This window comes from Pseudomonas sp. IT-P12 (assembly GCF_949767465.1).
Taxonomy (GTDB): Bacteria; Pseudomonadota; Gammaproteobacteria; order Pseudomonadales; family Pseudomonadaceae; genus Aquipseudomonas.
The window spans coordinates 338,091-450,959 of the sequence record NZ_CATKPY010000024.1 but is presented as its reverse complement, the minus strand read 5'-3'; the positions used below and the strand labels follow the sequence as shown (position 1 = coordinate 450,959).

The following is a 112,869-nucleotide window of genomic DNA, read 5'->3' as shown; positions in this document are numbered from 1 at the left end:
AGTTCTTGGGACATAAGTACACACTCTTGGGCAGGCGCTGATTCTAGCTTCTAAATGTTGGATCCGACATATCAAATCTCAAACCAATGCCCTCGCCACATGTCCAGCGCCGAACCTGCAAGGGCCTCGACACGGTATACTCCCGCTCTTTTTTCCGGAGCGACGACATGTCCCTGCCTAGCCTGCGCCTCAAAGCCAACGCCGATCGTCGCTTGCGAAACGGTCATCTGTGGGTCTACAGCAACGAAATCGATGTAGCCGCAACGCCTTTGCACGGTTTCAAGGCCGGCGACCAGGCGATCCTCGAAGCCGCCGGCGGCAAGCCGCTGGGCATCGTCGCCATGAGCCCGAACAACCTGATCTGCGCCCGCGTGCTGTCGCGCGACATCAAGCTGCCGCTGGACAAATCGCTGCTGGTGCATCGCCTGAACGTGGCCCTGTCCCTGCGCGAGCGCCTGTTCGACAAGCCGTTCTATCGCCTGGTCTACGGCGACTCGGACCTGCTGCCCGGCCTGGTGGTCGACCGTTTCGGCGACATCCTGGTGGTGCAGATCGCTTCGGCGACCATGGAAGCGCACAAGGATGACGTGATCGCGGCGCTGACCCAGGTGCTCAAGCCCAGCGGCATCCTGTTCAAGAACGACTCGGCAGCCCGTGATGCCGAAGGCCTGGAGCGCTACGTCGACACCGTGTTCGGCGTGGTGCCGGAGTGGGTGGCGCTGGAAGAGAACGGCGTCAAGTTCGAAGCGCCGGTCATCCAGGGCCAGAAAACCGGCTGGTTCTACGACCACCGCATGAACCGCGCCCGCCTCGCCCCTTACGCCAAAGGCAAGCGCGTACTCGACCTGTACAGCTACATTGGCGGCTGGGGCGTGCAGGCCGCAGCGTTCGGCGCCAGTGAAGTGTTCTGCGTCGACGCCTCGGCCTTCGCCCTCGACGGCGTCGAGCGCAACGCCGCACTCAACGGCTTCGCCGAAAAAATGACCTGCATCGAAGGCGACGTCTTCGAAGCCCTGAAGGAACTGAAGGCCAGCGAAGAGCGTTTCGACGTGATCGTCGCCGACCCGCCCGCGTTCATCAAACGCAAGAAAGACATGAAAAACGGCGAAGGCGCCTACCGCCGCCTGAACGAGCAAGCCATGCGCCTGCTGACCAAGGACGGCATCCTGGTCAGCGCATCGTGCTCGATGCACCTGCCCGAAGACGACCTGCAGAACATCCTGCTCACCAGCGCCCGCCACCTGGACCGCAACATCCAGATGCTCGAACGCGGCGGCCAGGGCCCGGACCACCCGGTACACCCGGCGATTGCCGAGACGCGCTATATCAAGAGCATTACTTGCCGGTTGTTGCCCAATAGCTAATCCTATCGCTAATGGCGGGGGCATTCCCCGCCATTTCTTGAATTACCAAATAATCCGCTTACCTACACCAAACTCCTGAAGAGTCGTGGGAAGTTTCCTCGACGACTTTTTATTGACTATACGAATCTACAAATAAAAATAATCCGTAAGACGCGCCCCACAAAAAAATTGGAAATATCCGACTTGATATTTAATGGATAAATTATCAATCAGGAACTACGATTTATTCGTCACAACTAGTGACGCCCGACATCAATGAAAAGGAGCTTCAAAATGAAATCAATCTCTCTGGAAGTAAACTGCATCGCCAACCTGGCTTTTTTGGTTGCCCCAAAAACTCGCTAAGTGAATGAGTCGCTGGGGAGTGCCGGCTACCCAGCGTCTTTTGATCAAGTATCCAGAGATTACCCACATGAATATCTACCCCTATCTATTCATGCTTCCCCGTGCGCCCAATCTTATTATTTGGGACTATAAAAACCACAATCAGTTTGAATTAAACAAAACGTACGCAACCAGATTCATAGAGCTGATACATGAACCAAAGCTATTCGACGACTCAAAGACGATAGACCTCGAGCTTCTGAAAGTTGGAATATTGACAAGCACGCCGTACCAAACACCGCATTGGGGCTGGGATGATTTGTCAAAAATATTTCATATAGGCACAAAAAACATACCATTCGACAATATTCCTCAAAACATCAATGAATGGGCTATACAATACCTGTCACATTGTACCGACGTGCTATCTTCACCGATCCCGCCAAATGCTAATCGTGAATACGAACACTGTGAAATTATTCATCTTCCAACACCCATTCATCCAACACCAACTTTAACGACGTCATTAATTAACAGGAAAACCTGCCGCGTCTTCACGGGCGAAGCCGTAACAATCGAGACGGTCAGCACACTCCTATACCTGAGCCTTGGCTATCTACGAGAGCGTGAGGACGATAGGGATGAAAGTATTGCTGAAGGGCTCCACGCACGCAGAGCCAGCCCCTCTAGTGGAGGATTGAATTCATGCGGAGGCTTTCTGTATGTAAAAAAAGTGACTGGCTTGAACCCTGGCATTTACGCCTATCATCCAGCGCTAAATGCAATTAGTTTCGTCAATCCTCTCCCGGACGATCCTTTAGGGAAATTGCTATGCGGGCAACACTTCATAAACAACCTGCCCTGCGGCATTTTCATTACTAGCCAATTCAATAAGTTGTGGTGGAAATACGGACACTCCCGAGCTTACCGAATGGCCTACATCGAAGTGGGACATATTTCCCAGACATTTCAATTGGTAGCCACCTCGCTAGGTTTGAAAACTTGGCTCACTGGTGCGCTGACCGATGATCGTGTTGAAACTCTACTGAAGCTTGACGGATCAACAGAACAACCGTTGTTCTTTGTAGGTTGCGGCCGTAGCGACGGGCAAGTCATGTGTGCAGAGATGAAAGCGCTACTGGGCGAAAGAGGTAGCAAATGAAATACCCGTTTGAATCGAACTCGGAACCTCAGTCAGAGGCGCAACGCTACGCCCTTCGCGACTGGAACATCAGAGCCTCGGTAAGAGCTAGCCAATATACCTACTCTCTACCCACCGACCTAACACAGCAACTCGAACACCGACGCTGGTTTCCAGCAAAATTTCTACCGTACCTGGATCACCCTGCAATCAACTGTGATGACAGTTATATCATTCACCGCTTGTCTGCCAATCATTTGGTTCATTTTCTCGACTACACAACGATTCTGGAGCATCGCATCGTCAATCGATCCGTGGAGGTTATAGCCCACAATGAACTGAATATATTCATGCCGCCAGGAATGAAAACAGCCGCACTACAGCTTTATACGGATGAGGGTTATCACGCGCTGTTTTCCAGCGAGCTTGCGGAACAAATCGCTGAGTTCTATGGCATGACCGATCGGCCAGTCATGCCACGACGAATAACCGACCTGAGTCGTTGGATCGAGTGCACTCCAGAGCAACATAAAAATCTGGCGTGGTTTCTGGTTGGATTCGTCTCGGAAACAATCATTGCCAAGGAGCTTCTGGAGGTGTGCCGTAATGAATTGGTGAGCAGCGTCGAGAACATGCTCAGGGATCACCTCAATGACGAAGCCCGACACAGTCGTTACTTTTGCGAAGTTTTTCATTTTTTGTGGTCGCATCTGCAACTCGACCAACGCACCTTCGCGGCCTACTCGCTTTTAGAAATTCTATTGATTTTTTTTGAAGTTGATGACGGATGGCTTCGTACAAGCCTGCGTAGCGTAGGTTTAGCTGAGATGTCTATCACGCAAATTCTCTGCGACCTATCCGCCCCCAATAAATCGCTCTGTCGAATCCGCTCCGGCGCACGTGCCACGCTATCAGCACTCACCCAATCAGGTTTCTTCGACGTGCCCGCCAACCGTAAGCTTTTTTCCGAAGCCGGGCTTATCGATGGCTGAAAGAACGAGGGTTGGTCGGTCAGATAAAAAACGCGCTGCGGTCATTCTGTTGATGACAATGGTGTTGCTCGGGGTCTTTCCCCTTGATGTGTTATTGCCATCCTTTCCCGCTCTGGCTGACCATTTACAAACAACGTCAGCCGACATTGCACTGTCCGTCAGCCTGTTCGCGATTGGCATCTCGTTGTCTCAACTGCTCGTGGGTCCGCTTTCGGACACTTTTGGGCGCAAGCGTCTGCTGTTGGCAGGTATGGCGACTTCGATTGGGGGGGCAACCGGTTGCCTGCTGACCGACGACTTCACGGTATTCATGATATTTCGCGTGATTCAGGCAATTGGCTGCGGATGTTTCGTGTTGTCGCAAGCGCTGATCCAGGACCTGTTTCAGGGCGAAGAACGCGAACAGCTAAGAATTCTGCTGGTGACTGCCAGCGGGGTGTTCATCACGGTTTCCCCATTGCTCGGCAGTGTGCTGCAGCAGGCGGCGGACTGGCCCGGCAGTTTTCTTGTATTTATCTGTTTGAGCACCGTTGTGTTTGTGAAAACATGGTTCATGCAGGAAAGCCCACGCTCTGAGACGGTCTCACACACCGGCATTCTTCAGTCATACCGAAGGGTCTACGGCAATGCGGTTTTCAACAGCTACTGGCTGATCGCTGCGGCCACCTTCTCATGCCACTTCTCATTCATTGTCGTTTCGCCGTTGATCTTCATGGATCAATTGCACATGTCGACGTACGAATATTCCCTGACTCTCCTGCTTTATGGCGCCGCTTACATTTTCGGGGGTATCGCAGCGCGCTTACTCGCCAGTCGTATCACGGCCAATACCCAGATCATCGCAGGTCTGGGCATGATTCTGTTTTCAGGTTTGGCGCTACTCCTGTTCTCGGCTATTTGTAAGCTTTCGGTCCTGACGGTGTTGACTCCGATGATCATCTGTACGGCCGGAATCACCATCGCCCGCCCGATCGCCACCTCGAAAGCCATGGACGTATTTGCGGACAGTGCAGGTACCTCGGCATCTGCCGGCAATACCCTGATATTTATCTGTGGGGGGGCGATCAGCGCTTTGGTAAATCTGAGTGGGACAAATTTGCAGATAGCCTTGGCGGTGGCTTGCGTGTTGTTAAGCGGCGCTGGATTGGGACTCAATTACTGGATATGCAGAAGCCACAGGAGGGAGGTGTAATTTTGGTTACCGATGGTCGTCAATCATGAAGGGAAAGCCTGTTACCCAGCCGGGACCATCGTCGGAACGCCGCCCGGAGCATGCTCGCGCCTACAGGGTTTGAGGCAGCCAGACGTCTCGCACCCATTCCCTCCAGCCACCAGCCGTGTAGAATCGCGAACATTCATCGCCATTCATCCCCCGGCGGGTTTATGAGCTCAAGCTGAAGCGCGCGGCGATCCCGCAAAGTTATCGGCAGCGTCCCGACACACGGCCATTTCCGCGTGTTCCCGGCGTCCATAGAAGCTCACTTCCCTTTTGATACCTGATTAGCCGCCCGGAGTGCTTCATGCCTGATTACCGCTCGAAAACATCCACCCATGGCCGCAACATGGCCGGTGCCCGCGCACTGTGGCGTGCCACGGGGATGAAAGATGACGACTTCAAGAAGCCGATCATCGCCATTGCCAACTCCTTTACCCAGTTCGTACCGGGCCACGTCCACCTCAAGGACCTGGGTCAACTGGTGGCCCGTGAAATCGAACGCGCGGGCGGCGTGGCCAAGGAATTCAACACCATCGCCGTGGACGACGGCATCGCCATGGGCCATGACGGCATGCTCTATTCGCTGCCGAGCCGCGAGATCATTGCCGACTCCGTCGAGTACATGGTCAATGCTCACTGCGCCGACGCCATCGTGTGCATTTCCAACTGCGACAAGATCACCCCTGGCATGCTGATGGCCGCCCTGCGCCTGAACATCCCGGTGATCTTCGTGTCCGGCGGCCCGATGGAAGCCGGCAAGACCAAGCTGGCCAGCCACGGTCTCGACCTGGTCGACGCCATGGTGATCGCCGCCGACTCCAGCGCTTCTGACGAGAAGGTCGCCGAGTATGAGCGCAGTGCCTGCCCGACCTGCGGTTCGTGCTCCGGCATGTTCACCGCCAACTCGATGAACTGCCTGACCGAGGCCCTGGGCCTGGCCCTGCCGGGCAACGGTTCGACCCTGGCCACCCACAGCGACCGCGAGCAGCTGTTCCTGCAAGCCGGTCGCACCATCGTCGAGCTGTGCAAGCGTTACTACGGCGAGGACGACCAGTCGGTATTGCCGCGCAACATCGCCAACTTCAAGGCGTTCGAAAACGCCATGATGCTCGACATCGCCATGGGTGGCTCGACCAACACCATCCTGCACTTGCTGGCGGCGGCCCAGGAGGCGGAGATCGATTTCGACCTGCGCGACATCGATCGCCTGTCGCGCCAGGTGCCGCAACTGTGCAAGGTCGCGCCGAACATCCAGAAGTACCACATGGAAGACGTGCACCGTGCCGGCGGGATCTTCAGCATCCTCGGCTCGCTGGCCCGTGGCGGCCTGCTGCACACCGACCTGCCGACCGTGCACAGCCGCAGCATGGAAGAAGCCATCGCCAAGTGGGACATCACCCAGACCGACGACGAAGCGGTGCATCACTTCTTCAAGGCCGGCCCGGCGGGCATCCCGACGCAGACCGCGTTCAGCCAGTCGACCCGTTGGGAAACCCTGGACGACGACCGTGAAAACGGCTGCATTCGCAGTTTCGAACACGCCTACTCGAAAGAAGGCGGCCTGGCCGTGCTGTACGGCAACATCGCCCTGGACGGCTGCGTGGTGAAAACCGCTGGCGTCGACGAGTCGATCCACGTCTTCGAAGGCAACGCGAAGATCTTCGAAAGCCAGGACAGCGCCGTACGCGGCATCCTCGCCGACGAAGTGAAGGAAGGCGACATCGTCATCATTCGCTACGAAGGTCCGAAAGGCGGCCCGGGCATGCAGGAAATGCTTTACCCGACGTCGTACCTGAAATCCAAGGGCCTGGGCAAAGCCTGCGCCCTGCTCACCGACGGCCGTTTCTCCGGCGGCACCTCGGGCCTGTCCATCGGCCATGCCTCTCCGGAAGCGGCGGCCGGCGGCGCGATTGGCCTGGTGCAGGACGGCGACAAGGTGCTGATCGACATTCCGAACCGCTCGATCAACCTGTTGATCAGCGACGAAGAGCTGGCCGCGCGCCGGGTCGAGCAGGATAAAAAAGGCTGGAAGCCTGTGGAAAAACGCCCACGCAAGGTCACCACCGCCCTGAAAGCCTACGCCCTGCTGGCGACCAGCGCCGACAAGGGTGCGGTGCGCAACAAGGCGATGCTCGACGGCCTGTAAGCGTCAGCCGCCGCAATGAAAATGCCCCGCCAAGTGCGGGGCATTTTTTTTGCGCGTTCACCTCAGTCCATGTGGGAGCGAGCCTGCTCGCGAAAGCGTCGTGCCCGTCGAGATGCAGGCTGGCTGACACCCCGCCTCGCGAGCAGGCTCGCTCCCACAGGGGGCTTTACTGAATCTCCTCAGGCTTGACGATCACCCAGTTCTTGTCCGCCGTGACCGGCAACCCTTCCTTGGCCTGGGCCGCCGCATGCTTGGCCATCATGCCGTTGAGCTGGGTCATGTACTTGTCCTTGCGGTTGATCCACAGGTGGATGCCGCCCTTGGCCACGTCCACATCGTGGAACAGCATGTAGCCGTCGCTGGTCGGGGTGTCGCCACCGACCAGGACCGGCTTTTTCCACTCGTCGATATAGGTCAGGATCGCCGCGTGCTTGCCGGCCATCCAGGTGGCCGGGGTCCACAGGTAAGGGGTCAGTTCAAGGCCGAGGTTGGCCTTCTCGTCATACTTGCCGGCGGTGACCTGCTTGCGTGCGGTGGTCAGTTCACCGGTCTTGCGGTCCTTGAGCAGCAGGCTCACGCCGATCACGTTCTGCGGCTTGACGTTGTAGCCGTACTTCGGATCCGAAGCCACCATCCGCACCAGCTCTTCGGAAGCGGCGGTCATCACGTAGACCTCGATGCCGTTCTCCATCAGCTTGTTGTACAGCTCTTGCTGGCCGGTGAAGATTTTCGGCGGGTTGACGTCGAGGTTCTTGACCACATCGCCTTCGTAGTAAGTGGCCGGCACCGGTTTGCCGGAAGCCATCAGTTCGTCGACATAACCCTTGAGTTCCTGCAGCGTGAAGCCGGAGAACACCTGGGCGACCCAGGGGTAGCAGACCATGTCGTCGACTTCACAGAGGCGGTAGTAGTAGCTGAACAGACTTTCCTTGTGGTCAGCGGTGTCCTTGAAGGGCATCAGTCTCAGGGAGGGGTCGAGTTTGTCGCGGGTGATCAGGCCCTTGTTCTCCATGAACGGCAGCAACGACTCTTCAAGGTCGTAGCGGTAACTGGTGTTGTCCATGTCGAACACCGCGTAGTTACCCTTGTTGGCATTGGCCGCGATCATGGCGTCCAGCGCCTTGGCCTGATCGGCGGGCCAGTGTTTCAAATCCGTTGCGCCCGCGTGGCCGGCAAGGCCCAGGCTCAAGCTCAATCCCAAAGCGGCCAGAAATTTCGGTGCACGTTTCATTGGCATGCTTCCCTCATTGAAAGGTCCTGATTCAAGAACCCCGACGCTAACAAATAAGTGTGACAGCCCACGCCTGTCAGCGACCGCACACATCCCTTTCGCGCCAGCTGCATCCCCGACAGCGACACCGCCTTATTCCAAAAACGACAGTTGTCAGATTTTTTTGGTATTAATTCATTGAAAATCAAGCTGTTAGGCTTGCCGGTTCGCAGCTGCCCCGGACGGTGGCTGGCATACGTCACTTCGGAGTGTTTATGAATCTGCCGCTGATTCTCAATCTACTGGTGTTCCTTGCCCTGCTCCTGGGCCTGGCACAAACCCGCCACACCAACTGGAGCCTGGCAAAAAAAGTCCTGCTCGCGCTGGTGCTCGGCGTGGCATTCGGTGTTGCCCTGCACACGACTTATGGCGCCGGCAACCCGGTGCTGAAAGCCTCGATCGGCTGGTTCGACCTGGTGGGCAACGGTTACGTGCAGTTGCTGCAAATGATCGTGATCCCGCTGGTGTTTGCCTCGATCCTCAGCGCCGTGGCCCGCCTGCACAACGCCTCGTCGCTGGGCAAGATCAGCTTCCTGACCATCGGCACCCTGCTGTTCACCACCGCCATCGCGGCGTTGATCGGCATCGGCTTGACCAACCTGTTCGGCCTCACCGCCGAAGGGCTGGTGGCTGGCACTCAGGAAATGGCGCGCCTGCAAACCATCCAGACCGACTATGCCGGCAAGGTCGCGGACCTGAATGTGCCGCAACTGCTGCTGTCGTTCATCCCGCAGAATCCGTTCGCCGACCTGGCACGGGCCAAGCCGACCTCGATCATCAGCGTGGTGATCTTCGCGGCGTTCCTCGGGGTTGCCGCGTTGCAGTTGCTCAAGGATGACGTGGAAAAAGGCCAGAAAGTGCTCAACGCCATCGACACCTTGCAAGCCTGGGTGATGCGTCTGGTGCGTCTGGTGATGAAGCTGACCCCCTACGGCGTGCTGGCGCTGATGACCAAGGTCGTCGCGGGTTCCAACCTGCAGGACATCATCAAGCTCGGCAGTTTCGTGGTGGTGTCCTACCTCGGCCTGGGCCTGATGTTTGTAGTCCACGGCGTGCTGGTGTCGGCGGCCGGGATCAATCCGCTGCGTTTCTTCCGCAAAATCTGGCCGGTGCTGACGTTCGCCTTCACCAGCCGTTCGAGCGCCGCGACCATTCCGTTGAGCATCGAAGCGCAGACCAGCCGCCTGGGCATCCCGCAGTCGGTGGCGAGTTTCGCCGCTTCGTTTGGCGCGACCATTGGCCAGAACGGTTGCGCCGGCCTGTACCCGGCGATGTTGGCGGTGATGGTCGCGCCGACCGTGGGCATCAACCCGCTGGACCCGTTGTGGATTGCCACACTGGTGGCGATCGTGACCCTGAGTTCGGCCGGCGTGGCCGGCGTGGGCGGTGGCGCGACGTTCGCGGCGCTGATCGTGCTGCCGGCCATGGGCTTGCCGGTGTCACTGGTGGCGTTGCTGATATCGGTGGAGCCGCTGATCGACATGGGGCGCACGGCGTTGAACGTGAGCGGTTCGATCACGGCCGGGGCGATCACCAGCCAGGTGATGCAGCAGACGGACAAGGCGTTGCTGGATGCGGATGAGCACGCGGAGCTGGCGCACGCCTGAATCTTCAGCGCCTGATCTGGCCCCATCGCTGGCAAGCCAGCTCCCACAGGGATCTATGGTGTTCACGCAACAGGTGATTCACCCTGGGCACTGTGGGAGCTGGCTTGCCAGCGAAGCTTTCAAGCCTTTTCCCAGACTTCGAAGGTGTACGCTGGTTTGTCGCCTTCCGCCGCATTCGGCACATTCGACACCAGCTTCCATTCGTTCAAGTCAAACTCCGGAAACCACGCATCCCCCTCCGGGCTCAGCGCCACGCGGGTCAGGTACAGCCGGTCCGCCTCGGCCATCCCTTGCGCATACAACTGCGCGCCGCCAATCAGCATCAGCTCATCGGCGCCCTGTTCTTTCGCCCATTGCTCGGCGCGAATCACCGCCGCTTCGAGCGACGGGTAAACCTCCGCGCCTTCCAGCACCAGGCCCGCCTGACGGCTGACCACGATGTTCAGGCGCCCCGGCAGCGGACGACCGAGCGAATCCCAGGTCTTGCGCCCCATGATGATCGGCTTGCCCAGGGTGGTGGCCTTGAAGTATTTGAAGTCCCCCGGCAGGTGCCAGGGCATGCTGTTGTCGACGCCGATCACGCGGTTTTCACCGAGGGCTGCGATCAGGCTGAGGGGAAGTGATTTAGTCATGCCGGCGAGGATACCAGAGCCTCCCGTACCCCGATAAGCGCCACAGCGGTTATGCTCACAGCTCAATGGAGCGACGGGATGGCGCGTGACTGAACTGAACAACCTCTGGCTGACGGAAACCATTCGCCTGCGTGAAGAGCACGCGGGCCCGCTGGATGACCCCGAAGCCAATCGAGTGGCCCGCAGTGCCGGCGGCGACCTGTCGGCACGGATTCAACGTCGCGCCCTGTGGCTGGCCGAGCGCGATGGGCTGAGCGATGCTCTGCGGCATTGGCTGCAGGGTGCGCGACTAGCGCTGTTGGTGCTGGCCGTGCTGGCCGTGGTCAGCGGCGCCGGACTGGCCTTCGCCGCGCTGGGCAACGGACAGGCGCCGGTGAACGTGTTCTGGGCCCTGGGCAGCCTGCTCGGGCTGAACCTGATTCTGCTGCTGAGCTGGGCGCTGGGGCTGGTGTTTGCCGGCGAGCACGGCGCGACACTGGGGCGCCTATGGTTGTGGCTCAGCGAGAAACTCGCGCGCGACGCCAAGGCTGCGCAACTGGCCCCCGCCCTGCTGCTGTTGCTGCAACGACACAAGCTCAATCGCTGGGCACTCGGCGTGCTGGTCAACGGCGTATGGCTGCTGGCGATGTTCAGCGCCCTGGTCATCCTGCTGGCGCTGATGGCGACCCGGCGCTACGGCTTCGTCTGGGAAACCACCCTGCTCGGCGCCGACACCTTCGTGACCCTGACCCAGGCCCTCGGCACCCTGCCGGCGCTGCTGGGATTCAACGTGCCGACGGTGGAGATGATCCGCGCCAGTGGCGACGCCGCACTGAACATCGAAAGCGCCCGTCAGGCCTGGGCGACCTGGCTGGTCGGGGTGCTCGTGGTCTACGGCCTGCTGCCGCGCCTGTTGCTGGCGCTACTGTGCCTGTGGCGCTGGAAACGCGGACGCGCCCGGCTGCACCTGGACCTGAACCTGCCCGGCTACGCGCAACTGCGCGAGCGTCTGATGCCCACCAGCGAACGCCTGGGCATCAGCGACGCCGCGCCCGAGCAGTTGCATCACGAGCAAAGCACGGCCAGCGAGCTGCAAAGCGAGGGCGCACTGCTGGTGGCCATCGAGCTCGACGGTCAGCGCCCCTGGCCGCCGTCCCTGCCGAAAACCGTGAGTGACGCGGGCATCCTCGACAGCCGCGAATCTCGCCACCGGCTCCTCGAACAGCTCAGCCGCTTTCCGGCGGCGCGCCTGGTCATCGCCTGCGATCCGCGTCGCTCACCGGATCGCGGCAGCCTGGCCTTGATCGCCGAACTGGCGCGCAACGCCAGCGCCACGCGTATCTGGTTGCTCCAGGCACCGCCAGGCGAAGCGCTGGATGCCGAACGCCTGGGCGACTGGCATGTGGCGCTGCAACAGCTGGAACTGCCGTACGCCGACTGCGCCCCGCTGAACTGGCTGGAGACCGGTCATGACTGAATCCTGGAAACCGCCGCTGAAGCTCGCCGTGGTGGGTCACACCAACGTCGGCAAAACCTCGTTGCTGCGCACGCTGACCCGGGATGTCGGCTTCGGCGAAGTGTCCCATCGCCCCAGCACCACGCGACACGTCGAAGGTGCGCGGCTGTCGGTGGATGGCGAACCCTTGCTCGACCTGTTCGATACGCCCGGCCTGGAAGACGCCATCGCCCTGCTCGACTACCTCGAACGCCTGGAACGACCGGGGGAGCGCCTCGACGGCCCGGCGCGCCTGGCCCGCTTCCTCGAAGGCAGCGAAGCCCGGCAGCGTTTCGAACAGGAGGCCAAGGTGTTGCGGCAACTGCTGACCTGCGACGCCGGCCTCTACGTGATCGACGCCCGCGAACCGGTGCTGGCCAAGTACCGCGACGAACTGGAAGTGCTGGCCAGCTGCGGCAAACCGCTGCTGCCGGTGCTGAACTTTGTCAGTAGCGCCCACCACCGCGAGCCGGATTGGCGCGAAGCCTTGGCACGCCTGGGCTTGCACGCCCTGGTGCGTTTCGACAGCGTCGCCCCGCCGGAGGATGGCGAACGCCGGCTCTATGAAAGCCTCGCGTTGCTGCTGGAAAACGCCCGGGAGCCCCTGCAGCGACTGATCGCCGACCAACAGGCCCAGCGCCTGGCTCGCCAGCACAGTGCGAAGCGGTTGATTGCCGAATTGTTGATCGATTGCGCCGCCTGCCGACGCAGCGTGGCCAGCGAGGCGGCGCAGGAACAGCACGCCGTGGGCGAGTTGCGCAAGGCCGTTCGGCAACGCGAACAACGCTGCGTCGAAGCCTTGCTCAAGCTCTACGCCTTCCGCCCGCAGGACGCCGCCGCCAGTGACCTGCCGCTGCTCGATGGGCGCTGGGGCGACGACCTGTTCAACCCCGAAACCCTCAAGCTGTTGGGCGTGCGGGTCGGCGGCGGCATCGCAGCCGGCGCAGCGGCCGGGGCCGGCGTCGACCTGCTGGTGGGCGGCATTACCCTGGGCGCCGCCGCCCTGGCCGGGGCGATTGCCGGCGGTGCCCTGCAGACGGCACGCAGCTATGGCAGTCGCCTGCTCGGCAAGATCAGGGGCCAGCGCGAACTGACGGTCGACGACAGCGTGCTGCGTCTGTTGGCCCTGCGTCAGCGGCAACTGCTGCAAGCATTGAATGCCCGTGGCCATGCGGCACTGGACAGCATCCAGGTCGCCACGCCTCAGGACAAGACCTGGCGCGAAGGCAAACTGCCCGAAGCCCTGAACAAGGCGCGGGCGCATCCGCAGTGGTCGTCACTCAATCCGCATCCCAAGTTGAGCCAGGCCGAACGCCAGGAGCAGGTCGAGCTGTTGGCGCAGCAGCTTTAGTTCTCTGAAACCCCATCGCGAGCAGGCTCGCTCCCACAGGTTCGAGGTGATCCCTGCTCGCGATAGCCGTGACTCGGTTCAGGCCCTGGCTAGAACCTCGGCTGCCTTGCCCTTCAACACCTCAAGGTCCATCACCGGCACCCCCGTTTTCTTGGCCAGTTCATCCCACTGGCGCATGCGCAGGCTGATCGCGCACAGCGGGTCCCGTTCGAAGGCCTGCGCTTGGGCAGCGCTCATCACCCCGCCCTGGTATTCCAGGGTCCGCCGACTCGCTTCGCTCAGGCGCTCGTAGTACCCCGGCTCCGTGAGTGTCAGGTAACGTTTGGCCTGCACGTGATACTCCACCAATCGCGCCAGGCGCTCGCTGAAACCGGCGCGACGCAGGTAATCGGCGCCCAGCCGTTCATGGCTGACCACGCCAAAGCCGCCCATGTTGTCCGCGCGCTCGACGCAGATGTGCCCGATGTCATGGAAGAACGCCGCCAGCACCACTTCGTCATCGAAGCCTTCGGCCATGGCCAGTTCGGCGGCCTGGGACATGTGTTCGATCTGCGACACCGGCTCGCCGATGTAGTCGCTGTCGCCGAAGCGTTGGTACAGGGCGAAGACCTCATCGATCACCTGCGCATGACGGTCCATCAACATTCTCCCAGCACAGTCGCGACATTGTGTTCAGCCATGGCCGGCCCGACGCTCATGCCAACGCCCGTATGCATCAGCGCCACGCCCAGGCCTGGGGCCGGACGCAGGAACGAGAAGGGACCCGGCCCGCGTGCACCATAGACACCCTGCCAGCGCTCGACCACTCTCACCTTGCAGCGCAGCGTCTGTTCGGCCAGTTCGATCATCCAGTCGTCAACCTGCTCGCTGTTGAAGGGCGAGGCGTCGCGGCCGTAGTGGTGGGAATCGCCGATGATCAGTTCGCCGTAAGGCGTCGGGCTGATCAGCAAGTGGATGCCGTTGTCGTGCAGGTGCGGTTCGTCGCGAAGGATTTGCGCCTGCACCGCCGCCGCTTCCGGCAGATCGGCGAAGGCGCCGTAATGCACGCCGCTCAACCCGGTGAGCAGTGCGTGTTGCAGGTTGAGATTGACCTGTGGCCGGGCGCGGAGCATTTGCAGGCGGCAGATGCGCGGTTCGAGTTCGGCGATCGGCTCCGCCAGCAGCGTCTGATAATCGTGACCGGAGCAAACGATGATCTGCTCGGCGCTGAAGGTGCCCGCCGTGCTGTGCAGGCGGCCTGGCTCGATGTCGCGCACCAGGGTGGAGAAGTGGAACTCGACCTTCAACTCGCGGCGCAGGTAGTCGATCAACGCCGGCAGCGCCTCGCGGGAATACAGTTGCTGGTCGTCCAGGCCATGCAACGCGGCGCGGTGATGGCTGAACTGGCCGCCGTACAGGTCGCGCAACGCCGCGCCTTGCAGCAGTTCGACGCGGTAACCGTGTTGCACGGCGCGACCCGCGCAGAACGCCTCGAGCAAATGCTCCTGTGCCTCGGTGCGGGCGAACAGGTAGGAGCCGTTACGCTTGAGGTGCAGGCCGGCGAGCTGCGCCCATTGTCCCCAGATGTCGCGACTGGCCTTGGCCAGTTCGAGCATCGGGCCCGGCGGCTGGCCGGTGACCAGGGCCTGGCCGAAGTTGCGCACCGAAGCGCCCAGAGGCGTTTCGCTGCGTTCGAAAACGCGGACCTTCAAGCCGCGCCTGGCGGCGGCGTAGGCGTGGGACAGGCCGAGGATGCCGGCGCCGACGATCAGCATGTCGTTGTGTTGGGTCATTTGAAAATGTCCTGGATTGACGACCGCTATCGCGAGCAGGCTCGCTCCCACAATAGATCTGTGTTGCACACAATTAATGTGGGAGCGAGCCTGCTCGCGATGGCGGCATTCCTGCCGATGGAGATCTACTTGGCCGCCACTTTCTCGGACTTGCCGTCATAACGCTTGCGCCATTCGGCCAGGATCTCGTCGCGATGCTTCGAGGCCCAGGCGAAGTCGTTCTTGATCAGGCGCTGCTCGTAGTCGGCCGGCAGTTCGGTCTGCGGCTTGGCGATGCCGGGCTGGGCGAGCACGGCGAAGTTTTCCTTGTACAGCTCCATCGCCTGCGGGCTGGCCGAGAAGTCCGCCAGTTTTTTCGCCGCGTCCTCGTGTGGCGTGCCCTTGATCACGGCGGTGGCTTCAATCTCCCAGCCCAGGCCTTCCTTCGGCAGGATGATGTCCAGCGGCGCGCCCTGGCGCTTGAGCTGAACGGCCGGGTATTCGAAGGAAATGCCAATCGGGAATTCGCCGGCCGCCGCCAGTTTGCACGGCTTGGAACCGGAGTGAACGTACTGGCCGATGTTCTGGTGCAGGTCGTCCATGTACTGCCAGCCCTGCTTCTCGCCGAAGGTCTGCAACCAGGCGCTGACGTCGAGGAAACCGGTGCCGGACGATGCCGGGTTCGGCATCACGATCTTGCCTTTGTACTCAGGCTTGGTCAGGTCCTGCCAGCTCACCGGTTTGCTCAGGCCCTGCTTTTCGGCTTCGACCGTGTTGAAGCAAATGGTCGCGGCCCAGACGTCCATGCCCACCCACGCAGGCGGGTTGGCGGCATCGCGGTAGTTGCCGCCGATTTTGCCCAGGTCCTTTGGCGCGTAGCTTTGCAGCATGCCCTGCTGGTCGAGGATCGCCAGGCTGGACGCCGCCAGGCCCCACACCGCGTCGGCCTGCGGGCGGGCTTTTTCCGCCAGCAGCTTGGCCGTGATGATGCCGGTGGAATCGCGTACCCACTTGATCTCGACGTCCGGGTTGGCCTTCTCGAAGGCTTCCTTGTAGGTCTTCAGTTGTTCGGCTTCGAGCGCGGTGTACACCGTCAACTCGGTTTTCGCCGCGAAGGCGTTCAGGCTGAAAGCAGTGAGGACAGCAGCGGCCAGGGCCATGGGCTTGAACATGATCTTTTTCCTGTGTTGAGGGGTGTGGGACAAGGACAAGGCGAATCAATGACCGGGCGCGGTCTGCCGCCAGGCCTGGGAGCGACGCAACAACCCGCGCGAGGCCCAGGCCAGCAGCAGGGACACGCCCGCCGAGGTGAACAGAATCAGGGTCGACATCGCCGCCGCGCCGCCGACGTTGCCGGCGTCGTCCATGTTCAGTACCGCCACCGCCGCCAGGATCGTGTCGGGGCTGTAGAGGAAGATCGCCGCCGAGACGGTGGTCATGGCCGAGACGAACAGGTAGCGCACGATGTCCAGCAGCGCCGGCAGGCAGATCGGCACGGTGACCCGCAGGTAATGTCGGTACAGCGGCGCCTTGAGCGACAGCGCGGCGGCCTCGAACTCGCTGTCGAGCTGGCGCAGCGCGGTAGTTGCCGTCATTTGCGCGGTGGTCAAATAGTGAGCGATGGTGCAGACCACCAGCAGGGTCATGCTCCCGTACAGCACATGCAACGGGTTGCCGGTGAGGTTGAAGAAGAAGACGTAACCCAGGCCCAGCACCAACCCCGGCACCGCCATTGGCACGAAACTGAGCAGGCGCAGGGTCAGGTTCAGGCCGCGCTGGCCCCGGGTTTTTTCCATCAGGTACGCGCCGGTGAAGATCAGCACGCTGCCAATCAAGGCTGAATAGATAGCCATCTTCACGCTGTTGCCATAGGCCAGCCAGCCACCACCGGCCGTGTCGTTGAACTGGTAATGGTTGAGCGACAGCGACAAGTTGTAGGGCCAGAATTTCACCAGCGAAGAGAACACGGCCATGCCGAACACCAGCAACAACACCGCGCAGATCAACAACACGATGGCCAGGTAGCAGCCATCACGGCGCCTGCAGGGTGCCGGCTGGAACACCTGTGCCCGACCGCTCATGGCGTCGCCATGGCGTCGACGCAACCAGGCATCGACACCGAAACTGAACAGCGCCGGCAGCAGCAGGACCATGCCGATCAAAGCGCCACGGCCGAACTGTTGTTGGCCGACCACGGCCTTGTAGGCTTCCAGCGCCAGCACCTGATAGTCGCCACCGACCACCACCGGTACGCCGAAGTCAGTGATGGTCAGGGTGAACACCAGGCAGAACGCGGCGAACACGGCCTGACGCGTGGCCGGCCAGGTGATGCTGCGAAAGGCTTTTGCCGGGCTCGCGCCCATGCTCGAAGCGGCATCGAACAGCCGCGCATCCGCCAGGGACAGCGCCGACAGCAAAATCATCAAGGCGTGGGGAAAGGTGTAGATGACCTCGCCCAGCACAATGCCCCAGAAACCGTAGATGTTGTCCGAGAGCAGGCCGCGCAACAGCCCCTGGTTGCCGAACAGGTAGACCAGCGCGATACCGGGCAGCATCGACGGCGCCATCAACGGCAACAACGAGATGCCACGCCACAGGCCCTTGCCCGGAATCAACGTGCGTTGCAGGGCGTAGGCGAACAGGTACGCCAGCGGCACGACAATGGCCGCGACGCTCAGGGACACCTTCAGGCTGTTGCCGAGCAGCCAGTGGAAGTTGGCACTGGTCACCAATTCAGCGGCAGCGGCCAGGCCACCGCCCTGCCCGGCCTGCGAACTGAACCCGCGCCAGAAGATCGCCAGCAGCGGCATCAGTACCGCCAGGGTGAGCAACAGCAGCAACAGGACCTTGCCACCGACCACGAACACCCGGTCGCCGATCTCGGCACGGGAGACCTGCCGGACCTGCTTGTTCGGTATCGGCAGCGCGACGTTGGCGCTCATCAGGCGAACACCTGCAGGCTGTGGGGCGGCAAGGCGACCATGATCTGCTGCGCGCCGAGGCGCGGCATGGCTTGCGGCGTGAGTTCCGCCAACAGCGCATGGCCCGGCAGTTGGTCAAGCTCGAAGCTCATGCGGCAGCGGTTGCCGAGGAAGGTGATTTCGCGAACCCTGGCCGGGAAAAGATTTTCCTCGTGCATCACCGGGTTGACGCTGATCGCCTCGGGACGACAGAACAGACGGCCCGAGGCCGTCCTGGCGCTGCCATCCGCCAGGCGCATGTTCAGCCCGCCGACCCGGGCGTGACTGTCGCTGCTGCGGTGGAAAGGCAGCCAGTTGCCCTGTCCGACGAACTCCGCAACGAACGGCGTGGCCGGGCGATCGTAGATTTCCTGTGGCGTGGCGTACTGCTCGACCTTGCCGTTGTTCATCACGGCAATGCGGTCGGCCATCAGCATGGCCTCTTCCTGATTGTGGGTGACCATCAGGGTGGTGATGCCGAGGCTGCGCTGCAATTGGCGCAGCTCGGTGCACAGGTGCTCGCGGACCCGGGCGTCGAGCGCCGACATCGGCTCGTCGAGCAACAACAGCGACGGCGACGGCGCCAAGGCCCGGGCCAGCGCCACGCGCTGCTGCTGTCCGCCTGACAATTGGCCGGGGTATTTCTTCTCACTGCCGGCCAGGCCTACCAGCTCCAGCATCTGAGCGACACGCTGGCGCATTTCCTCGCGGCCGCTGCCGGCGAGGCCGTAGGCAATGTTCGCCTCGACGGTGAGATTGGGGAACAGCGCGTAGGACTGAAACAGAATCCCGTAGTCACGGGCCTGCGGCGGCAGGTCGGAGACGTTACGCCCCCCGAGGAACAGCTCGCCGTCATCCTGTTTTTCCAGACCGGCGATGCAGCGCAGCAAGGTGGTTTTGCCGCAACCTGACGGGCCCAGCAGGCACACCAGTTCACCGGCCGCCACATCGAGGGAGACGTTATCCAGCGCGGTAAACGCGCCGAAGCGTTTCTGCACGCCACGCACCTTCATCGGGGCGCCGGGGGTGGTCAGGATCGGGTTGTTCATGGGCGGACCTCATCGAGCAGATGAAGGCCATCCTAGAGTTGTAATGCGTCCGTCATGTGGCAGTGAGGCAAAAACGGCCGATAGTGGTATTCGGGGATTTGGGTTCGGAAGATTCGGGGCCTGTGGCGCCCCTGCGATGAGGCCAGTTCAGACAACGAAGACCTCAGGCCGGGGACATTTCCTGCGCCACACCGAGAAATGCCGCCGGCAACCGCGCCCCTTTGCGCTCCTTGAGGCAATACAGGTACTCGGGAATCTGCGGCGCATTCTCGAGGGTCAGCACCCGCAATTGCGGGTCGTGCGGGACTTCCTGCCGGGCAATGATGCTGATGCCGATGTTGCGCAGCACCGCCTCACGGATCGATTCCCGGCTGCCGATCTCCAGCAGCGGCCCGAAATCCACGCCGGCGCCGGCCAACAGTTCTTCGGTCAGGCGCCGGGTCGTGGAGCCTGATTCGCGCATCAGCAGCGTGTGCCCGAGCAGCGCGCTGAGCGGCACATGGTCATGCACCGCCAATGGATGGTTGCGATGCACCGCCAGCACCAGGGGATCGCTGCCGAGCACCCGGCGAATCAACCGCGCATCATCGAGCAACTGGGAAGAGGCGGCGACGTCCACCCGGTAATCCTCCAGGGCTTCGAGCACCTGTTGGGAGTTGCCGATCTCCACCGACACGTCGACCTGGGGCAAGCGTTCGCGAAAGGTCTTCACCAGATCGAGGATGTAGTAAGGCGCCGTGGCCGCAATACGCAACGTGCCCTGGACCTGGCCGCTGTTGCGCAGGAAAAACTCGATGTCCGCTTCCTGCTGCAACAGCGCCTTGACCATCGGCAGCAGCCGCGCCCCTTCATCGCTGACGCTGAGCCGACGGCCGCCACGGTAGAACAGCTCGACGGAGTACTGGCTTTCCAGGTGACGAATCTGGGTCGTCACCGTGGGCTGGCTCAAGCCGAGCTTTTTCGCCGCCAGGGTAATGCTGCCCAGGCGGGCCACCATGTAAAACGCCTTCAGCTCGGCACTCAGCACACCCGCCCCTCATCCGTTACTTGCGCAACAGGCGCAAACCGTTGAACACCACCAACAGGCTCACGCCCATGTCGGCGAACACCGCCATCCACATGGTGGCGAACCCGAAGAAGGTTACCCCAAGAAAGATCGCCTTGATGACCAAAGCGAGGGCAATGTTCTGCTTGAGGATGCTCGAGGTTTGCCGGGACAGCTGAATAAACGCTGGAATCTTGCGCAAATCGTCGTCCATCAGGGCGACATCGGCGGTTTCGATGGCCGTATCGGTGCCCGCTGCGGCCATGGCGAAACCGATCTGCGCACGCGCCAGCGCAGGGGCGTCGTTGATGCCGTCGCCGACCATGCCGACCTGATGCCCCCGCGCATAAAGCGCCTCGATGGCCTGCAATTTGTCGGTCGGCAGCAGATCGCCTTTGGCTTCGTCGATGCCCACCTGCGCAGCAATCGCCTGGGCGGTGTGAACATTGTCGCCGGTGAGCATCAGGGTCTTGATGCCCAACTCATGCAGCTGCCGGATCGCCTCGCGGCTGGAGTCCTTCACGGTATCGGCCACGGCAAACAGCGCCAACGGGCCTGAGGCGTCGAGCAGCAACACCACGGACTTGCCCTGTTTCTCCAGCGCAAACAGCTTTTCCTCCAGCGCCGGCGAGCACAACTTCAGCTCTTCCACCAGGCGGTGATTGCCCAAGTGGTAGACCTGACCGTCGATCTCCCCGCGCACACCGCGACCGGCCAGCGCGGCAAAGTTATCCACAGGCAGCGGCGCCAGGCCTTTATCCACAGCCGCCAGGGCGATGGCCAGCGACACCGGGTGATCCGAGCGCCCGGCCAGCGCGGCGGCAATCGCCGGCGCGCGGGCTTCGGCCGTAGGGTCGAGCGCCAGGTAATCAGTCTGCACCGGTTTGCCATGGGTGATCGTACCGGTCTTGTCCAGCGCCAGGTAATCGAGCTTGTAGCCGCCCTCCAGGTAGACGCCGCCCTTGACCAGGATCCCTTTGCGCGCCGCCGCCGCGAGGCCGCTGACGATGGTCACCGGGGTGGAAATCACCAGCGCACAAGGGCAGGCGACCACCAGCAATACCAGCGCTCGGTAGATCCAGTCGAACCAGGCCGCGCCTTCGATGAACAACGGTGGAATCACCGCCACCGCCAGGGCCAGGATAAACACCGCGGGGGTGTAGATCTTCGAGAACTGGTCCACGAAACGCTGGGTCGGTGCCCGTGCGCCCTGCGCCTGCTCGACGGCGTGGATGATCCGCGCCAGGGTCGAGTTATTGGCGGCGGCCGTCACGGCATATTCCAGGGCACCGGCCTGATTGATGGTGCCGGCGAAGACCTTGTCGCCCACGGTCTTCTCCACCGGCAGGCTTTCGCCGGTAATCGGCGCCTGATCGATGGTGGAACTGCCAGAGACCACCTCACCGTCCAGGGCGATCCGCTCGCCGGGCCGCACCCGCACCCGCGCGCCCAACTCGATCATCTTGACGTCCTGTTCCAGCCAGCGGCCATCGGCCTGCAACACCGTGGCCTGTTCCGGCGTCATCTGCATCAGGCCACTGATGGCATTGCGCGCGCGGTCCAGGGATTTGGCTTCGATCAACTCGGCGACGGTAAACAGGAACATCACCATCGCCGCTTCCGGCCACTGGCCGATCAGGATCGCACCGGTCACCGCGATGCTCATCAGCGCGTTGATGTTCAGGTTGAGGTTCTTCAGGGCAATCCAGCCCTTCTTGTAGGTGCCGAGGCCGCCGCTGAAGATCGAGATCAACGCGATGATCGCCACCACCCCATCCGGCGCCGCACTGGTGAAATGCACCACTTCGGCGGCGAGCGCGGTCACACCCGACAGCGCCAATGGCCACCACGGCTTTTTCTCAGGGGCTGGCGCAGGTGCTTCGACGCCCGGTTCCAGCGGCTCGGCCTGCATGCCCAGGGACTTGATCGCCTCGATGATGGGCGCCGTGTCCGGCAGGTCGTGGGTGACGCCCAGCACGCGGTTGATCAGGTTGAACTCCAGCTGCTGCACCCCCGCCAGCTTGCCCAGCTTGTTCTGGATCAGCGTCTGCTCGGTCGGGCAGTCCATCGCTTCGATGCGAAAACTGCTCAGCCGCGCATTGGCGCTGGGGGCTTCGGTCAGTTGGACCAGCGCCGGCGCGGCCTTGGACGAACAGCAGCTGTCGCCATGATGTTCATGCACAGGCTTGGCAACGGGCGTGAGTTTGCTGCAGCAGCCAGTGCCGGTGTCAGGGGAATGAGAGTGAGAGTGCCGGGAATCGCTCATTGGTCGCGTCCATGAATGTGCCTGTTGCCAAGTAAAGACCCTGTAGCCACTATAGGGTCAAGCACCCATTTGGAGAGCAGCGTCATGAAAATCGGCGAACTGGCAAAACTGACCGACTGCGCGGTGGAGACCATCCGCTACTACGAGCGCGAGAACCTGCTGCCGGAACCGGCCCGCAGTGACGGCAACTACCGGGTCTATACCCAGGCTCACGCCGAACGCCTGACCTTTATCCGCAACTGCCGCACCCTCGACATGACGCTCGAGGAGATCCGCAGCCTGCTGGCGTTTCGCGACAGCCCGCAGGACCAGTGCGAAAGCGTGAATGCGCTGGTCGACGAACACATTCATCACGTGAAGGCACGAATCGACGGGTTGCTGGCGCTGCAGGCGCAGTTGATCGACCTGCGCCGCCGCTGTGGCGAAGGGCCGGATATCGATCAGTGCGGGATCCTGCAGCGGCTGGAGGTCAGTGGCGGGGTGGTGGCGACGGAGGTCGAGCCTTCGCATGTGGGGCGTAGTCACGGCCACTGAGCCCATCACAAAACCCAGTGTGGGAGCGAGCCTGCTCGCGAATGCGGTGGATCATTCAACCGTGAAGTCGACTGATGTAGCGCTTTCGCGAGCAAGCTCGCTCCCACAGCGATTGCGTATTTTTTAAACGGCCATCGGCGCCGTCATCGGCGCATGGTGCTGATAACCCTCTAGCGAGAAATCACCCGGCTCGATCAACTCCAGCCATTCCGGCTGATACACACCCGTCCTGGCAAACTCCGGCACACGGTCGCTGATCACCAGCTTCGGCATCGGGAACGGCTCGCGCTTGAGCTGTTCGTTGAGCATGTCCAGGTGATTTTCATAGACGTGCGCGTCACCGATGAAATAGGTGAACCAACGCGGCGTATAACCGGTCAGGCGACCGATCAGGCTCAGCAGTGCCGCGCCCTCGGTGAGGTTGAACGGCGTGCCCAGGCCCAGGTCGTTGGAGCGGATGTAGAGGGTCAGGGAAATCTCTCTGGTCTCGACATTCGGGTGGAACTGATACAGCAGATGGCACGGTGGCAAGGCCATTTCATCGAGTTGCGCAACGTTCCAACCGTGGAACAGGATGCGGCGGCTGCCCGGGTCCTTGATGATGGTGTCGACGCACTGGCGGACCTGATCGATCGCCTTGTACAGCACCACGTAGGCCTGGCCGTCTTCTTCGCCTTCGGCGATCTGGCGATAGCCCTGGCTCAAGGTCTGCTCGATGGCCGCCGGGTTGCTGAGCGGGATCTGCTTGTACGCCGGCCATTTGCGCCATTGCACGCCATAGATCTCGCCGAGGTCGTCTTCGCCCTGGCGGAACGGGTTGGCCAGCCACTGGGCGTTTTCGTTGGCGTTCTGGTCCCAGACCTTGCAACCCAGCGCGCGGAATTCGGCGGCGTTGTTCACCCCACGCAGGAAGCCGCACATTTCGCCAATGGCCGACTTGAAGGCCATCTTGCGGGTGGTGATCGCCGGAAAACCTTCCTGCAGGTCATAACGCAGCATCGCGCCGGGGAAGCTGATGGTGTTCACGCCAGTGCGGTTGGCTTGCTTGGTGCCGTTCTTGATGACGTGGGCGACCAGTTCGAGATATTGCTTCATGAGTTACCTGTGTCCTTGAACCCGGGGCCGGAGCCCCGGGGTTCGAATTTATGCAGCAGCCGCTGGCGGCGCCGGTGCGCGATTGTAGGCCAGCCAGATCAGGAACAGGCCGCCGATGATCATCGGCACGCACAGCACCTGACCCATGGTCAGCCAGTTCCAGGCCAGGTAGCCCAGTTGCGCATCCGGTACGCGGACGAATTCGACGATGAACCGGAAGATCCCGTAGAACAGCGCGAACATTCCCGACACCGCCATGGTGGGCCGCGGCTTGCGCGAGTACAGCCACAGGATCAGGAACAGCGCGACGCCTTCCAGGGCGAACTGGTACAGCTGCGATGGGTGACGCGGCAGTTGTGCCGGATCGCTGAACGGCGGGAACACCATGGCCCACGGCACGTCGGTGGCCTTGCCCCACAATTCGGCGTTGATGAAATTGCCGATACGCCCGGCGCCCAGGCCGATCGGCACCATCGGCGCCACGAAGTCCATCAGCTGGAAGAACGACTTGTTGTGCTTCTTGCCGAACCACAGCGCTGCCAGCATCACGCCGATGAAGCCGCCATGGAAGGACATGCCGCCCTTCCACACCTCGAAAATCAGCATCGGGTTGGCGAGGTAGGCACTCAGATCGTAGAACAGCACGTAACCCAGGCGACCGCCGACGATGACGCCCATCGACATCCAGAACACCATGTCGGAGAGTTTCTCCTTGGTCCAGGTCGGGTCGAAGCGGTTGAGCCGGCGCGACGCCAGCAGCCACGCACCGCCGATGCCGATCAGGTACATCAGGCCGTACCAGTGGATTTTCAGCGGACCGATGGCCAAAGCCACCGGGTCGATCTGCGGGTAAGGCAGCATTGCGACTCCTCGTAAGCGTTGAAACATTGAAAATTCCCGGGCGACGCTGTCACGCCAGGATTAAGCCAGGATTGCGGTGCCTCAGAGCAGGAAGTTCAAACCCACGCAGAACAGCAAAGCGGCGAACAGCCTTTTCAGCAAGCGCGGCGACAGCCTGTGGGCCAGTCGCGCCCCCAGGCGGGCGAAGACCATGCTGGTCAGGGCAATGCCCAGCAGCGCCGGCAGATAAACGAAACCGAGACTATGGGCCGGCAACAGCGGATCGTGCCACCCCAGAATCATGAAACTCAATGCACTGGCCAAGGCGATTGGCAGGCCGCAGGCCGACGACGTCGCCACGGCTTGCTGCATCGGCACGCTGCGCCAGGTCAGAAACGGCACGGTCAGCGACCCGCCGCCAATCCCGAAGATCGCCGAGGCCCAGCCAATCACGGTGCCCGCCAGGGTCAGACCGATTTTGCCGGGCACCGTTCGGCTGGCCTTGGGCTTGACGTCCAGCATCAGTTGCGCGGCGATGACCAAGGCGAACACGCCGATGATCTTCTGCAGGTTGGGCCCGGAGATCGCTTCAGCGGTCAACGCGCCGACTCCGGCCCCCATCAGGATACCGACGGTCATCCAGGCAAAGATCGGCCAGCGCACGGCACCGCGGCGATGATGCTCGCGCACCGCATTGACCGAGGTGAAGATGATCGTCGCCAGGGAGGTGCCGACCGCCAGGTGCGTCAGGATCGAGGCATCGAAACCCTGCAGGGTGAAACTGAACACCAGCACGGGCACGATGATGATCCCGCCACCGACGCCAAACAGGCCGGCCAGCACGCCTGCGCAGGCGCCAAGCGCCAGATAGAGCAGAAACTCCATGGATGATCCCTACTCTCGAGTCAAAACCGGATCGGCATGGTAACGGATGCACGGCCTCCGGCTCTACTGTGAAGCCGATGGATCGATGAGCGATGTCTGCGTAGAGTGGGCAAAAATACACAGGGACCACCTTATGTGCCTGATTGTCTTTGCCTGGCGCCCGGGTCATGCCCTGCCGCTGATCGTCGCGGCCAACCGCGACGAATTCTATGCCCGGCCCAGCCAGCCACTGGCGCAATGGCCGCACGCCCCGCAGGTCTATGCCGGCCGCGACCTGGAGGCCGGGGGCACCTGGCTCGGGGTCGGTGCCAACGGGCGCTTTGCCGCGCTGACCAATATCCGCGATCCCCACCAACCGGCCGCACGCAAATCCCGTGGCGAATTGGTCGCGCGCTTTCTCGGCGGCGAGATGCCGATCGATGACTATCTGGACGACGTTGTCGGCCGTTCGCTGGAATATGCCGGGTTCAACCTGCTGGTCGGCAATGCCAACGAGTTGTGGTACTACCACGCCCGCGCCGCCGAGGCGGTGATGTTGCAGCCGGGGGTCTACGGCTTGTCTAATGCGGGGCTGGACACGCCGTGGCCCAAGTTGCTCAAGGCCCGGGCCATGCTGCAGGCGGTGCTGGACGACCCGCAGCCCGAGGCGTTGCTGGCGCTGCTCAGTGACACGCAGACGGCGCCGTTCGCCGAGCTGCCGGACACCGGGGTGGGGCTGGCGACCGAGACGATGTTGTCGAGCGTGTTCATTGCCAGCCAGAGTTATGGCACGCGGGCAAGTACGGCGTTGATTGTCCGGGCGGATGGTTCGCGGCAGATGGTCGAGCGGAGTTTTGGGCCCTATGGCGGGCATCTTGGGGAGGTGCACATCCGCGTATAGCGTTGTCCGGGCTGACGCCTTCCGAGCAAGCTCGCTCCCTCATGGGCTCTGTGTACACAGTTCCACCGTGGGCGCGAGCCTGTTCGCGAAGGCGACCTCGGTTTCAGAGAACCTTGGCCGCCGCCGGGTTGACCATCCGCGCCAACCCGAGGTTCTTCAGCGCCAGTTGCAGCGAGCTGTGGATCACCTGCGGGTTGTCGATGGTCATCAATTCGGCCAGCAACTCCTTGGCCATGTCCAGGTTGATCTGGCGCAGCATCCACTTCACCTTCGGCAAGTTGGTGGCGTTCATCGACAGGCTGTCGAAGCCCATCGCCATCAACAGCACCGCCGCCGCCGGGTCGCCGGCCATCTCGCCGCAGATACTCACCGGCTTGCCTTCGGCATGGGCATCACGCACCACGTTCTGCAACGCCTGGAGCACCGCCGGGTGCAGGTAGTCGTAGAGATCCGCCACCCGTGGGTTGTTACGGTCCACGGCCAGCAGGTACTGGGTCAGGTCGTTGGAGCCGACCGACAGGAAGTCCACCTGCCGCGCCAGTTCCTTGGTCTGGTACACCGCTGCCGGAATCTCGATCATCACGCCAATCGGCGGCATCGGCACGTCGGTGCCTTCGTCGCGCACTTCGCCCCAGGCCCGGTGAATCAGGTGCAGGGCTTCTTCGAGTTCATGGATGCCGGAGATCATCGGCAGCAGAATGCGCAGGTTGTTCAGGCCTTCGCTGGCCTTGAGCATCGCGCGGGTCTGCACCAGGAAGATTTCCGGGTGGTCGAGGGTGACGCGAATCCCGCGCCAGCCAAGGAACGGGTTGTCTTCCTTGATCGGGAAGTACGACAGCGCCTTGTCGCCACCGATGTCCAGCGTACGCATGGTCACCGGTTGCGGGTGGAACGCGGCGAGCTGCTCGCGATAGATCGCCAGCTGCTCCTTTTCGCTGGGGAAGCGCTGGTTGATCATGAACGGCACTTCGGTGCGGTACAGACCTACGCCTTCGGCGCCGCGCTTCTGCGCCCGCGCCACGTCCGCCAGCAGGCCGGTGTTGACCCACAGCGGCATGCGGTGACCGTCGACGGTCACGCAGGGCAGGTCGCGCAGGGAATCGAGGCCCAGGGCCAGTTGCTTCTCTTCTTCCACCACCTCGGCAAATTGCTTGCGCAATACTTCGCTGGGGTTGGTGAAGACCTCACCGCGATGGCCGTCGACGATCATGCCGATGCCGTCGACCTTGGCGTACGGCAGGTCGACCAGGCCCATCACCGTCGGGATGCCCATGGCCCGGGCCAGGATCGCGACGTGGGAGTTGCCCGAACCGAGCACCGAGACCAGGCCGACCAGCGTGCCTTCCGGCACCTCGCCGAGCATGGCCGGCGTCAGTTCCTCGGCGACCAGAATGGTTTTTTCCGGGTAGACCAGGTTCTGCTGGCGCTCTTCCTGCAGGTAGGCGAGCAGGCGGCGCCCCAGGTCCTTGACGTCCGAGGCGCGCTCGCGCAGGTAGGCGTCGTCCATCAGTTCGAAACGGTTGACGTGATCGGTGACCACTTGGCGCAACGCGCCCTGGGCCCACTGGCCGGTCTTGATCACCGTGGTCACTTCATTACCCAGCGCGGCGTCGTCGAGCATCATCAGGTAGACGTCGAACAGCGCCCGCTCCTCGGGCCGCAACTGGGTGGCCAGCTTGGCGGACAGGGCACGCATGTCGGCGCGTACGCCTTCGATGGCGGTCTTGAACAGCTTCAGCTCGGCGTCGATGTCGGTGATGGTCTTGTCCGGCACCACGTCCAGGTCGGCCGGTGGCAGCATGACCACTGCGGTGCCGACCGCGGCGCCCGGCGAACCCGGCACGCCGACGAACTTGGCTTCCTGGATGCCCTTGCCCTGGCGGCCCAGGCCGCGGATCGAGCCGGTGGCCTCGGCGTGGGCGATAACGCCGGCGAGCTGCGCGCTCATGGTCACGAGGAAGGCTTCTTCACCTTCGTCGAACTGGCGACGTTCCTTTTGCTGGATGACCAACACGCCGACGACGCGACGGTGGTGGATGATCGGCGCCCCGAGGAAAGAGGCGTAGCGCTCTTCACCGGTCTCGGCGAAGTAGCGGTAGCGCGGGTGATCCGCGGCATTTTCGAGGTTCAGGGGTTCTTCACGCGTGCCGACCAGGCCGACCAGACCTTCGTTGGGCGCCATGCTGACCTTGCCGATCGAGCGCTTGTTCAAGCCCTCGGTCGCCATCAGCACGAAGCGGTTGGTCTCGGGATCAAGCAGGTAGACCGAGCAGACCTGGCTGCCCATGGCCTCTTTGACGCGCAACACAATAATCCCCAACGCCGCCTTGAGATCCTTGGCGGAGTTAACTTCCTGGACGATCTTGCGCAGCGTATTGAGCATGGCTCGGGGTCGAACTCCGTCGTCAGTCGCGCGCTAAAAGGCGCGGGGCAAGCTCTTTGAGAGCGCGTCGATACACCTCGCGCTTGAATGTCACCACCTGGCCCAACGGATACCAATAGCTGACCCAGCGCCAGCCATCGAACTCCGGTTTACCGGTCAAATCCATCCGCACCCGCTGCTCGTTGGAGATCAGGCGCAGGAGAAACCATTTCTGCTTCTGGCCGATGCACAGCGGTTGGCTGTGGGTACGGACCAGGCGTTGCGGCAAACGATAGCGCAACCAGCCCCGGGTACAGGCGAGAATTTCAACATCCTCGCGCTCCAGGCCCACTTCTTCGTTCAGCTCGCGGTACAAGGCGTCCTCCGGCGTCTCCTGAGGGTTGATCCCCCCCTGCGGAAACTGCCAGGCATCCTGATTGATACGGCGAGCCCATAGCACCTGTCCGGCATCATTCGTGAGAATGATCCCGACATTGGGGCGGAAACCATCGGGGTCGATCACGGCAACAACCTCGCAAACGCATGTCGCCGCATTGTTCCACAAAGGTCGTGAAGGCAGCAACGCGCCGACCGACCTTATGTGCACTCTGGTGAAAAGTCCGTATTCTGGGCGCCTTTCTACAGACTTTTCAGCGAGTAACCGCAATGCGCCTGGCTTTATTCGACTTGGACAACACCCTCCTGGGCGGCGACAGTGACCACGCCTGGGGCGATTACCTGTGTGAACGCGGCTTCCTCGACGCCGTGGCCTACAAGACCCGCAACGATGCGTTCTACCAGGACTACCTGGCCGGCCAGCTGGATAACGCCGCCTACCTGAATTTCTGCCTTGAAGTGCTGGGCCGCACCGAAATGGCCACGCTGGACCAATGGCACCTGGACTACATGCGCGACTGCATCGAACCCATCGTGCTGCCCAAGGCCATGGCGCTGCTGGCCAAACACCGTGAAGCGGGTGACAAGCTGGTGATCATCACCGCCACCAACCGTTTTGTCACCGGGCCAATTGCCGCACGACTGGGCGTCGACACCCTGATCGCCACCGAATGCGAAATGGTCGATGGTCGCTACACCGGGCGCAGCACCGACATCCCTTGCTTCCGGGAAGGCAAGGTGACGCGGCTGAACCGCTGGCTGGAAGAAACCGGGTATTCGCTGCAGGACAGCTACTTCTATAGCGACTCGATGAATGACTTGCCGCTGCTGGAGCAGGTGAACAACCCGGTGGCGGTCGATCCGGACCCGAACCTGCGCGCCGAGGCCGAGAAGCGTGGCTGGCCGGTGATTTCATTGCGAGGCTGACATCGCTATCGCGAGCCGGCTCGCTCCCACAAGAGATCCCCTTCCAAGTGGGAGCGAGCCCGCTCGCGAAAGGTCCAGCCCGACTCAGGGCCCTAAACCGGCTTGGCCCCCATCAACCCCGCAATCGCGATGAAACAGACAAAACCGAACACCGCCAGCACAACGCTGAACTTGCCCACGCTGCCCGGCGTCCCCCGCAACCTGTTCAGCCGCACCAACAGCCAGAACCACGCCAGCGCCGCCACGGTATAAAGCACGCTGGAGGCCAGCAGCCAGGTCTGCCCCAACGGCCAGCCCACCTGATGCACCATCGACCAGCCGGTAAACGGCAGGCTCAGCAACGCCAGCCCCATCACCAGCCAGACGAAAACCCGAGGCCGCTGCAGCGTGCGGCTGGCGGCCGTGGCATCCCCCTTGCGCCGGGCATGCCAGACCCAGATCGCCAGCCCCAGCGCGCCGAGCAACAGCAGCACCGTGGCCACGACATGCGCCAATTTCAGGGCGGTCAAGGTTTCCATGGTTCGATTTCCTTATGCGTTGCCCATCAGCGTAGCCGCTCAGCCAAGAAACAGCTGGTAAGCCGGGTTGTCGCTTTCATCCCAGTACGGGTAGCCGATTTCCTCAAGGGCGGCGGGCACCAGGTGACGCTCGTCGTGAGGGACCTGGAGGCCCGCCACCACCCGGCCGTCCGCCGCGCCGTGGTTGCGGTAGTGGAACATCGAAATGTTCCAGCGACCGCCAAGCTTGTTGAGGAAGTTGAACAGCGCGCCTGGTCGCTCCGGGAACTCGAAACGCAGCACCACTTCATCGACGACCTGGGCCGCGCGGCCACCGACCATATGACGGATGTGCAGCTTGGCCAGTTCGTTGTCGGTCAGGTCCAGCACCGGGAAACCCTGCCCGGTCAGGCTGGCAATCAGTGCGCTGCGCGGATCGTTTTCCGGGTGCGTCTGCACGCCGACGAAAATGTGCGCCTCGCTGCCGGTGTTGTAGCGGTAATTGAATTCGGTGATCTGACGCTTGCCGATGGCCTCGCAGAACGCCTTGAAGCTGCCCGGTTTCTCGGGAATGGTCACGGCGATGATGGCTTCGCGGCCTTCACCCAGTTCGGCGCGCTCGGCGACGTGACGCAGGCGGTCGAAGTTGACGTTGGCGCCGGAATCGATCGCCACGAAGGTCTGACCCGTCACGGCGTGCTGCTCGACGTACTTCTTGATCCCGGCCACGCCCAGGGCGCCGGCAGGTTCGGTGATCGAGCGGGTATCGTCGTAGATATCCTTGATGGCGGCACAGATCTCGTCGGTGCTGACGGTGATCACCTCGTCGACATGATCCTTGCAGATGTCAAAGGTGTGCTGGCCGATCTGCGCGACCGCCACGCCATCGGCAAAGATGCCCACCGTCGGCAGGACCACGCGCTCGCCCGCCGCCATCGCCGCTTGCAGGCAATTGGAGTCATCCGGCTCCACGCCGATGATGCGGATGTCCGGGCGCAGGTATTTGGCGTACGCGGCGATGCCGGCAATGAGGCCACCGCCGCCCACCGGAACGAAGATCGCATCCAGGCGTCCCGGGTGCTGGCGCAGAATTTCCATGGCCACCGTGCCCTGCCCGGCAATGGTGTGGGGATCGTCGTAGGGGTGGATGTAGACGTAGCCTTTTTCATCGACCAGTTTCAACGAGTAGGCCAGGGCTTCCGGGAACGAATCGCCGTGCAGCACCACTTTACCGCCCCGTGAACGTACGCCCTCGACCTTGATTTCCGGCGTGGTCTTGGGCATCACGATAGTGGCCTTGACGCCCAGCACCTTGGCGGCCAGAGCCAGGCCCTGAGCGTGGTTGCCCGCCGACGCGGTGACGACGCCACGGGCGCGCTCTTCGTCGCTCAGTTGCGTCAGCTTGTTGTAGGCCCCGCGAATCTTGAACGAGAACACCGGCTGCAAGTCTTCGCGCTTGAGCAGAATATGGTTGCCCAGCCGTTCGGAGAGCTGGCGGGCAGCCTGCAGCGGGGTTTCTACGGCAACGTCATAAACGCGCGAGGTGAGGATCTTTTTGACGTACTGTTCGAGCATCGGAAAGCATCACTGAGCGGGTTGGGCAGGGCCAGGGAGTCTAACCCGGCTTTCAGCCGTGCGACCACACGAATCAAGAGGTTTTGGTCGTGCAAGGGGCTATAATGCCGGCCTTTCCGTTTCCCCCTGCCCGCTTCCGGAGCCCGCATGACCCAGGATCAACTCAAACAGGCCGTGGCCCAGGCTGCCGTCGACTTCATCCTCCCGAAACTCGATGACAAGAGCATCGTCGGGGTCGGCACCGGCTCTACCGCCAACTGCTTCATCGACGCCCTGGCCCGGCACAAGGGCGCCTTCGACGGCGCGGTCGCCAGTTCCGAAGCCACCGCCGCGCGCCTCAAGGGCCACGGCATCCCGGTGTACGAGCTCAATACCGTCAGCGACCTGGAGTTCTACGTCGACGGCGCCGACGAGAGCGATGAGCACCTGAACCTGATCAAGGGCGGCGGCGCAGCCCTGACCCGCGAGAAGATCGTCGCCGCCGTGGCCAAGACGTTCATCTGCATCGCCGACGCCAGCAAACTGGTACCCGTGCTCGGGGCGTTCCCGTTGCCGGTTGAAGTGATTCCAATGGCCCGCAGCCACGTGGCCCGCCAACTGGTCAAGCTCGGCGGCGACCCGGTTTACCGTGAAGGCGTGCTGACCGACAACGGCAACATCATCCTCGACGTGTTCAACCTGCAGATCACCAACCCGGTGGAACTGGAAACGCAGATCAATGCGATTGTCGGCGTGGTCACCAACGGCCTGTTCGCCGCCCGGCCGGCGGACCTGCTGTTGCTGGGGACGAGCGAAGGCGTGAAAACCCTGCGCGCGGAGTAACGCCATCCGGGAGCGAGCCTGCTCGCGACAGGGCTTATCAGACAACGTTGAATGTCAGGCCGCATCGCGAGCAGGCTCGCTCACCTTTCTGGGTCAAGACGTGCCGGTCAGGGCTGCGCCGGCTTCCTGAACACGTAGAACAGGTTCGGCTCGCTCACCAGGTACAGGGTGCCGTCGTCATCCATGGCGATGCCTTCCGCTTGCGGTACGGTCTTTTTCAAACCGTGACGCCCCTTGCCCAATGACAGGGTACTGAGCGGCCGCCCGTCCACATCCAGTTCCAGAATCAGCCCCGACTCATCGGACAGCGCCAGCAAATGGCCGCTGCGTTCGTCGTATTGCAGGCTCGACAGGTCCCGGACAAACATCCCGGCATCGCGCTTGGGATTGTTGACCACATGCACCGCGTAGGATTTTTCCGGGTTGTGATGCGGGAACCCCTGCACTTCATAGATCAGCATCGGGTCGCGTTCCTTGGCGACAAACAGGCGCTTGCCCACCGAGTCATAGGCCAACCCTTCGAAGCCCTTGTTGCTGCTCATGTGCATGCCCAGCGTCATCTGCTCGGCTTCTGCGGCGTCGAGAAACGTGGTGTCTTGCTCGACATGAATCTTGATCAGCCGCTGCTGGCGTTCGTCGGTGATCACGTAGGTGTCGGCGCTGATGAACTCCACGGCTTCCGGGTCGCCGAAACCGACCAGGGCAATGCGCCGGATGATCTGCCCCTCGAGGGACAACTCGATCAGTTCGGAATTTTTGTTGGTGACGGTGAACAGGCTCTTGCGCACCGGATCGAAGGTCAGCGCCGACACGTCGTCATCCAGGCCCTCGATGCTGCGGCCCTCGACCGTGACGTGATAGTGACCCAGCCCGATGGACTGAGCGCTTTCCGGCTGCCAAAGCGTGTTCAGGTTGAACCAGGCGCGCTCGAACAAACGCAGGTACTGGCCAACCGCAACCAGTATGAGCAGCGTAATCGCCAACAGGATCAGCATCAGGGGTTTGGGACGGGCAAATCGGCGCATTCAGGCAAGCTCGGGATCAGGACAGGTGGATGAAATACCACGGCAGTCTGAATTCAAGCTTAATGGCCATTAGCCCAAGCCTACAACTGGGGGTGATGTTTCCTACAAAACCCGGGTCAGTGCTGCTGCTCGAAACGATAGAACAGGTTGGGTTCGCTGACCATGTACAGCGTGCCCGCCTCGTCCATGGTCACACCTTCAGCACGGGGAATGGTCTTTTTCAGGCCATTGAAACCGCCGAGCAAGGTCATGAAGCTCACTTGTTCGCCCTTCTCGTCCAACTCCAGCAACAGATGGGAATCAGCGGACAACGCCAGCGTATGCCGGGTGCGTGGATCAATGGCCAGCGCCGACAGATTGCGGATGTCCAATTCGTCACTGGCCAGCTTTTGCTTGTCGCCGGTCAGTGTCTGACCATCGCTGCTCTTCCAGGTGAACAGTGCCGCGGGCCGCTCTTCACCCAGCAGCATCTGCTGCTTGTGCGCATCCCAGACGACCGCTTCGAAGGCCTTGTTCTGGTCCTCCGACGGACCGAGATCGTATTTCGGAAAGTTGGCGATGTTCAGCTCGCGGGTGTCGGCGTCGACCTTGACGATGGTCAGCAGATGTTCGCGCTCATCGACGATGGCCAGCAGGCCGTTGCCCATGACCGTCACCGCTTCCGGGTTGCTCCAGCCCACCAGAGGCATCTTGCGCAGCACTTCGCCCTGCAGGGTCAGTTCGGCCAGGAACGGGTTCTTGCCCATGACCGCGAACAGGGTTTTGGTTTGAGGGTTGTACGCCAGGTCGGACGCTTCGTCCTTTTCCATCCCCGGCAACGGCTTGGCATCGATCACCACCCGGTAATCCGGCAGCCAGATGCTTTCCTGGCGTTCGGCGGGGCTTTCGAAACGCTCAAGCACCCAGAGGATGCCTCGGTCGTCCCAATGCATCGCGAACGCGAGGCCGTACGCTGCGGCAACCGCCAACAAAAGCCAGGAATACCAACGCATGAAAAAGCGCGGGCGGCGGGCAGTCTTGAGCGTGGGCAACGGTTGAGTGGCCATCGGGGATGCTTTCCAGAAATTCAGGCTAAGGGTAATAGCACAATTGGGACCGGCTCAGACGCCGCAAGCCCCGGAATTATCCAGACCAGATGTGAAAAAAACGGCAAATGGCGGGATTGCCCTGTGAACTCACACACCAATCCCCTGCAGGAGCGAGCAGGTTCGCTCCTGCAGGATGGGGGCGCCGAGTCAGCGCACGCTGCTGGTGAAGCGGCTGGCGCCCGGCAGTTCGAGAACGATCTCATCGCCCACATTCAGCGGACCGACGCCCACCGGCGTGCCGGTCAGGATCACGTCACCGGCTTGCAGCGAGAAGCAGCCCGCCATGTACTGGATCATCGGCACGATCGGGTTGAGCATCACGCTGCTGTTGCCATCCTGACGGACTTCACCGTTGATGGTCAGGCGAATGCCGATGTCGGTCAGGTCGGCGAAGGTGCTGCCGGACACGAACGGGGCAATCACTGCCGCGCCGTCGAAGGACTTGGCGATTTCCCAGGGCAGGCCCTTGGATTTCAACTCGGCCTGCTTGTCGCGCAAGGTCAGGTCCAGGGCCGGTGCAAAGCCGGAAATCGCGTCGAGCACTTCTTCACGGCTGGGTTTGGTCGACAGTGGCTTGCCGATCAACACCGCAATTTCTGCCTCGTAATGCACCGAGCCACGCTCGGTCGGAATGCTGAAGCCGCCTTCAAGGGGCACGACGCAGCTGCCTGGCTTGATGAACAGCAAGGGCTCCGTAGGGACCGGGTTGTCCAGTTCCTTGGCGTGTTCGGCGTAGTTACGCCCGATGCACACCACTTTTCCCAACGGAAAGTGGATACGCGTGCCGTCGACATACTGGTGCTGATAGCTCATGACCGACTCCTGGTTCGTGGCTCATAAATTCAAACGTCAAACAGCGAAAATCTTGCCCGGGTTCATGATGCCATTCGGATCGAATACCGCCTTGAGCGCTTTCATGTACTCGATCTCAACCGGTGAGCGGCTGTAGGTCAAGTAATCACGTTTGGTCATGCCCACGCCGTGCTCGGCGGAAATCGAGCCGTTGTACTTCTCGACGGTTTCAAACACCCACTTGTTGACCGTTGCGCACTTGGCGAAAAACTCGTCCTTGCTGAGGTTATCCGGCTTGAGAATATTCAGGTGCAGGTTGCCGTCCCCGATGTGACCGAACCAGACGATTTCGAAGTCCGGGTAATGTTCACCGACGATCGCGTCGATTTCCTTCAGGAAGGCCGGCACTTTCGACACAGTGACCGAAATATCGTTCTTGTACGGGGTCCAGTGGGAAATGGTTTCGGAGATGTACTCGCGCAGCTTCCACAGGTTCTGCAATTGGGTTTCGCTCTGGCTCATCACGCCATCGAGCACCCAGCCCTGTTCGACGCAGTGCTCGAAGGTTTCCAGGGCCTGGTTGGCCACTTCTTCGGTGGTCGCTTCGAATTCCAGCAGGGCGTAGAACGGGCATTCCGTGTCGAAGGGCGCCGGCACGTCACCGCGGCCCATGACCTTGGCCAGGGCCTTGTCGGAGAAAAATTCGAACGCGGTCAAGTCGAGCTTGCCCTGGAAGGCGTGCAACACCGGCATGATCGCGTCGAAATCGGCGGTGCCGAGCACCATGGCGGTGAGGTTCTTGGGTGCCCGGTCCAGGCGCATGGTCGCCTCGACCACGAAACCGAGGGTGCCTTCGGCGCCGATGAACAGCTGGCGCATGTCGTAGCCGGTGGCGTTCTTGATCAGGTCGCGGTTCAGTTCAAGGACATCGCCCTTGCCGGTGACCACTTTCATGCCGGCGACCCAGTTGCGGGTCATGCCGTAGCGAATCACTTTGATTCCGCCGGCATTGGTGCCGATATTGCCGCCAATCTGGCTGGAACCTGCAGACGCGAAGTCCACCGGGTAATACAGGCCCTGTTCTTCGGCAACGTTTTGCAGGTGCTCGGTGACCACGCCCGGTTGGCACACGGCGGTACGGTCGGTCAGGTTCACATCTAGGATCTGATTCATGTAGTCGAACGACACCACCACTTCGCCATTCGCCGCCACGGCCGCTGCCGACAGCCCGGTGCGCCCGCCCGACGGCACCAGCGCCACCTTGTGCTGGTTGGCCCAACGGACAATGGCCTGGACCTGTTCGATGGTCTTGGGAAACACGATCGCCGTCGGTGCCGGCGCGAAATGCTTGGTCCAATCCTTGCCGTAAGCATTCAGGGAGTCGGCATCGGTCAGGACCTTGCCAGGCTCGACCAGAGACTTCAGTTCATCAATCAGGGCAGGATTGGTCATCGACAGAACTCTCGAACAATTCATGGTCATCCTGAGAACGCTTCACGTCGCAGGAACGGGTGTTTAGCGGGGCGCTTATGCTAGCATACCGACCCCGCAGCATAGTGCCCAACGGCGCTGCTGCGGCGACGGCTTTGTTGCCGTCGGGGTCAGCTCCAGGCTGTTCCTTCCTGCCATTTTTCTCCGGGATACAGGTTTACGCAGATGAGCAAGACTTCTCTCGATAAGAGCAAGATCAAGTTCCTTCTTCTCGAAGGCGTCCACCAATCGGCTGTCGACGTCCTCAAGTCGTCCGGCTACACCAGCATCGAGTACCTCACCGGTTCTCTGCCGGAAGCCCAACTGAAGGAAAAGATCGCCGATGCTCACTTCATCGGCATTCGCTCCCGCACGCAACTGACCGAAGAGATCTTCGACCACGCGAAGAAGCTTGTGGCGGTGGGTTGTTTCTGCATCGGGACCAACCAGGTTGACCTGAACGCGGCTCGCGAGCGCGGCATCGCCGTATTCAACGCGCCGTACTCCAACACCCGCTCCGTTGCCGAGCTGGTGCTGGCCGAAGCGATCCTGTTGCTGCGCGGCATCCCTGAGAAGAACGCTTCCTGCCACCGTGGCGGCTGGATCAAGAGCGCGGCCAACTCCTTCGAGATCCGCGGCAAGAAGCTGGGCATCGTCGGTTACGGCTCGATCGGCACGCAGCTGTCGGTTCTGGCCGAAGGCCTGGGCATGCAGGTGTACTTCTACGACACCGTGACCAAGCTGCCACTGGGCAACGCGACCCAGGTCGGCAACCTGCACGAACTGCTGGGCATGTCCGACATCGTGACCCTGCACGTGCCGGAAACCGCTGCGACCCAGTGGATGATCGGCGAGAAGGAAATCCGCGCCATCAAGAAAGGCGGCATCCTGATCAACGCCGCTCGCGGCACCGTGGTCGAGCTGGACCACCTCGCGGCGGCCATCAAGGACAAGCACCTGATCGGCGCGGCCATCGACGTATTCCCGGTGGAGCCACGCTCCAACGACGAAGAGTTCGAAAGCCCGCTGCGCGGCCTGGACAACGTGATCCTGACCCCGCACATCGGCGGCTCCACGGCCGAAGCCCAGGCCAACATCGGTCTGGAAGTGGCGGAAAAACTGGTCAAGTACAGCGACAACGGTACCTCGGTATCGTCGGTGAACTTCCCGGAAGTGGCCCTGCCGGCTCACCCTGGCAAGCACCGCCTGCTGCACATCCACGAGAACATTCCGGGTGTGATGAGCGAGATCAACAAGGTCTTCGCCGAAAACGGCATCAACATCTCCGGTCAGTTCCTGCAGACCAACGAGAAAGTCGGCTACGTGGTCATCGACGTCGACGCCGAGTACTCGGACCTGGCGCAAGAGAAGCTGCAGCACATCAACGGCACCATTCGTTGCCGCGTGCTGTTCTGATCGCGACTTGAGCGACAAAAAAGGGAGCCCTCGGGCTCCCTTTTTCATGCACGGGTCATTTGACGTTGACGGTGATCTTCTCGGAGACGATCGGCGGATCGAACGGCACGTGGCCGCTGTCGCCCAGCATCAGTTGCAGCGTGTGCTCGCCCGGCGTCAGCGTCACTTCGGCCTGGGTCTGCGCCTTGCCGAAATGCACGTGGTTGGCATCGGTCGGGATCGGCTGATCGGCGGCCGGCAGCGTCTTGACGTCGATCAGCAAATGGTGGTGACCGGTATTCTTGGTCACATCACCGGCTGGCGCCAGCGCAATGTTCTTGACCGCGAACTTGACGACGAACGTCTTGGGAACCGTGGCGCCGTCCGCAGGAGAAACGATGGACACTTCGGCGCCCTTGGGGGCCGGAGTTGCCGCACTGGCCAGCACCGAAACACCCATCAGCAGGCCAGCCAAGGCCGCACGTGACATAAAGGATTTCATTCTCTTCTCCAGTTTTCTCATAAAATTCGCGTGGTCATGACAACTTCATGACCATTCGTTGTCGAAGGCACTCGACAACCATAGCAAAGCGAGCCTGAATCAAAGGGTCGCAACAAGAAATTCAAAGGAGTGACCATGCGCTTTCTGCCTGGCCTGATCTGTCTGCTGCCCCTTTTGAGCCCTTTGGCCCATGCCGAACTGATTGACGACGTCAACGACCGTGGTGAATTGCGCATTGCCCTTGAGGCTAATACACCGCCCTTCAATTTCAAGGACGACGGCCAGCTCTCGGGCTTCGAAGTCGAACTGGGCCAGTTGCTGGCCAACGAACTGGATGTGCGGGCCGACTTTGTCGTCACCGATTCCAGCGATCTGTTGACCGGCGTTGAAAGCGGCAAGTACGACGTCGCCATCAACCACATAGCACTGACCCCGGAACTCAAGGATCGTTTCGACTTCAGCGAACCTTATGCACAGGTCGATGGAGAATTGCTCGCGCAGAAACAAGCAGAACCGCAGTCGATGCTGCTGGTGCAGTCCCTGGCGCAGGAAAAACCCAAGGCCGCCTCGCCGGTGAACCTGGCGATTCCGTTTCAGAAGGGCAACCCGGCGTTTCACGCCAGCCTGGAAAACGCCTTGCAGCGGATCAAGGCCGATGGCCGTTTGCAGGCGCTGGAGCAGAAGTGGCTTACGCAAAAGTCGGTTGCCGAGCCCGAATCCCACCAACAATGACGGCCCATGTGGGAGCGGGCTTGCTCGCGACTGGGTGTGTCATTGAAATGCATCCGCCTGACTGACCGCTTTCGCGAGCAAGCCCGCTCCCACAAGGTTGGGTGGTGGCTCAGGGCTGCGCCGCCAACGCCTCAGCCGCCTCGGCCAACTCCAGCTCACTGAACACCAGCACGCCGTGACGCCTGAGCAACGCCGCCGTCACCCCTTCGCCGCTGACTTTCACCCCACTGAAGGTGCCGTCGTAGGTCAGCCGATTTCCGCACGACGGGCTGTTGGCCTTGAGCACGGCAACGCGGATGTCATGGGCTTGCACCAAGGCCAGCGCCTGATGCGCCCCGGACAGGAATTGCGCGCTGACGTCTTCGCCTTCGGTGGTGATCACCGGCGCCCGCCCTTCCAGTACGTCTGCGCCCTGCCCACCCGGAATCTCCGCCGCCGCCCGAGGCGTCGGCAAGCCACCGGCCACCTCCGGGCACAAGGGCACGACACGACCTTCATCGAGCCATTGCTGGAGCTGATCGAACGGCCCGCTGGCCCCGCCGTCGTAACGCACGCGGTGCCCCAGCAGGCAGCGGCTCACCAGGACTTTAAGCATGATCAGAACGGCTCGTTGCCACGACGCCGGAACCAGCCGGTCAGCGACAGGCGATCCCGGGTCGCGGGCAGGACTTCATGGGGCACCTCGCCCGACAGGAACACCACCAGGCATCCGCCGGTGGGCAACACGTCGTACTCGCCACGGTCCTTGAGGTACATGCGCAACTGGCCCCCCTCTTGGGGCAGCCAGGCCTCATTGAGGTACAGCACCGCCGACACCGTGCGCCGGTCGTCATCGCGGAAGCGGTCGAGGTGCCTGAGGTAGAAAGCACCGGGCGGGTACAGCGCGAAATGGCTTTCGAAATCCTCCAGGCCCAGGAACAAGCCGCGATTGATCGCTTCGCGCAGGCTGTCCATCAACGCCAGGTAGCTGTCGCACGCCGGCGCCTGACCTGCCTCGATCCATTGGATCCTGTCGCCGCGAATGGCTTCGCGGATCTCCGATGTCGGCCCGCGTCCCACGGCGGCCGGGGCCAGTTCGCCCTCGGCCGCACGTTTACGGCACTCAGCCGCCAGCGCCCGGGTCAGATCCATAGGCAGGAAAATATTCTGCTGCGACCAGCCGTGTTCAGCCAGTTCGTCGACGATACGTAACAGCAGCGGGTGATCAGAGGATATTTGCATGGCGCGCATAGTATTCCTGTACCCGAAAATCCGACAGAGCCACGCGGCGGCTTGATACGAATTCTCGACAAGTCGGTATGCCGCACGGAGAATAGTCGGCTGCCGACAGGAGTCCCTATGCGTCGTTTGCTTTTCTCAATGTTGATGTTCTGCGTAATGCCCGCCTGGGCAGACGGCCACGACCAGTTGTACAAGGTCGCCGGCTGGCCGGAACAACGCGCGCATTTCAACGACGCCCTGGCAGCGGCTCAGCAGCGTTACCAGAACAGCCTGCCACCGGCGGTGTTTCAGGCGCTGGTGAACAACAGCAATCAACGCTTTGCCCCGCAGGCCGTCGACCAGCGTGCCGAAGCACAGCTGCGCAAGAACCTCGCCGACCCGAAACCCGCCCTGACCTTCTTCCAGTCCCCCCTGGGCAAGAAGATCGTGGCCGCCGAATTGCTCGCGACCCGTCGCGATCAACTGGCGAAAAACGCCAAGGGTCTGCCAAAGATGCAAGCCAGCGACAGCCGCCTGCTGATCATTGGCCACCTGGCCCAGGCCCTGCCTGCCCGTGAAGCCGGCGCGGAGGTCAGCCTGGCGATTGCCGGCGTCGCGGCCGACAGCCTGAGTTCGATGATTCCCGGCCTGCTGGGCGGCGGACAGGCGCAAGGTCTGTTGAACGGTCAGCGCCAGCGCTTGATGGAGCAGATCGGCAGCGACCTGAACAACACGCTGCTGTATGTCTATCGCGACCTGTCGGATAACGAACTGGAAGAGTTCGCCACCTTTGCCGAGTCGGCGGAAGGCCAGGCGTATTACCAGGCGGCGCTGGCGGCGATTCGGGCGGGATTGGCGGTGGGGCAGAGCACTTCAAATTCCGGTCAGTGATCGCTTGCGCCTATTGAACCCTTATCGCGAGCAGGCTCGCTCCCACAATGGACCTGCGCACACCGCACCACTGTGGGAGCGAGCCTGCTCGCGATAAGGGCGGTGCAGTCACCGACGATTGTTACCCTTGATCCGCTTGCTCAAAAACCCGAAGAACTCCCGGCGCATTTCCGGCGCCTCATTCGCCAGATGATGCCGCCCCTCCGGCAGCATCAACACCTGCGGCCGGTTGAACTTGGCTTTCAACACCTCGAGGTTGTGCGGCCAGTCCACCGTCATGTCCGCCTGCCCCTGCACGATCAACGGCTGCCGGGTGCTGGTCGGTGCGGCTTCGATGCGCTTGATCCAGCGTGACAAGGCGCCGACCCAGGCGGTGGGCAGGCGTCGCGCCTGCAAGGGGTCGGCCTGCAGGAACGTCAGGAACTGCGGGTCATTGGAATTTTCGCTGAAACGCCGGGCGATGCCCCGGACAAAAGGCTTGAGCAGGTAATAGCTGAGCTGCGACCAGCCCCAGGACCGTGGCCTGACCAGAGGTGCCAGCAGGATCACCTGGCCCTGGGCCGGGCTGTCCGTGCCGGCGTTGAGCACATGGTCCACCACGATGGCGCCGCCGGTGCTTTGCCCGCACAAGTGCCATGGTTGCGGCAAGTCCAGGGACACGGCCTGGGCGAACAGTCCTTGCAGCGTGTCCTGGTATTCGGCGAAATCGCGGATGCTCGCCCGCTCGCCGCTGGACAAGCCATGCCCCGGCAAGTCACAGGCGATCACCGCAAAGCCCTGATCCAGCGCCCATTCGATCACATGCCGGTAAAGCCCGGTGTGATCGTAGAAGCCGTGGAACATGAACAACGTCGCCCTGGCGCGTTCCGGCCACCAGACCTGGCAGACCAGCTCATAGCCGTCCACGTCGAAACGCCCCAGCCCCGTGCGCAGCGACCGCCCCGGAAAATCCAGGCCATAAAACCGCTGGTACGCCAACGCCTCCTCGGACAGCGGTTGCCATTGGGCCAGGGGCCGCAGGCCGGCGCGCAGCTGATCGGGGTCGAAAGTGGCGGACATGGAAGGTTCCAGAGCACGAAGCGGACTTTATGAGCCTGCGATATTCATCTGTCGCGGCAAGCATGGCAAGCTGGGCGATCTCTGAGGAAGCCCCCCCATGCGCTCGCCCTACCGCACCACTCTGCTTGCCAGCCTGCTCGCCCTCCTCTGTGCCGGTATCCTGTGGGCGGCCTACGACTGGTTCCAGGGGCGTTATCTGCGTGCATTCAGTTCGCACACGGCGGTCTTTTCCGGAGATCCCCTGCGCCTGCCCGACCACCTCGCCGGCCCCGGCGCCATCCGCCTCGTGCACTTCTGGGATCCGGCCTGCCCGTGCAACGTCGGCAATCAACAGCACCTGAGCGAACTGGTGGAGCACTATGTGCCGCAGGGCGTCGAGTTTTACGCGGTCCAGAAACCCGGCAGCCACGGCCAGTTGCCCACCACCTTGAGCGGCCTCAAATCCATCGACGTGCTGCCGGGCGCCGAGCAGATCCCGGCCAGCCCCGCCGTGGCGATCTGGGATCGCGACGGCAAGCTGGCGTATTTCGGGCCTTACAGCGAAGGCCTGACCTGTAACTCGAACAACAGCTTCATCGAACCGATCCTGCAAGCCCTGAACGAAGGCCGCCCGGTGAGTGCCACGCACACACTGGCGGTGGGGTGTTACTGCCCGTGGCCGACCGATGCGCTGAAGTAGCGACAAATCGAGAGACAAGAATCCCTCCTACGGGCGATGGGACGATTCAACAGGTCGTGTTAAACAGTGAGGCCAGGGAACTGCCGTCACTCATAACAAGAACAAGGAACCTTCATGAAACGTCTCCTGATTGCGCTCGCCGGGCTGATTGTCGTTCTCGCCGTGGTCGTTGGCGGCTACGTCTACAGCAAGCAGCCGACGCGCCAGGGCATGGTCGAACTGCAACACCTGCAGGGCTCGGTCACCGTGCGTTACGACGAACGCGGCATACCGCATATCCGCGCCGACAACGAAACCGATCTGTACCGAGCGCTCGGCTACGTGCACGCCCAGGACCGGCTGTTCCAGATGGAAGTGCTGCGCCGCCTCGCGCGCGGTGAACTGGCCGAAGTGCTGGGCCCGAAACTGCTCGACACCGACAAGTTGATGCGCACTCTGCGCATTCGCGAACGTGCCGACACCTACCTGGCCAACCTCGACCGACAATCGCCGGCGTTCGTCGCCATGCAGGCTTACCTGGACGGCATCAACCAGTACCAGGACAGCCACCCCAATCCCGTTGAGTTCGATGTACTGGGCATCAGGAAACGCCCGTTCACCGCCCTGGACACCATCAGCATCGCCGGCTACATGGCCTACAGCTTTGCCGCGGCGTTCCGCACCGAACCCCTGCTGACCTATGTGCGCGATCAGTTGGGCGCCGACTACCTGAATGTGTTCGACCTCGACTGGCAGCCCAAGGGCGTGCTGGCGAACAACGCCAACAGCGGGCCTGCGCTTGCCAGCGGCGACTGGCAGGACCTCAACGCCCTCGCCCGCCTCAGCGAGCAGGCCCTGGCCGATAACGGCCTGCCGCAGTTCGAGGGCAGCAATGCCTGGGCAGTGTCCGGCAGCCGCACCAAAAGCGGCAAGCCGCTGCTGGCGGGCGATCCGCATATCCGCTTTTCCGTGCCGTCGGTGTGGTACGAGGCGCACCTCTCGGCGCCGGGCTTCGAGCTCTACGGCCACTACCAGGCCCTGATGCCGTTCGCCTCGCTGGGGATGAACCGCGACTTCGGCTGGAGCATCACCATGTTCCAGAACGACGACCTCGACCTGATCGCCGAGAAGGTCAACCCGGACAACGCCAACCAGGTCTGGTATCGCGGTCAGTGGGTCGACCTGGTCACCCACGAGCAGCAGATCGCCGTCAAGGGCCAGGCACCGGTGACCCTGGTGTTGCGCCAGTCGCCCCACGGTCCGATCGTCAACGATGCGCTGGGCAGCAACGCCGGCAAAACGCCGATCGCCATGTGGTGGGGGTTCCTCGAAAGCCAGAACCCGATCCTCGAAGGCTTCTACCAGCTCAACCGCGCCGACACCCTGGCCAAGGCCCGCAGTGCCGCCGCCAAGGTCCATGCGCCGGGCCTGAACATCGTCTGGGCCAATGCCAGGGGCGATATCGGCTGGTGGGCGGCGGCGCAATTGCCCAAGCGTGCGGCGGGTGTAAAACCGTGGTTCATCCTCGACGGCAGCAGCAGCGATGCGGACAAGGACGGTTTCTACCCCTTCAGTGCCAACCCGCAGGAAGAGAACCCGGCACGCGGCTACATCGTCTCGGCCAATTTCCAGCCGGTGTCACCGACCGGCATCGAGATTGCGGGTTACTACAACCTGGCGGACCGGGGTCAGCAACTCAATCGCCAGCTCGGCGACAAATCCGTCAAATGGGACCTGGAGGCCAGCCAGAAACTGCAATTGGGCACCACCACCGCGTACGGGCCACGCCTGCTCGCGCCGCTGTTGCCGGTGCTGCGTGAAGTGGTGAGCGATCCCGCCGAACTCAAACTGGTGGAACAACTGAGCCAATGGCAAGGCGACTACCCGCTGGAGTCCACCAGCGCGACGCTGTTCAACCAGTTCCTGTTCAACCTTGCGGACACCGCGATGCGCGACGAACTGGGCAACGACTTTTTCGAAACCCTGCTCTCGACCCGGGTAATCGACGCGGCCCTGCCGCGCCTGGCGGCGAACGCCGACTCGCCGTGGTGGGACAACCGCAACACCCCCGGCAAGGAAACCCGCGCCGACACGGTGAAGGCTGCGTGGCAGGCCAGCCTCTCTCATCTCAAGCTCACGCTGGGCGCCGATTTCGCGCAATGGCAATGGGGCAAGGCGCACACGCTGACCCATGGCCACCCGCTGGGGCAACAGAAGCCGCTCGACCGGATCTTCAACGTCGGCCCGTTCTCCGCACCGGGCACTCATGAAGTGCCGAACAACCTCTCGGCGAAGATCGGCCCGGCCCCCTGGCCAGTGACCTACGGGCCGTCGACCCGGCGCCTGATCGACTTCGCCGACCCCACCCACAGCCTGACCGTCAACCCGGTGGGTCAGAGCGGCGTTGCGTTCGACCGGCACTTTGACGACCAGGCCGAGGCGTACGTCGAAGGTCTGTACTTCCAGGCGCATCTGAATGACGAGGAAGTGGCGGCGAATGCGCGCAGTACCTTGAAACTGTTGCCGGCGCGGGCTGCGCAGTAAATCCCTGCTGCCCGCAGGTGACCTTCGCGAGCAGGCTCGCTCCCACACTGGAATGCAAACCCTGTGGGAGCGAGCCTGCTCGCGATAGGCCCTGAAGCTAACGCGTATTCCCGCTCAAACCATCGCCGCAAAATTCAACCTGAATTGCTGCGGCGTCACCCCCAGCCGACGATTGAACACGCTGCGCATGTGCTGGGCATCGCGAAAGCCACAGTCATACGCCACGGTTTTCAGCGGCGCCGTCGTGCTTTCCAGCATCACCCGCGCCGCGTCCACCCGCGCCCGCTCGACAAATTCCGCCGGGGTGACCTTGGCCTCCCTGGCGAACACCCGGGAAAAGTTGCGGGCACTCATGTTGGCCGCGCTGGCCAGGTCGGCCAGGCTCAGGTCACCGGTCAGGTTGGCCAGCACGTAGCGCTGGACCATCGCCACCGCCGACGTCGGCTCGGCGTGGGGCGTCAGGAAGGGGCTGAACTGCGACTGCCCCCCCGAGCGCTGCGTGAACACCACCAATCGCTTGGCCACGGTCAGCGCGACCTCCGGCCCATAGTCCCTGGCCAGCAGGTACAGCGACAGGTCGATACCGGCGGTGACACCGGCCGAGGTGTAGAGCTCGCCGTCCTGCACATACAAGCGATCGGCTTCGACCCGGGTCGATGGACACAAGGCGGTCAGTGCCGCCGCGTCCTCCCAATGCGTGGTCACCGTCCGCCCCTCGAGCAGCCCGGCGCGGCCCAGCATGAACGCGCCGTTGCAGATCGAGCCGAAGCGTTGTGCCAGCGCACAGGCGTCGCGCAGCCAGGCATCGAATGCCGCGCCGAAATCCATGGATGGCAATTGCGGACCACCGGCGACCAGCAGCAAATCGTAGCCTCCCAGCGCTTCGCTGAAATGCCGATGGGCCTGCAGCGACAAGCCGTTGGAGCAGGCCATCAGCCCACGCTCGACGCCGATCACTTCGAGTCGATAGTGATCCTGTGGTGCAAGAAACCGATTGGCCTCGCAAAACACGTCCATGGGGCCGGTGACATCCAGGGACTGAACGCCGGAAAAAATCACGATGGCGACGGTTTTACTCATGATGGGGATCGTCCTTCTGCTTTCCCGGCGCTGACCCTGCCGCATCTTTGGGAGCGAGCCTGCTCGCGATGGCGGTGCATCAGACAACGACCCTGTCGACTGACACTCAGTTATCGCGAGCAGGCTCGCTCCCACAAGGGGACAAGGGGCACACCCCACCACGCGTGCAGGGTGTATGTGTGTGTGCAAATTAGCCAATCCGCGCTCAACAAGCGAGGCTGGCGCGATTTGCCTGCTCATTGGCCGGGATCGCAGCCCTGCATCGATTGTCCGGTCCTGGAGCCGGGAACAGACTGGTCCCATCAGCGCCACCACGGCGCCTGCCACGAGGACAGCAGCATGAGCAACACCATCGCCGGTATCAAAATCCCCGACAGCGCATTGGCCAGGGCCACCACCGAATACATCCGCGACATCGAATCCGACTTGCTCTATCACCACTCGCGCCGGGTGTTTCTGTTCGGCGCGTTGAGCGGTGAACGCAAGCAGCTGGCCTACAATCCGGAGCTGCTGTACGTCGGCGCGATGTTCCATGACCTGGGCCTGGTCGAAGGGCATCGCAGCGACACCGAGCGCTTCGAAGTCGATGGCGCCAACGCTGCGGCAGCGTTCCTCAAGCCCTACGGGTTCAGCGACGACGATATCGAGCAGGTCTGGCTGTCGATTGCCCTGCACACCACGCCAGGCGTGCCGCAACACTTGCGCCCGACCGTGGCGCTGGTCACCGCCGGTGTTGAAATGGACGTGCTGGGCATGGACTACGCGGCGTTTTCCACCGTGCAGCGAGAGGCGGTGGTGCATGCACATCCACGGGGTGAAGGGTTCAAGGAGTGCATCATCTGCGCCTTTGCCGACGGCTTGCGCCATCGTCCGCAGACCACGTTTGGCAACGTCAAGACCGATGTGCTGGTGGATCAGGAGCCGGGATTCAAGCCGATGAACTTCGTCGAAGTGATCCGCCAGTCGCCTTGGGCTTCCTGAGCGCAGGAAAACCTGTGGGAGCGGGCTTGCTCGCGAAGAGGTCGGCATAGTCAACACGTTTGTTGGCTGAACCACCGCTTTCGCGGGCAAGCCCGCTCCCACAGGGATATGGCTTGATCAAGCCGCTTCCGGTGCCTGCGCGCGGCGCACGTCCGGTTGTTTCCAGGAGTCGGCAGCGCTTTCCTCAATGGCCAGCTGGATGGCGCGCTTGCGCGCTTCTTCGGCACGGCGGCTGAAGAACCAGACCAGGAAGGTCATCAGCGATACCGCCAGCAGGATCAGGCTGGCCACGGCGTTGATTTCGGGCTTCACGCCCAGACGCACCGCCGAGAACACCTCCATCGGCAGGGTCGTGGAACCCGGGCCGGAGACGAAGCTGGCCAGCACCAGGTCGTCCAGCGACAGGGCAAACGACATCATGCCGCCCGCGCCCAGCGATGGCGCGATCATCGGGATGGTGATCAGGAAGAACACCTTCCACGGCTTCGCCCCCAGGTCCATGGCCGCCTCTTCGATGGACAGGTCCAGCTCACGCAGACGCGCCGACACCACCACCGCCACATAGGCCGCACAGAACGTCGTGTGGGCGATCCAGATGGTGACGATGCCGCGCTCCTGCGGCCAGCCGATCATCTGCGCCATGGCCACGAACAGCAGCAACAGCGAAAGACCGGTGATCACTTCCGGCATCACCAGCGGCGCGGTGACCAGGCCACCGAACAGCGTGCGGCCCTTGAAGCGGGTGATGCGGGTCAGGACGAACGCCGCCAGGGTGCCCAGCGCGACTGCGGCAATCGCCGTGTAACAGGCGATCTCCAGCGAGCGCACCACCGAGCCCATCAACTGCGTATTGTCCATCAGGCCGACGTACCACTTGATCGACCAGCCACCCCACACCGTCACCAGTTTCGAGGCGTTGAACGAGTAGATCACCAGGATCAGCATCGGCAGGTAGATGAACAGCAGGCCCAACACCAGCATCAGGCTGGAAAAACGGAAGCGCTTCATTCCTTGCCCTCCATTTCTTTGGCCTGGCTACGGTTGAACAGGATGATCGGCACGATCAGGATCGCCAGCATCACCACTGCCAGGGCGGACGCCACCGGCCAGTCACGGTTATTGAAGAACTCCTGCCACAGCACTTTACCGATCATCAGGGTTTCCGGGCCGCCCAGCAGTTCCGGAATCACGAACTCGCCCACCACGGGAATGAACACCAGCATGCAGCCGGCGATGATGCCGTTCTTGGACAGCGGGATGGTGATCTTCCAGAAACTGTTGAAGGTGCTCGAACCCAGGTCGGATGCCGCTTCCAACAGGCTCTGGTCGTGCTTCACCAGGTTGGCGTAGAGCGGCAGGATCATGAACGGCAGGTATGAATAGACGACGCCGATGTACACCGCGAGGTTGGTGTTGAGGATCTGCAGCGGCTCATCGATCAGGCCCATGCTCATCAGGAAGCCATTGAGCAGGCCGTTGTTGCTGAGGATACCCATCCACGCGTAGACGCGGATCAGGATCGCCGTCCAGGTCGGCATCATGATCAACAGCACCAGCACCGTTTGCAGTTCCTTGCGGGCGCTGGCGATGGCATAGGCCATCGGGTAGCCGATCAGCAGGCAGAGGATGGTGCTGATCAGCGCCATCTTCAACGAGCCGAGGTAAGCGGCGATGTACAGTTCATCGTCGCCGAGCATGGCGTAGTTGCCGAGGTTGAGCAGCACCTGCAGCTTCTGGTCGACGAAGCTGTAGATCTCGGTGTACGGCGGAATGGCGACGTCGGCTTCGGCGAAGCTGATCTTCAGGACGATGAAGAACGGCAACATGAAGAACAGGAACAGCCAGATGAAGGGAACCCCGATGACCAACTGGCGGCCACCGGGAATTATTCGATTGAGACGGCGTTTGAATTTGCGCATGTTCATGAGCGCAGTACCACGCCGCTGTCGTCTTCCCACCACACGTAGACCTGATCACCCCAGGTCGGACGTGCACCACGGCGTTCGGCGTTGGCGACGAAGGACTGGACGATCTTGCCGCTCGGCAACTCCACGTAGAACACCGAGTGCCCACCCAGGTAGGCAATGTCGTGCACCTTGCCGCTGGACCAGTTGTATTCGCAGGTCGGCATGGTTGGCGTCACCAACAGCTTTTCCGGACGGATCGCGTAGGTCACCGACTTGTCCTGCACCGAGGTGCTGATGCCGTGGCCGACATAGATCTGGCGGTCGAGGTCCTTGCAGGTGATGGTCGCATGCCCCTCGGCGTCGTCGATCACTTCACCGTCGAAGATGTTGACGTTGCCGATGAACTCGCAGACCAGGCGGCTGGTCGGGGTTTCGTAGATGTCGATCGGGCTGCCGATCTGGGCGATCCAGCCCAGGTGCATTATCGCGATGCGCTCGGCCATGGTCATGGCCTCTTCCTGATCGTGGGTCACCATGACGCAGGTCACGCCCACGCGTTCGATGATTTCCACCAGTTCCAGTTGCATCTGCGAACGCAGCTTCTTATCCAGTGCCCCCATCGGTTCGTCGAGCAGCAGCAGCTTCGGTCGCTTGGCCAGCGAACGGGCCAGGGCCACGCGCTGGCGCTGACCACCGGACAACTGATGCGGCTTGCGCTTGGCGTACTGGGTCATCTGCACCAGCTTGAGCATGTCCGCCACCCGCGCATCGATTTCCGCAGCGGGCAACTTGTCCTGCTTGAGGCCGAAGGCGATGTTCTGCGCCACGGTCATGTGCGGGAACAGTGCGTAGGACTGGAACATCATGTTGATCGGCCGCTCGTAGGGCGGCATGTCGGTGATGTCTACACCGTCGAGGAAAATGCGTCCTTCCGTCGGTCGTTCGAAGCCGGCAAGCATGCGCAGCAAGGTGGATTTGCCCGATCCCGATCCGCCGAGCAGGGCGAAGATCTCGCCTTTCTTGATTTCCAGGGACACATCGTCCACGGCAATCGTCTCGTCGAACTTCTTCGTGACCCGGTCGATTTTGACCAGCACCTGTTTAGGTGACTGGTCGCCCTCGAGGGCTTTCTTATAGGCGCCGGAGGCAACTGCCATTTACGAAACTCCCAAAAAAAAGAGTGCAGTTCGCTCAAGGTGAGCCAACCCTGAATAGTTTAAGTCTTGAAGCGCTATTTACCCGACTTGACCTTAGTCCAGCTGCGGGTCATCAAACGTTGAATGTTGGGTGGCAACTCGATGGACACGTAGGTTTTGTCGAGTACTTCCTGGGGTGGATAAACCGATTCGTCGGTGCGGATGTCCTGGTCCATCAGTTTGTCCGACGCCGGGTTCGGGTTGGCGTAACCGACGTAATCACTGACCTGCGCGATCACTTCAGGTTTCAACAGATAATTGATGAAGGCGTGGGCCTGCTTGACGTTGGCCGAGTCTTTCGGAATGGCCAGCATGTCGAACCACAGTGCGCCACCTTCCTTGGGAATCGAGTAGGCGATGTTCACGCCCTTCTTCGCTTCGGCCGCTCGGTTCCTGGCCTGGAAGATATCGCCGGAGAAACCGATGGCAACGCAGATATCGCCGTTGGCCAGGTCCGCGATGTATTTGGAAGAGTGGAAGTAAGTCACGTAAGGCCGCACCGCCAGCAGCTTGGCTTCGGCCTTCTTGTAGTCGTCAGGGTTGGTGCTGTTGGCATTCAGACCCATGTAGTTGAGGACCGTGGGCATCATCTCATCGGCGGAATCGAGGAACGCCACGCCACAGCTTTGCAGCTTCTTGATGTTCTGCGGCTCGAACACCGCGGCCCAGGAGTCGATCTTGTCGACGCCCAGCACGGCCTTGATCTTGTCGACGTTGTAGCCGATGCCGTTGGTGCCCCACAGGTACGGCACCGCGTACAGGTTGCCCGGATCGTTCTGTTCCAGGCGCTTGAGCAGCACCGGGTCGAGGTTGGAATAGTTCGGCAACTGCGACTTGTCGAGCTTCTGGAAAGCGCCGGCCTTGATCTGCTTGCCAAGGAAGTGGTTGGACGGCACGACCACGTCGTAACCGGTGCGCCCGGCCAGCAACTTGCCTTCCAGGGTTTCGTTGGAGTCGAACACGTCGTAGACCGGCTTGATCCCGGTCTCTTTCTGGAAGTCGGCCAGGGTCGTTTCCCCGATGTAATCCGACCAGTTATAAATATGCACGGTGCCGGCGGCCTGGGCACTGACAGCCATCGTCAGTCCGGTGCCGATCAGCAAGGCATTGCGCAACAAAGAAAAAATAGGCAAGTGGAGGTCCTCTAAAATTAGTTGGGCCCAAGTTGCCCCGCGTTACATGACAGTCGTACCTGCCCAGCAACAAAACCGGCGCGCAACTTACCCTCGAAAAACCGATCCAGCAAAACTTTCCGTCATTTATTTGTTCCTGTTGCCGTCGCCGCGTTGGCGGCGGCAACAGGAAGCCGCTTCAAACCCGCTTATTTACCGGATTTGATCTTGGTCCAGCTGCGCGTCAGGATCCGCTGGGTCGCGGCCGGCAAGTCGGCAATCGCGTACAGCTTGGCCAGCACGTCGGCTGGTGGGTAGATGCCCGGGTCGCTGGTGATGTCCTTGTCCACCAGTTTGGTGGCTTCGGCGTTACCGTTAGGGAAGCGCACGGCGTTGGTGATTTCAGCCATGATTTCCGGCTTCTGCAGAAAGGTCATGAACTTGTAGGCACCCTCGACGTTTTCAGCATCCTTGGGGATGGCGACCATGTCGTAGAAGCTGCCGGCACCTTCTTTCGGAATGTTGTAGCTGACTTTCACCTTGTCGCCGGCTTCAGCCGCGCGGGACTTGGCCTGGTAGATGTCACCCGAGTAACCGACAGCCACGCAGATGTTGCCGTTGGCCAGGTCGGAGATGTACTTGGACGAGTGGAAGTAGCCCACCGAAGGACGGATTTTCAGGAACAGCGCTTCGGCTTCGGCCAGTTGTTTCTTGTCCTGGCTGTCGGTCGGATAGCCCAGGTAATGCAGCGCCACCGGAATCATCTCGGTTGGCGAATCGAGGAAGCTGATCCCGCACGACTTCAACTTGGCGGCGTTTTCAGGCTTGAACAGCAGGTCCCAGGAATTGGTCGGTGCATCGGCACCCAGTGCAGCCTTGACCTTGTCGGCGTTGAAGCCGATGCCGATCGAACCCCACATGTACGGGAAGGCGTGTTCGTTGCCCGGGTCGCTGACCGATACCGCCTTGAGCAGGTCGGTGTTCAGGTTTTTCCAGTTTGGCAGCTTGGACTTGTCCAGCTTCTGGTAGACGCCCGCCTTGATCTGCTTGGCCAGGAAGTTGTTCGACGGCACGACGACGTCGTAGCCGGACTTGCCTGCCAGCAACTTGGCTTCCAGGGTTTCGTTGCTGTCGAAGACGTCGTAGACCACCTTGATGCCCGACTCGTCTTCAAACTTCTTGATGGTGTCCGGAGCGATGTAGTCGGACCAGTTATAGACGTGCAACACCTTGTCGTCCGCCTGCACCGCACCCGCCATCAATCCCATCAGGGACATGGCGAGGAGAGTCTTGCCAGCAAGCTTTTTTCCTAATGCCTTCATGCGTTAATGCTCCAAATTTTTCTTTTTTGAACCACTTTGTTCAGCGGCCGAACCCGGACAACTGGAACCGCGGCTAGTCTGGCAAGATCCGAGGCGGTCTTTCAAGGAAAGGCCACTCTTTATGGCTGCCCTGAGCGAAAGTTTCATGTCTCCCGCTCAGAGCCTAGCACTTAGCCCTGCAACGCACTCAGGGTCAGGTCCAGGCACTTGCGCGCCTTCTCGACCAGCTCATCGATTTCCGCCTTGGTGATCACCAGCGGTGGAGCGATGATCATGGTGTCGCCCACGGCGCGCATGATCAGGCCGTTGTCGAAGCAGAACTGGCGGCAGATCATGCCGACGCCCTTGCCTTCGTAACGCTTGCGCGTGGCCTTGTCCTGTACCAGCTCGATCGCCCCCAGCAGACCGACCCCACGCACTTCCCCCACCAACGGGTGATCGTTCAGTTCCCGCAGACGTTTCTGCAAATAAGGTGCCGTTTCTGCGTGAACGCGTTCGATAATTTTTTCGTCGCGCATGATGCGGATGTTTTCCAGAGCCACGGCGGCGGCCACCGGGTGCCCGGAGTAAGTGAAACCGTGGTTGAAGTCGCCGCCCTCGTTGAGCACCGCCACCACTTCGTCGCGCACGATCAGGCCACCCATGGGGATGTAGCCGGAAGTCAGGCCTTTGGCGATGGTCATCATGTCGGGCTTGAGGCCGTAGAAATCGGTACCGAACCACTCACCGGTGCGACCGAAGCCACAGATCACTTCGTCCGCCACGAACAGGATGTCGTACTTGGCGAGGATCTCCTTGATGCGCGGCCAGTAGGTCTCTGGCGGAATGATTACGCCACCGGCACCCTGGATCGGCTCGGCAATGAATGCACCGACGTTGTCCACGCCCACTTCGAGAATTTTCTCTTCCAGCTGGTTGGCCGCCCACACACCGAACTCTTCCGGCGTCATGTCGCCGCCTTCGCCGAACCAGTACGGCTGGGCGATGTGAACGATGCCCGGAATCGGCAGGTCGCCCTGCTCGTGCATGTAGGTCATGCCACCCAGGCTCGCGCCGGCCACGGTGGAACCGTGATAGCCGTTCTTGCGGCTGATGATGACTTTCTTGTTCGGCTGGCCCTTGATCGCCCAGTAGTGGCGGACCATGCGCAGCATGGTGTCGTTGCCTTCGGAACCGGAGCCAGTGAAGAACACGTGGTTCATGCCCTGCGGCGCGATGTCGGCGATAGCCTTCGACAGCTCCAGGACCGGCGGGTGAGCGGTCTGGAAGAACAGGTTGTAGTAAGGCAGCTCGCGCATTTGCTTGCTGGCCGCATCGGCCAGTTCATCACGACCGTAACCGATCGCCACACACCACAGGCCGGCCATGCCGTCGAGAATCTTGTTGCCTTCGCTGTCCCACAGGTAGACACCCTTGGCATTGGTGATGATCCGCGGGCCTTTCTCTTTCAGCTGCTTGAAGTCGCTGAACGGCGCCAGGTGGTGATCATTGCTCAGGGTTTGCCATTCACGGGTTTGCGGGTTGTTGCTGGTCATACGAATCTCCTAAAAAATCCAGGTGAAAGCGCTGCCCGACAGCGGCAGCGCCGGCGCATCAGACGGCGAAGAGCAGGAATTCCCGTTCCCACGAACTGATGACGCGCTTGAAGTTTTCATGCTCGGCCCGCTTGACCGCGACGTAGCCAGTGATGAAATTTTTGCCCAGGTAGCGTTCGATGGTCGCGCTGTTTTCCATGCGTTCGAGCGCGTCCTCGATGGTCAGTGGCAGGCGCAGGTTGCGGCGTTCATAGCCGCGCCCCACCACCGGCGCACTCGGGTTCATGCCTTCGACCATGCCGATGTAGCCGCAGAGCAGGCTAGCGGCGATGGCCAGGTAAGGGTTGGCGTCGGCGCCCGGCAGGCGGTTTTCCACCCGACGGTTTTGCGGACCGGCATCCGGAACCCGCAGGCCCACGGTGCGGTTCTCTTCACCCCACTCCACGTTCACCGGTGCCGAGGTGTCCGGCAGGAAGCGGCGGAACGAGTTGACGTTCGGCGCGAACAGCGGCAACAACTCGGGAATCAGCTTCTGCAGCCCACCGATGTGGTGCAGGAACAGCTGGCTCATGGTCCCGTCTTCATTGGAAAAGATGTTCTTGCCGGTCTCGATGTCGATGATGCTCTGGTGCAGGTGCATCGCGCTGCCCGGCTCGCCGGTCATGGGTTTGGCCATGAAGGTGGCCGCCACGTCGTGCTTGAGTGCGGCTTCGCGCATGGTGCGCTTGAACACCAGGATCTGGTCGGCCAGGGACAGGGCATCGCCATGACGGAAGTTGATTTCCATCTGCGCCGTGCCGTCCTCGTGGATCAGCGTGTCGAGGTCCAGTTCCTGCAATTCGCACCAGTCATAGACGTCTTCGAACAACGGGTCGAACTCGTTCGCCGCTTCGATGGAGAACGACTGGCGACCGATTTCCGGGCGCCCGGAACGGCCGATGGGCGGCTGCAACGGATAGTCCGGGTCGTCGCTGCGCTTGGTCAGGTAGAACTCCATCTCCGGCGCCACGATCGGCTGCCAGCCCTTGTCGGCATAGAGCTTGAGGACCTTCTTGAGCACGTTGCGCGGCGACAGCTCGATCGGGTTGCCTTGCTTGTCATAGGTGTCGTGGATCACCTGAGCAGTGGGCTCGATGGCCCAGGGCACCAGGTAAACCGCGTTCTGGTCGGGACGGCACACCATGTCGATGTCCGCCGGGTCGAGCAGTTCGTAATAGATGTCGTCTTCGACATAGTCGCCGGTCACGGTCTGTAACAGAACGCTCTCGGGCAGGCGCATGCCTTTTTCGGCGATGAACTTGTTGGTCGGCGAAATCTTGCCCCGGGTGATCCCGGTCAAGTCGGCGATCATGCATTCGACTTCTGTGATCTTGTGGTCTTTCAACCAATCGGTGAGCTGGTCGAGGTTGTGACTCATAAATGCCTCTAGGCTTTGAGTTTCCCGGCTATCGCAAGCCAGGCGATGTTTTGACGCATCGGCGTCGCGTTGAAATGTAGGTCAACGACAGGCTATCGTGTTTTTACCCAAGTGCACGGCGCGTGCCGGGCGTGCAGAATCGCGAGCGCGGGCGTGCCGCGGATCGCCAGGCCGCCATTGTGAATCGGTTCTATATTGAAAGGAGTAACCGTAATGGGGGTGCCATCGGTGCCGTCCAGAATATCGGACGCCAGCGCCGGTTTAGTCAGGGACGCAGAAATCGCCGTCAAGCCTGAAGCCGCCGCGCCCAGGGTGCGAACATTCGTATCGTCACTCATGTTAGAGGCATGCGGACCGTTCTGCTTGAAGCATTCGGTGATGCCGATTAACGGCAGGCGAGACATGAAGCACCCCGGTATTATTGCTGTTATGGGTTTGAATCGAGCTTAGCCTTGTTCATTTTTTTACACAACACCCCCGTAAAAAATACAACACGGCCCGCTCAAGCCCGCAGCCGGGCAAGCGCTGGAGGGCATAAAAACGCCCCAAAGTGCTCCAAAAAAAAGCCTCACGAGCGCTTTTTTAGGGCAAAAACGCCCTCGCTTGACTTCGGCATGCCGTTCGGGTTGACTGGAATCCGAAGAGATCAATGATTGATATTTTTAACAACAAAGGTGTTGCATCATGTCGGTACCCCCGCGTGCCGTTCAGCTTAACGAAGCGAACGTGTTCCTTAAGGAACATCCTGAGGTTCTGTACGTTGACCTTCTGATTGCGGATATGAATGGTGTGGTGCGCGGCAAGCGCATCGAACGCACCAGCCTCCACAAGGTTTACGAGAAAGGCATCAACCTGCCGGCCTCCCTATTTGCCCTGGATATCAACGGCTCTACGGTGGAAAGCACCGGCCTGGGCCTGGACATCGGTGATGCTGACCGAATCTGCTATCCAATCCCCGACACCCTGTGCAATGAGCCCTGGCAGAAGCGCCCGACCGCGCAACTGCTGATGACCATGCACGAACTCGAAGGTGAACCTTTCTTCGCCGACCCGCGCGAAGTCCTGCGACAAGTTGTTACCAAGTTCGACGAGCTGGGCCTGACCATCTGCGCCGCCTTCGAGCTGGAGTTCTACCTGATCGACCAGGAGAACGTGAACGGTCGTCCGCAACCGCCTCGCTCGCCGATTTCCGGCAAACGCCCGCACTCGACACAGGTCTACCTGATCGACGACCTCGACGAATACGTCGATTGCCTCCAGGACATCCTCGAAGGTGCGAAGGAGCAAGGCATCCCGGCCGACGCCATCGTCAAGGAAAGTGCCCCGGCGCAGTTCGAAGTGAACCTGCACCACGTGGCCGACCCGATCAAGGCCTGCGACTACGCGGTCCTGCTCAAGCGCCTGATCAAGAACATCGCCTACGACCATGAAATGGACACCACCTTCATGGCCAAGCCTTACCCGGGCCAGGCAGGCAACGGCCTTCACGTCCACATTTCGATACTCGACAAAGACGGCAAGAATATTTTTGCCAGCGAGGATCCCGAGCAGAACGCCGCGCTACGTCACGCGATCGGCGGTGTGCTCGAGACCCTGCCCGCGCAGATGGCTTTCCTCTGCCCGAACGTCAACTCGTACCGTCGTTTCGGCGCCCAGTTCTACGTGCCGAACTCGCCGTGCTGGGGCTTGGATAACCGTACCGTTGCGATCCGTGTGCCGACCGGTTCCGCCGATGCGGTGCGCATCGAGCACCGCGTGGCCGGCGCCGACGCCAACCCGTACCTGCTGATGGCTTCGGTCCTGGCCGGCGTGCACCACGGCCTGACCAACAAGATCGAGCCGGGCGCGCCCGTGGAAGGCAACTCCTACGAGCAGAACGAGCAGAGCCTGCCGAACAACCTGCGCGATGCATTGCGCGAGCTGGACGACAGCGAAGTCATGGCCAAGTACATCGATCCGAAGTACATCGATATCTTCGTGGCCTGCAAGGAAAGCGAGCTGGAGGAGTTCGAACACTCCATCTCCGACCTTGAGTACAACTGGTACCTGCATACCGTGTAAGCGGTTGCAGTCAGGAAAAACGCCGCAGGCCTCACAACCTGCGGCGTTTTTTTATGGGTTTCTTTCATTGGGCACGAGACGGCCGCCATCGCGAGCAAGCCCGCTCCCACATTGGAATGCGATCGCCTGTGGGAGCGGGCTTGCTCGCGAAGGCGGCTTACGAGACAACTCACAACCCGCCTCGTACAATGCCCGCTGCCCCGCAGGAGAGCCCAATGACACGCGCCGCCACACCCCGCAAACCCCGCGCAGCCAGCCAGGCGCGGATCGATTCGATACTCGATGCCGCCCGCACGCTGCTGGCCGCCGAGGGCGTGGCCAGCCTGTCGATCTACAGCGTGGCCGAGCGTGCACAGATTCCGCCCTCCTCCGTCTACCACTTCTTCGCCAGCGTCCCGGCGTTGCTCGAAGCGCTGACCGCCGACGTCCACGCCGCCTTTCGCGCCTGCCTGCAAGCGCCCATCGACCACGCGGCGCTCAAGGACTGGCGCGACCTGTCGCGGCTGGTGGAGCAACGGATGCTCGAAATCTACGACGAAGACGCCGCCGCCCGCCAACTGATCCTCGCCCAGCACGGGCTGACCGAAGTCACCCAGGCCGACCGCCAGCACGACATCGAGCTGGGCGACCTGATGCACAAGCTGTTCGACCATCACTTCGAACTGCCAAGGTTGCCCGGCGATGTCGACGTGTTCGCCCTGGCCATGGAGCTGGGCGACCGCGTCTACGCCCGCTCGGTGCAGCAGCACGGGCAGATCACCCCGCGCATGGCCGAGGAAGGCATGCGGGTGTTCGATGCGTACCTGGGGCTGTATTTGCCGCCTTATCTGCCCAAGCGCTGATATTTCTGCAGGTCTGACGGGCCTCTTCGCGAGCAAGCCCGCTCCCCAGTGGGTCCTTTCCCACTGAAATGCACGTGTGGGAGCGAGCCTGCTCGCGAAGGCCACACCACCGACCCGACTGAATCACACGCATAAAAAACCCCGAAGGGCTCAAGCCTTTCGGGGCTGTGCGTACCGCATGCGATCACAACTTGGCGATCGACACCTCGGTGGATTTCACAAACGCAATCACTTCACTGCCGACCACCAGTTCCAGCTCTTTCACCGAGCGGGTGGTGATCACCGACGTGACGATGCCGGAAGCGGTCTGTACGTCGATTTCCGACAGCACGTCGCCGAGTACGATTTCCTTGATCGAGCCTTTGAACTGGTTACGAACGTTGATGGCTTTGATAGTCATGATGTTGATTCCTGTCGTGGGATGAGGCTTGAGTTATTGAGCCCAACGCAGCTGCGTGGGCAAGGGTGAAACAGGTTCCGGTTCCGGCGGCTCGCCGGGCAGCGCGAGGACGCGATTGAGGACTTCGGTTTCCAGCGCCGCCAGCCGATGGGAGCCACGGACCCGGGGGCGCGGCAGTTCCACATGCAGGTCGAGGCCGACTTCGCCGTCTTCGATCAGGATCACCCGATCGGCAATCGCCACCGCCTCACTGACGTCATGGGTCACCAGCAACACGGTGAAGCCATGCTGCTGCCAGAGCCGCTCGATCAGTTGCTGCATTTCGATACGGGTCAGGGCATCCAGCGCCCCCAGTGGCTCATCGAGCAGCAGCAGGCGCGGTTGATGGATCAGCGCGCGGGCCAGGGCCACACGTTGTTTCTGGCCGCCGGACAGCGCCGCCGGCCATTCATTGGCGCGGTCCGCGAGACCGACCGACTCGAGCGCTTGCAGCGCCTGGGGCCGCCAATCGCCCGTCAGCCCAAGCCCCACGTTGTCGATGATCTTTTTCCACGGCAGCAGGCGCGCTTCCTGGAACATCAATCGCGTGTCTTCCCGGGCGTCGCTCAGTGGCGCGGAGCCGGCCAGCAACTCGCCGCCCGTGGGCTTGTCGAGGCCGGCGAGCAGGCGCAACAAGGTGCTTTTGCCGCAACCGCTGCGCCCGACCACGGCGACAAACTGGCCAGCGGGGATGTGCAGGTCGATCTCGCGCAGTACTTGCCGCGAACCGAAGGTTTTCTGCAGCTTGCGCACCGCCAGCGGAATACCGCGCAGCAGGCGTGGAGGTTGTTGAGCGGTCATGCGGCACCTCCCTTGGCGACCTGATAGGCCGGATGCCAGCGTAGCCATACGCGCTCCAGGCCACGGGCCGCGAGGTCGGCCAGCTTGCCGAGCACCGCGTACATCAGAATCGCCAGCACCACCACGTCGGTCTGCAGGAACTCCCGGGCATTCATCGCCAGGTAGCCGATGCCGGAGCTGGCAGAGATGGTTTCGGCGACGATAAGGGTCAACCACATGAAGCCCAGGGCGAAGCGCACGCCGACCAGGATCGAAGGCAGCGCACCCGGCAGAATCACCTGGCGGAACAGGCTGAAACCGGACAAGCCGTAGCTGCGCGCCATTTCCACCAGCGCCGGGTCGACGTTGCGGATGCCGTGATAGGTGTTGAGGTAGATCGGGAACAAGGTGCCCAATGCCACCAGGAAGATCTTCGCCGACTCATCGATGCCAAACCACAGGATCACCAGCGGAATCAGCGCCAGGTGCGGCACGTTGCGAATCATCTGCACCGAACTGTCGAGCAGGCGTTCACCCCATTTCGACAGGCCGGTGATGAAGCCCAACGCCAGGCCGATGCCGCCGCCAATGGCAAAGCCCAGCGCTGCGCGCCAGCCACTGATTGCCAGGTGCGTCCAGATTTCACCGCTGCTCACCAGGCTCACCCCGGCCTCGATCACCGCGATGGGGGCCGGCAGGATTCGGGTCGACAACCAGCCCGCCGACACCGACAACTGCCACACCGCCAGGAGCAACACCGGCAACGCCCAGGGCGCCAGGTTGTGGATAATTTTCTTCATGGCGCGCCTCAGCTCTGGGACGCGGCTTTGGGCAGCACATCGTTGGCGATCATCTCGCCGAACGGGCTGACGTACCCGGCGCCTTTCGGCAACTCGGGACGCTCGATGTCCAGATGCGGGAACAGCAGTTCGGCGACACGGTACGACTCTTCCAGGTGTGGATAACCGGAGAAGATGAACGTGTCGATGCCCAGGTCCGCGTACTCCTTGACGCGAGCGGCCACGGTCGGACCGTCGCCGACCAGCGCCGTGCCCGCGCCACCGCGCACCAGGCCGACGCCGGCCCACAGGTTGGGGCTGACTTCGAGGTTGTCGCGACTGCCGCCGTGCAGGGCCGCCATGCGCTGCTGGCCGACTGAATCGAAACGCGCCAGGGAGGCCTGGGCACGGGCAATGGTGTCGTCGTCCAGGTGCGAGATCAGGCGGTCCGCCGCTTGCCAGGCTTCGGCATTGGTTTCGCGAACGATCACGTGCAGACGAATGCCGAAACGCACGGTGCGTCCCAGTTTCGCGGCTTTCGCCCGCACTTGTTCAATTTTCTCGGCCACGGCGGCCGGTGGCTCGCCCCAGGTCAGGACCATCTCCACCTGCTCCGCCGCAAGATCCTGCGCCGCTTCCGAAGAGCCGCCGAAGTACAGCGGCGGACGCGGTTGCTGGATCGGCGGATAGAGCAGCTTGGCGCCCTTCACGCTGATGTGCTGACCGTCGTAGTCCACGGTTTCGCCTTCCAGCACGCGCCGCCAGATCCGGGTGAACTCCACCGAGGCCTGGTAGCGCTCTTCATGACTGAGGAACAAACCGTCGCCGGCCAATTCTTCCGGATCGCCACCCGTCACCAGGTTGAACAGCGCGCGCCCACCGGACAGACGATCCAGGGTCGCCGCCTGACGCGCGGCCACCGTCGGGGAAATGATCCCGGGGCGCAGGGCGACAAGGAATTTCAGACGCTGGGTCACCGGGATCAGCGACGCGGCCACCAGCCACGAGTCTTCGCAGGAACGACCGGTCGGGATCAGCACCCCGCCGAAGCCCAGGCGATCCGCCGCCTGCGCAATCTGCTGCAAGTAGCCGTGGTCAACAGCGCGAGCGCCTTCGGCGGTGCCAAGGTAATGGCCGTCGCCGTGGGTAGGCAGGAACCAGAAAATATTGAGGCTCATGGAGTGGTCTCCTTGGGGAATCGAGTTACTGCGCCTTGGCAACGGCGGCCGGTGGTGTCCAGATCACGTCTTTGATGCTCAACGGCTTGGGAATCAGCTTGAGCTGGTAGAAGCTGTCAGCGATTTTCTGTTGCGCGGCGACCACTTCAGGGGTCAGGAACAGCGCGCCGTAACCCTGGCGTTTCACCGAAGTCAGGGTGATCTCCGCCGACAGGCCGAGCAGTGGTGCGACCTGCTTGGTCACGTCTTCAGGGTTGGCCTTGGACCATTCGCCGACGGCGCGCACTTCGTCCACGAGGGTTTTGATCACCTCGGGATTTTTCTGTGCATATGGCTTGGTGGCGAGGTAGAACTGGTGGTTGTCGACGATGCCCTGGCCATCGCGCAGGGTGTGCGCTTGCAGTTGCTGTTCGGCAGCGGCCTGGTAAGGGTCCCAGATCACCCAGGCATCGACGCTGCCACGCTCGAACGCGGCGCGGGCATCGGCCGGCGGCAGGAACACGGTCTGGATGTCAGTGTATTTGAGGCCGGCGTCTTCCAGTGCGCGAACCAGCAGGTAGTGCACGTTGGAGCCTTTGTTGAGCGCGACTTTCTTGCCCTTGAGGTCCTTCACCGATTTGATCGGTGAGTCCTTGGGCACCAGGATCGCTTCGCTGTGCGGCGCTGGCGGTTCGTAAGCCACGTAGAGCAGATCGGCACCGGCGGCCTGGGCGAACACAGGCGGTGTCTCGCCGGTCACGCCAAAGTCGATGGAGCCAACGTTCAGACCCTCAAGCAGTTGCGGGCCGCCGGGGAATTCAGTCCATTGCACGTCCACGCCTTGGGCGGCGAGGCGTTTTTCCAACGTACCCTTGGCCTTGAGCAGCACCAGGGTGCCGTACTTCTGATAACCGATTCGCAGGGTCTCGGCTTGAGCTTGAGTAATGGCGCCGAAGGACACAGCCGCAACAAACAGAGCGACCAGCCCGCGACGCAAAATGACAGTGCGCATAGCGCTCTCCTTTTTGCAGTTGGGTTTTGGCTGCACCTGCTTGGCCGTTGACGGCTGAGTAAGGTGAGTACATCGAATTCGGGTGTGGCTCAAATGCTCCAGCGAGCACTCAACAGACGGTCGTTCAACAGGTTCGGATCGAGCGGCTTGGGCCGTCGGGCCATGGCGCCGAAGAACAGTTCCAGCGACTCGTTCAAGCGTTGTTCCAGCTCCGGCGCCAGTTGCGCCGCGGCACTGCCTTCGCCGTAGGCAATCTGGGCATCGACGGCGAAAATCCCCTGCAGCAGCTCATCGGCCTTTAACGCCGACAACACCGGCTTGAGGGCGTAATCCACCGCCAGCATGTGGGCGATGCTGCCGCCGGTCGCCATGGGCAACACCACCTTGTGTGCCAATGCACGCTCGGGCAGCAGGTCCAGCACAGTCTTCAATGCGCCGGAGAACGAAGCCTTGTACACCGGGGTGGCAATCAACAGGCCGTCGGCGTTTTCGATCTGTTGCAACAGATCAAGCACTTTCGGGCTGTCGAACCGTGCGTGCAGCAAGTCCTCGGCCGGGAAGTCCCGTACCTGGTAACTCACCACTTCCACACCCTGCGCTTGCAACCAGCGTTGGGAGCGTTCCAGCAGCACCCCGGAGCGGGAGCGTTGGCTGGGACTGCCACCGAGTGAGACGACCAGCATTTCAGACGATTCCTTGAACGGTGCAGGCGATTCGCAGTGTGCGATCTCGCTTCGATGGAGAGACCTTAACAGGTGATTAATATATCTTTAAATCATATTTATTCATTTGGTTATGCGATAAAGAGATATATCGCCACTTTTCTCGAGACGAAAAAAAGGCCGTCGAAACGGCCTGAAATTCCCCTGCTTTATGAGCACCATTCAATCTGAATGCCGCTGTGCCTGTGACGCCGTCTTCGCGAGCAAGCCCGCTCCCACAGATGAAACGCGATCCAATGTGGGAGCGGGCTTGCTCGCGAAAGCGATATCAGAAGCGCCAATAAATATGGGCGAACTATTTGTTCGGCTGCGGCGTCAGGCGCAGGTACGGCTTCACTGCGCGATAGCCTTTGGGGAAGCGCTGTTTGATTTCGTCTTCATCCTTGAGCGACGGCACGATCACGACCTCGTCACCGTCCTGCCAGTTGGCCGGAGTCGCCACCTTGTAGTTGTCGGTCAGCTGCAGCGAATCGATCACTCGCAGGATTTCATTGAAGTTGCGACCGGTGCTCGCCGGATAGGTGATGGTCAGCCGAACTTTCTTGTTCGGGTCGATCACGAACAGCGAACGCACGGTCAGGGTGTCGCTGGCGTTGGGGTGGATCAGGTCGTACAGGTCCGACACCTTGCGGTCGGCGTCGGCCAGGATCGGGAAGTTGACGAGGGTGTTCTGGGTTTCGTTGATGTCGTCGATCCACTTGTGGTGCGAGTCCACCGGGTCGACGGACAACGCGATGGCCTTGACCCCACGCCGGGTGAACTCGTCCTTGAGCTTGGCGGTGAAGCCCAGCTCGGTGGTGCACACCGGGGTGAAGTCCGCCGGGTGGGAAAACAGCACGCCCCAACTATCGCCCAGCCATTCATGGAAACGGATAGTGCCAGCGCTGGAATCCTGCTCGAAATCGGGGGCGATGTCGCCGAGTCTGATGCTCATGATGGGCTCCTGATGAGTGTGGTGTAGAACTCAACTGTAGCCCGTATTCAGGATCTGATAAAAAGAATAAATAAAGACATTATTAGATCTTTAAAGAATATTAAAGATCTGTTCACTGGACCTGCCCGGCCATCGCGAGGACTATCGCGCTCGAGGTTCGAGAAGGCCTTGAGTTGCTGCAAAGAGGGGATTTCAGTACGGGATTACGGGGGTGACCCCGTGCTGGAATGCAAAAGCCCCGCCCGGCGTGATGCCGGGCGGGGCTTTTTTTCAGCGGTTACGCGAGCGCTATTACAACAGCGGGATCGAGTAGCTGAGGATCAGGCGGTTTTCGTCCTGGGAGCGAACGCCCGGCAGGTCGGTGCGCCAGGTCGCGTTCTTCCACATGAAGCCAACGTTTTTCAGCGGGCCTTCCGGCACTACGTAAGCCAGGGTGAAGTCACGTTCCCACTCGGAGCGACCCGAAGTGCTCTCGCGGCCATTGGCGCCTACGAGGTCGATGTCGTCACCCTTGAGGTAAACGGCACCGGCAGTCAGGCCAGGCAGACCGACTTTAGCGAAGTCATAGGAGTAGCGTGCTTGCCAGGTTTTCTCGCCGGCACGGTTGAACTTCTGGATTTGCATGTCGGTGATGGTGTAGTTCGACGAGCCGTCACCCTGGTTCAACCAAGGGAAGTCGCTGCTGCCGTTGCTGACCTGGTAGCCGCCACCAAAGGTGTGACCGGCAACGGTGTACAGGAACAGACCGCTGTACAGGTTGTTGTCGACCTTACCGCGACCGTTTGCAATACCGGTGTAGTTACCGCTGCTGTAGTAAGCAGGGGTATTGCCGTTGGCACCGTCATCGGAGCTGTTGAAGTAACGGAAGTCCGACTTCAGCACGCCTGGACCGATTGCCCAGTTGTGAACCAGACCCAGGAAGTGCTGCTTGTAGAAGTCTTCCAGGTTGCCGTAGTAGTACTGGGCGGTCAGATCCTTGGTGATCTTGTAGTCGCCACCGGCGTAGATGAACTTGTTGCTGTCGCGCCAGTTAGGACCACGGGTGTTGGCACCGGCGATGCTCATCTGCTCGTTGTTGCTGGAGTTACGGCCTTTCACGGCTTCGATCTGACCGCCCACCAGGGTCAGGTCCTTGATGTCGCCGGATGTGATCTGGCCACCCTGCCAGGTTTGTGGCAGCAGACGACCGTCGTTGGTCACGATCACCGGGTTCTTCGGCTGCAGAGTACCCAGCTTCAGTTCGGTCTGGGAGATCTTGGCTTTGGCAGTCAGACCCAGGCTGGAGAAGTTATCAACCGCTTCGCCGTTGGATTTGCTTGGGAAAACAGTACCGCCGTAGGAAGTAGCAGTGGCGCCGTTGGTGCCGCCGCCCGAATCCAGACGTACGCCCAACAGGCCGATGGCATCAATACCGAAGCCGACAGTACCTTGGGTGTAGCCGGAGGTGAAACGCAGATCGAAGCCTTGGCCCCACTCTTCGTTTTTGTTCGCGCCAGGACCGTCACGGTTATCGGTGTTGATGTAGAAGTTACGCAGGCCCAGAGTGGCCTTGCTGTCTTCGATGAAACCGGCGGCGCCTGCCTGCTGCGCCAAAACCCCTACGGCCACAGCCAGGGCCAAGGTGGACTTGTTCATTGTTTCGCTCCTCTCGTTTCTAATTCTTGTGTTCCTGGTCCTGGGTCGTGCGCCCGGGATCCTAAGATGCGCGATTAGCGCCGTACCGTGACCGATAAGTCAATCGTAACCACATATGTCTACGACCAAGGTCTAATCGCCGTGATGTTGGTCCTTTCAGGGTAATGACTTTTTCATAAACCCAAAAAGAATTGTTTCATCAGTTTTCATATCGTTCAGGAATATGACTTTGTGCGCTTTGCCTGAACCGGACACAGCATATCGGCACCCAAGCTAATCTCTAAATAGTATTTGTCGGACTTTTCTTAGATCGATTGGCTTTTGATCCGTACGTTTAACGTCAACCCCTGTCGAAAAGGCGACGCGATCATGGCGAAGCGCGCATGATCCACAGCGAATGTTACAGTTTGTGTATCGGTTGAATTTTTGTTTCGGCCCCGGCACGTCCACCCATCTGCGCACTTTACGAGAAAACGATTGGCGAAAAATTGATCAACGTCGTTTCCGTGTCGATCCGCAAGGAGTAGTCCGCAATGTTGAGACTGCCATGAGCGGTGGGAGCCTGCCTGCTTACGATGAGCCTGAGATCACACGGGGGTCAGGCGCCCCGCGTTATCGTTGACGAACTTCGCGAGCAGGCTCGCTCCCACAGGAAGGCCCGGCGTCAGGTTACCTGTGGGGATGCGTTCGCGGGCCAGCCCGCTTCCCCACAGAAAAAGCTTCGGCTCAGAGCGCTTTTTCGAAGATCTTCGAATTACGCTGATAGTTGTACAGCGACGCCCGTGCCGAAGGCAGGCGCTCGACGCTGCTGGGCGCGAAGCCGCGTTCGCGAAACCAGTGGGCCGTGCGCGTGGTGAGGACGAACAGCGTCTTCAAGCCCTGGGCCCGGGCGCGGGTCTCGATGCGCTCGAGCAATTCATCGCCACGGCCGCCATGGCGGTACTCCGGGTTCACCGCCAGGCATGCCAGCTCCCCGGCATCGGAATCGGCAATCTGATACAGCGCTGCGCAGGCGATGATCATGCCTTCGCGTTCGACCACGCTGAACTGCTCGATCTCGCGCTCCAGCACTTCGCGCGAGCGACGCACCAGAATCCCCTGCTCTTCCAGCGGACTGATCAGGTCGAGCAATCCGCCGACGTCTTCAATCGCCGCCTCGCGCACCACCTCGAATTGCTCTTGCGCCACCAGCGTGCCGCCACCGTCACGGGTGAACAGCTCGGTCAACAGCGCGCCATCTTCGGCGTAACTGACGATATGGCTGCGCGCCACACCACCCCGGCAGGCCTCCGCCGCCGCATCCAGCAGCTCTGCCTGATAGTTGCTGCCCAGGCGTTGCAAATGCGCTGGCACTTGTTGCGGGCGCAGTTCGCGGACCAGGCGACCGTTTTCATCGATCAAGCCCGGGTCGGCACCGAACAGCAGCAACTTGTCGGCCCCCAGGTCGATGGCCGCGCGGGTGGCGACGTCTTCGCAGGCCAGGTTGAAGGTTTCACCGGTCGGCGAGTAGCCCAGCGGCGACAACAGCACGATGGAGCGCTCGTCCAGCAGGCGATTGATACCCTTGCGGTCGACCCGACGCACTTCGCCGGTGTGGTGATAGTCGACGCCTTCGAGGACCCCGATCGGGCGGGCGGTGACCAGGTTGCCGCTGGCCACCCGCAGGCGCGAGCCCTGCATCGGCGACGACGCCATGTCCATCGACAGCCGCGCCTCGATGGCGATGCGCAGTTGGCCGACGGCATCGATCACACACTCGAGGGTCGCCGCATCGGTGATGCGCATGCCGTGGTGATAGTGCGGTGTCAGGCCGCGCGCGGCGAGGCGGGCTTCGATCTGCGGGCGGGAGCCGTGGACCAGCACCAGGCGCACGCCGAGGCTGTGCAACAGCACCAGGTCGTGGACGATATTGCCGAAGTTCGGGTGTTCGACACCGTCCCCGGGCAGCATGACGACAAAGGTGCAATCGCGGTGAGCGTTGATGTAAGGGGAAGCGTGGCGAAGCCAGTTAACGTAGTCGGGCATGAACCTGGGCCTGTAACAAAGAGCAGCCAAAAAAAGGGCGGAACGGAAAACGCACAGCGGGCTGATGGTTATCGTCGGAACAGGCTTGGCGACACGCGCGCTCTCCTCATGAATACGGTTGGGACATCGATAATTTAAACGACAACTTTGACCTTGTGGGAGCGAGCCTGCTCGCGATGGCGGTGGATCAGCTGCGTACTCAGTGACGGACACGCCGCAATCGCGAGCAGGCTCGCTCCCACAGGGGAATTACGTCGGTCCATTTGGCGTCAGGCAGTAATGCTCGATCAACTGACGTAATAGATGCACGGTAGGTTGCAAACGTGACATTTCGAGGTATTCCCCCGGTTGGTGTGCACAGGCAATGTCACCTGGGCCCAGTACCACGGTCTCGCAGCCAAGACGCTGAAGATAAGGTGCTTCGGTGCCGAATGCCACCGCTTCGGCACGGTGGCCGGTCAGCTTTTCGGCGATCCTCACCAGTTCGGCATCCTCCGCCTGTTCGAAGGGTGGCACGGCGGGGAACAACGGCGCGTAGTCGATCTTGACCTGATGCCGCTCGGCCACCGGCTTGAGCCGCTGCAGAATTTCCCCGCGCAGAACCTGGGGGTCCATGCCCGGCAAGGGGCGCAGGTCGAACTCCAGCGAACACTGGCCACAAATGCGATTGGGGTTATCGCCGCCATGGATGCAGCCGAAATTCAGGGTCGGCATCGGCACGCCGAACTGCGGATTGCGGAATTCACGCTGCCACAGCAGGCGCAGGCCTCGCAGTTCGCCCATGGCATCGTGCATCGCTTCCAGAGCGCTGTGGCCCAGACGAGGGTCCGAGGAATGCCCGCTCTGACCGAGGATGTCGATGCGTTCCATCATGATGCCCTTGTGCATGCGGATCGGCCGCAGCCCGGTCGGCTCGCCGATCACCGCGGCGCGACCCAGCGGCCGCCCGGCTTCAGCCAGGGCACGGGCACCGGACATCGAGCTTTCTTCATCGCAGGTGGCCAGGATCAGCAGCGGTTGCTTGAACGGCTGGTCGAGCAGGGGTTTGACCGCTTCGATGGCAAGCGCGAAAAACCCCTTCATGTCGCAACTGCCCAGACCGATCCAGCGCCCGTCGACTTCGGTCAATTTCAATGGATCGGTCTGCCACAACGCGCCATCGAACGGCACCGTGTCGCTGTGCCCCGCCAGTACCAGGCCGCCGGGGCCGGACCCGTAACTGGCGAGCAGGTTGAACTTGCCCGGGCTGACCGGCTGGATGTCACAGGCAAACCCCAGATCGCTCAGCCACGCGGCCAGCAGGTCAATCACCGGACGATTGCTCTGATCGAGGCTGGCCTGGGTGCAACTGACCGAGGGCGTGGCAATCAGCGCAGCGAACTGATCTTTCATGGAAGGCAAAGGCATCGCTGACTCCGACTGGCGAATTGAGGTCCATCATAGAACCATCCGGCGACAGGAATAAACCGTCGTCCGGCGGAGCAGGGTCGAGTCCTGTACACTGCACGACCTTGGCAGCCTCTCATTCCCCGGCTGCGCTCCCGATCCTGGATTTTCCGGCCATGCAGAAAGAAACCGAAATCAAACTCCGCGTCAGCCGCGAAACCCTCGCCGCCCTGCGCGAGCATCCGCTCCTGAAAAAACGCAACAAAAATGGCTGGGAACGCCGTGAACTGATGAACCAATACTTCGACACACCCGAGCGCGACCTGGCCCGTGCCAAGGTGGCACTGCGCCTGCGTCGCGACGGTGACGAGGTGATCCAGACCCTCAAGACCCGTGGCCAGAGCGTCGCCGGCTTGTCGGAGCGCAACGAGTACGATTGGAACCTGCCCAAAGCCAAGCTCGACGTGAAAAAACTCGACGGCGAATGCTGGCCGCAGCAACTGGCCGAGCTGGACAAGAAAACCCTGAAGCCGATCTTCACCACCGATTTCGTTCGCGAACGCGCGGAAATCGCCTGGGGTCGTGGCAAGGCCAAAGTGGTCATCGAAGCCGCGCTGGACCTCGGCCATGTGGTGGTCGGCAAACAGAAAGAAGAAATCTGCGAGCTGGAGCTCGAACTGCGCGAAGGCGAACCGCAGGCCCTGCTGGAACTGGCCGCCGAGCTGGCCGCCACCCTGCCGCTGATGCCATGTGACATCAGCAAGGCCGAGCGTGGCTATCGCCTGTACGACGCCAACAGCTACTCGCTGAGCCTGCCGACGCCGCAGTTGACCGCCGAAACGGCGCTGGACGACGCGTTCGCCGCGCTGGGCTGGCACCTGCTGGGCAGCAGCCAGCGCCTGGCCGAACAGTACCGCTTCAATGGCCACTGGCGCCTGCTGCAGGACTGGGTCGAAAACCTCGCCGAGTTGCGTGCATTGCTGAGCAGCCTGGGCCAGGCTGCACCGCGTCAATCCACCCACGACCTGCGCGTGGCGCTGGACGCATTGCTCGAAGACTGGCGCCCGCTGGTGCAAGTCGGCATCGACGACGAAGACGTGCGCAAGGCCGCGCCTGAACAGTTCCTCGAGGAACTCGAAGACCCGCGCTGGGGCCAGTTCTCCCTGAACGCTTCACGCTGGCTGCTGGCCCGCACCTGGACCGCCGAGCGCAACGTTCGTGGCAATCGCCAGGGTGCGGCGCAACTGGCCAGCTGGTTGCCGCGCCTGTTGGCTGAGGAAGCCACGTCGTTGCAATTGCAGCGCTACCAGCAACAACCGGAAGACCTGGCCGAGCAGTTGCCGCGCATCGAACGTATCCAGGTCTGGCTGCACCATGCCCGCCAGGTGCTGGAGATTGCCGAGATGGATCGCCTGTACGGTGAGCTCAAGCAGCTTGCCCTGCTGGCCAGCGAGCCGACGATCAGCGATGAGCTGCTCGATGCGCGCAAGCAGCAGGCGATTGCGGTGTATCAGAACCGTGCCTGGAAAATGCTGCTGCGCGGCTGATGTCCATCACGAGCAGGCTCGCTCCCACAGGATTGATACCGTCCGGTGTGGGAGCGGGCTTGCCCGCGAAGAGGCCCGCGCTTTCTCCACAAGGCCCTAGACCGGCAAGGCCGTGGTCGATTTGATCTCCGACAGCGCCACAATCGAGTTCACTTCCTGGATACCCGGCACCAGCGACAGCTTTTCAAAGAAAAACCGCTCGTACGCCTCGATGTCCGCCGCCACGATGCGCAGCATGAAATCCACCGCCCCCATCAGCACGTAGCACTCCAGCACTTCGGGGAAACCGCGAATCGCCTCGGTGAACTCGGTGAAATTCGAACGTCCGTGGGCGTTGAGTTTGACCTGCGCGAAGATCTGGGTGTTGAGACCGATCTTCTTGCGGTCCAGCAAGGTCACCTGCCCGCGAATGATCCCCTCCTCCTTCATCCGCTGGATCCGCCGCCAGCACGGCGACTGCGAAAGCCCCACCTGTTCGGCAATCTGCGCGCTGGAGAGAGAAGCGTCTTCCTGCAACAGGGCAAGAATCCTGCGGTCGTAGCCATCCAGCTCGCCTTGCATAAAAAAACCCATGATCTCGTTAATGTTGGATTATCTAATTCGATATATCGCCGATTAACCCCATCATAGATAAGAAATACCCGGTCTTGAATGTAAAAATTCCTCCAGTGATTTTGGAGAACGACCATGCCGCACCTGGAAGCCGTCAACACCACGCCCACCCGCACCGATGCCTGGAACGCCGGCAACGCCCACTGCCGCGTCCGCTACCAACTGCTGGGCGAAGCCGAGCCCGACCTGCTGTGCCGGGCGCTGAACCTGTTCGCAATGCAGTACCTGATTCCGCAACAGGTCAACGTGCAGCGCGGGGAACAAGGTCTGTCGCTCGAGATCGTCGTGGATGGGCTGAGTTGGCACCGTGCCCAGGTGATCGCGGAAAAAATGCGCAACCTGATCAGCGTCAGTTCGGTTGAGCTGCAAGGCGCTGATCCGCTGTGGGTTGAAGCGGCGCTGGCCACTGGCTGAAAAGGTTCGATACGGCTTCGTCGGGTAGTGGCCCAACAGTCATCGGGCACCCGACTATCCTTTGCGAACCGATGTTCACGAGGAGCCCGCATGTCCGTTCAACTTGCCCTTCAGGACCGCTGGCTGGATCTCAACGATTTGCTGCGCGAACTGGTCGCCCAGGGCTTTATCAGCCAGGACTCGGCCGAGCACGCGCTCAATGCCCGCCGTCGTCATGCCGCCAATGGCCAGATGCATCCGCTGGAGTTCATCGCCAGCCAGCAGCTGGACGACCTCAGTCGCCCGGGCAAACACCTGGATCTGGAAAGCCTGACCCTGTGGCTGTCGCAACAGGCCGGCCAGCCTTACCTGCGGATCGACCCGCTGAAAATCAACGTCGCGGCGGTGACCCCGCTGATGTCCTATGCCTTCGCCCAGCGCCACAGGATTCTCGCGGTGTCGATCGATCGCGATGCGGTGACCGTGGCCAGCGCCCAGCCTTACGTCAAGGGCTGGGAAGCCGACCTGACCCATGTGTTGAAGCTGCCCATCAAACGGGTGGTCGCCAACCCGGTGGACATCCAGCGCTTCAGCGTCGAGTTCTTCCGTCTGGCCAAATCGGTCAGCGGCGCGACCAATGCCGACCAGCACAGCAACACCCTGGGCAACTTCGAACAACTGCTCAACCTCGGCGCCAGCGACCAGGAACCGGACGCCAACGACGCGCACATCGTCAACATCGTCGACTGGCTGTTCCAGTACGCCTTCCAGCAGCGCGCCAGCGATATCCACATCGAACCCCGGCGCGAGCAGGGCACGGTGCGTTTTCGCATCGACGGCGTGTTGCACAACGTCTATCAATTCCCGCCGCAGGTGACCATGGCCATTGTCAGCCGCCTCAAGAGCCTGGGGCGGATGAACGTCGCGGAAAAACGCAAACCCCAGGACGGCCGGGTGAAAACCAAGACGCCGGACGGCGGCGAAGTCGAGCTGCGGCTGTCGACGCTGCCAACGGCGTTCGGCGAGAAGATGGTCATGCGCATCTTCGACCCGGAAGTGCTGCTCAAGGATTTCGACCAGCTGGGTTTCTCCGCCGACGACTTGCGTCGCTGGCAGGACATGACCCGACAGCCCAACGGCATCATCCTGGTCACCGGCCCGACCGGTTCGGGCAAGACCACCACGCTCTACACCACCCTGAAGAAGCTGGCGACCCCGGAGGTCAACCTCTGCACCATCGAAGACCCGATCGAGATGGTCGAACCGGCGTTCAACCAGATGCAGGTGCAGCACAACATCGACCTGACGTTCGCCGCCGGGGTACGCGCGCTGATGCGGCAAGACCCGGACATCATCATGATCGGCGAGATCCGTGACCTGGAAACCGCCGAAATGGCGATCCAGGCCGCCCTCACCGGTCACCTGGTGCTCTCGACGCTGCACACCAACGACGCGCCCAGCGCCATCAGCCGCCTGCTGGAACTCGGCGTGCCGCATTACCTGATCAAGGCCACGGTGCTCGGGGTCATGGCCCAGCGCCTGGTGCGCACCCTGTGCCCGCACTGCAAGGCGCCACTGACCCTGGCCGAGGACGACTGGCAAACCCTCACCCGGCCCTGGCAGGCACCGTTGCCGGGCAATGCCCAGCGCGCCATCGGCTGCCTGGAGTGCCGCGACACCGGTTATCGCGGTCGCGCCGGGGTCTACGAAATCATGCAGCTCACCGACGGGCTCAAGGCGCTGATCAACCCCGACACCGATCTGTTGGCGATCCGACGCCAGGCCTTCAAGGAAGGCATGCGCAGTTTGCGGTTGTCGGGGGCACAGAAGGTCGCTGCGGGTTTGACGACCATCGAAGAAGTGTTGCGGGTCACGCCGCAAAGCGAACAAAAATGAAACACGTTGCCGGCGGCAGCATGGAACTCCACCGGGGCGTTGACGATCCAACGCCGTAGATAACCCAGTGGAGTCACCCATCATGCGTTTCAAACTTGCTGTCGCTACCCTCGCCGTGTTGTCCCTGCCAGTCGGTTCGGCGATGGCCGACAGCTTTTGGCGTAACGTCATTTCGTCCGGCGCCACCACCGGCTCGACTTACCTGACCTTCAAGGATCACAAACTGATCATTGCCGCACAGGACGATGCCGGCAGTTTTGTCGCCAGTGACGGCAGCATTCGTGGCCCGTACCTGGAAGCCGCGATGCAGAAAGTCCGCGCCGACAACCCTGGCCTGCAGGCCACGGACATGGAACTGGCGAACGCGATCCTGGCGAAGAACGCCGTCGCCTCGGAATAAGCTTCAACGCTGACAAAAATGCCGCTCGATCGAGCGGCATTTTTTTGCCAGGAAACATGGCATCCGGAGCTGCCGCAATTACTTGTGGGAGCGAGCCTGCTCGCGATGAGGCAGGCACATCCAGCATCTGTGTCGTTGGACACCCCGCATCGCGAGCAGGCTCGCTCCCACCCTGGATCTATGTCGTCTCAGCGGTAATCATCCACCGGCACACACGCACAAAACAGGTTCCGGTCGCCATACACGTTATCCACCCGATTCACCGCCGGCCAGTACTTGTGCGCCCGGGTGTGCGCGTCCGGCGTCACGGCCTGTTCGACACTGTAGGGGCGCTCCCAGACCCCGGTGATGTCGGCCAGCGTGTGCGGCGCGCGCTTGAGCGGGTTGTCCTCGGCCGGCCAGGTGCCGTTCTGCACCTCGGTGATTTCTGCGCGAATGCTCAACATCGCTCCGATAAAACGGTCCAGCTCCGCTTTCGACTCGCTTTCGGTCGGTTCGACCATCAAGGTGCCCGGCACCGGGAACGACATGGTCGGTGCATGGAAGCCGTAATCCATCAGGCGCTTGGCCACGTCCTCCTCGCTGATCCCGGTCAGTGCCTTGAGCGGTCGCAGATCGAGAATGCACTCATGGGCCACCCGTTCGTTGCGACCGGTGTAAAGCACCGGGAAGGCGCCGGACAAATGCTGCGCCAGGTAATTCGCCGCGAGAATGGCCACCTCGCTGGCGTCCGCCAGTTGCGGTCCCATCATGGCGATGTACATCCAGCTGATCGGCAGGATGCTCGCACTGCCCCAAGGAGCCGCACTCACCGCACCGTTCTGCGCCTGCGGACCATCAATGGTCACCACCGGGTGATTGGCCACGAACGGTGCCAGGTGCGCCCGCACTCCGATCGGCCCCATGCCGGGCCCGCCGCCACCATGGGGAATGCAGAAGGTCTTGTGCAGGTTCATGTGCGAAACGTCGGCACCGATGTCCGCCGGCCGCGCCAACCCGACTTGCGCGTTGAGGTTGGCGCCATCCATGTACACCTGGCCGCCGTGCTGGTGAATCACTTCACAGATCTCACGGATACCTTCCTCGTACACACCATGGGTCGAGGGATACGTCGCCATCAGGCAAGCGAGCCGGTCGCCGGCCTCGGCTGCCTTGTCCTTCAAGTCCGGCAGATCGACGTTGCCCGCCTCGTCGCATTCGACGATCACCACGCGCATCCCGGCCATCTGCGCGGAAGCAGGGTTGGTGCCGTGTGCCGAGGACGGAATCAGGCAGATGTCCCGCGCCCCCTGATGGCGGCTCTCATGGTATTTGCGGATCGCCAGCAACCCGGCGTATTCGCCCTGCGCACCGGAGTTGGGCTGCATGCAGATCGCATCGAAACCAGTGATCGCGCAGAGCCAGCGCTCCAGTTCCTCGATCATCAAGGTATAGCCAAGCGCCTGCTCCCTGGGCGCGAACGGGTGCAGGTTGGCGAATTGCGGCCAGGTGATGGGGATCATCTCGCTGGTGGCGTTGAGCTTCATGGTGCAGGAGCCCAGCGGGATCATCGACTGATTCAGTGCAAGGTCCTTGTTCTCCAGCTGCTTGAGGTAACGCAGCATCTCGGTTTCGCTGTGATGTGCACTGAACACCGGGTGACTCAGGTACGGTGAGACACGCAGCAGGCCGGGCGCAATCCCCGCCGGCAAGTCTTCAGCGTCCAGTAGCTGGACATCGAGCCCATGGTCGGCACCGAGGAACACGTCGAACAGCCTGGCAACGGTGTTTTCATCGCAGGCTTCATCGAGGCTCAATCCCAACCGCCCGCGCCCCAGAATACGCAGGTTGATTTGCGCGGCACGGGCGCTTTCGATGATCGCGGTCTGCGTGCCTCCCACTTCCAGCGTCAGGGTATCGAAGAAGTGCTGGTTGAGACGCTTGATGCCGTGGCGTTCCAGGCCCGCCGCGAGAATGCAGGTGAGTCGGTGGACACGCTGGGCAATGCGCTTGAGCCCTTGCGGGCCGTGGTAGACCGCATAAAAACTGGCGATGTTGGCCAACAGCACCTGGGCGGTGCAGATGTTCGAGTTGGCCTTCTCCCGACGGATGTGCTGCTCGCGGGTTTGCAGCGCCATGCGCAACGCGGTGTTGCCCCGGGCATCTTTCGAGACCCCGATGATCCGCCCGGGAATCGCCCGCTTGTACTCATCGCGGCTGGCAAAAAACGCCGCATGCGGCCCGCCGTAGCCCATCGGCACGCCGAAGCGCTGGGACGAGCCGAACACCACATCGGCGCCCAATTCGCCCGGCGGGGTCAGCAACAGCAGGCTCAACAGATCGGTGGCGACGCAGGCCAGGGCTTGCTGGGCGTGCAGGTGATCGATCAACGGGCGCAGGTCGCGAATCTCGCCGTGGGTGTCGGGGTATTGCAGCAGCGCACCGAACACCTGGTGCTGCTTGAGGTTATCCAGCGTGTCGACGATCAGCTCGAAACCGAAACCTTCGGCACGGGTCTGCACCACGGAAATCGTCTGCGGATGGCAGTTTTCGTCGACGAAAAACAGGTTGCTCCGGGACTTGGCGACGCGCTTGGCCAAGGCCATGGCCTCGGCCGCCGCCGTGGCTTCGTCCAGCAGCGAGGCGTTGGCCAGCTCCAGCCCGGTGAGGTCGATGGTCAATTGCTGGAAATTCAGCAGGGCTTCGAGCCGACCCTGGGCGATCTCCGGTTGATAGGGCGTGTAGGCGGTGTACCAACCGGGATTTTCCAGCACGTTGCGCAGAATCACGGCCGGGGTGATCGTGCCGTGATACCCCATGCCGATCAGGCTGGTCCAGACCTGGTTCTGCTCGGCATAACCGCGCAGTTTGGCCAGCGCGGCCTGTTCGTCGAGGGCGGGCGGCAACTCGAGTGCCCGGTTCAGGCGGATGCTCGGCGGCACCGTTTGCTCGATCAGTTCGACGCGACTGCCAAGGCCGAGACTGTCGAGCATCGCCTGCTGCTCGGCGGCATCGGGCCCGAGATGACGGCGCAGGAAGGCATTGGGGTCGCGTAACTGGCTCAGGGACGGCAACTGGGACATGACGGGCTCTCTCTTGACTGGCGCTCGGCGTCGATGCAACACGGTCAATCCAGCATAGCAGTCGATGTTGGATGCAAACCCTGGGGAACGAGCGCCAGCCGGCCCGCCGGCGATGGTCGCCAACGATGACGCGGTTTGCCTGACGGAACGCGTTGCCTGAACCTCCATCGCGAGCAAGCTCGCTCCTACAGGAGAATGCGTTGGCTTTTGATCTGGCTTTGGCTTTGGCTTTGGCTTTTGATCTGCCGCGTCGGAAGGCCGAGTGGAGGTTCTGCGCAGTGGGCAAACCGGCATGGATGCCGGTTTAGCCGCCGCCGGCCATGGATGGCCGATGGCGGCGGGCCCACGGAGCAGGACCGGAGCGAGGGTATGCCGAGCCTAGGCGAGGCACCGTACGTCAGGGGATCAAAGCGCTTTGGTTACTTTCGCGCTTTTCGAAAGTGACCCGCCGTAAGGGCGGAAACTTAAGCGGCCGTTACCGCAACACCGGATATGTACACCCAAAAAAACAGGGTCGCCTATAAGACCGCCATCGCTGGCAAGCCAGCTCCCACAGGGGTCGTGTACACCCGCAGGAATCAGGGGCGTAAACATGAAAAAGCCCCGACAGGTCGGGGCTTTGGGTTGACGCTCAGGGCTTACTCGCCGATGGCGGCCTTGTAGCCAGCCGCATCGAGCAGCTTGTCCAGATCGCCAGCGTTGCTTGGCTTGAGCTTGAAGATCCAGGCGCCGTACGGATCAGAGTTGAGCAGTTCCGGGTTGGCGCTCAGTTCTTCGTTGACCGCCGTCACCGTACCGGCAACCGGGGAGTAGATGTCGGAAGCGGCCTTCACCGACTCGACCACACCGGACTGATCACCGGCGGCGAACTGGGTGCCGACTTCGGTCAGCTCAACGAACACCACATCGCCCAAGGCTTCCTGAGCGTGATCGCTGATGCCCACGGTGACGGTGCCATCGGCTTCCAGGCGGGCCCATTCGTGACTTTCGGCAAAACGCAGGTCGGCAGGGATATCGCTCATGTTCTGTGTCCTCAAGAAAATTGTCAGCGGTCGTTGCCCGCCGGAAAAGGTTAGATCAGGGTTTTGCCATGGCGTACGAAAGTCGGTTTGACCACCCGGACCGGGTACCATTTGCCACGGATTTCCACTTCCGCGCGGTCGGCTGTGGCCATCGGCACGCGCGCCAGTGCAATCGACTTGCTAAGCGTAGGAGAGAAACTACCACTGGTGATCTCCCCTTCGCCAACATTGGCGATGCGAACCACTTGATGAGCACGCAAAACCCCACGTTCCTCAAGCACCAGACCGACCAGTTTGTGCTGCACGCCAGCGGCCTGTTCGGCCTCCAGGGCGGCGCGACCGATGAACGGGCGGGACGCCGGCTCCCAGGCGATGCTCCAGGCCATGTTCGAGGCCAGCGGCGAAACCGCCTGGTGAATGTCCTGACCGTAAAGGTTCATGCCGGCTTCGACACGCAGCGTATCGCGCGCGCCAAGCCCGATCGGCGAGATCCCCGCGCCCACCAGGTCGTTGAAGAAACCGGGAGCCTGATCGGCCGGCAGGATGATTTCCAGTCCGTCTTCGCCGGTGTAACCGGTGCGCGCGATGAACCAGTCACCGTCGGGCTGGCCTTCGAAGGGCTTGAGCAGCTGGATCAGGTTGCCGCGAGACTGGGTGACCAGTTCGCTGATCTTGTGCCGGGCGTGAGGGCCTTGAATGGCGAGCATCGCCAATTCCGGCCGCTCGTGCAGGTGCACGTCGAAGCCATCGAGGTGGGCCTGCATCCATGCCAGGTCCTGATCGCGGGTGGAGGCGTTGACCACCAGCCGATAACCGTCGTCGAGGCGGTAGACGATCATGTCGTCGACGATGCCGCCACGCTCATTGAGCATGGCGCTGTACAGGGCACGGCCGGTGCTGTGCAGGCGCTCGACGTCATTGGCCAGCAAATGCTGGAGCCAGGCCTTGGCCTGCCTTCCGCCGACATCGATCACGGTCATGTGGGAGACATCGAAAACCCCGCAGTCGCGGCGCACCTGATGGTGTTCCTCGACTTGCGAACCGTAATGCAAAGGCATGTCCCAACCGCCAAAATCGACCATCTTCGCACCGAGGGCGAGGTGAAGGTCATACAGAGGCGTACGCTGTCCCATGGGTTTCTCCTTCCGGGCTTGGCGAGGGTACGGGCCGGTACTGCACGGGATAAAGGCCTTTGGATAAAGGGCTTTGAGCCGATTTCAGCAACCGGGTCTGTCAGACGGACCGCACCGAATGCCGCGCATTGTAGCCTCAAGGTGTAGGACTGACACCTAGCTGTTTTGATGGGCCGAACGTCGAATCAATCCGATGACCGGCAACAACCCGACCAAAACCAGGGTCAGGGCGGGCAACGACGCTCTTGCCCACTCCCCTTCACTGGTCATTTCAAAGATCCTTACCGCCAGCGTGTCCCAGCCAAACGGGCGCATCAGCAACGTCGCGGGCATTTCCTTGAGCACGTCGACGAACACCAGCAACGCGGCACTCAAGGTGCCCGGCAGCAACAACGGCAGATACACTTTGAAAAACAGTCGAGGCCCACTGACGCCGAGGCTACGCGCTGCTTCGGGCAAAGATGGCCGTATTCGCGCCAGGCTGCTTTCCAGCGGACCGTAGGCCACGGCGATGAACCGCACCAGGTACGCCAGCAGCAAGGCCGACAGGCTGCCCAGCAGCAATGGCTTGCCGGCACCGCCCAGCCAGCCCGAAACAGGGATCACCACTTCGCGATCCAGGTAACTGAACGCCAGCATGATCGACACCGCCAGCACCGAGCCCGGCAACGCGTAGCCCAGATTGGCCAGGCTCACGCCGGAGCGGATCGCCCGCGTGGGCGCCAGACGCCCGGCAAACGCCAGCACCAGCGCGACACTGACGGTAATCAACGCCGCCATGACCCCCAGGTACAGCGTGTGGACAATCAGCCCGGCGTATCGCTCGTCCAGGTCGAAACGACCACGCTGCCAGAACCACACCGCCAATTGCAGCATCGGAATGACAAAGGCGCAGGCGAACACCAGGGCGCACCAACTCGTCGCCGCCAGCGCCTTGAATCCCCGCAGGTGATACAACGCCTTGACCCTTGGCCGCTCGTTACTGGCGCGGTTGGCCCCACGGGCCCGGCGCTCGCCGTAGAGCACCACCATCACCACCAGCAGCAACAGGCTGGCCAGTTGCGCCGCGCTGGAGAGGCTGAAGAAGCCGTACCAGGTCTTGTAGATGGCGGTGGTAAAGGTGTCGAAGTTGAACACCGACACTGCACCGAAATCCGCCAGGGTTTCCATCAACGCCAAGGCCACACCCGCCCCGATGGCCGGCCGCGCCATGGGCAGCGCGACGCGCCAGAACGCTTGCCAGGGTGATTGCCCGAGGACCCGTGCCGCCTCCATCAGGCCTTTGCCCTGCGCCAGGAACGCCGTGCGCGCCAACAGGTAAACGTAGGGATAGAAGACCAGAACCAAGACCAGGATGACGCCACCGGTCGAGCGCACTCGCGGCAACCTCAGACCGGCGCCGAACCATTCACGCATCAGCGTCTGCACGGGGCCGGCGAAATCCAGCAGGCCGACGAAGACAAAGGCCAGCACGTAGGCGGGAATCGCGAACGGCAGCATCAACGCCCAATCCAGCCAGCGGCGCCCTGGAAACTCGCACAGGCTGGTGAGCCACGCGAGGCTGACCCCCAGCAGCGTGACGCCAATCCCGACGCCCAGGACCAGGGTCACCGTATTGCCCAGCAGACGCGGCATCTGGGTGTCCCAGAGGTGAGACCAGATCTGTTGATCGATGGTTTGCCAGGACAGCAGCAAAACGCTCAGGGGCAGCAGGACCAGCGCAGCGATGGCGAAGACCAGGGGGTACCAGCGGCGTTGGGCGGGGTGGGCCAAGGAAAAACTCTCGTTAAAATGAACGTGCCCACGTCAGGCGTGGGCACAACGCTCCCGATACGGTGCGGGAGCGATCACGGCGCGCAGTATAACGGTGGCGTCAGTTCCAGCCAGCCCGATCCATCATGCGAATGGCTTCGGCCTGGCGCTTGCCGGCCACTTCCACCGGCAGGGTATCGGCGACGAACTCGCCCCAACTGGCCACTTCGGCCGACGGTTTGACCGCAGGGTTGGCCGGGAACTCCTGGTTGATGTCGGCGAAGATCTTCTGCGCTTGCGCCGTGGTCATCCACTCCACCAGCGCCTTGGCCGCGTCCGGATGCGGCGCATGCTTGGTCAGGCCGATACCCGACAGGTTCACGTGCACGCCCCGATCGGCCTGGTTAGGCCAGAACAGCTTCACCGCCAGCTCGGGATTCTGCTTGTGCAGGCGACCGTAGTAGTAGGTGTTGACGATGCCGACGTCGCACTGGCCGGCACTGATCGCTTCGAGCACGGCGACGTCATCGGAGAACACATCGGTGGACAGGTTGTTGACCCAGCCCTTGAGGATTTTCTCGGTTTGTTCCGCGCCGTGGACTTCGATCATGGTGGCGGTCAGCGACTGGTTGTAGACCTTCTTTGCCGTCCGCAGGCACAAGCGGCCTTCCCAATTCTTGTCGGCCAGGGCTTCATAGGTGGTCAACTCGCCCGGCTTCACCCGGTCGGTGGAATAGGCAATCGTCCGCGCCCGCAGGCTCAGGCCGGTCCAGGCGTGGCTGGAAGAGCGGTACTGGGCCGGGATGTTGGTGTCGATGGTTTTCGAGGTGAAGGGCTGCAGGATGCCCATTTGCTCGGCCTGCCAGAGGTTGCCGGCGTCGACGGTCAACAGCAGGTCGGCGGTTGCGTTCTCGCCTTCGGCCTTGATGCGCTGCATCAAAGGCGCTTCCTTGTCGGTGATGAATTTCACCTTCACACCGGTTTTCGCGGTGTAGGCATCGAACACCGGCTTGATCAGCTCGTCGATACGCGAGGAGTAGACCACCACCTCGTCAGCGGCCTGGGCGGCGGTGCTGCCGATCAGGGTCAGGGCGAGTGCCGTCAGTAGACGCTTCGATGCCAACATGGGAGCCATCTCTCGATTGGAAAAGTGAGGCCAAATGATAAGGACTCACATTTACCATCTCAATCGAACAGTTGGCGGAGGAGTTACCAGATGTTGCATGGCATGGGGTTCTTGGTGAGTTCACCGATGCCTTCGCGACCAGCCTCGATAAAGCATCAGGCCTTGGCCAGGGCCGGCAGGTCCCCGGTCAACCCCAGCGCCTCGCGCACGAACAACGCCTTGGCCTCCGGCATCTGATCCACCAGCTTCAACCCGGCATTACGCAGCCAGCGCACCGGCAACGGGTTGGCCTGGAACAAGCGCTCGAAGCCCTCCATCGCCGCCATCAAGGCCAGGTTGTGCGGCATGCGCCGGCGTTCGAAGCGGCTCAGCACTTTCACGTCCGCCAGTCGCTCGCCGCGCTCCGTGGCTTGCAGCAATACTTCGGCGAGCACGGCTGCGTCGAGGAAGCCAAGGTTCACACCCTGCCCGGCCAACGGGTGAATGGTGTGGGCAGCGTCGCCGATCAGGGCCAGGCCTTCGGCCACGTAACGCTTGGCATGGCGCTGACGCAGCGGCACGCACAGCCGTGGATCGGCACTGAGCACAGACCCCAGGCGACCTTCGAAGGCCCGCTCCAGTTCACGACAGAAGCTGTCGTCGTCCAGCGCCATCAAGCGTTCGGCCTCGCTTGGGGTGGTCGACCAGACGATCGAGCACCAGTCCTGCTGTCCATCGCGCTCCAGCGGCAGAAACGCCAGGGGGCCGTTATCGGTGAAACGTTGCCAGGCGGTCATTTGATGCGGGTTGGCGCTGCGCACGCTGGTGACGATCGCGTGGTGCAGGTAATCCCATTCGCGCGTGGCCACGCCGGTCAGGCGCCGTACCGCCGAGTTGGCGCCATCCGCCGCAATCACCAGGGGCGCGCGCAACGTCCGGCCATCGGCCAGGGTCAGCAACCAGTCATCGCCGGAGCGACGCATCTGCTCCAGCCGCGCATTGGCCAGCAGGCCGAGGTCGCTGTCGTGCAGGCAGTCGAGCAAGGCGTCCTGGACCACGCGGTTCTCGACGATATGGCCCAACCCCTCGGCATGCACGCTGGCCGCACTGAAGTGGATCTGCCCAGTGCCGCTGCCGTCCCAGACGTGCATGTCGGAGTACGGGCTGCTGCGGCGCCTGGCGATGCCTTCCCAGGCGCCCAGGCGTTCGAGTATCCGCTGGCTGGCCGCCGACAGGGCGCTCACTCGCGGTTCGAACGGCGCCTGCGCGTCGAAGGGTTTGACGGTCATCGGGCTGCCGTCCAGCAGCAGGATGTTCAGCCCGCTGTCACGTAACGCCAGCGCCAGGGCACTGCCGACCATTCCGGCTCCGACAATCAGCAGATCTGCGCGCATGTCCATGCTTTAAGCCTGTCTCGCTTGCGGCTTGAGCCGCACATAAAGGGTTTTCCGGACCCGCGCTACCAGAGTGCCGGCGCCGTCGTGAATATCGACCTGCAATTGCGGCAGGTATTTTTCGCCCGTCGCCGTCTGCCGGCGGATCTCGTCGAGCAGGGTCTGGTCGACGTTGAAACGGGCGAACACCGGGCCCTTGCCCGGCGAGATGAAGTCGATGTCGGCCGCTTTGTCCCAGACGATGTAGTCGCGTCCGAGGTTTTCCATCAGCATCAGCATGTAGAACGGATCGACCATCGAGTACAGGCTGCCGCCGAACTGGGTACCGACGTAATTGCGGTTGTACCAGCCCAGCCCCATCGACACCTGGACGTCGCGGAAGTCATCGCTGATGTGCCGCACCCGAACGCCGGCGCCGAGGTACGGCGGGTAGATCGTCATGACCCAACGCAGCAACCGCGCTTTGCCCAACCGGTCGGTCAGCCACTTAAACATCGGGACGCGTACCCAGCCCCATGGCCTGGCGAGCGAACCAGCGCTTGGCCGGCGGCAGCAGGTCAAGGCCCAGCAGGCCGATGTTGCGGCCCAGCGACACCAGCGGCAAGCTGCTGCCGAACAAACGCGTGACCTGATCGGAAAAACCCACCGTCAGGTTCTGGTCCAGACGCTGGCGTTCGCGGTAAGCCTGCAACGTCGCGAAGTCGCCCAGAGGTTTATCGCTCGCCAGCAACGCCTCCGCCAGGGCCTGGGCATCGCGCAGCGACAGGTTGAAACCCTGGCCGGCAATCGGGTGCAGACTGTGGGCGGCGTTGCCCAGTACGGCGAGATGCGGGCGCACCTGTTCTTCGGCCTCGATCAGCGTCAGCGGGTAAAGATGCCGCGCACCGACCTGTTTCAAGGTGCCGAGGCGGTAACCGAACACGTTCTGCAATTCGCTGAGGAAGCTGCGCTCATCGAGCGCCGCCAGCCGTTGCGCGTCCATGCCCAGACGGGTCCAGACCAGTGCACAGCGGTTGTCCGCCAACGGCAGCAAGGCCATCGGGCCATCATCGGTGAACCGCTCGAACGCCATGCCGTTGTGCGCTTCGCTCGGGGTAATGTTGGCGATCAGCGCGCTCTGATTATACGGACGCTGCCGGACGCCAATCCCCAGTTGCTCGCGCAGCCCGGAGCGGCCGCCATCGGCGAGTACCGCAAGCTCGCATTCCAGGAGGGTTTCGTCATTGAGGGTCAGGCGGTAGCCGTCGGCCAGCGGTTCCATGCGCGTGACTTCCGCCGGGCAGCGCCAGGTCACCACCTCCTTGTCCAGTCCTTGCCACAGGCATTGGCCCAGCCAGGCGTTTTCCACTACATAACCGAGCGCCGGCACGCCCTCTTCCATCGCCGAGAGACGCGCGGTGGAGAAACGGCCACGGTCGGACACGTGAATCTGCTTGATCGGCTCGGCGCGACGGGAAATGTCCTGCCACAGGCCCAACCGTTGATAAATCTGCTTGGCACCGTACGACAGCGCCGAAGATCGCGCGTCATAGCTCGGCTGATAACTGTCGCCCGGGGCAAACGGCTCGATCAGCACGATCTTCCAGCCACGGGCCCTGGCCCCGGCCTGCAATGCCAACGCCAGGCTGGCGCCGACCAGGCCGCCGCCGATAATTGCCAGATTGACTCGACTCATGCCGCTTGTGTCCGCGCTTCGGCCATCAGGGCCTCGATTTCGGCGACCGTCTTCGGTACGCCCTGGGTCAGGATTTCACAGCCGGTTTTGGTGACCACGACGTCGTCCTCGATGCGCACGCCTATGCCGCGCCATTTCTTCGCTACGTTCTGATTGTCGGCAGCGATGTAGATCCCCGGTTCCACCGTCAGCGCCATGCCGACTTCCAATACGCGCCATTCGCCACCGACCTTGTACTCGCCGACATCATGCACATCCATGCCCAGCCAATGGCCGGCGCGGTGCATGTAGAACGCCTTGTAGGCTTCGCTGGCGATCAATTCGTCCACGTCACCCTGCAACAGGCCCAGCTTCACCAGCCCGGCGGTAATCACCTGGACCGTGGCTTCGTGCGCCTGGTTCCAGTGTTTGTTCGGCGCGATTTCGGCAAAGGCCGCTTGTTGCGAGGCCAGTACCAGTTCGTAGATCGCCTTCTGTTCGGCAGAAAACCGACCGTTGACCGGCCAGGTACGGGTGATGTCACTGGCGTAGCAATCGATTTCGCAACCAGCGTCGATCAATACCAGGTCACCGTCCTTGAGCACGGCGTCATTCTGCTGGTAATGCAGGATGCAGCTGTTGCGACCGGAGGCGACGATCGAGCCGTAGGCCGGCATCTTCGCCCCGCCCTTGCGGAACGCGTAATCGAGCTCGGCTTCGAGGCTGAACTCATGCAGCCCTGGTCGACTGGCCTGCATCGCCCGGACATGCGCCTGGGCGGAAATCCGCGCAGCCTCGCGCATCACCTTCACTTCTGCCGCCGATTTATACAGGCGCATGTCGTGCAGCAGATGATCCAGCGCAACGAATTCGTTCGGCGGCTGGGCACCGAGGTGCGCCTTGGAGCGGATCACGTTGATCCAGTCCATCAGGTGTCGGTCGAACTCGGGGTTGCTGCCCATGGCCGAATACACCCGGTCGCGCCCTTCGATCAGGCCCGGCAGGATGTCGTCGATGTCGGTGATGGGGAAGGCGTCGTCGGCGCCGAAGTCGCGGATCGCCCCTTCCTGGCCCGCACGCAGGCCGTCCCAGAGTTCGCGCTCGGCGTTGCGTTCACGGCAGAACAGGATGTATTCACCATGCTCGCGACCGGGCATCAGCACGATGACCGCTTGCGGCTCGGGGAAGCCGCTGAGGTACTGGAAGTCGCTGTCCTGGCGGTAGACGTGCTCGACATCGCGATTGCGGATGGCCACTGCGGCGGCGGGCAGTATGGCGATGCTGTTGGGTTCCATCTGCGCCATCAGGGCCTTGCGGCGACGGCTGTATTCCGATTTCGGGATATGAATCATGGGCAGATGGCTTTTCCTGGCTCGCGATTAATGCAGTGACGGCTTGGCAGCGACCGGCGCGTCCAGCTTACGGGTTTCGGAGAACAGCAACAGTGGCGCGACACGCAGGTATTCCATCACTTCCATGTAGTCGTTTTCACCATCGTCGGACTCCTCCAGTGCATCCTGCACCTGGGAGATCGCGGACAGATCCTGCAACACTTCAGTGGCTTCGGTACTCAGCATGCTACTGTCGCGGCAGTTCAGGCCGAAACCGCTGAGAAAGCCCTGGCACCATTGACCCAGTGCAGCGGCACGGTCGGCCAGGGGCGTGTCATCGGTCGGCAGCAACAGGACCACGGTCACGTCGTCGCCGGTGAGTTCGCCCTTGACCATCTCTTGCAGGCCGATCAAGGCATTGCGAACGTTGTCTTGCGGCTCGTTCTCGAGCAGCTCGGCGGCATCGATCAGCCAGCCTTCGGCATCGAAGCCGGCCCCGGCGCAACTGCGGCCGAGGAGCAAGCCATGCAGTTCGGCAGGCGAGGCGGAATGACCGCTGGAAGACAGCAAGGTGGCGAAGGCTTGGTAGGGGGAATTCTGAATGGGCATGGGCAGCTAGGCGCCAGACGGCGCAATGTCTAGAATGAAGGCCTTGTATCCTACATCGACTCCTCTGTAGGAGCGAGCCTGCTCGCGATGAACCCGAAACCGCCGAGGGTTGGTCAGTGACCTGGCGCTGTCGTCGGCGACCTTCGCAAACACGCTCGCTCCTGCAGTTCAATACCCATCAGACAGTGAAGACAATGGAAGACACCGACCTGCAAGCGCTGATGGCCAGACTCGAACTGCTAATTGATCGGGTCGAGCAACTTAAGAGTCAAAACGCACTCCTACTAGCTCAGGAAAAATCCTGGCGCGAGGAACGCGCTCACCTCATTGAAAAAAACGAAATCGCCCGGCGTAAGGTCGAATCGATGATTTCGCGCCTCAAGGCCCTGGAGCAAGACTCATGAGTTCAAGCAATAGCGTCACCGTGCAGATCCTCGACAAAGAATATTCGATCATCTGCCCGCAGGAAGAGCGCAGCAACCTGGTGAGCGCGGCCCGTTACCTGGACGGCAAGATGCGCGAAATCCGCAGCAGCGGCAAAGTGATTGGCGCCGACCGCATCGCCGTGATGGCCGCGCTGAACATCACCCACGACCTCCTGCACAAGGCGGAACGCCCGGATGTGCCGGTCAGCAGCGCAACCCGCGAGCAGGTGCGCGACCTGCTCGATCGCGTCGATCTGGTCCTGACCACCGATCCGGACGTCACCAAAGGCTGATTCGCCGAACCGCTTGGGTTATACTCGCAACACTCCCTGGGGTGCTTGCCAGTTGACCACGTCCCTGAGCCGATTCGCACTACCCTGGAGGTTGCACGTTGGGCTGGTGTGCATGTCCGCTAGACGGAAAGCCTTAAAGCCTACTGCATCTTCCACCTTGAACTTTCGGGTTCAAGGGCTAAGTCAGCAGCGGTTCATCCGGGGAGCCTGATTCCAGTCCGATGCCGGTTCACGCCGGCATCGGCTTTTTTATGGGCGTTTGCCCGCACTGCCGAAGCCTGAATCCATGACCGAACCTGCGCTGCTGCCCCGCCCGCAACTTCGACGCATGCTGCGCAAGGCGCGCCGCGCACTGACACCCTGTCAGCAGCGCAAGGCGGCTCGCGGGCTGTATAAGCAATTGGCCCAGCAACCGCTGTTTCGCCGCGCCCGACACATCTCCCTGTACCTGCCGACCGACGGTGAAATCGACCCACGGCTCTTGCTGCGGGCGGCTCAACGGCGTGGCAAGGCGACTTATCTGCCGGTCCTCAGCGCCTGGCCACGCACCAAGATGGTGTTCCAGCGCATTCGTCCCGGGGAAACGCTCAAACCCAACCGTTTTCGCATCCTCGAGCCACGGGCGAATCTCGCTCGCCAACGCAAGGTCTGGGCATTGGACCTGGTGTTGTTGCCATTGGTGGGGTTTGACGATGTCGGCGGACGCCTGGGCATGGGCGGCGGTTTCTATGATCGCAGCCTGGCGTACCTGGCCCGGCGCAAGAACTGGCGCAAGCCGACGCTGCTGGGCCTGGCCCATGAATGTCAGAAGGTCGAACGATTGGCGCAAGCGAGCTGGGATGTGCCGCTGCAGGGAACGGTCACGGACAAGGCCTGGTACGACGCAGGCTAGACGCCACTGCGGTCAGCGGCGTCGGCGGGCAGGTTCAGCGCTTGAATGCTGACGACTGTTGTTGCTGCGCGATTTCAATCGGCGCTTCGGTCTTGCTGCTCCACAGGCTTTGGGCATAGCCGGTGGTCACGACGCCAAGGCCGAACAAAATAACCAATATCCATAGTAAATCCGGTTTGCGTTTCATCGACTGCCCCCCAAAGGCATATCAACACGATGACAGCAGCGGTTTCCGTTGTAGGTGTAGGCCGTGCAGCAGCGTCAAGCTTAGAAGGCCGGCATTTTGCGACAACGTGAACTGACACGCAAACGCTGGCGTCAACCGACCGTCGGTTTGTCATAAAATTGCCCGACAACTTGCCCACCGACCCGCCAGGAGCAAAACCCATGGCCTATTGGCTGATGAAATCCGAGCCCGACGAACTCTCGATCAAAGGTCTGGAGCAGCTGGGTACAGCGCGCTGGGACGGCGTGCGCAACTATCAGGCGCGAAACTTCCTGAGATCGATGGCGGTGGGCGACGAATTCTTTTTCTATCACTCCAGCTGCCCGGAACCGGGGATTGCCGGGATCGGCAAGATCGTCAAAGCGGCGTATCCCGACCCCACAGCCCTGGAGCCGGAGAGTCACTACTTCGATCCGAAGGCCAGCGTAGAGAAGAATGCCTGGAGCGCCATTGACGTGGCGCATGTCGAGACGTTTTCCAGGGTCTTGAAGCTCGATTTCCTGAAACAACAGGCGGCGCTGGCCGAAATGCCCCTGGTGCAGAAAGGTTCGCGGCTGTCCGTGATGCCGGTGACGCCCGAGCAATGGGCGGCTGTCCTCGACTTGCGACCCGCTCTCTGCCGATAGACGCGAGCACGCTCGCGCCTGCGGGTCTTTGGGGTTAGGCTTGCGCCTCTGTTGACTGGTATCAAATCGCCAAGGCGTTGGATCAACCAGACTGGGACGTAACAGCCGCAGGATGCCCGCATGTCTACGCACAACCGCTCTTCGATCTTTTTCGCCAGCGCCCTGGTGGTTCTGCTACTGGCGGCCGGTGGTTTTGGTTACTGGAAATCGATGCATGACCGTTTGCCCGAAGGCCTGTATGTCGGGAACGGTCGCCTGGAGGCCACCGAGGTGCAGATCGCCAGCAAGACGCCGGGGCGACTGGCCGAGGTCCTCGTCGATGAAGGCGACAAGGTCAGCAAGGGGCAACTGCTGGCCCGCATGGACACCCGCACCCTTGAAGCCCAGCGCAACCAGGCCGAAGCCGAAGTGTTGCGCGCGCGGGAAAACCTCTCCGCCGCACAGGCCAACGTGCAATTACGCCTGAGCGAGCAACTGCTGGCCCAGCAGGAGCTCAACCGTTCCCAGGCGCTGTTCAAGCATGGCTACGTGAGCGGCCAGATCATCGATCAACAGCAAGCCCGCATCGGCACCGGCAACGCCGCTGTCGCCGCCGCTCGCGCCCAGGTGTCCGCCGTCGAAGCCGCCATTGGCGCGGCGCAGGCGCAAGTCGCGCAGTTGACCAGCGAAATCGACGACAGCAGCTTGCGCGCCCCCATCGACGGCATCATCCAGCTGCGCATGGCCGAGCCCGGTGAAGTGTTGGGCGCCGGTGGACGCGTGCTGCTGTTGATCGACCCGAGCGATCAGTATATGAACCTCTACCTGCCGGCCTCCGTGACCGGGCGCCTGGCGGTGGGCGATGAGGCGCGGATTGTGCTCGACGCCCTGCCCGACCACCCGCTGCCGGCCAAAATCACCTTCGTGGCCGCCAAGTCGCAGTTCACCCCCAAGGAAGTCGAGACACGTGACGAGCGACAGAAGCTGGTGTTCCGCGTCAAGTTGCGCCTGACCGATCCGAGCGCCCTGCCCCAGGCCAAGCCCGGCATGCCCGGTGCCGGTTATGTGCGCACGGCCCCTGTTGAATGGCCGGTCAACCTGCAATGACCGGCCTCGCGGTTCGAGCGAATGCCATCCATCACGAGTACGGCAAACAAACGGCACTGGGTGCTATCGCGTTCGACCTGCCCGCCGGCACCCGCTGCGGACTGATCGGACCGGATGGGGCGGGCAAATCGAGCCTGCTGGGGTTGATCGCCGGGGTGAAGCGGCTCCAGCAGGGCCAGCTGGAAGTGCTCGGCGGCTCAATCCAGGACCGCCGCCATCGCACGACGCTCTACGCCCGCATCGCCTTCATGCCCCAAGGCCTGGGCGGCAACCTTTATCCCGAGTTGTCGATCAGCGAGAACATCCACTTTTTCGCCACCCTGTTCGGCCTGTCGAAAACCGAATGCGATCAGCGCATGCACAACCTGTTGCTGGCCACCGACCTGCTGCGGTTTGCCGACCGGCCGGCCGGCAAGCTGTCCGGTGGCATGAAACAGAAACTGGGGCTGTGTTGCGCGTTGATCCATGAGCCGGACCTGCTGATCCTCGATGAGCCGACCACCGGCGTCGACCCGCTGTCGCGCCTGCATTTCTGGGAGCTGGTCGAAGATGTGCGGCGCCAGCGCCCACAACTGACGCTGCTGGTCGCCACCGCCTATATGGAAGAGGCCGAGCAATTCGAGCACTGCCTGATGCTCGACAACGGCAAACTGATTGCCGCCGGCCTGAGCCGGGAACTGGCCGCCGTCACCCCCAGCGGCAAACTCGACGAGGCCTTTACCCACTTCCAGGGCGACGGCAGTCACGACCATCAGCCGCTGGTGATCCCGCCGCTGAGCGGCACCGCCACCGATATCGCCATCGAAGCCCACGACCTGACACTGCGCTTCGGCGACTTCACGGCGGTGAACAAGGTCAGCTTTGCCATCGGTCGTGGCGAGATATTCGGCTTTCTCGGCTCCAACGGCTGCGGCAAGACCACCACCATGAAGGTCCTCACCGGCTTGATGCCCGCCAGTGAGGGCAGCGCCACACTGCTGGGCAATCCGGTGAACGCCAAGGACCTGGCCACGCGCAAGCGGGTCGGCTTCATGTCGCAAAATTTCTCGCTGTATGGCGAACTCAGCGTGCGGCAGAACCTGGCATTGCATGCCCGACTGTTCGATCTGCCGAAAACCGAAAGCGCGCAACGCATCGACGAGTTGATCCAGCGCTTCAACCTCGCCGGCGTCGCCGACCAGCCATCCGGGGCGCTGCCCCTGGGGTTGCGCCAGCGGCTGTCGTTGGCGGTGGCGGTGCTGCATCGCCCGGAGGTGCTGATCCTCGATGAGCCGACTTCCGGCGTCGACCCGGCGGCACGGGACGACTTCTGGCGACTGTTGATCGAACTGTCCCGCGAGCAGGGCGTGACGATTTTCCTCTCCACGCATTTCATGAACGAAGCGCAGCGCTGCGACCGCATTTCGCTGATGCATGCGGGCAAGGTGCTGGCCTGCGATACGCCGGCAGCGCTGCAACAGCAATTCGGGGGCGCAACCCTGGAAGCGGCCTTCGTCACCTGCCTGGAGCAGGCACAGAACACCGCAGAAACACCCGGCCCCGCCGAGCCCGAACGCTCGCCTGCCATGCCGACCCAGCCCGTGAAGGAGCGCAGCTTCAGTCTGGGTCGCCTGTTGGCGGTCGCCAGCCGTGAAGGCAAGGAACTGCTGCGCGACAAGGTGCGGATGGCGTTTGCCCTGCTCGGTGCCATCTTCATGATGGTGATCTTCGGCTATGGCATTTCTCTGGATGTGGAAAAGCTGGCCTTTGCCGTCTACGACCAGGACCAGACACCTCAGAGTCGCGCGTACCTGGAAGCCTTTCGCGGCTCACGCTACTTCGACGAACAGCCGCCCGCTCGCGATGCCGACGAGCTGCATCGACGCCTGCAACGCTCGGAAATCAAACTGGCCCTGGAGATCCCGCCGGGTTTCGGCCGGGACCTGTACGCCGGACGCCAGCCGGTGGTCGCGGCCTGGCTCGATGGCGGCATGCCGTTTCGCGCCGAGACCAGCCGCAACTACGTCGAGGCCGTGCACCAGGCCAACCTTGAACAATTGGCCGAACAAAGCAGCCCTGCGTTGAACCGGCCAGCCGCCGCCAGGCTGGAAACCCGCTTTCGCTACAACCAGGATGTGGTCAGCGTCAACGCGATCGGCCCCGGGGTCATGGCCCTGATCCTGGCCTTCATCCCGGCGATGCTGACGGCGCTCGGCATCGTCCGGGAAAAGGAACTGGGCTCGATCACCAACTTCTACGCCACGCCGCTGACCCGCCTGGAATTCCTGCTGGGTAAACAGACGCCGTACCTGATCATCAGCCTGGTCAACCTCGCGGTGCTGGTGGCCATGAACCGCTGGCTGTTCGGCGTGCCTTTCAAGGGCAGCTTCCTGACCCTGACCTTCGGTGGCCTGCTTTACGTGTTGGCGACGACCAGCATGGGCCTGTTGATCTCGGCGTTCACGCGAACGCAGATTGCAGCCATCCTGGGCACCATGATCATCACCAGCCTGCCGACCATCCAGTTTTCAGGACTGATCGTGCCGCGCTCGTCTCTGGAGGGAGCCGCCTCCGTGATGGGCATGCTGTTCCCGGCGGGGCATTTTCTCGACATCGCCGTCGGCACGTTCACCAAAGCCCTGGACCTGCGCCAGCTATGGCCGCAATGCCTGGCCCTGTTCGGATTTTTCCTCGGGTTCACCGGGCTCAGCCTGGTCATGCTGAAAAAGCAGGAGGCCTGATGCACAAGCTCGCTCACATCCTGCGCCTGGGCCTCAAGGAACTGACCAGCCTGCGCCATGACGGCGTCCTGCTGCTGTTTCTGTTCTACGCCTTCACCGTGGCGATCTACATGCCGGCGGCAGGGTCGGTGATTGGCGTGCACAACGCCAGCGTGGCCATGGTGGACGAAGACCACAGCCAGCTGTCGAGGCAATTGGCGCAGGCGCTGCAGCCACCAGAGTTCCAGCACCCGGTCGCCCTGCCCTACGGGCAACTGGATCAGGTGATGGACAGCGGCCAGTACACTTTTGTCATCAATGTACCGGCAAACTTTCAGGCCGACCTTATGGCCGGTCGCCAACCCGCAGTGCAGGTCAATGTCGACGCCACCGCCATGAGCCAGGCGTTCATGGGCGCGGGTTACATCGGGCGGATTTTCCAGCGCGAGCTGCTGAACCATTCAGGCCAGAGCGATGCGACCAGCAAGGCACCGGTGCTGCTGACCACGCGGGCGCTGTTCAACACCAACCTGGAGGGTGGCTGGTTTCTGGCGGTGATCCAGATCGTCAACAACATCACCATCCTCGCCATCATCCTGACCGGCACCGCGCTGCTGCGAGAACGCGAACACGGCACGCTCGACCACTTGCTGGTGCTGCCGCTGACGGCGCTGGAAATCATGCTGGCGAAAATCTGGAGCAACATGCTGGTCGTGGTGCTGTGCACCTGGCTGTCGCTGGAAGTCGTCGTCAAGGGTGCGCTGGGCGTGCCGTTGGCCGGCTCCCTGCCGCTGTTCCTGCTGGTGACGGCGGTTTATCTGTTCGCCAGTACCGCCCTGGGGATTTTCCTCGCCACCCTGGCGCGATCGACGCCCCAGTTTGGCCTGCTGGCGATTCCGGTGATCATCCCCATGTTGCTGCTGTCCGGCGGCAGCACTCCGCTGGACAGCATGCCGCAGTGGCTGCAATGGGTCATGCAGGGCTCGCCATCGACCCACTTCGTCAGCCTGGCCGCCGCCATTCTGTTTCGCGATGCCGGGCTCAACGTGGTCTGGCCGGATCTGCTCGCGCTCACGGCCATCGGCCTGCTGTTCTTCGCGATTGCGCTGATGCGCTTTCGCAAGAGCCTGGCCTCCTGAACCGCAGCCCTCAGCCGAGAGCCTTGTTCTTACTGGATGATCAGGTTGTTGAACAACAGATCCTCGACCACCGGCTTGCCGGTTTCGTCGTTCATGATCTGCTGGGTCAGTTTCAAGGCTTCCTGACGCAGCTTCTCCTTGGCTTCGAGGTTGTTCATCGTCTCGGTGGTCTGCTGGGCAAACAGCGCCACCAGCTGATTGCGGATGAACGGTTCGTTGGCCTTGACCAGCTTGGTCGATTCTTCGCCAGACACCCGTAACGCCACATCCGCCTTGTAGACCTTGAGTTTCGGCGAACCATCGAGACCATAGTTACCCACGAACGGCGGGCTCAGGGTGATGTAATTGACCTTCGGCGCCTCGCCTTCTTTCGCTTCTTCAGCCACGGCTGCCACAGGCAGAGACAGGGCCAGCAACAACATGATCCACGCTTTCACAATTCGCTCCTTATCCGGTTTGCGGCCTAGCATAACGACCCGCCGCGCAAGTACAAGCTTATGGCTGACTATCAGGGCGGGGCATGCTCGTTGACCCGTCGACGCTCACACCTACACTTATCGGCCATCACTCCCAAAGGAATAGCCCTGATGAAAGCCGTGCTGTGCAAAGCCTTCGGCCCTGCCGAATCGCTGGTGCTGGAAGACGTCGCCAGCCCCGTCGCGAAAAAGAATGAAATCCTGCTGGACGTGCATGCCGCCGCAGTCAATTTCCCGGACACGCTGATCATCGAGGGCAAATACCAGTTCAAGCCGCCCTTCCCGTTTTCCCCCGGCGGCGAAGCGGCCGGCGTGGTCAGCGCCGTGGGGGAAAAGATCAGCCATCTGAAAATCGGCGACCGGGTCATGGCCCTGACCGGTTGGGGCAGCTTCGCCGAGCAGGTGGCAGTGCCCGGCTACAACGTGCTGCCGATCCCCCCGGCCATGGATTTCAACACCGCCGCCGGTTTCAGCATGACCTACGGCACCTCGATGCACGCCCTCAAGCAACGGGGCAACCTGCAACCTGGTGAAACCCTGCTGGTGCTGGGCGCGTCCGGTGGCGTCGGCCTGGCCGCCGTGGAAATCGGTAAAGCCATGGGTGCACGGGTGATCGCGGCGGCCAGCAGCGCCGAGAAACTCGCGATCGCCAAGGCCGCCGGGGCCGATGAGCTGATCAACTACAGCGAAACCAGCCTCAAGGACGAGATCAAGCGCCTGACCGACGGCCAGGGCGCGGACGTCATCTACGACCCGGTCGGCGGCGACCTGTTCGACCAGGCCGTCCGCGCCATCGCCTGGAACGGCCGGTTGCTGGTGGTCGGTTTCGCCAGCGGCCGCATCCCGGAACTGCCGGTGAACCTCGCCCTGCTCAAAGGCGCGGCGGTGGTCGGCGTGTTCTGGGGCTCCTTCGCCCAGCGCCAGCCCCAGGACAACGCCGCCAACTTCCAGCAGCTGTTTGCCTGGTACGCCGAAGGCAAGCTTAAGCCGCTGGTGTCGCAGGTCTACCCGCTGAGCGATACGGCGCAGGCGATCAATGATCTGGGCCAGCGCAAGGCGGTGGGGAAAGTGGTGGTGCAGGTGCGTTGAGGCGCGGTTGATGTGATGAAGGCCAGGGCAACAGGTGGAGTTGCCCTGGCTTTTTTATTTGTTGATAAATTTTGGCCAGATTATTTATTGCGCGATAAATATCTACCACTATCTTCAAGGCAACTTCAGATAACTTGATGCCATACAGACACAAGGAGTAACTGTATGAGTAATCAAGAATGGAAAAAACCCGGCGACACAGTGTACCTCGATGTAAGCGAAGTTAACGCTTTTGAACCGCCAATATTTTTGCCAGGCTTCAATGGCGGCGGATACGGAAAAGACCCGAATAAAATTTTTCAAATGTCATCGAAGGTCGCTAGAAGCGCCCTAAGTGCTCGCACTGCCATGGAGTATGAGTATCAAAGAAAAACAGCCGAACTGCCCGCACAGATACAAGCAGAAATGTCGAATAACGGCGTACAGAATATTTATGCCGAAACAAACAGCGACTCAGGAACGTTACAAAAAGATCAGTCAATCATCAATCAGCTTATCCATCAAAAAAATGGATCGCTGCAAAAACATATGCGAGAGGCCAACTCTTTCTACGGCAGCGACCCGCATACCAAATCAGAAGGTGAATACATAGTTCATTTCAATCGCCACATGAGACAGGATCGAAGCCCGGGTTCTACCAACAAACACTGGATAACCTCCTATTTAGCCGGTTACTCAGTAAAACTTGATACGGAATCTATACGTCTTCTGACCGACCGGTCCAATCAGCTTCATACGGCATACACGCAAGCTCTTGCTCGCGAAGAACTGGCACGACAAGCCGAGGCTCAAGCCCGCGAAGCCGCAGCGCAGCAAGCAGAAGCACAAGCTCGAGAAGCCGCAACGTTGCAAGTGGAGCGGGAGAGATCCGAGTCAAACCTGAAAGCCAAGAGCCTGACGACAGCCAGCGGTGCCTCGGCGAACGTTAAGCTTTTGTCTATTAGCGCTGATGGGGTCATTGAAGGGTACGATGTGTTTACAACTTCCTGGAGTGATCTGGATCCAAGGAAGATTGAGATTGCAGCAAAGGCGATCAGCCGATTGGCTGGGCTGTTCGCGGCGGAGCTTTATTCGCCCTCGCTCGGAAATGGCGAGCTTCAACGCACCCCTGTGGTGTTGAGCATGCCGCTGTCACACCTTACTGGCGGAGTCACGAACGAATCAGATCTGCGTGCTTCGGACTCCGTCAGTTTGCCGCTTCGCGTTACCTCGAAACTGATAGGCGAACACACCCAGCTCTACCTATCCCCGACCGGAAACTCTCTGTCCGAAAAGGTCAGGGTTCGAGAGACCAAACTCGACCCTTCGACCAACCTCTACACCTTCACCACGGAAGGGCACTCCCCAAGAACACTGACCTGGACACCCAACAGCGCGCCGGGACATGACGCCTTGGGCTCGACCGAGCTGCCCGTTGAGCGGCCTGACATCAAGATTTATCCAGGCTCAAGGGTCACTCCGGTGGAGGGTCGGATGGATGAGCACGCGGCACACGATGATGATGCAACCGACGATTACGTTCTGTGGTTCCCGAAAGAGTCCGGAATCGACCCTGTTTACATCATGGCGAGCCGAACTGGCCCTCGCTATGAGCCCGGTACCGCGACCGGCAAGGGACAACCCGCAGAAGGTAGCTGGTTAGGAAATGCACTTACAGGAGGTGCAGCAATCCCGTCGCAGATTGCCGATCAGTTACGTGGCCAAAATTTCAGAAACTTTGATGAGTTCAGAGAACACCTCTGGCGTGCCATATCAAATGATTCGAAGCTAAGCGAACAGCTCAACCCATTAAACAAATCAATCGCAAAAAAGGGTTACTCTCCCTATGCACCGAGTCAAGAACACGTGGGAGGGCGTGAAAAGCTGGAAATACATCACGTTACTCCAATTAGCAGGGGCGGGGAAGTTTACAATATTGATAACATGGTCATAATGACCCCAAAAGCTCACATTGAAGAGCACTCAAAAAATACCGGTAACCCATTATGAATGTAAGTAAAAGCTACGACCAATACACAGAATCCGAATACCTCGAGCTGATAACCAAATTATTTCAGGGCGAATACTCTACCGAGGAAGAGCTGGATATTCTTGTTCATAAAATTGTCGACGCTTCCGAGCATCCGAATGGAACCGATATTTTGTTTTATCCAGAAGAAAACATTGAAAATTCTCCTTCTGGAATATTGAAGCATATAAAAGAATGGCGCCAAGCGAACGGCAAACCCGGTTTCAAACCCGAATAGTCGGCACCAGATCAAAGAGCGCGACCTATGTGGCCGCGCCCTCGTCTTCGTTTAAAGTAACTCCCGAACCTCCTTCGGAAAAAATCGCACGGCGCGGCTCGATGGCTGTGTATTACACCGCCAGATGATGCTGGGCACATCCCTGTTGAGTTTGGCGATCAACTCCAGGCGCTTCTCATCCGACAATTGCGACGGTGAGATGGAGTGGGTCAAGTAGCTTCGGGTCCAGTTGAACATCGGCAGGTCGATCCAGAAGTACTCCATGTAACGGCTTGCCATACGACTCAGGTCCGCACATCGGACCTTCTTCAAGGGTTGGTTGGCATGAACCGGCGGAGTGTCATCCAGCCTGAAGATCATCGGCGCGATCACCTCGATCCGCGCCGGGCGTTCGGCGCTGACTGCCCACGGCTCGTATCGCCATTGCCTCACCGCAGTCAATGCAGCCTCGGCCAGTTCGGGTTGGGCGTCCTTTGGAGCGGTGACCTGGCTGACGATGCCATCAGCATTCACGAACAGGCTGACCCGAACCTCACCTTCAATACCCGCCCGATAGGTCGGCCTCGGATACACCGGCTTGGGATTATCCGCCGGAATCAGGAACACCTCCCCCGCGCTCACAACCCCGCACACACCCCATAAAACCGCCGCCACAAACCACCGCATAACCTCACTCCCTCGCGTCCCATAGCCAGATCCGGCCAGTGCGAAAAGGTTAAGACCCGATGGTTTTTCACATAACGTGACAGCTTCCTGTTCGATTGCAGGACGTTTCGCAAAGACCTGCCCTACTCCGCCTGTGGCTGCGTCATCAATGCTCGCGAAGTAAAAATTCCCACAGCGCCCCCAAGTGCACCGAAGCGACATGTTCGTAAAGGAATGTGCGATCCCGAACATTTTCCGCTATCTGGTCATGCCAACAGGTGCTATTTTCGGTAACGAAACTGTAACATTCGCATCCGCAGTCAAAACAAGAAATCTGGAGCTCTGGAATGTTTGCTTTCTTTCGCCCCGCCGCACATCAGGCTCCGATGCCTGAAGAAAAAATAGACAGCACCTACCGACGCCTTCGCTGGCAGATATTCGCCGGTATCTTCATCGGCTACGCGGGTTACTACCTGCTGCGCAAAAACTTTTCCCTGGCCATGCCCTACCTGATCGAAGAGGGTTACACCCGCGGCGAGCTGGGCGTGGCACTGTCGGCGATTGCCATCGCCTATGGCCTGTCCAAGTTCCTCATGGGCATCGTCTCCGACCGCTCCAACCCGCGTTACTTCCTGCCCTTCGGCCTGCTCGTATCGGCCGCCGTGATGTTCATCTTCGGCTTCGCCCACTGGGCCACCTCCAGTGTCACCATCATGTTCGTCCTGCTGTTCATCAACGGCTGGGCCCAGGGCATGGGTTGGCCGCCGAGTGGCCGGACCATGGTGCACTGGTGGTCGCAGAAGGAACGCGGCGGCGTGGTGTCGCTGTGGAACGTGGCGCACAACGTCGGCGGCGGCCTGATCGGCCCGCTGTTCCTGCTGGGCATGGGCCTGTTCAATGACTGGCACGCGGCGTTCTACGTGCCGGCGGCCGTGGCCCTGGCGGTTGCCGTGTTTGCTTTCGTGGTGATGCGCGATACCCCGCAATCGGTCGGTCTGCCACCGATCGAGAAGTACAAGAACGATTACCCGGAAGGCTACGACGCCAGCCACGAGAAGGAATTCAGCGCGAAGGAAATCTTCGTCAAATACGTGCTGCGCAACAAGATGCTCTGGTACATCGCCCTGGCCAACGTCTTCGTCTACCTGCTGCGCTACGGCGTGCTGGACTGGGCCCCGACCTACCTCAAGGAAGCCAAGGGTTTCACCGTGGACAAGTCCTCGTGGGCGTATTTCTTCTACGAGTGGGCGGGTATCCCGGGCACGCTGCTGTGCGGCTGGATGTCGGACAAGATCTTCCGTGGCAACCGTGGCCTGACCGGCATGGTGTTCATGGCCCTGGTTACCGTGGCGACACTGGTCTACTGGCTCAACCCGGCCGGCAACCCGACCGTCGACATGATCGCCCTGGTTTCGATTGGCTTCCTGATCTATGGCCCGGTGATGCTGATCGGCCTGCAGGCGCTGGAATTGGCACCGAAGAAGGCAGCCGGTACCGCCGCAGGTTTCACCGGCCTGTTCGGATACCTGGGGGGTTCGGTCGCGGCCAGTGCAGCCATGGGTTACACCGTGGACCATTTCGGCTGGGACGGCGGTTTTGTCCTGCTGATCGGTGCCTGCCTGCTGGCGATGGCCTTCCTGGCGCCCACTCTGTGGCACAAGCAGGCTGCCAGTCAGGCCCGCGAAGCAACCGCCTGATCAACCTTTGATCTGCAACGCTTGAGCCGCGCCTCCAGATTCCGGTCTGGCATGGCGTGGCTACGCAGGGCGCTGGCGGTCTGCTCGACATAATCGCGAGTCGTGCCGTAGCGCCCGCAAGCGTTTTCGAACACATGGCTCAGCACGTGATCCGGCAGGTTGCCGGCATAGCTGGGCAGGTGTCGCTCCAGTACAAATCCCAACGCCTGAACCTGGCTGCCGTCTTCGAGACGGCAGTTGAGCCAATGTGGCCGATAGGACGGGAATGGCATTTCACGCTGCCACAAGGCATAGAGCGACGCTTCGAGCTGGTCTTCCGGCAAACGATAGGCAAAGCCGCTGCAAGAGCCGCCGCGATCCAGGCCAAACACCAGCCCCGGGACTTCCGGTGTACCACGATGCTCGTGGGACCACAGATACAACCCGCGATGGTAGCCATGCACGCGACCGCGAACCCGTTCAACCGCCGCGCATTCAGGACGCCAGATCAGCGAGCCATAGGCAAACAACCAGACCGGCCCGCCCTTGTGGCGCGCCATGGTCGCCTGCATCGAGCTGAGCAATTGTTCGTGCGTGTGCTGCGGCCCCAGGTCGAGCCGCGGAGGATAAGCCAGGTTCAGAAAAGCAGATTCAATGGCGCTCATGGCGAATAGCGTTCAGCTCCCCGCGAATAATGAATTACTAAATAGAACGCACCGCTGTAACAATAAGGCACATATGTTTCCAAGCAATTTAAGTGCCTTGGTGCACATCTTAATTAATCACTTGAATGAGATATAACCTACCGACATTTATAAGATTTTATAAATATCGATCGGCTATATAGGCAGTTATAACCTGCCGCGCGACTCTGGATGAAGACATCCGACTCCTGCTCGCGAGGGTTGTCGACGAGAACGCGGGGCGTCAGAACGTCAACGGGGAATCGGCCCTCATCGCGAGCAGGCTCGCTCCCACAGGTGGTCGCGGATCAAGAGCGTGGCTCAAGAGCGTGGCGCATAGGCAAACACGTCGGCGCGCATCTGGTGGGCGTCCATGCCGGCCTCGACCAACGCATCCAGGGTGCCGTAGACCATGGCCGGCGAGCCGCTGGCGTAGACGTGCAAGGCGTTCAGGTCCGGGAAGTCCTCGCACACCGCCTGGTGCAGCATGCCGCAACGTCCCTCCCAGCCACATTGATCGCTGACGACTTTATGCAGGAACAGGTTGGGCAGTTTCAGCCATTCGTCCCAATGCTCGATTTCATAAAACTCTTCGGGACGACGAACCCCCCAATACAGGTGCACCGGGTGCTTGAAACCCGTGGCCCGGCAATGTTCGAGCAGGCTGTGGATCTGGCCCATACCGGTGCCTGCGGCTATCAGCACCAACGGACCGTCGGGCAACTCCGCCAGGTGCGTGTCGCCGAACGGCATTTCAATGCGCACCATCGTGTTGCGTTGAAGCTGCTCGATCAGGCTGCGCGCACTGCCTTCGCGCGCCAGCACATGTATTTGCAGATCGCGTCCTGAATGAGGGGCCGAAGCCAGGGAGAAGGCGGATTTCTCGCCGTCTTCACGTTCGATCATCAGGTATTGCCCGGCATGATAGCGAGGCGGCTTGCCGGCCGGCGCTCGCAGGCTCACGCGCCAGGTATCGCCGCCGACGTTTCTGCACTCGATGACCTGACACGACAAGTTGCGCACCGGCAACTCTCCCAGCGCAAGCACGCCATCCCACAGCACGATGCAGTCTTCCAGCGGCTCTGCTATGCAAGTGTAGAACTCGCCATGGTCTCGCACAGCGCCGGCCTGCTCGACCCGTCCTTCCACCAGCAAAGCGGCGCACACGTGGCAATTGCCGTTGCGGCAACTCTGCGGGCAGTCATAGCCCAGACGCCGCGCGCCGTCGAGAATCCGCTCGCCGGGCAGTATCTCTAGCACCGCTCCGGAGGGCTGCAAGGTTACACGCATCAATCTATTCCTAACTGATTCCAGAGGGCATCGATCCGTTGGGTGACGGCATCGTCCTTGACGATGACCCGTCCCCACTCGCGGGTGGTTTCGCCCGGCCATTTATGGGTGGCATCCAGACCCATTTTCGAGCCCAGGCCGGACACCGGCGAAGCAAAGTCGAGGTAGTCGATCGGCGTGTTGTCGATCATCACCGTATCGCGCTTGGGGTCCATGCGCGTGGTGATGGCCCAGATCACGTCGTTCCAGTCACGCGCATTGATATCGTCGTCGGTGACGATAACGAACTTGGTGTACATGAACTGTCGCAAAAACGACCAGACACCGAGCATTACCCGCTTGGCATGACCGGGATAGGACTTCTTCATGGTCACGACGGCCATGCGGTACGAGCAGCCCTCGGGCGGCAGGTAGAAGTCGGTGATCTCCGGGAATTGCTTCTGCAGGATCGGCACGAACACTTCGTTCAGGGCCACGCCGAGAATCGCCGGTTCATCCGGTGGACGGCCAGTGTAGGTGCTGTGATAGATCGGCTTGATCCGGTGAGTGATGCGCTCGACGGTGAACACCGGAAAGCTGTCGACTTCGTTGTAATAGCCGGTGTGGTCGCCATACGGCCCCTCATCGGCCATTTCGCCCGGATGGATCACGCCTTCGAGGATGATCTCGGCGGTGGCCGGCACCTGCAGGTCGTTGCCACGGCATTTCACCAGCTCGGTGCGATTGCCGCGCAGCAAACCGGCGAAGGCGTATTCGGAGAGGCTGTCCGGCACCGGCGTCACCGCGCCGAGAATGGTCGCCGGGTCGGCCCCCAACGCCACGGACACCGGGAACGGCTGGCCAGGGTGCTTCTCGCACCACTCGCGGTAATCCAGCGCGCCGCCGCGATGGCTCAACCAGCGCATGATGACCTTGTTGCGGCCAATCACTTGCTGACGATAGATGCCGAGGTTCTGGCGATCCTTGTTCGGCCCCTTGGTGACGGTCAGCCCCCAGGTAATCAGCGGGCCGACATCGCCGGGCCAGCAGGTTTGCACCGGCAGCATGGCGAGGTCGACGTCATCGCCCTCGATGATCACTTCCTGGCAGACCGCGTCCTTGACGACCTTGGGCGCCATCGAAATGATCTTGCGGAAGATCGGCAGCTTCGACCAGGCGTCTTTGAGGCCCTTGGGTGGCTCAGGCTCTTTGAGGAACGCCAGCAGCTTGCCAATCTCGCGCAGCTCGCTGACCGATTCCGCGCCCATGCCCATGGCGACCCGTTCCGGTGTGCCAAACAGGTTGCCGAGCACCGGAATGTCGTAGCCGGTGGGCTTCTCGAACAGCAACGCCGGGCCTTTGGCCCGCAGCGTGCGGTCGCAGACTTCCGTCATCTCCAGCACAGGAGAGATGGGAATCTGGATGCGTTTCAACTCTCCGCGCTGCTCAAGTTGCTGCACGAAATCCCGAAGATCCTTGAATTTCATTGACGATGCCACCCCGAAAATAGGCGTACATCCTACCTGCTCTGACGCCCGAACAGCAGCCTGTCAGCGCATTGCCGCCATCAATTGCCCGTCGCGCCCATCAGCAGCGGCGCAAACAACGGGCTCAAGCGCGCGCTGCCAGCGTCCGACAGGTGATCTTCGTCCTTGTACTGCGAATGGCCGTTCACCTCGATGCTGCAGACCTGGTCCGCGCACATCAGCGGCGCCGGATCGATCACATGCACGCCAGGGTCGGCGGCACTCATCGAGTCGAACAAATGGCTGAGGAAATGCTGGCGCGCCAGATGTTCCTCGAGCGGACGCCCCAACCCTTCGGCCGAGCGCCCGACCCGGGCGAGGCTGGTCAGGCGACTGACGGCGCCCTTGCGTTGCAGTGGCACTTCCTTGAACAGCCAGACCTGCGCGCCCGCCGCCCTGATCGAGGCCACCCGGGCCTTGAGCGCAGCCGCCATGCGTGCTTCGGCCTGGGCCGTATCGTCATGTTCGTTAAGCAGGACTTTCCTGTCGCCGTCCTCGCGGCCGTACACGTAGAGGCTCCAGTTGGACGCCAACACCACATCCTTGATCCCCAGGCGGCGGACCTGCTCCATGGTGTGTTCGTTGAAGTCCCTGCATTTCTGGCGTGGATCGTCGCCCTGGATCGGCGGGCAGGCACTCATGCTGTACAGCCACACCGGGCGTCCCTCTTTTGCCGCACCCTGCTTGATCGCCGGCAGCAAGGCAGCCGCATGGCTGTCGCCCCAAAACAGCTGGGTCGCCGGCACCGCCTGGTTTTCGCCCAGCAGGCAGGCCTTGTCCGCTTGCTTGTCCTTGGTCACCAGCATGCATTTCATCTGCCCGGCCCGCCATTCCCGAGCCTGGGCATACTCCAGCGCCTTGCCGGTGAGGCGTTGGGGAAAGCCATCCGCCGAACGCACCACCGAACCGGTCACCGCGAGAACGACCATCGCCAGCAACCCCGCCACCAGCACCGGCTTGCGCCCGCCCAGCAGCTGTTTTTCACGGAACGGCAGTTCGACGAAACGCCAGCTCAACCAGGCCAGGCCCAGCGCCAGCAGCATCCAGCCGAGCGCCTCCCAAGGCTGGATGCCGTCGACGGAAATGGCGTTGGCGTAGACATAGATCGGCCAGTGCCACAAATACAGGGAATAGGACAGCAAGCCGATCCAGACGAAAACCGGCAAGCTCAACAGCCGGCCGGCCCAGGTCGAACCCTGCCCGCCCGACCAGATCAGCGCGGTGGCGCCGAGCACCGGCAGCAAGGCCGCCCAGCCGGGGAACAGCGTCTCGCGATCAAAGGTGAACACTGCCACCAGAACCGCCACCAGCCCCGCCACGCCCACGGCCTGGTAGAGCCAGGGCCGAACCGCGTGTTTGCGCGCGGGCAACACCGCTAGCATTGCACCGCACAACAATTCCCAGGCCCGGGTGGGCAGCGAAAAGAACGCCACGTCGGGCTTGCGCTCGATGTAGGCGACGTTCAGCCCGAAAGAGATCAACAGCACCGCGAACAGCACCCAGCGCCAATGCCGGATATGCCGCATCAGCAGCACCATCAGCAGCGGGAAGAAGATGTAGTACTGCTCTTCAACGGCCAGCGACCACGTGTGCAGCAACGGTTTCAGATCGGACGCGGGCGCGAAGTAGCCGTCTTCGCGCATGAACAGGATGTTTGAAATGAACAGTGACTGATAACGCACCGTCCTGCCCAACTCGGAAAAGTCCTTGGCCGTCAGCAGCAACCAGCCCAGCGCCAACGTGGCCAGCATCACCACACTGAGTGCCGGAATGATGCGCCGCGCACGCCGGGCCCAGAAATCGACGAAGCTGAAACGCTGAGCGCCGATTTCGCGGAACAGGATGCTGGTGATCAGGAAGCCGGAAATGACAAAGAACACATCGACGCCGACAAAGCCGCCGCTGAAGGTGCTGAAGCCAAAGTGAAAGAGTACGACTGGAATGACGGCCAGTGCCCGCAGGCCGTCGATATCGCGGCGATTACCAAATGTGTGCATTACGTCCCTTGTCGTATCCGATACCAACTTGTTCGCAAATGACATCGTGTCATCGCGAAAGTTATCAATTCAGATACAAAATATCAGAAGCCAAAAAAAACGCCCCGTCCGGGGCGCTTTTTGTTGAAGCGTACTGCGTGTTACTTGCGCTTCATCGACAGGAAGAACTCGTCGTTGGTCTTGGTCGTTTTCAGCTTGTCGACCAGGAACTCGATCGCGGCGATTTCGTCCATCGGGTGCAACAGCTTGCGCAGGATCCACATGCGCTGCAACTCGTCGTCGGCGGTCAGCAACTCTTCGCGGCGGGTGCCGGAACGGTTGATGTTGATGGCCGGGAACACGCGTTTTTCAGCGATGCGACGATCCAGCGGCAGCTCCATGTTGCCCGTGCCCTTGAATTCCTCGTAGATCACTTCGTCCATCTTCGAACCGGTTTCAACCAGTGCGGTGGCGATGATGGTCAGCGAGCCGCCTTCCTCGATGTTCCGCGCGGCCCCGAAGAAACGCTTCGGTTTTTCCAGGGCGTGGGCATCGACACCACCGGTCAGCACCTTGCCGGAGCTCGGGATCACGGTGTTGTAGGCGCGTGCCAGACGGGTGATGGAGTCGAGCAGGATCACCACGTCCTTCTTGTGCTCGACCAGGCGCTTGGCCTTCTCGATCACCATCTCGGCCACCTGCACGTGACGGGTCGGTGGCTCGTCGAACGTCGAGGCGACCACTTCGCCGCGCACGGTGCGCTGCATTTCGGTCACTTCTTCCGGACGTTCGTCGATCAGCAGCACGATCAGATGAACTTCAGGGTTGTTACGCGCGATGTTCGCGGCGATGTTCTGCAGCATGATCGTCTTGCCCGCTTTCGGCGGTGCAACGATCAGACCGCGCTGGCCTTTACCGATCGGGGCGCACAGGTCGATGACACGACCCGTCAGGTCTTCGGTGGAACCGTTACCGGCTTCCATCTTCATGCGCACGGTCGGGAACAGCGGGGTCAGGTTCTCGAAGAGAATCTTGTTTTTCGCGTTTTCCGGACGGTCGAAGTTGATCGTATCGACCTTGAGCAGCGCGAAATAACGCTCGCCTTCCTTCGGAGGGCGGATCTTGCCAACGATGGTGTCACCGGTACGCAAGTTGAAACGGCGGATCTGGCTTGGCGAGACATAGATATCGTCCGGGCCGGCCAGGTAGGAAGAGTCAGCGGAGCGCAGGAAGCCGAAGCCGTCCTGGAGAATCTCCAGCACGCCATCACCGGAGATTTCCTCGCCGCTCTTCGCGTGCTTCTTGAGCAGGGAGAAAATCACGTCCTGCTTGCGCGAACGGGCCATATTTTCTATGCCCATCTGTTCGGCCAATTCGAGCAGTTCGGTAATCGGCTTTTGCTTGAGTTCAGTCAGATTCATATAGGAATGACGTAATCATTTATGGAGGGGGGAAATTAAGCTTTTGGCTTAATGAGGCCGCGCCGCGGAGAAGGCGACAGGATCGCGTACTTGTTCGAAAGGAGTGCGTCGGCGACGGCTAGCAGGGGGCAGTGGAGAAACCAGTGCGGGGCCGAATGTACCACCTGAGTTTCGGAGCGTCTAGCCCTCTACAACGAAAAAGCCCCGCAATATGCGGGGCCTTTCAGGGACACTCTACACCGACACTCAGATGTTGGCGTCGAGGAAAGCGGCCAGTTGCGACTTCGACAGCGCGCCGACCTTGGTCGCTTCAACGTTGCCGTTCTTGAACAGCATCAGGGTCGGGATACCACGCACGCCGTGCTTGGCCGGGGTTTCCTGGTTTTCGTCGATGTTCAGTTTGGCAACGGTCAGCTTGCCTTTGTACGTCTCGGCAATCTCGTCCAGAACCGGAGCGATCATTTTGCAAGGGCCGCACCATTCAGCCCAGTAGTCGACCAGTACAGCGCCTTCGGCCTTGAGTACGTCGGCCTCGAAGCTAGCGTCGCTAACGTGTTTGATAAGATCGCTGCTCATGGAATTCTCCAGGGTTGTAAGCAAAAAAACGTGGCCCATCATAGCCGCCCTTCCCTCGTTCAGGAAGCCGCAGATGATTGAGTCTCGCTATGGTGCTGCATGAGTTTGGGTATAGCTCAAGTCAAGCCGTGGCGGGAGCAACGAAGGCAATCCCGGTGCGCAGGGCGGCGTTACGCACATGCTCGTGCATCGCTTTTTGCGCCGCGCCGGATGAGCGCCTGGCCAGCGCCCGGAGGATTTTACGGTGCTCCTGCCAGGTTTCCATGGCGCGCTCCGCCCGGATGAACGGTAGCTTCTGGCTTTCCAGGAACAGCTCGGCACTGGCGCTGAGAATGCTCAGCATCGCCTGATTGCCGCTGGCGAGCAGGATTCGCCGGTGAAACTCGAAGTCCAGCCGAGCGGCCGCGTCGAAATCCCCGGCCTTCAGCTCGTTGCGCATGGCGGCCACGTTGTCCTGCAGCGCATCCAGCTCATCGATGCTCAACGTCACGGCCGCCAGCCCGGCGGCGAAACCTTCGAGGGCATAGCGCAACTGAAAAATATCCAGGGGCGACGCCTGGGCCGCAAACGGCCATCCCGGTGCGGCCTCGGCCCCGGGCAAGTCCACCGGCGCCTGCACGAACACGCCTTTGCCGGGTTGAACGCTGATCACGCCGAGTGCGCTCAGCGACGACAGGGCCTCGCGCAACGACGCCCGACTGACCCCCAGGCGCACGGCCAGGTCCCGTTGCGAGGGCAAGGCATCACCCGGCCCGAAACCCTGTTCACTGATCAACTTGCGGATGGCTTGCAACGCCACTTCGGGCACCGCTCGGGAAATCGAATTCATGGCTATTTCTAGAGAAAAAGACGAATGAGCGCCTAGTTGTAAAGCTATTCGCAACGCCCGGCAAGTCATGCCCCATGGGGGTTCGGGCGCGCGCCACGGTGCGCCATGAGGGTGCGAAAAAGTGCCCAACTGTTCAGACCAGTAAGACCGATCAATCCCAGTAAACACGTGCTGTTGAACGACGATGAACCGATGTTGGCATGCCCCGTGCTCTGTCGATTCGCAGAATGCTTTCCTCGCCGATTCGGAGATTTGCCATGACCCTGCGTTACAGCGCCCTCCTCGCTTCTCTGTTTGTTAGCCTGCTGCTGAGCCAGACACCCGCCCACGCCGACGGCCTGGAAGATGTGGTCAAGCGCGGCGTGCTGAAAGTCGCCGTGCCCCAGGACTTCCCGCCGTTCGGCTCGGTGGGTCCGGACATGAAGCCACGCGGGCTGGACATCGACACCGCAAAACTGCTGGCCGACCAGCTCAAGGTCAAACTTGAACTCACGCCGGTCAACAGCACCAACCGCATCCCGTTCCTGACCACCGGCAAGGTCGACCTGGTGATCTCCAGCCTCGGCAAGAACCCCGAGCGCGAGAAGGTCATCGATTTCTCCAGCGCCTATGCGCCCTTCTACCTGGCGGTGTTCGGTCCTCCCGAGGCCGACATCAAGAGCCTGGACGACCTCAAGGGCAAGACCGTCAGCGTCACCCGTGGCGCCATCGAAGACATCGAGCTGAGCAAGGTGGCGCCCGAAGGCGTGACCATCAAGCGCTTCGAGGATAACAACTCGACCATCGCCGCCTACCTGGCCGGCCAGGTTGACCTGATCGCCAGCGGCAACGTGGTCATGGTCGCGATCAGCGAAAAAAACCCGAAACGCGTGCCCGCCCTGAAGGTGAAGCTCAAGGATTCGCCGGTCTACGTCGGCGTCAACAAGAACGAGCCGGCCCTGCTGGGCAAGGTCAATCAGATCCTCGCCACCGCCAAGACCGACGGCGCGCTGGAGAAGAATGCCCAGACCTGGCTGAAAGAGCCGCTGCCGGCCGATCTCTGATCGACGCCCGGGAGAGTTGACATGGCCTATCAGTTCGATTTCATGCCGGTGGTGCAAAACACCGACCTGCTGCTGCGCGGAGCGTTGTTCACCCTGGAATTGACCGCCATCGGCGCCGTGCTGGGCGTCGGCGTGGGTATCGTCGGGGCACTGGTGCGGGCGTGGAACATCCGCCCGTTCTCGTCGATCTTCGGCGTCTACGTCGAGCTGATCCGCAACACGCCGTTTCTGGTGCAGCTGTTTTTCATCTTCTTCGGCCTGCCGTCCCTGGGCCTGCAGATTTCCGAGTGGCAGGCAGCGGTCCTGGCGATGGTGATCAACCTCGGCGCCTATTCCACGGAAATCATCCGCGCCGGGATCCAGGCGATCCCCCGTGGGCAACTGGAAGCCGCCGCCGCGCTGGCGATGACCCGGTTCGAAGCCTTTCGCCATGTGATCCTGCTGCCGGCGCTGGCCAAGGTCTGGCCGGCGTTGAGCAGCCAGATCATCATCGTCATGCTCGGCTCGGCGGTCTGTTCGCAAATCGCCACCGAAGAGCTGAGCTTCGCCGCCAACTTCATTCAATCGCGCAACTTCCGCGCCTTCGAGACCTATGCCCTGACCACGTTGCTGTACCTGTGCATGGCGTTGCTGATACGCCAGCTGCTGAACTGGATCGGCCATCGATACATTGCAAGGAACTGCCGATGAGCGATTTCACTTTCTGGGACATCGTGCGCAACCTGCTCACGGGGCTGCAATGGACACTGGCGCTGTCGCTGGTAGCGTTCGTCGGCGGCGGCTTGATCGGCCTGCTGATCATGGTCATGCGCATTTCCAGCAAGCCCCTGCCGCGCAGCCTTGCCCGCACCTACATCGAACTGTTCCAGGGCACACCGCTGTTGATGCAGCTGTTTCTGGTGTTCTTCGGCGTGGCGCTGGCCGGGGTGGAAATTTCGCCGTGGATGGCCGCGGCGATTGCCCTGACGCTGTTCACCAGCGCCTACCTGGCGGAGATCTGGCGCGGTTGCGTCGAATCGATCCCGCACGGTCAATGGGA

102 protein-coding genes and 1 other RNA gene (1 of these 103 cut by a window edge) are annotated in these 112,869 nt (G+C 61.5%); 39 read left to right on the top strand and 64 right to left on the bottom strand.

The annotated features are described in order from the left end of the window. Positions 1–167: 167 nt before the first annotated feature. The 5 genes from ACM6IM_RS22980 to ilvD all read left to right on the top strand — a co-directional run bounded on the left by ACM6IM_RS22980 (position 168) and on the right by ilvD (position 7,183). On the top strand, positions 168–1,364 hold the full coding sequence (locus ACM6IM_RS22980; RefSeq protein ID WP_201191618.1) for a class I SAM-dependent rRNA methyltransferase: 1,197 nt from the start codon (positions 168–170) through the stop codon (positions 1,362–1,364). 412 nt (positions 1,365–1,776) lie between these two features. Beyond that, positions 1,777–2,850: a SagB family peptide dehydrogenase gene (locus ACM6IM_RS22975; protein WP_414866395.1), complete on the top strand. Its 1,074-nt coding sequence runs from the start codon at positions 1,777–1,779 to the stop codon at positions 2,848–2,850. Continuing rightward, positions 2,847–3,821, top strand: a complete 975-nt coding sequence (locus tag ACM6IM_RS22970; protein ID WP_414866394.1) for a diiron oxygenase — start codon at positions 2,847–2,849, stop codon at positions 3,819–3,821. Before ACM6IM_RS22975 ends, ACM6IM_RS22970 begins: the two co-directional genes overlap by 4 nt. Further along, on the top strand, positions 3,814–5,013 hold the full coding sequence (locus ACM6IM_RS22965) for an MFS transporter (RefSeq protein ID WP_414866393.1): 1,200 nt from the start codon (positions 3,814–3,816) through the stop codon (positions 5,011–5,013). The genes ACM6IM_RS22970 and ACM6IM_RS22965 overlap by 8 nt, the downstream gene beginning before the upstream one ends. A gap of 328 nt (positions 5,014–5,341) precedes the next feature. Continuing rightward, entirely contained in the window at positions 5,342–7,183 is a 1,842-nt protein-coding gene (ilvD, locus tag ACM6IM_RS22960; protein ID WP_192306882.1) for a dihydroxy-acid dehydratase, read from the top strand. 166 nt (positions 7,184–7,349) lie between these two features. On the opposite strand, the gene ACM6IM_RS22955 is transcribed toward ilvD, so the two are convergent. Continuing rightward, complete coding sequence (locus ACM6IM_RS22955; RefSeq protein WP_414866436.1) at positions 7,350–8,414, bottom strand: haloacid dehalogenase-like hydrolase; 1,065 nt, start codon at positions 8,412–8,414, stop codon at positions 7,350–7,352. Between the two features lie 254 nt (positions 8,415–8,668). On the opposite strand from ACM6IM_RS22955, the gene ACM6IM_RS22950 reads away from it, so the two are divergent. Further along, positions 8,669–10,060 (top strand): L-cystine transporter, encoded by a 1,392-nt coding sequence (locus ACM6IM_RS22950; RefSeq protein WP_414866392.1) that lies wholly within the window; start codon positions 8,669–8,671, stop codon positions 10,058–10,060. A 119-nt stretch (positions 10,061–10,179) separates the two neighbouring features. Here ACM6IM_RS22950 and ACM6IM_RS22945 read toward each other — a convergent pair whose 3' ends face one another. Beyond that, a complete protein-coding gene (locus ACM6IM_RS22945; protein ID WP_414866391.1) occupies positions 10,180–10,692 on the bottom strand; it encodes a dihydrofolate reductase in 513 nt (170 codons plus the stop codon). A gap of 85 nt (positions 10,693–10,777) precedes the next feature. On the opposite strand from ACM6IM_RS22945, the gene ACM6IM_RS22940 reads away from it, so the two are divergent. Both ACM6IM_RS22940 and ACM6IM_RS22935 read left to right on the top strand, forming a co-directional pair. After that, positions 10,778–12,148: a DUF2868 domain-containing protein gene (locus tag ACM6IM_RS22940; RefSeq protein ID WP_414866390.1), complete on the top strand. Its 1,371-nt coding sequence runs from the start codon at positions 10,778–10,780 to the stop codon at positions 12,146–12,148. After that, positions 12,141–13,517: a GTPase/DUF3482 domain-containing protein gene (locus tag ACM6IM_RS22935; protein ID WP_414866389.1), complete on the top strand. Its 1,377-nt coding sequence runs from the start codon at positions 12,141–12,143 to the stop codon at positions 13,515–13,517. The genes ACM6IM_RS22940 and ACM6IM_RS22935 overlap by 8 nt, the downstream gene beginning before the upstream one ends. Before the next feature lie 78 nt (positions 13,518–13,595). On the opposite strand, the gene ACM6IM_RS22930 is transcribed toward ACM6IM_RS22935, so the two are convergent. From ACM6IM_RS22930 to ACM6IM_RS22900, 7 genes are all read right to left on the bottom strand, one after another. Further along, positions 13,596–14,156 carry a phosphonate degradation HD-domain oxygenase gene (locus ACM6IM_RS22930; protein ID WP_414866388.1) on the bottom strand — a complete coding sequence of 187 codons (561 nt, stop codon included), beginning with the start codon at positions 14,154–14,156 and terminating at the stop codon, positions 13,596–13,598. Further along, positions 14,156–15,289: a TIGR03364 family FAD-dependent oxidoreductase gene (locus ACM6IM_RS22925; protein WP_414866387.1), complete on the bottom strand. Its 1,134-nt coding sequence runs from the start codon at positions 15,287–15,289 to the stop codon at positions 14,156–14,158. The genes ACM6IM_RS22930 and ACM6IM_RS22925 overlap by 1 nt, the downstream gene beginning before the upstream one ends. 125 nt (positions 15,290–15,414) lie before the next feature. Beyond that, positions 15,415–16,440, bottom strand: coding sequence for a putative 2-aminoethylphosphonate ABC transporter substrate-binding protein (locus ACM6IM_RS22920; RefSeq protein ID WP_192306896.1), 1,026 nt, complete (start codon positions 16,438–16,440; stop codon positions 15,415–15,417). A gap of 45 nt (positions 16,441–16,485) precedes the next feature. Next, positions 16,486–18,210 carry a putative 2-aminoethylphosphonate ABC transporter permease subunit gene (locus ACM6IM_RS22915; protein ID WP_414866386.1) on the bottom strand — a complete coding sequence of 575 codons (1,725 nt, stop codon included), beginning with the start codon at positions 18,208–18,210 and terminating at the stop codon, positions 16,486–16,488. Further along, a complete protein-coding gene (locus ACM6IM_RS22910; RefSeq protein ID WP_414866385.1) occupies positions 18,210–19,277 on the bottom strand; it encodes a putative 2-aminoethylphosphonate ABC transporter ATP-binding protein in 1,068 nt (355 codons plus the stop codon). The genes ACM6IM_RS22915 and ACM6IM_RS22910 overlap by 1 nt, the downstream gene beginning before the upstream one ends. A 163-nt stretch (positions 19,278–19,440) precedes the next feature. Beyond that, positions 19,441–20,304, bottom strand: coding sequence for a LysR family transcriptional regulator (locus ACM6IM_RS22905; RefSeq protein WP_414866384.1), 864 nt, complete (start codon positions 20,302–20,304; stop codon positions 19,441–19,443). A gap of 16 nt (positions 20,305–20,320) precedes the next feature. Further along, positions 20,321–22,588: a heavy metal translocating P-type ATPase gene (locus ACM6IM_RS22900; RefSeq protein WP_414866383.1), complete on the bottom strand. Its 2,268-nt coding sequence runs from the start codon at positions 22,586–22,588 to the stop codon at positions 20,321–20,323. Between the two features lie 84 nt (positions 22,589–22,672). Here ACM6IM_RS22900 and cadR point away from each other — a divergent pair, with 84 nt between their 5' ends. Next, positions 22,673–23,122: a Cd(II)/Pb(II)-responsive transcriptional regulator gene (gene cadR / locus ACM6IM_RS22895; protein WP_192306906.1), complete on the top strand. Its 450-nt coding sequence runs from the start codon at positions 22,673–22,675 to the stop codon at positions 23,120–23,122. A 123-nt stretch (positions 23,123–23,245) separates the two neighbouring features. On the opposite strand, the gene ACM6IM_RS22890 is transcribed toward cadR, so the two are convergent. The 3 genes from ACM6IM_RS22890 to ACM6IM_RS22880 all read right to left on the bottom strand — a co-directional run bounded on the left by ACM6IM_RS22890 (position 23,246) and on the right by ACM6IM_RS22880 (position 25,942). Beyond that, positions 23,246–24,217: a thymidylate synthase gene (locus ACM6IM_RS22890; protein WP_414866382.1), complete on the bottom strand. Its 972-nt coding sequence runs from the start codon at positions 24,215–24,217 to the stop codon at positions 23,246–23,248. Between the two features lie 48 nt (positions 24,218–24,265). Beyond that, positions 24,266–25,078 (bottom strand): prolipoprotein diacylglyceryl transferase, encoded by an 813-nt coding sequence (gene lgt / locus ACM6IM_RS22885; protein WP_192306910.1) that lies wholly within the window; start codon positions 25,076–25,078, stop codon positions 24,266–24,268. 81 nt (positions 25,079–25,159) lie between these two features. Further along, positions 25,160–25,942, bottom strand: coding sequence for a sulfite exporter TauE/SafE family protein (locus ACM6IM_RS22880; RefSeq protein ID WP_414866381.1), 783 nt, complete (start codon positions 25,940–25,942; stop codon positions 25,160–25,162). Between the two features lie 133 nt (positions 25,943–26,075). Between ACM6IM_RS22880 and ACM6IM_RS22875 the strand changes: the two genes are divergently transcribed. Further along, on the top strand, positions 26,076–26,822 hold the full coding sequence (locus ACM6IM_RS22875) for an NRDE family protein (protein ID WP_414866380.1): 747 nt from the start codon (positions 26,076–26,078) through the stop codon (positions 26,820–26,822). Positions 26,823–26,925: 103 nt separating this feature from the next. On the opposite strand, the gene ptsP is transcribed toward ACM6IM_RS22875, so the two are convergent. Further along, the gene (ptsP, locus tag ACM6IM_RS22870; protein ID WP_371050606.1) at positions 26,926–29,205 is read right to left on the bottom strand and encodes a phosphoenolpyruvate--protein phosphotransferase; all 2,280 of its coding nucleotides are present in this window, start codon (positions 29,203–29,205) and stop codon (positions 26,926–26,928) included. 22 nt (positions 29,206–29,227) lie between these two features. Beyond that, the gene (locus ACM6IM_RS22865; RefSeq protein WP_007897732.1) at positions 29,228–29,707 is read right to left on the bottom strand and encodes an RNA pyrophosphohydrolase; all 480 of its coding nucleotides are present in this window, start codon (positions 29,705–29,707) and stop codon (positions 29,228–29,230) included. A 143-nt stretch (positions 29,708–29,850) separates the two neighbouring features. Between ACM6IM_RS22865 and ACM6IM_RS22860 the strand changes: the two genes are divergently transcribed. Further along, on the top strand, positions 29,851–30,507 hold the full coding sequence (locus tag ACM6IM_RS22860) for an HAD family hydrolase (protein WP_414866379.1): 657 nt from the start codon (positions 29,851–29,853) through the stop codon (positions 30,505–30,507). Positions 30,508–30,599: 92 nt separating this feature from the next. Here ACM6IM_RS22860 and ACM6IM_RS22855 read toward each other — a convergent pair whose 3' ends face one another. Both ACM6IM_RS22855 and ilvA read right to left on the bottom strand, forming a co-directional pair. Next, the gene (locus ACM6IM_RS22855; protein WP_414866378.1) at positions 30,600–31,025 is read right to left on the bottom strand and encodes a DUF2269 family protein; all 426 of its coding nucleotides are present in this window, start codon (positions 31,023–31,025) and stop codon (positions 30,600–30,602) included. Positions 31,026–31,064: 39 nt separating this feature from the next. After that, positions 31,065–32,579 (bottom strand): threonine ammonia-lyase, biosynthetic, encoded by a 1,515-nt coding sequence (gene ilvA, locus ACM6IM_RS22850; RefSeq protein ID WP_414866377.1) that lies wholly within the window; start codon positions 32,577–32,579, stop codon positions 31,065–31,067. A gap of 147 nt (positions 32,580–32,726) precedes the next feature. Here ilvA and rpiA point away from each other — a divergent pair, with 147 nt between their 5' ends. Then, positions 32,727–33,401, top strand: coding sequence for a ribose-5-phosphate isomerase RpiA (rpiA, locus tag ACM6IM_RS22845; protein WP_192306930.1), 675 nt, complete (start codon positions 32,727–32,729; stop codon positions 33,399–33,401). 107 nt (positions 33,402–33,508) lie between these two features. Here the strand turns inward: rpiA and ACM6IM_RS22840 are convergent, their stop codons facing one another. From ACM6IM_RS22840 to ACM6IM_RS22825, 4 genes are all read right to left on the bottom strand, one after another. Beyond that, a complete protein-coding gene (locus ACM6IM_RS22840) occupies positions 33,509–34,426 on the bottom strand; it encodes an SdiA-regulated domain-containing protein (RefSeq protein ID WP_414866376.1) in 918 nt (305 codons plus the stop codon). A 116-nt stretch (positions 34,427–34,542) separates the two neighbouring features. Continuing rightward, positions 34,543–35,472, bottom strand: coding sequence for an SdiA-regulated domain-containing protein (locus tag ACM6IM_RS22835; RefSeq protein WP_414866375.1), 930 nt, complete (start codon positions 35,470–35,472; stop codon positions 34,543–34,545). 189 nt (positions 35,473–35,661) lie between these two features. Further along, positions 35,662–36,327 carry a fumarylacetoacetate hydrolase family protein gene (locus ACM6IM_RS22830; protein WP_192306936.1) on the bottom strand — a complete coding sequence of 222 codons (666 nt, stop codon included), beginning with the start codon at positions 36,325–36,327 and terminating at the stop codon, positions 35,662–35,664. Positions 36,328–36,363: 36 nt separating this feature from the next. Continuing rightward, positions 36,364–37,758 carry an FAD-binding oxidoreductase gene (locus ACM6IM_RS22825; RefSeq protein ID WP_201191577.1) on the bottom strand — a complete coding sequence of 465 codons (1,395 nt, stop codon included), beginning with the start codon at positions 37,756–37,758 and terminating at the stop codon, positions 36,364–36,366. A 204-nt stretch (positions 37,759–37,962) separates the two neighbouring features. On the opposite strand from ACM6IM_RS22825, the gene serA reads away from it, so the two are divergent. Beyond that, entirely contained in the window at positions 37,963–39,192 is a 1,230-nt protein-coding gene (serA, locus tag ACM6IM_RS22820; RefSeq protein WP_192306940.1) for a phosphoglycerate dehydrogenase, read from the top strand. 55 nt (positions 39,193–39,247) lie between these two features. Here serA and ACM6IM_RS22815 read toward each other — a convergent pair whose 3' ends face one another. After that, on the bottom strand, positions 39,248–39,673 hold the full coding sequence (locus tag ACM6IM_RS22815) for a DUF4399 domain-containing protein (protein ID WP_414866374.1): 426 nt from the start codon (positions 39,671–39,673) through the stop codon (positions 39,248–39,250). A 135-nt stretch (positions 39,674–39,808) separates the two neighbouring features. Between ACM6IM_RS22815 and ACM6IM_RS22810 the strand changes: the two genes are divergently transcribed. After that, complete coding sequence (locus ACM6IM_RS22810) at positions 39,809–40,405, top strand: transporter substrate-binding domain-containing protein (protein WP_414866373.1); 597 nt, start codon at positions 39,809–39,811, stop codon at positions 40,403–40,405. Between the two features lie 109 nt (positions 40,406–40,514). Here ACM6IM_RS22810 and ACM6IM_RS22805 read toward each other — a convergent pair whose 3' ends face one another. Both ACM6IM_RS22805 and ACM6IM_RS22800 read right to left on the bottom strand, forming a co-directional pair. Continuing rightward, positions 40,515–41,000: a DUF523 domain-containing protein gene (locus tag ACM6IM_RS22805; RefSeq protein ID WP_414866372.1), complete on the bottom strand. Its 486-nt coding sequence runs from the start codon at positions 40,998–41,000 to the stop codon at positions 40,515–40,517. Between the two features lie 2 nt (positions 41,001–41,002). Continuing rightward, entirely contained in the window at positions 41,003–41,635 is a 633-nt protein-coding gene (locus ACM6IM_RS22800) for a 2OG-Fe(II) oxygenase (protein WP_414866371.1), read from the bottom strand. A 108-nt stretch (positions 41,636–41,743) separates the two neighbouring features. On the opposite strand from ACM6IM_RS22800, the gene ACM6IM_RS22795 reads away from it, so the two are divergent. Continuing rightward, a complete protein-coding gene (locus ACM6IM_RS22795) occupies positions 41,744–42,496 on the top strand; it encodes a DUF2059 domain-containing protein (RefSeq protein ID WP_414866370.1) in 753 nt (250 codons plus the stop codon). A 108-nt stretch (positions 42,497–42,604) separates the two neighbouring features. Here ACM6IM_RS22795 and ACM6IM_RS22790 read toward each other — a convergent pair whose 3' ends face one another. Beyond that, positions 42,605–43,555 (bottom strand): alpha/beta hydrolase, encoded by a 951-nt coding sequence (locus tag ACM6IM_RS22790; protein WP_414866369.1) that lies wholly within the window; start codon positions 43,553–43,555, stop codon positions 42,605–42,607. 97 nt (positions 43,556–43,652) lie between these two features. Between ACM6IM_RS22790 and ACM6IM_RS22785 the strand changes: the two genes are divergently transcribed. Together ACM6IM_RS22785 and ACM6IM_RS22780 are read left to right on the top strand one after the other, a co-directional pair. Next, entirely contained in the window at positions 43,653–44,234 is a 582-nt protein-coding gene (locus ACM6IM_RS22785; RefSeq protein WP_192306954.1) for a DUF6436 domain-containing protein, read from the top strand. A gap of 114 nt (positions 44,235–44,348) precedes the next feature. Then, a complete protein-coding gene (locus ACM6IM_RS22780) occupies positions 44,349–46,757 on the top strand; it encodes a penicillin acylase family protein (RefSeq protein ID WP_414866368.1) in 2,409 nt (802 codons plus the stop codon). Positions 46,758–46,871: 114 nt separating this feature from the next. Here the strand turns inward: ACM6IM_RS22780 and ACM6IM_RS22775 are convergent, their stop codons facing one another. Beyond that, positions 46,872–47,837, bottom strand: coding sequence for a GlxA family transcriptional regulator (locus ACM6IM_RS22775; RefSeq protein WP_414866367.1), 966 nt, complete (start codon positions 47,835–47,837; stop codon positions 46,872–46,874). Between the two features lie 339 nt (positions 47,838–48,176). Between ACM6IM_RS22775 and ACM6IM_RS22770 the strand changes: the two genes are divergently transcribed. After that, positions 48,177–48,818: an HD domain-containing protein gene (locus ACM6IM_RS22770; protein WP_414866366.1), complete on the top strand. Its 642-nt coding sequence runs from the start codon at positions 48,177–48,179 to the stop codon at positions 48,816–48,818. Between the two features lie 117 nt (positions 48,819–48,935). On the opposite strand, the gene ACM6IM_RS22765 is transcribed toward ACM6IM_RS22770, so the two are convergent. The 8 genes from ACM6IM_RS22765 to ACM6IM_RS22730 form a co-directional block, all read right to left on the bottom strand. Next, the gene (locus ACM6IM_RS22765; RefSeq protein ID WP_414866365.1) at positions 48,936–49,826 is read right to left on the bottom strand and encodes an ABC transporter permease subunit; all 891 of its coding nucleotides are present in this window, start codon (positions 49,824–49,826) and stop codon (positions 48,936–48,938) included. Next, positions 49,823–50,704 (bottom strand): ABC transporter permease subunit, encoded by an 882-nt coding sequence (locus ACM6IM_RS22760; RefSeq protein WP_345945592.1) that lies wholly within the window; start codon positions 50,702–50,704, stop codon positions 49,823–49,825. The genes ACM6IM_RS22765 and ACM6IM_RS22760 overlap by 4 nt, the downstream gene beginning before the upstream one ends. 35 nt (positions 50,705–50,739) lie before the next feature. Then, entirely contained in the window at positions 50,740–51,882 is a 1,143-nt protein-coding gene (locus ACM6IM_RS22755; RefSeq protein WP_192306964.1) for an ABC transporter ATP-binding protein, read from the bottom strand. 74 nt (positions 51,883–51,956) lie between these two features. After that, a complete protein-coding gene (locus ACM6IM_RS22750) occupies positions 51,957–53,054 on the bottom strand; it encodes a polyamine ABC transporter substrate-binding protein (protein ID WP_201191557.1) in 1,098 nt (365 codons plus the stop codon). Between the two features lie 188 nt (positions 53,055–53,242). Next, complete coding sequence (locus ACM6IM_RS22745) at positions 53,243–54,355, bottom strand: polyamine ABC transporter substrate-binding protein (protein ID WP_192306968.1); 1,113 nt, start codon at positions 54,353–54,355, stop codon at positions 53,243–53,245. Between the two features lie 170 nt (positions 54,356–54,525). Beyond that, complete coding sequence (locus ACM6IM_RS22740) at positions 54,526–55,890, bottom strand: aspartate aminotransferase family protein (RefSeq protein ID WP_201191555.1); 1,365 nt, start codon at positions 55,888–55,890, stop codon at positions 54,526–54,528. A gap of 58 nt (positions 55,891–55,948) precedes the next feature. Next, positions 55,949–57,307 carry a glutamine synthetase family protein gene (locus ACM6IM_RS22735; protein ID WP_192306972.1) on the bottom strand — a complete coding sequence of 453 codons (1,359 nt, stop codon included), beginning with the start codon at positions 57,305–57,307 and terminating at the stop codon, positions 55,949–55,951. Between the two features lie 92 nt (positions 57,308–57,399). Next, positions 57,400–57,711 (bottom strand): hypothetical protein, encoded by a 312-nt coding sequence (locus ACM6IM_RS22730; RefSeq protein WP_414866364.1) that lies wholly within the window; start codon positions 57,709–57,711, stop codon positions 57,400–57,402. 280 nt (positions 57,712–57,991) lie between these two features. Here ACM6IM_RS22730 and ACM6IM_RS22725 point away from each other — a divergent pair, with 280 nt between their 5' ends. Together ACM6IM_RS22725 and ACM6IM_RS22720 are read left to right on the top strand one after the other, a co-directional pair. Continuing rightward, on the top strand, positions 57,992–59,368 hold the full coding sequence (locus ACM6IM_RS22725; protein WP_192306976.1) for a glutamine synthetase family protein: 1,377 nt from the start codon (positions 57,992–57,994) through the stop codon (positions 59,366–59,368). Between the two features lie 215 nt (positions 59,369–59,583). After that, positions 59,584–60,210, top strand: coding sequence for a TetR/AcrR family transcriptional regulator (locus ACM6IM_RS22720; protein ID WP_201191553.1), 627 nt, complete (start codon positions 59,584–59,586; stop codon positions 60,208–60,210). Positions 60,211–60,394: 184 nt separating this feature from the next. On the opposite strand, the gene ACM6IM_RS22715 is transcribed toward ACM6IM_RS22720, so the two are convergent. The 10 genes from ACM6IM_RS22715 to argE all read right to left on the bottom strand — a co-directional run bounded on the left by ACM6IM_RS22715 (position 60,395) and on the right by argE (position 71,100). Beyond that, positions 60,395–60,610, bottom strand: coding sequence for a TOBE domain-containing protein (locus tag ACM6IM_RS22715; protein WP_003229256.1), 216 nt, complete (start codon positions 60,608–60,610; stop codon positions 60,395–60,397). 33 nt (positions 60,611–60,643) lie between these two features. Continuing rightward, entirely contained in the window at positions 60,644–61,450 is an 807-nt protein-coding gene (gene ssuB / locus ACM6IM_RS22710) for an aliphatic sulfonates ABC transporter ATP-binding protein (protein WP_192306980.1), read from the bottom strand. Next, positions 61,447–62,229, bottom strand: a complete 783-nt coding sequence (gene ssuC / locus ACM6IM_RS22705) for an aliphatic sulfonate ABC transporter permease SsuC (RefSeq protein WP_192306982.1) — start codon at positions 62,227–62,229, stop codon at positions 61,447–61,449. Before ssuC ends, ssuB begins: the two co-directional genes overlap by 4 nt. Before the next feature lie 8 nt (positions 62,230–62,237). Next, positions 62,238–63,386, bottom strand: coding sequence for an FMNH2-dependent alkanesulfonate monooxygenase (ssuD, locus tag ACM6IM_RS22700; protein ID WP_414866363.1), 1,149 nt, complete (start codon positions 63,384–63,386; stop codon positions 62,238–62,240). Positions 63,387–63,411: 25 nt separating this feature from the next. Continuing rightward, positions 63,412–64,377 carry a sulfonate ABC transporter substrate-binding protein gene (locus tag ACM6IM_RS22695; RefSeq protein ID WP_414866362.1) on the bottom strand — a complete coding sequence of 322 codons (966 nt, stop codon included), beginning with the start codon at positions 64,375–64,377 and terminating at the stop codon, positions 63,412–63,414. Between the two features lie 89 nt (positions 64,378–64,466). After that, positions 64,467–65,060, bottom strand: a complete 594-nt coding sequence (ssuE, locus tag ACM6IM_RS22690; RefSeq protein WP_414866361.1) for an NADPH-dependent FMN reductase — start codon at positions 65,058–65,060, stop codon at positions 64,467–64,469. Between the two features lie 334 nt (positions 65,061–65,394). After that, positions 65,395–66,033 (bottom strand): peroxiredoxin, encoded by a 639-nt coding sequence (locus ACM6IM_RS22685; protein WP_201191547.1) that lies wholly within the window; start codon positions 66,031–66,033, stop codon positions 65,395–65,397. 291 nt (positions 66,034–66,324) lie between these two features. Then, the gene (locus tag ACM6IM_RS22680) at positions 66,325–67,668 is read right to left on the bottom strand and encodes an OprD family porin (protein ID WP_414866360.1); all 1,344 of its coding nucleotides are present in this window, start codon (positions 67,666–67,668) and stop codon (positions 66,325–66,327) included. 726 nt (positions 67,669–68,394) lie between these two features. Then, positions 68,395–69,693 carry an amino-acid N-acetyltransferase gene (gene argA / locus ACM6IM_RS22675; RefSeq protein ID WP_192306993.1) on the bottom strand — a complete coding sequence of 433 codons (1,299 nt, stop codon included), beginning with the start codon at positions 69,691–69,693 and terminating at the stop codon, positions 68,395–68,397. 249 nt (positions 69,694–69,942) lie between these two features. Further along, positions 69,943–71,100, bottom strand: coding sequence for an acetylornithine deacetylase (gene argE / locus ACM6IM_RS22670; protein WP_201191543.1), 1,158 nt, complete (start codon positions 71,098–71,100; stop codon positions 69,943–69,945). Between the two features lie 155 nt (positions 71,101–71,255). Between argE and ACM6IM_RS22665 the strand changes: the two genes are divergently transcribed. Beyond that, positions 71,256–72,626: an inorganic triphosphatase gene (locus ACM6IM_RS22665; RefSeq protein ID WP_414866359.1), complete on the top strand. Its 1,371-nt coding sequence runs from the start codon at positions 71,256–71,258 to the stop codon at positions 72,624–72,626. A gap of 96 nt (positions 72,627–72,722) precedes the next feature. Here the strand turns inward: ACM6IM_RS22665 and ACM6IM_RS22660 are convergent, their stop codons facing one another. Then, positions 72,723–73,187, bottom strand: a complete 465-nt coding sequence (locus ACM6IM_RS22660; RefSeq protein WP_414866358.1) for an Lrp/AsnC family transcriptional regulator — start codon at positions 73,185–73,187, stop codon at positions 72,723–72,725. 126 nt (positions 73,188–73,313) lie between these two features. Between ACM6IM_RS22660 and ACM6IM_RS22655 the strand changes: the two genes are divergently transcribed. The 3 genes from ACM6IM_RS22655 (at position 73,314) to ACM6IM_RS22645 (ending at position 75,927) form a co-directional block, all read left to right on the top strand. Beyond that, the gene (locus ACM6IM_RS22655) at positions 73,314–73,652 is read left to right on the top strand and encodes a hypothetical protein (RefSeq protein ID WP_201191539.1); all 339 of its coding nucleotides are present in this window, start codon (positions 73,314–73,316) and stop codon (positions 73,650–73,652) included. A gap of 90 nt (positions 73,653–73,742) precedes the next feature. Then, positions 73,743–75,527, top strand: a complete 1,785-nt coding sequence (locus ACM6IM_RS22650; RefSeq protein ID WP_414866357.1) for a GspE/PulE family protein — start codon at positions 73,743–73,745, stop codon at positions 75,525–75,527. Between the two features lie 79 nt (positions 75,528–75,606). Next, positions 75,607–75,927, top strand: a complete 321-nt coding sequence (locus ACM6IM_RS22645; protein WP_192307368.1) for a DUF2388 domain-containing protein — start codon at positions 75,607–75,609, stop codon at positions 75,925–75,927. Between the two features lie 188 nt (positions 75,928–76,115). Here ACM6IM_RS22645 and gcvP read toward each other — a convergent pair whose 3' ends face one another. The 10 genes from gcvP to ACM6IM_RS22595 all read right to left on the bottom strand — a co-directional run bounded on the left by gcvP (position 76,116) and on the right by ACM6IM_RS22595 (position 88,989). Continuing rightward, a complete protein-coding gene (gene gcvP / locus ACM6IM_RS22640; RefSeq protein ID WP_192307011.1) occupies positions 76,116–78,989 on the bottom strand; it encodes an aminomethyl-transferring glycine dehydrogenase in 2,874 nt (957 codons plus the stop codon). 638 nt (positions 78,990–79,627) lie between these two features. Continuing rightward, positions 79,628–80,011: a glycine cleavage system protein GcvH gene (gene gcvH, locus ACM6IM_RS22635; RefSeq protein ID WP_192307013.1), complete on the bottom strand. Its 384-nt coding sequence runs from the start codon at positions 80,009–80,011 to the stop codon at positions 79,628–79,630. A 50-nt stretch (positions 80,012–80,061) separates the two neighbouring features. After that, entirely contained in the window at positions 80,062–81,144 is a 1,083-nt protein-coding gene (gene gcvT, locus ACM6IM_RS22630) for a glycine cleavage system aminomethyltransferase GcvT (protein WP_414866356.1), read from the bottom strand. A gap of 156 nt (positions 81,145–81,300) precedes the next feature. Beyond that, on the bottom strand, positions 81,301–82,917 hold the full coding sequence (locus ACM6IM_RS22625; protein WP_414866355.1) for an ABC transporter permease: 1,617 nt from the start codon (positions 82,915–82,917) through the stop codon (positions 81,301–81,303). Positions 82,918–83,017: 100 nt separating this feature from the next. Further along, positions 83,018–84,022 (bottom strand): extracellular solute-binding protein, encoded by a 1,005-nt coding sequence (locus ACM6IM_RS22620; protein WP_414866354.1) that lies wholly within the window; start codon positions 84,020–84,022, stop codon positions 83,018–83,020. A 155-nt stretch (positions 84,023–84,177) separates the two neighbouring features. Then, on the bottom strand, positions 84,178–85,395 hold the full coding sequence (locus tag ACM6IM_RS22615) for a 2-octaprenyl-3-methyl-6-methoxy-1,4-benzoquinol hydroxylase (RefSeq protein ID WP_414866435.1): 1,218 nt from the start codon (positions 85,393–85,395) through the stop codon (positions 84,178–84,180). Positions 85,396–85,404: 9 nt separating this feature from the next. Next, on the bottom strand, positions 85,405–85,890 hold the full coding sequence (locus ACM6IM_RS22610) for a DUF4442 domain-containing protein (RefSeq protein ID WP_414866353.1): 486 nt from the start codon (positions 85,888–85,890) through the stop codon (positions 85,405–85,407). Beyond that, positions 85,883–87,070 (bottom strand): 2-octaprenyl-6-methoxyphenyl hydroxylase, encoded by a 1,188-nt coding sequence (gene ubiH, locus ACM6IM_RS22605; RefSeq protein ID WP_414866352.1) that lies wholly within the window; start codon positions 87,068–87,070, stop codon positions 85,883–85,885. The genes ACM6IM_RS22610 and ubiH overlap by 8 nt, the downstream gene beginning before the upstream one ends. After that, positions 87,067–88,401: a Xaa-Pro aminopeptidase gene (pepP, locus tag ACM6IM_RS22600; protein ID WP_192307024.1), complete on the bottom strand. Its 1,335-nt coding sequence runs from the start codon at positions 88,399–88,401 to the stop codon at positions 87,067–87,069. Before pepP ends, ubiH begins: the two co-directional genes overlap by 4 nt. A 27-nt stretch (positions 88,402–88,428) precedes the next feature. Next, positions 88,429–88,989 carry a YecA family protein gene (locus tag ACM6IM_RS22595; RefSeq protein WP_192307026.1) on the bottom strand — a complete coding sequence of 187 codons (561 nt, stop codon included), beginning with the start codon at positions 88,987–88,989 and terminating at the stop codon, positions 88,429–88,431. A gap of 194 nt (positions 88,990–89,183) precedes the next feature. Between ACM6IM_RS22595 and ACM6IM_RS22590 the strand changes: the two genes are divergently transcribed. The 4 genes from ACM6IM_RS22590 to ACM6IM_RS22575 all read left to right on the top strand — a co-directional run bounded on the left by ACM6IM_RS22590 (position 89,184) and on the right by ACM6IM_RS22575 (position 90,599). After that, positions 89,184–89,393 carry a TIGR02449 family protein gene (locus tag ACM6IM_RS22590; protein WP_192307028.1) on the top strand — a complete coding sequence of 70 codons (210 nt, stop codon included), beginning with the start codon at positions 89,184–89,186 and terminating at the stop codon, positions 89,391–89,393. Continuing rightward, complete coding sequence (locus ACM6IM_RS22585) at positions 89,390–89,707, top strand: cell division protein ZapA (protein WP_414866351.1); 318 nt, start codon at positions 89,390–89,392, stop codon at positions 89,705–89,707. Before ACM6IM_RS22590 ends, ACM6IM_RS22585 begins: the two co-directional genes overlap by 4 nt. A 30-nt stretch (positions 89,708–89,737) precedes the next feature. Beyond that, positions 89,738–89,916, top strand: a non-coding RNA gene (ssrS, locus tag ACM6IM_RS22580) — 6S RNA. A gap of 77 nt (positions 89,917–89,993) precedes the next feature. Then, on the top strand, positions 89,994–90,599 hold the full coding sequence (locus ACM6IM_RS22575; RefSeq protein WP_414866350.1) for a 5-formyltetrahydrofolate cyclo-ligase: 606 nt from the start codon (positions 89,994–89,996) through the stop codon (positions 90,597–90,599). A gap of 34 nt (positions 90,600–90,633) precedes the next feature. On the opposite strand, the gene ACM6IM_RS22570 is transcribed toward ACM6IM_RS22575, so the two are convergent. Continuing rightward, positions 90,634–90,786 (bottom strand): hypothetical protein, encoded by a 153-nt coding sequence (locus tag ACM6IM_RS22570; RefSeq protein WP_192307034.1) that lies wholly within the window; start codon positions 90,784–90,786, stop codon positions 90,634–90,636. A 200-nt stretch (positions 90,787–90,986) separates the two neighbouring features. On the opposite strand from ACM6IM_RS22570, the gene ACM6IM_RS22565 reads away from it, so the two are divergent. From ACM6IM_RS22565 to ACM6IM_RS22550, 4 genes are all read left to right on the top strand, one after another. Then, positions 90,987–91,451 carry an EVE domain-containing protein gene (locus ACM6IM_RS22565; protein WP_192307039.1) on the top strand — a complete coding sequence of 155 codons (465 nt, stop codon included), beginning with the start codon at positions 90,987–90,989 and terminating at the stop codon, positions 91,449–91,451. 120 nt (positions 91,452–91,571) lie between these two features. Beyond that, the gene (locus tag ACM6IM_RS22560) at positions 91,572–92,537 is read left to right on the top strand and encodes an HlyD family secretion protein (RefSeq protein WP_192307040.1); all 966 of its coding nucleotides are present in this window, start codon (positions 91,572–91,574) and stop codon (positions 92,535–92,537) included. Further along, the gene (rbbA, locus tag ACM6IM_RS22555) at positions 92,534–95,257 is read left to right on the top strand and encodes a ribosome-associated ATPase/putative transporter RbbA (protein WP_414866434.1); all 2,724 of its coding nucleotides are present in this window, start codon (positions 92,534–92,536) and stop codon (positions 95,255–95,257) included. The genes ACM6IM_RS22560 and rbbA overlap by 4 nt, the downstream gene beginning before the upstream one ends. After that, positions 95,257–96,375, top strand: coding sequence for an ABC transporter permease (locus tag ACM6IM_RS22550; protein WP_414866349.1), 1,119 nt, complete (start codon positions 95,257–95,259; stop codon positions 96,373–96,375). The genes rbbA and ACM6IM_RS22550 overlap by 1 nt, the downstream gene beginning before the upstream one ends. 29 nt (positions 96,376–96,404) lie before the next feature. On the opposite strand, the gene ACM6IM_RS22545 is transcribed toward ACM6IM_RS22550, so the two are convergent. Beyond that, positions 96,405–96,812, bottom strand: a complete 408-nt coding sequence (locus ACM6IM_RS22545; protein WP_192307042.1) for a flagellar basal body-associated protein FliL — start codon at positions 96,810–96,812, stop codon at positions 96,405–96,407. 150 nt (positions 96,813–96,962) lie between these two features. Between ACM6IM_RS22545 and ACM6IM_RS22540 the strand changes: the two genes are divergently transcribed. From ACM6IM_RS22540 to ACM6IM_RS22530, 3 genes are all read left to right on the top strand, one after another. Beyond that, positions 96,963–97,940, top strand: coding sequence for an NADPH:quinone oxidoreductase family protein (locus tag ACM6IM_RS22540; protein ID WP_414866348.1), 978 nt, complete (start codon positions 96,963–96,965; stop codon positions 97,938–97,940). Between the two features lie 165 nt (positions 97,941–98,105). Further along, positions 98,106–99,929 carry an S-type pyocin domain-containing protein gene (locus ACM6IM_RS22535; protein ID WP_414866347.1) on the top strand — a complete coding sequence of 608 codons (1,824 nt, stop codon included), beginning with the start codon at positions 98,106–98,108 and terminating at the stop codon, positions 99,927–99,929. After that, the gene (locus ACM6IM_RS22530) at positions 99,926–100,186 is read left to right on the top strand and encodes a bacteriocin immunity protein (protein WP_414866346.1); all 261 of its coding nucleotides are present in this window, start codon (positions 99,926–99,928) and stop codon (positions 100,184–100,186) included. The genes ACM6IM_RS22535 and ACM6IM_RS22530 overlap by 4 nt, the downstream gene beginning before the upstream one ends. Positions 100,187–100,237: 51 nt before the next feature. Here ACM6IM_RS22530 and ACM6IM_RS22525 read toward each other — a convergent pair whose 3' ends face one another. Continuing rightward, entirely contained in the window at positions 100,238–100,852 is a 615-nt protein-coding gene (locus ACM6IM_RS22525; RefSeq protein ID WP_414866345.1) for an energy transducer TonB, read from the bottom strand. Between the two features lie 326 nt (positions 100,853–101,178). On the opposite strand from ACM6IM_RS22525, the gene glpT reads away from it, so the two are divergent. After that, positions 101,179–102,528, top strand: a complete 1,350-nt coding sequence (gene glpT, locus ACM6IM_RS22520) for a glycerol-3-phosphate transporter (RefSeq protein ID WP_201191514.1) — start codon at positions 101,179–101,181, stop codon at positions 102,526–102,528. On the opposite strand, the gene ACM6IM_RS22515 is transcribed toward glpT, so the two are convergent. From ACM6IM_RS22515 to ACM6IM_RS22485, 7 genes are all read right to left on the bottom strand, one after another. Then, entirely contained in the window at positions 102,504–103,172 is a 669-nt protein-coding gene (locus ACM6IM_RS22515; protein WP_414866344.1) for a gamma-glutamylcyclotransferase, read from the bottom strand. The two genes, glpT and ACM6IM_RS22515, sit on opposite strands and share 25 nt — an antisense overlap. Positions 103,173–103,511: 339 nt before the next feature. Then, the gene (locus tag ACM6IM_RS22510; RefSeq protein ID WP_201191511.1) at positions 103,512–104,480 is read right to left on the bottom strand and encodes a CDP-6-deoxy-delta-3,4-glucoseen reductase; all 969 of its coding nucleotides are present in this window, start codon (positions 104,478–104,480) and stop codon (positions 103,512–103,514) included. After that, positions 104,480–105,946 carry a 4-hydroxy-3-polyprenylbenzoate decarboxylase gene (gene ubiD, locus ACM6IM_RS22505; RefSeq protein ID WP_192307047.1) on the bottom strand — a complete coding sequence of 489 codons (1,467 nt, stop codon included), beginning with the start codon at positions 105,944–105,946 and terminating at the stop codon, positions 104,480–104,482. Before ubiD ends, ACM6IM_RS22510 begins: the two co-directional genes overlap by 1 nt. A gap of 80 nt (positions 105,947–106,026) precedes the next feature. Further along, positions 106,027–107,982 carry an acyltransferase family protein gene (locus ACM6IM_RS22500; protein ID WP_414866343.1) on the bottom strand — a complete coding sequence of 652 codons (1,956 nt, stop codon included), beginning with the start codon at positions 107,980–107,982 and terminating at the stop codon, positions 106,027–106,029. Positions 107,983–108,122: 140 nt separating this feature from the next. Continuing rightward, entirely contained in the window at positions 108,123–109,382 is a 1,260-nt protein-coding gene (rho, locus tag ACM6IM_RS22495; protein WP_192307049.1) for a transcription termination factor Rho, read from the bottom strand. Positions 109,383–109,628: 246 nt separating this feature from the next. Further along, positions 109,629–109,958 (bottom strand): thioredoxin TrxA, encoded by a 330-nt coding sequence (gene trxA / locus ACM6IM_RS22490; protein WP_003206727.1) that lies wholly within the window; start codon positions 109,956–109,958, stop codon positions 109,629–109,631. Between the two features lie 121 nt (positions 109,959–110,079). Continuing rightward, entirely contained in the window at positions 110,080–110,787 is a 708-nt protein-coding gene (locus ACM6IM_RS22485) for a FadR/GntR family transcriptional regulator (protein ID WP_192307050.1), read from the bottom strand. A 257-nt stretch (positions 110,788–111,044) separates the two neighbouring features. On the opposite strand from ACM6IM_RS22485, the gene ACM6IM_RS22480 reads away from it, so the two are divergent. The 3 genes in view from ACM6IM_RS22480 to ACM6IM_RS22470 are tightly spaced (at most 21 nt apart) and all read left to right on the top strand, a layout consistent with a single transcriptional unit that may run on beyond the window. Continuing rightward, positions 111,045–111,830, top strand: a complete 786-nt coding sequence (locus ACM6IM_RS22480) for a transporter substrate-binding domain-containing protein (RefSeq protein WP_414866342.1) — start codon at positions 111,045–111,047, stop codon at positions 111,828–111,830. A 21-nt stretch (positions 111,831–111,851) separates the two neighbouring features. Continuing rightward, positions 111,852–112,520, top strand: coding sequence for an amino acid ABC transporter permease (locus ACM6IM_RS22475; protein ID WP_414866341.1), 669 nt, complete (start codon positions 111,852–111,854; stop codon positions 112,518–112,520). After that, positions 112,517–112,869: the 5' portion of an amino acid ABC transporter permease gene (locus ACM6IM_RS22470; protein WP_192307053.1), read on the top strand. It continues 298 nt past the right edge of the window; only the first 353 of its 651 coding nucleotides appear in the window; the start codon lies at positions 112,517–112,519; the stop codon falls past the right edge of the window. The genes ACM6IM_RS22475 and ACM6IM_RS22470 overlap by 4 nt, the downstream gene beginning before the upstream one ends.

Coding starts and splice junctions, on each gene's coding strand:
- ACM6IM_RS22975 (WP_414866395.1), top strand. CDS start 1,777: ATGAATATCTACCCCTATCTATTCATGCTTCCCCGTGCGCCCAATCTT.
- ACM6IM_RS22795 (WP_414866370.1), top strand. CDS start 41,744: ATGCGTCGTTTGCTTTTCTCAATGTTGATGTTCTGCGTAATGCCCGCC.
- ACM6IM_RS22535 (WP_414866347.1), top strand. CDS start 98,106: ATGAGTAATCAAGAATGGAAAAAACCCGGCGACACAGTGTACCTCGAT.
- ACM6IM_RS22650 (WP_414866357.1), top strand. CDS start 73,743: ATGTCCGTTCAACTTGCCCTTCAGGACCGCTGGCTGGATCTCAACGAT.
- ACM6IM_RS22565 (WP_192307039.1), top strand. CDS start 90,987: ATGGCCTATTGGCTGATGAAATCCGAGCCCGACGAACTCTCGATCAAA.
- rho (WP_192307049.1), bottom strand. CDS start 109,382: ATGAATCTGACTGAACTCAAGCAAAAGCCGATTACCGAACTGCTCGAA.
- ACM6IM_RS22550 (WP_414866349.1), top strand. CDS start 95,257: ATGCACAAGCTCGCTCACATCCTGCGCCTGGGCCTCAAGGAACTGACC.
- ACM6IM_RS22570 (WP_192307034.1), bottom strand. CDS start 90,786: ATGAAACGCAAACCGGATTTACTATGGATATTGGTTATTTTGTTCGGC.
- ACM6IM_RS22965 (WP_414866393.1), top strand. CDS start 3,814: ATGGCTGAAAGAACGAGGGTTGGTCGGTCAGATAAAAAACGCGCTGCG.
- ilvD (WP_192306882.1), top strand. CDS start 5,342: ATGCCTGATTACCGCTCGAAAACATCCACCCATGGCCGCAACATGGCC.
- ACM6IM_RS22755 (WP_192306964.1), bottom strand. CDS start 51,882: ATGGCAGTTGCCTCCGGCGCCTATAAGAAAGCCCTCGAGGGCGACCAG.
- ACM6IM_RS22825 (WP_201191577.1), bottom strand. CDS start 37,758: ATGACCAATCCTGCCCTGATTGATGAACTGAAGTCTCTGGTCGAGCCT.
- ACM6IM_RS22890 (WP_414866382.1), bottom strand. CDS start 24,217: ATGAAGCAATATCTCGAACTGGTCGCCCACGTCATCAAGAACGGCACC.
- ssuB (WP_192306980.1), bottom strand. CDS start 61,450: ATGACCGCTCAACAACCTCCACGCCTGCTGCGCGGTATTCCGCTGGCG.
- ACM6IM_RS22790 (WP_414866369.1), bottom strand. CDS start 43,555: ATGTCCGCCACTTTCGACCCCGATCAGCTGCGCGCCGGCCTGCGGCCC.
- ACM6IM_RS22720 (WP_201191553.1), top strand. CDS start 59,584: ATGACACGCGCCGCCACACCCCGCAAACCCCGCGCAGCCAGCCAGGCG.
- ACM6IM_RS22800 (WP_414866371.1), bottom strand. CDS start 41,635: ATGCGCGCCATGCAAATATCCTCTGATCACCCGCTGCTGTTACGTATC.
- ACM6IM_RS22835 (WP_414866375.1), bottom strand. CDS start 35,472: ATGGCCACTCAACCGTTGCCCACGCTCAAGACTGCCCGCCGCCCGCGC.
- lgt (WP_192306910.1), bottom strand. CDS start 25,078: ATGCTGCCTTACCCGCAGATCGACCCGGTGGCTTTGGCCATCGGTCCG.
- ACM6IM_RS22660 (WP_414866358.1), bottom strand. CDS start 73,187: ATGCAAGGCGAGCTGGATGGCTACGACCGCAGGATTCTTGCCCTGTTG.
- ACM6IM_RS22620 (WP_414866354.1), bottom strand. CDS start 84,022: ATGTTGGCATCGAAGCGTCTACTGACGGCACTCGCCCTGACCCTGATC.
- ACM6IM_RS22680 (WP_414866360.1), bottom strand. CDS start 67,668: ATGAACAAGTCCACCTTGGCCCTGGCTGTGGCCGTAGGGGTTTTGGCG.
- ACM6IM_RS22590 (WP_192307028.1), top strand. CDS start 89,184: ATGGAAGACACCGACCTGCAAGCGCTGATGGCCAGACTCGAACTGCTA.
- ACM6IM_RS22530 (WP_414866346.1), top strand. CDS start 99,926: ATGAATGTAAGTAAAAGCTACGACCAATACACAGAATCCGAATACCTC.
- ptsP (WP_371050606.1), bottom strand. CDS start 29,205: ATGCTCAATACGCTGCGCAAGATCGTCCAGGAAGTTAACTCCGCCAAG.
- ACM6IM_RS22515 (WP_414866344.1), bottom strand. CDS start 103,172: ATGAGCGCCATTGAATCTGCTTTTCTGAACCTGGCTTATCCTCCGCGG.
- ACM6IM_RS22930 (WP_414866388.1), bottom strand. CDS start 14,156: ATGGACCGTCATGCGCAGGTGATCGATGAGGTCTTCGCCCTGTACCAA.
- ACM6IM_RS22955 (WP_414866436.1), bottom strand. CDS start 8,414: ATGAAACGTGCACCGAAATTTCTGGCCGCTTTGGGATTGAGCTTGAGC.
- ACM6IM_RS22740 (WP_201191555.1), bottom strand. CDS start 55,890: ATGACCAGCAACAACCCGCAAACCCGTGAATGGCAAACCCTGAGCAAT.
- ACM6IM_RS22840 (WP_414866376.1), bottom strand. CDS start 34,426: ATGCGCCGATTTGCCCGTCCCAAACCCCTGATGCTGATCCTGTTGGCG.
- serA (WP_192306940.1), top strand. CDS start 37,963: ATGAGCAAGACTTCTCTCGATAAGAGCAAGATCAAGTTCCTTCTTCTC.
- argA (WP_192306993.1), bottom strand. CDS start 69,693: ATGCCCGACTACGTTAACTGGCTTCGCCACGCTTCCCCTTACATCAAC.
- ACM6IM_RS22780 (WP_414866368.1), top strand. CDS start 44,349: ATGAAACGTCTCCTGATTGCGCTCGCCGGGCTGATTGTCGTTCTCGCC.
- ACM6IM_RS22935 (WP_414866389.1), top strand. CDS start 12,141: ATGACTGAATCCTGGAAACCGCCGCTGAAGCTCGCCGTGGTGGGTCAC.
- pepP (WP_192307024.1), bottom strand. CDS start 88,401: ATGATTCATATCCCGAAATCGGAATACAGCCGTCGCCGCAAGGCCCTG.
- ACM6IM_RS22615 (WP_414866435.1), bottom strand. CDS start 85,395: ATGCGCGCAGATCTGCTGATTGTCGGAGCCGGAATGGTCGGCAGTGCC.
- ACM6IM_RS22665 (WP_414866359.1), top strand. CDS start 71,256: ATGCAGAAAGAAACCGAAATCAAACTCCGCGTCAGCCGCGAAACCCTC.
- ACM6IM_RS22610 (WP_414866353.1), bottom strand. CDS start 85,890: ATGTTTAAGTGGCTGACCGACCGGTTGGGCAAAGCGCGGTTGCTGCGT.
- ACM6IM_RS22770 (WP_414866366.1), top strand. CDS start 48,177: ATGAGCAACACCATCGCCGGTATCAAAATCCCCGACAGCGCATTGGCC.
- ubiH (WP_414866352.1), bottom strand. CDS start 87,070: ATGAGTCGAGTCAATCTGGCAATTATCGGCGGCGGCCTGGTCGGCGCC.
- rpiA (WP_192306930.1), top strand. CDS start 32,727: ATGACCCAGGATCAACTCAAACAGGCCGTGGCCCAGGCTGCCGTCGAC.
- gcvP (WP_192307011.1), bottom strand. CDS start 78,989: ATGTCCCAGTTGCCGTCCCTGAGCCAGTTACGCGACCCCAATGCCTTC.
- ubiD (WP_192307047.1), bottom strand. CDS start 105,946: ATGAAATTCAAGGATCTTCGGGATTTCGTGCAGCAACTTGAGCAGCGC.
- ACM6IM_RS22485 (WP_192307050.1), bottom strand. CDS start 110,787: ATGAATTCGATTTCCCGAGCGGTGCCCGAAGTGGCGTTGCAAGCCATC.
- ACM6IM_RS22910 (WP_414866385.1), bottom strand. CDS start 19,277: ATGAACAACCCGATCCTGACCACCCCCGGCGCCCCGATGAAGGTGCGT.
- ACM6IM_RS22815 (WP_414866374.1), bottom strand. CDS start 39,673: ATGAAATCCTTTATGTCACGTGCGGCCTTGGCTGGCCTGCTGATGGGT.
- ACM6IM_RS22925 (WP_414866387.1), bottom strand. CDS start 15,289: ATGACCCAACACAACGACATGCTGATCGTCGGCGCCGGCATCCTCGGC.
- ACM6IM_RS22945 (WP_414866391.1), bottom strand. CDS start 10,692: ATGACTAAATCACTTCCCCTCAGCCTGATCGCAGCCCTCGGTGAAAAC.
- ACM6IM_RS22500 (WP_414866343.1), bottom strand. CDS start 107,982: ATGCACACATTTGGTAATCGCCGCGATATCGACGGCCTGCGGGCACTG.
- ACM6IM_RS22655 (WP_201191539.1), top strand. CDS start 73,314: ATGCCGCACCTGGAAGCCGTCAACACCACGCCCACCCGCACCGATGCC.
- trxA (WP_003206727.1), bottom strand. CDS start 109,958: ATGAGCAGCGATCTTATCAAACACGTTAGCGACGCTAGCTTCGAGGCC.
- ACM6IM_RS22595 (WP_192307026.1), bottom strand. CDS start 88,989: ATGCCCATTCAGAATTCCCCCTACCAAGCCTTCGCCACCTTGCTGTCT.
- ssuC (WP_192306982.1), bottom strand. CDS start 62,229: ATGAAGAAAATTATCCACAACCTGGCGCCCTGGGCGTTGCCGGTGTTG.
- glpT (WP_201191514.1), top strand. CDS start 101,179: ATGTTTGCTTTCTTTCGCCCCGCCGCACATCAGGCTCCGATGCCTGAA.
- ACM6IM_RS22875 (WP_414866380.1), top strand. CDS start 26,076: ATGTGCCTGATTGTCTTTGCCTGGCGCCCGGGTCATGCCCTGCCGCTG.
- ACM6IM_RS22950 (WP_414866392.1), top strand. CDS start 8,669: ATGAATCTGCCGCTGATTCTCAATCTACTGGTGTTCCTTGCCCTGCTC.
- ACM6IM_RS22510 (WP_201191511.1), bottom strand. CDS start 104,480: ATGCGTGTAACCTTGCAGCCCTCCGGAGCGGTGCTAGAGATACTGCCC.
- ACM6IM_RS22785 (WP_192306954.1), top strand. CDS start 43,653: ATGCGCTCGCCCTACCGCACCACTCTGCTTGCCAGCCTGCTCGCCCTC.
- ACM6IM_RS22480 (WP_414866342.1), top strand. CDS start 111,045: ATGACCCTGCGTTACAGCGCCCTCCTCGCTTCTCTGTTTGTTAGCCTG.
- ACM6IM_RS22775 (WP_414866367.1), bottom strand. CDS start 47,837: ATGAGTAAAACCGTCGCCATCGTGATTTTTTCCGGCGTTCAGTCCCTG.
- rbbA (WP_414866434.1), top strand. CDS start 92,534: ATGACCGGCCTCGCGGTTCGAGCGAATGCCATCCATCACGAGTACGGC.
- ACM6IM_RS22745 (WP_192306968.1), bottom strand. CDS start 54,355: ATGAAGGCATTAGGAAAAAAGCTTGCTGGCAAGACTCTCCTCGCCATG.
- ssuE (WP_414866361.1), bottom strand. CDS start 65,060: ATGCTGGTCGTCTCACTCGGTGGCAGTCCCAGCCAACGCTCCCGCTCC.
- ssuD (WP_414866363.1), bottom strand. CDS start 63,386: ATGAGCCTCAATATTTTCTGGTTCCTGCCTACCCACGGCGACGGCCAT.
- ACM6IM_RS22880 (WP_414866381.1), bottom strand. CDS start 25,942: ATGGAGTTTCTGCTCTATCTGGCGCTTGGCGCCTGCGCAGGCGTGCTG.
- ACM6IM_RS22900 (WP_414866383.1), bottom strand. CDS start 22,588: ATGAGCGATTCCCGGCACTCTCACTCTCATTCCCCTGACACCGGCACT.
- ACM6IM_RS22765 (WP_414866365.1), bottom strand. CDS start 49,826: ATGAAGCGCTTCCGTTTTTCCAGCCTGATGCTGGTGTTGGGCCTGCTG.
- ACM6IM_RS22560 (WP_192307040.1), top strand. CDS start 91,572: ATGTCTACGCACAACCGCTCTTCGATCTTTTTCGCCAGCGCCCTGGTG.
- ACM6IM_RS22915 (WP_414866386.1), bottom strand. CDS start 18,210: ATGAGCGCCAACGTCGCGCTGCCGATACCGAACAAGCAGGTCCGGCAG.
- ACM6IM_RS22585 (WP_414866351.1), top strand. CDS start 89,390: ATGAGTTCAAGCAATAGCGTCACCGTGCAGATCCTCGACAAAGAATAT.
- ACM6IM_RS22855 (WP_414866378.1), bottom strand. CDS start 31,025: ATGGAAACCTTGACCGCCCTGAAATTGGCGCATGTCGTGGCCACGGTG.
- ACM6IM_RS22830 (WP_192306936.1), bottom strand. CDS start 36,327: ATGAGCTATCAGCACCAGTATGTCGACGGCACGCGTATCCACTTTCCG.
- ACM6IM_RS22805 (WP_414866372.1), bottom strand. CDS start 41,000: ATGCTTAAAGTCCTGGTGAGCCGCTGCCTGCTGGGGCACCGCGTGCGT.
- ACM6IM_RS22540 (WP_414866348.1), top strand. CDS start 96,963: ATGAAAGCCGTGCTGTGCAAAGCCTTCGGCCCTGCCGAATCGCTGGTG.
- ACM6IM_RS22685 (WP_201191547.1), bottom strand. CDS start 66,033: ATGAGCATCAGACTCGGCGACATCGCCCCCGATTTCGAGCAGGATTCC.
- ACM6IM_RS22575 (WP_414866350.1), top strand. CDS start 89,994: ATGACCGAACCTGCGCTGCTGCCCCGCCCGCAACTTCGACGCATGCTG.
- ACM6IM_RS22920 (WP_192306896.1), bottom strand. CDS start 16,440: ATGTTCAAGCCCATGGCCCTGGCCGCTGCTGTCCTCACTGCTTTCAGC.
- ACM6IM_RS22730 (WP_414866364.1), bottom strand. CDS start 57,711: ATGTCTCGCCTGCCGTTAATCGGCATCACCGAATGCTTCAAGCAGAAC.
- ACM6IM_RS22695 (WP_414866362.1), bottom strand. CDS start 64,377: ATGCGCACTGTCATTTTGCGTCGCGGGCTGGTCGCTCTGTTTGTTGCG.
- argE (WP_201191543.1), bottom strand. CDS start 71,100: ATGCCTTTGCCTTCCATGAAAGATCAGTTCGCTGCGCTGATTGCCACG.
- gcvH (WP_192307013.1), bottom strand. CDS start 80,011: ATGAGCGATATCCCTGCCGACCTGCGTTTTGCCGAAAGTCACGAATGG.
- ACM6IM_RS22735 (WP_192306972.1), bottom strand. CDS start 57,307: ATGAGTCACAACCTCGACCAGCTCACCGATTGGTTGAAAGACCACAAG.
- ACM6IM_RS22525 (WP_414866345.1), bottom strand. CDS start 100,852: ATGCGGTGGTTTGTGGCGGCGGTTTTATGGGGTGTGTGCGGGGTTGTG.
- ACM6IM_RS22715 (WP_003229256.1), bottom strand. CDS start 60,610: ATGACTATCAAAGCCATCAACGTTCGTAACCAGTTCAAAGGCTCGATC.
- ACM6IM_RS22980 (WP_201191618.1), top strand. CDS start 168: ATGTCCCTGCCTAGCCTGCGCCTCAAAGCCAACGCCGATCGTCGCTTG.
- ACM6IM_RS22860 (WP_414866379.1), top strand. CDS start 29,851: ATGCGCCTGGCTTTATTCGACTTGGACAACACCCTCCTGGGCGGCGAC.
- ACM6IM_RS22475 (WP_414866341.1), top strand. CDS start 111,852: ATGGCCTATCAGTTCGATTTCATGCCGGTGGTGCAAAACACCGACCTG.
- ilvA (WP_414866377.1), bottom strand. CDS start 32,579: ATGCTCGAACAGTACGTCAAAAAGATCCTCACCTCGCGCGTTTATGAC.
- ACM6IM_RS22725 (WP_192306976.1), top strand. CDS start 57,992: ATGTCGGTACCCCCGCGTGCCGTTCAGCTTAACGAAGCGAACGTGTTC.
- cadR (WP_192306906.1), top strand. CDS start 22,673: ATGAAAATCGGCGAACTGGCAAAACTGACCGACTGCGCGGTGGAGACC.
- ACM6IM_RS22810 (WP_414866373.1), top strand. CDS start 39,809: ATGCGCTTTCTGCCTGGCCTGATCTGTCTGCTGCCCCTTTTGAGCCCT.
- ACM6IM_RS22970 (WP_414866394.1), top strand. CDS start 2,847: ATGAAATACCCGTTTGAATCGAACTCGGAACCTCAGTCAGAGGCGCAA.
- gcvT (WP_414866356.1), bottom strand. CDS start 81,144: ATGGGACAGCGTACGCCTCTGTATGACCTTCACCTCGCCCTCGGTGCG.